The organism is Streptosporangium heterodermiicola (assembly GCF_051390675.1).
Taxonomy (GTDB): Bacteria; Actinomycetota; Actinomycetes; order Streptosporangiales; family Streptosporangiaceae; genus Streptosporangium.
The window spans coordinates 1-114,194 of record NZ_JBPJSR010000014.1; the positions used below are offsets into that span (position 1 = coordinate 1).

The window sequence follows — 114,194 nt, forward strand, 5'->3', positions numbered from 1 at the left end:
CAATCGATTCGCGGCGTGCTTCTGCTCATGCCCGGCTCCTGGCCCACCGTGCCCCTCTGGCTCGCCCTGTGCGCGGTGATCGGCACGGGCGGACTCCTGGTCGCCGCGTGGACCGCGAAGAAGGCGGGCGAGCTCGCCGGGATCACCGCCTGCGCCGTCGTGGGGCTGCTCGTCTCACCCGTTTCCTGGCCGCACCACTGGGTCTGGTGCGTACCGCTCCTGGTGCTCTGGGCGTATCGCGCCCAGCGCTTGGACGCCACGCTTGAGAAGGCGGGCGTGGGGTTCCTGTGGTTCGTCTTCCTCCTGCCCGGATACGTCACCCTGGCGACACTTCTCAGGTATCCGTCCCACGCCGGAATGTGGCTGACGTTGCTGATGGGCAGTTACGTGTTCAGCGGACTGGCGACCCTGCTGGTGCTCGCGGTTCATCTTGGCCGGAGCGACCGGCGGCGAAGGAAGCGCGGTTCGGGCGACGTCCATGCGGCCGTCGACGGTCAGGGTCATACGGCCTGACCTCGGCGTGAGCCGGCGGCCGGTCGTCGCGAAACGGTGGCCGTCTGGCCCCGGCCTCCAAGGGTGCGGGCGGGGCGACGAGGCCGGTCAGATCCCGAGATCCCCCGGGACAGGCAGGGGCAAAAGCAGCAGATCACTCGTAATGTCGGTGGCGACCGATAGCGTTTCGATCATGAGTGAGATCGTCGTCGCCGTACGACCCGGCACGATCGCGGACCTGGACGGGATCGTCGCCTGCAGCTCCGCGCTGTTCGCCGAGGACGCCGGGACCCGCGACCCGGCCCTGAACGTGAAGTGGCCCCAGGAGCACGGGCGGGCCCGCTTCGTGGACGCGCTGGACGACCCCGGCCGCCTGGTGATGGTCGCCGAGGACGGCGGCCGGATCGTCGGCCACCTGACCGGTGCCCTGTCCGGGCCCACCGCGATGCGGCCGGTCACCGTGGCGACCCTGGGCAGCATGTACGTCGAGCCGTCCTACCGTAGCCAGGGGATCGGGGGCAGGCTGGTGGAGGAGTTCCGGCAGTGGGCCCGCCACCACGGCGCCCGCTACGCCGGGGTGACCGCCTACGCGAGCAACGAGGCCGCCGTCCGCTTCTACCGGACCAACGGCTTCGCCGTACAGTCGACGGTCCTGGAGACGGTGCTGTAGGCGGGAAGGAACGTGCCAGACCCTGGAGACCGGCACCGCGGGCGGTGGTGTGGACGGGAAGCGGCGGGCAATAGGTGTTGAATTGCCGGGTGACAACTATCGCGCCCACCGGGACCCAGCACACCATCGCGGCCGGCGGTTTCCAGGCCGTCATCACCGAGCTAGGGGCGGGCCTCAGAAGCCTCACCCTGGACGGCAGGCCGCTCGTCGTCGACTTCCCCGAGGACCAGCCCCCGCTCGGCGGGGCGGGGCTGCCGCTGCTTCCCTGGCCGAACAGGGTCGAGGACGGCCGCTACACCTTCGACGGCGAGGACCGGCAGCTCGCGCTGAGCGAGCCCAAGACCGGCAACGCGATCCACGGCTTCTCCCGGTCGTTCCCCTGGCGGGTCCTGGCCCACGACGACGCCGCGATCCGGCTGGGGCTGCGGCTGTTCCCCCAGCTCGGCTACCCGCACGTCCTCGATCTCTCCATCCGGTACGCCCTGGGCGTCGCCGGCCTGGAGGTCGAGGTGAGCGCGGAGAACGTCGGCGCCGGCGACGCGCCGTACGGCTTCGGGGCCCATCCCTACCTGTCCCTCGGCGTCCTCTGCGCCCTCGACGACGCCCTCCTGACGCTTCCCGCCACCCGGTGGATCGCGGTGAACGAGCGGAAGGTCCCCACCGGCCGCCACGACGTCGAGGGCACCGAGTACGACTTCAGGACCGCCCGCCCGATCGGCGGGACGGAGCTCGACACCGCGTTCACCGGCCTGGAGCGCGGCGCCGACGGGCGGGTGCGGGTCACGCTGGCCGGCCCGGACGGGACCGGGGTCGAGCTGTGGGCGGGCGAGGGCATCGAGTGGATCCAGCTCTACACCGGCGACACCCTGCCGGAGGGCCACCGCCGCCAGGGGCTCGCGGTGGAGCCGATGACCTGCCCGCCGAACGCCTTCCGCACCGGCGAGGACGTCATCCGGCTCGCCCCCGGCGACCGCGCCGTGCACCACTGGGGAATCGGCCCGGTCTGACACCCGGCGCCCGGCAGTCGTACCGGGCCCCGCCGGAAAGGCCCGCCGGAAAGGCCCGTCAGACCGGTCCCGCCGGAAAGGCCCGTCGGAGCGAGCCTCTCCGGAGGCGCGGGAGACTCTTCAGGAAGCGAGCAGTGGCCCCTTGTCAGGGAGGGGCCCGTCAGCGTCGCGAAAGAGCCCGGCGGCGTCACGAAAGAGCCCGGCGGTGTCGCGGGAAGACCCTCAGGAGAGTTCCGCGGGACTGACGAGGATGCCGTCCTCGTCGCTGTAGAGCCAGGCGCCGGGGGAGAAGACGACCTCTCCGAAGGTGACCGGCGCGTCGAGCTCGCCGACGCCCTCCTTGGCGCTCTTGGCCGGGTTCGAGCCGAGGGCCTTGACCCCCAGGTCCAGTCCGGCGAGGGCGGCCGTGTCACGGACCGCGCCGTTGACGACCACGCCGGACCAGCCGTACGAGATGGCGGAGGCGGCGATGACGTCGCCCATCAGGGCGGTACGCAGGGAACCCGCGCCGTCCACGACCAGCACGCGGCCCTCGCCCGGGGTGGCCAGGACCCGCTTGACGAGAGCGTTGTCCTCCAGGCAGCGGACGGTCGCGATCGGCCCGGCGAACCGGGGACTCGGGCCGTAGGAACGGAACTGGGTCAGGCAGCTCGCGACCGCCGAGCCGTGCAGGTCGACCAGGTCGGCCGTGGAAAGTCTCATGAGTGCATCTTCACCATGACGCCTGCGCCGACACCACGGGGGTGCTGCCACACTTGCGGGAGCATGTCGCCTAGGAGGTTTTTGTGAGGTTTCGCCCGTACGCCTGGATGCCCCGCCCGCTCACGTGGCTGGCACGGGTGCTCACCGTGTTTCTGGTGCTCGGGCTGCTGGTCGCCGGAGCGGGCGTGTGGAGCGTGCGGGCCTCCTTCCCGCAGCTCGAAGGCGAGCTCAAGGTAAGCGGTCTAAAAGGAAAAGTCACCGTTTATCGCGATAAGACGGGTATCCCGCACATCTACGCGGACTCTCCCGATGACCTGTTCCTCGCGCAGGGCTACGTGCACGCCCAGGACCGCTTCTTCGAGATGGACTTCCGCCGCCACGTGACCGCCGGGCGGCTGTCGGAGATGTTCGGCTCGGCGACGCTGACCGAGGACAGGGTCATCCGGACCATGGGCTGGCGGAAGGTGGCCGAGCAGGAGCTGCCCCTGCTCGACGAGCGGACCCGGCGCTACCTGGACGCCTACGCCGCCGGGGTGAACGCCTGGATGACGCGGAACGACGGCCTCGCCGACAGGAGCCTGGAGTACGTGCTGCTGCGGGCGACCAGCCCGGGCTACCGGCCGGAGCCGTGGACCCCGGTCGACTCGCTGGCCTGGCTCAAGGCGATGGCCTGGGACCTGCGCTCCAACATGGCCGACGAGATCGGCCGGGCACTCGCGGCGAGCAAGCTGCCGCGCGGCCGGGTGGAGCAGCTCTGGCCCGGCTACCCGTACGAGACCCACCAGCCGATCGTCACCAGGGGCTCGGTCGGCGAGCGCGGGTTCGACCAGGAGCAGGAACCGAAGAAGGCCGACAGCGAGCCGTCCGGGGTGGCCCCGGCCACCGGGGCGCTGACCCGGGCGGCCGAGGCGATGCGCGCGGTGCCGAGCCTGATGGGCGACCCGGCGGGCGGCCACGGCATCGGCTCGAACTCGTGGGTGGTCGGCGGAAAGCACACCGAGTCGGGCAAACCGCTGCTCTCCAACGACCCCCACCTGGGCCCTGGCATGCCCTCGGTCTGGTACCAGGCCGGGCTGCACTGCCGCGTCAAGAGCGCCGAGTGCCCGTTCGACGTCACCGGGTTCACCTTCTCCGGCGTGCCGGGGGTGGTCATCGGCCGCAACGACAAGATCGCCTGGGGCTTCACCAACCTGGGCCCGGACGTCGCGGACCTCTATCTGGAACGGGTCAAGGACGACTCGTACCTGTTCATGGGCGACTGGAAGCCGCTCACCACCAGGACCGAGACGATCAAGGTGGCCGGGGGCGCCGACGTACGGCTCAAGGTGCGCGACACCATGCACGGGCCGATCATCTCCGACGTCATGGAGAACGTGGAGAAGACGCTCCCCGGCATGGAGTCGGTCTTCGGGGAACAGGCCGACGCGGTCGCGCTCAAGTGGACGGCCTTGGAGCCGGGCAGGACCGCCGACGCGATCTTCGCGCTGAACACCGCGCAGGACTGGCAGCAGTTCAGGAGCGCGGCCTCCAGGTTCGAGGTGCCCGCGCAGAACCTGATCTACGCCGACACCGCGGGCAACATCGGCTACCAGGCCCCCGGGCGGATCCCGGTGCGGACCCGCGGCGACGGCACCTGGCCGGTGCCCGGCTGGACCGGCGAGTACGCCTGGCAGTCGACGATCCCCTTCAACGAGCTGCCCAGCCTCTACAACCCGCCCGAGGGCTACATCGTGACCGCGAACAACGCGGTCATCGACCCCGGCCGCTATCCGTACACCCTCACCAGGGACTGGGCGTACGGGTACCGCTCCCAGCGCATCCTGGACCGCCTCCGCGAGGCGTTGAAGGACGGCGGCAAGGTGGACGTGGCCGCGATGAGCGAGCTGCAGCAGGACAGCGACAACGGCCTCGCCCGGTTCCTGGTGCCCAGGCTGCTGGACGTCGAGATGGCCGGGCCCGCCAAGGACGCCCGCGAGCTGCTGCGCAAGTGGGACCGTGCGCAGGGCATGGAGTCGGGCCCCGCGATGTACTTCAACGCCGTCTGGCGGCACCTGCTCGTCGAGACCTTCAACGACGATCTCCCCGAGGGTGCCAGGTCCCAGGGCGGCGACCGCTGGTTCGAGGTCGTCCGGGTCATGCTCGACCGGCCGGACGACGCGTTCTGGAACGACACGGCCACCCCGGGCGCCGAGACCCGCGACGACATGCTGCGGCGGGCGATGGCGCGGGCCTACGACGAGCTGAACGGCCTGCTCGGCCCGGACGTCAAGGACTGGCGCTGGGGCGACCTGCACTCCCTGGAGCTCGTCCACCAGACCTTCGGCACCTCGGGAATCGGCCCGATCGAGTGGCTGTTCAACCGGGGCCCGTTCCCGGTGTCCGGCAGCGACGACGCGGTCAACGCCGCCGGGTGGGACGCGCAGGACGGCTACGCGGTGAGCTGGCTGCCGTCCATGCGGATGGTGGTGGACCTGGCGGACCTGGACAAATCCCGGTGGATCAACCTGACCGGCGCCTCCGGCCACGCGTTCCACGACAACTACTGGGACCAGGCGCCGCTGTGGGCGGGCGGCGAGACCACTCCCATGCTCGCCCGTCAGGACTCCATCGAGAAGGCCGCCACCCACACCCTGACGCTCAGCCCCTGACGGCGCCGAGGTTCCCGGGCCGCGCGACGAACACGTCCGCGGCCCGGGGCTCCTCTCGGACCGTTCTCAAGACACGAGACGTCGGGGCGGGAACGTCAGGGCGGGAACGTCAGGACGCGGGACGTCAGACTGTCAGGACGTGAGGACCCGGGACTCCCCGACCGCGAGGTCCCACAGGTCGGCGCGGTCCCGTCCGGCCTCCGCCCAGGCCACCCTGGCCTCCTCCACCGGCGCGAGGAGCGTCTCGCCGGACAGCACGAACGTGCCCCAGTGCATGGTCGCCATCCGGCGGGCCCCCACGTCCCGGCACGCCCGTACGGCCTGCGCGGGATCGACGTGCGCGGCCTTCATGAACCAGCGGGGCTCGAAGGCCCCCACCGGCATCAGGGCGAGGTCGACGCCGCCCGGGTAGCGGGCCCCGATCTGGGCGAAGCGGTCGCCGTACCCGGTGTCCCCCGCGAAGTAGATCGTCTGGTCGTCGGAGGCGATCACCCAGCCGCCCCAGAGGGTCTTGCAGGTGTCCCAGACCGACCGGCGGCTCCAGTGGTGGGCCGGGACGAAGTCGAAACGGACACCGCCTACCCAGGTGCTCTCCCACCAGTCGAGCTCGGTCACGTCGCGAAACCCGCGACGGGTGAACCAGGACCTGAGCCCCGCCGGTACGAGGACGGGCGTGTCGCGCGGCAGCCGCCGCACGGTCTGGGCGTCCAGGTGGTCGTAGTGGTTGTGGCTGATCACCACGGCGTCGATCCTGGGCAGGTCGGCCCACGCGACACCGGGCGGGGTGAGCCGGGGCCGGTGGATACCGGCGATCTTCCTCGCCCAGACCGGATCCGTGAGGATGGTCAGCCCGCCGATCTGCACCACGTACGTCGCGTGCCCCACCCAGGTGACGACCGCGTCGGTGCCCGTCGCGAGGGGAAGCCCGTCCCGGTGGACCGGGATGCGGTCCTCGTCCCCGACGCCGGGCCGGAGCGTGCCGTGCCAGGCGACCGCCAGCAGCTCCTGGAACGTCGGGACCGGCGAGGTCAGCCGGTCCTTGAAGCCACCCGGCCAGGACCGCCTCGGCAGCGGCTCGGGCCGTCTCGGCCGTCTCGGCGGTGCCGGCCGCACGGAAGGCGCCGACCGCGCGGAGGGCACCAGGCGCTCGGATCGCCCGGGGAGTTCCGGAGGGCGGAGTGCCGCCTCGGGCCCGGAGGCCCCTCGCTCGGCGGACCGGTCCCTGACCACCCGTCCGGCGGTCCGGCCCAGCCGCCTGAGCGCGCGCACCGGCCGCGTGGTGAAGCGAGCCGACCATCCGGGACGCCTCAGGGGCTCTTCGAGAAGGCCGCCGGGTTCCGCGGGCACGTGGGAGGCGATTTCTGGGTGGGACGTCTGTGACATGGGCGGCCCCCTTCGGTCATCAACAGCTCACCCCTTGTAGATCCCCCCACAGAGAGATTCATTCCTTTTGCGGCGGTCTAGTGTGAAACCACCAGGGAGATCTACGGGCGTAGTTGCCGTCCTCCAGGTTCGCCAGCCGCTCGAAGAGGTTCCACGAGGCCTGGTTGCCGCAGATCATCATGGAGACGACCACCGCGACGACGTAGAGCGGGAGCATCGGCAGGCCCACGCAGCACATGTACTGGGAGGCGTGCCGGTCCTCGTGCCTGAGCAGGGCCCCGGTGAGGAAGCCCTCCGGGTGCTTGGTCAGCACCACGTTGCCCACGGTGAACGCCGAGGCGATCGGGAACCGGAAGCGGTAGCCGTACGCCAGGAGCAGCCCGTCGGGCCCGGCGGTCACCCTGGCCCGGCCGACGCGTGCCAGGAGCAGGCCCAGTGGGGTGGACAGATTGGCGTAGTTGAGCGTCCGCCGTACCCGATGCAACCGCCGCATACCGGGATTGTGCGTCATCCGGGCGACCGGCGACAGAGGCTTTTTCCTGCTTTTCCCTCCCGTGAGGAGGTCGTCAGGGAGCGGCCGGGCCAGGCGGGACCTGCGGGCCTTGCTGTACGGGCGGGGACTGCGGTGCCTGCGGTACGGGCGGTGCCTGCGGGCCCGAGCCGTAGCCGTGCGGGGTGAGCAGCCACGACCCGGCCGCGGTGGCCGACGGCGAGAGCAGGATCCCCATCGCGACCGCCACCAGGCCCCCGTAGAGGTAGAGATAGCCGGACGGGTCGTTGGCGATGACCAGATCGCCCTCCGGCCGTCCGGAGGTCCAGATCACGGTGACCAGCGCCCAGCCCGCCGCGAACGCCAGAGGCGCCGCCTTGCCGCGCGTCGTCCGCCCGGCCCAGTAGGTCACCGCGAACAGCAGGGCGACGCAGCCGATGGCGGAGACCGGGACGGGCCTGACGTACCAGGAGTGCTGGAACCCGCCGAGGACGCCCACCAGGAGCCCGAGCATGACGAGCACGGCGTTGGCCGCCACGGCGACGATCGTCTCCGAGGGCTCACGCACGGCCGGCACCTGCTCCATCACAAGCACCGAGGCTAGTGGATCCCGGCGAACAGGTCGTCCTCGCGGTCGTACGGCTCGCCGATCCCTCCCACCTCGACCGGCGCTCCGGGACCGGCGGGACCCGGCACGCCGGAACGGAGGACGAAGTGCTCGACCCCGAGCACCTCCTGGCCGACGTTGTTGGACAGGGCGTACCAGGGCGGGTTCACGCTGATCTGGGTGGCGTGCGCCCGCATCGCGTCGATCTTCCTGCCGATGTGGGCGCGGGCGTCGATCTCGGTGGTGACGTCCTTGTCCCGGCAGCCGAACGGCAGGTCGTCGACCGGCTCGGCGAGGAAGGGGGCGCCCCTCTCGCGCATCGCCTCCTCGGTCCGGTACATCACGGACCTGGGCATCGCGGTGTGGTAGACCTTCGCGACCCGCCACGGCTCGGACGGCTCGAACGCGGGGTCGGCGGCCAGCTCGACCGCCCGCCAGGCGACGCGGTGGGCCTGGATGTGGTCGGGGTGGCCGTAGAAACCGTTCTCGTCGTAGGTGACGAGCACCTGGGGCCGCACCTCGCGGACGATCCTCGCGAGCTCGCCCGCCGCCTCGTCCAGGTCGGCCTGCCAGAAGGCGTTCGCCCGGTGGTTGGCGGCGACGCCCATCATGCCGGAGTCCCTCCAGCGGCCGGGACCGCCCAGGAACCGGTGGTCGGTGACGCCGAGCGCCGCGCAGGCCGCGGCGAGCTCCCCGGCGCGATACTCCCCCAGGGTGTCGTCACGGTCGGCGGCCAGGTGGGCGAGCTCCGGGGGGATCACCTCGCCCTCCTCCCCCAGGGTGCAGGTCACCAGTGTGACGTGCGCGCCCTCGGCGGCGTACCTGGCCATGGTGGCCCCGTTGCCGATCGTCTCGTCGTCCGGGTGGGCGTGCACGAGCATCAGGCGCCGATCAGTCATGCGTCCGAGGGTATCGATGCCCCACATCGGGCAGAACGCCGCGTTCCCGGTCCGTCCGCACCTCGAAAACAAGACACTCGATGCGGAACTGGCAAGATGGCTCGTATGAGTGAGAGCTTCCCTCGCCTGCACGCCAGAACCCGTCGATTCACCCTCGGAGTGCCGCGCGGCTTCACGATCGCCCCGGGCGGTGACCGCGTCGTGTTCCTCCGGAGCAGGAGCGGCTTCGACCCGGTGACCTGCCTGTGGGAGTACGACGTCCTCAGCGGCGCGGAACGGCTGATCGTCGACCCGCGCGCCCTGGCGGCCGACGAGGAGGACCTGCCGCCCGAGGAGCGGGCGCGCCGCGAGCGGAGCCGCGAACAGGCCGGGGGCGTCGTCGCGTACAGCACCGACGCCGCGGTGACCGTCGCGGCGTTCGCGCTCTCCGGCGGCCTCTACGTCGTCGACCTGAAGACCGCCCTCGTACGGCGGCTGAAGACCTCCGGGCCGGTGATCGACCCCCGGATGTCCCCCACCGGCGTCCACGTCGGCTACGTGACCGGCGGCGCGTTCCACATCCAGGACCTGGAGGACGAGGTCGACCACGCGCTGGCCCGCCCCGAGTCCCCGGAGGTGACGTACGGCCTGGCCGAGTTCATCGCCGCCGAGGAGATGGACCGCATGCGGGGCTACTGGTGGTCCCCGTCCGGTGACGCGATCCTGGTCGAGCGGGCCGACGAGTCGCCGGTGCAGCGCTGGCACATCGCCGACCCGGCCAACCCGGCCCGGCCCGGCACCGAGCAGCGCTACCCCTCGGCGGGCACGGCCAACGCCGGGGTCGAGCTCTTCGTGCTCACCCTCGGAGGGGCCCGCGTCGCGGTGCCCTTCGACGACGAATACCTGGTCAACGCCTCCTGGGACGTCCACGGCCTGTCGATCGTCACCATGACCCGCGACCAGCGGACCATGCGGCTGCTCGACGTCGACCCGGCCACCGGCGCCTCCACCGTCGTACGCGAGGACACCGACTCCGCCTGGGTCGACATCGTCACCGGCGTCCCCGGCCACCTGTCCGACGGCAGCCTCGTCTGGGCCGCCACCTCGGAGGGCGGCCACCGCCTGATCGTCGGCGACTCCCCGGTCACACCGCCCACCCTCCAGGTCCGCGAGATCCTCGACATCGACGGCGAGACCGTGCTCTTCCGGGCGAGCGGGGAGCCCACCGAGATCGCCGTCTGGGCCTACCGGCGAGGTCAGATCACCCTTGTCAGCCCGGCCGAGGGCGGCGTCTACAGCGGCCACACCGCGGGCGGCACCCTCGTGATCACCGGTCAGACCCTCGCCAGCGAGGGCTCGGCCACCCGCGTCCTGCACAACGGCACGCCCCGCGGCCACATCGCCTCGCACGCCGAACGCCCCAGCCTGGACCTGCGGGTCTCCCTGATCAGGGCGGGCGAGCGCGACCTGGCCACCGCCGTGCTCCTGCCCACCGGACACGTGCCGGGCTCCGCGAAACTGCCGGTCCTCATGGACCCGTACGGCGGGCCGCACGCCCAGCGCGTGCTGGCCGCGGCCGGGGCGTACCTGACCAGCCAGTGGTTCGCCGACCAGGGCTTCGCGGTGGTCGTGGCCGACGGCCGGGGCACCCCGGGGCGCGGCCCCGAGTTCGAGCGGGCCGTCCTGCACGACCTGGCCACCCCGGTCCTGGACGACCAGGTCGACGCCCTGCACGGCGCCGCCGCGCGGTTCCCCGACGACCTGGACCTGTCGCGGGTAGCCATCCGGGGCTGGTCGTTCGGCGGCTACCTCGCCGCCCTGGCCGTGCTCCGCCGCCCCGACGTGTTCCACGCGGCCGTCGCCGGGGCTCCGGTGACCGACTGGCGCCTGTACGACACCTGCTACACCGAGCGCTACCTCGGCCACCCGGACGAGGGCCACTACGACTCCTCGTCCCTGTTCGCCGACGCGGAGAAGCTGGACCGTCCCCTCCTGCTGATCCACGGCCTGGCCGACGACAACGTGGTCGCCGCGCACACGCTGCGCCTGTCCTCGGCCCTGCTGGCCGCGGGCCGCCCGCACAACGTGCTGCCGCTGTCGGGGGTCACCCACATGACCCCGCAGGAGGCCGTGGCGGAGAACCTGCTGCTGCTCCAGGTCGACTTCCTGAAGAAGGCCCTGTCCTGAGCCTTCCCGAAAAGGCCTGAGCCTTCCCGCAGAAGGTCTCGTCCGCCTTCCCGAAGAAGGTCCCGTCCTTCTCGAAGCAGGTCCCGTCCTTCTCGAAGCAGGTCCCGTCCCGAGCCGGCGGTAAGCCGCCGGCTCGTCGTCGCCGCCGCACCGCCTCCGCCGGCCATGCCTCCACCGAAAGCCTCGGGGGCGTGGCCCGCCGGTGCCGCGTCAGTGATTCTGGGCGGGAGGGTAGGGGGCGGTGTAGCCCTGCTGGGGGTTGTACGCCTGCGGGGCGGTGTAGCCCTGCTGGAGGTTGTAGCCCTGCTGCGGGGCGGCGTACCCCTGCTGGGCGGCGTACCCCTGCTGCGGGTTGTGGCCCTGCGGGGGGTACTGCTGCGGAGCCGGGGGCTGCGGAGGAGCTTGCGGAAGGCGAGCGGTCCGGCGCTCGGCGGCCCCGCAGGCGGCACCGGCGACCATCAACGCGATGCCCCCCAGCGCGAAGACCTGTGCCCGTGGCATGTTCATGGGATCCTCCTCCTCCATGGCCAGGAAAAAGGCTATGACCAGCACTATGCAGCCAAAGGTGAGAAAGAGGATGCGACCTATACCCATGGGGCGAGAGTCTAACTTCTCAGCCTGAAGCACTTTTGGCCCCAAATGGGGGCGAAATACCGGCCGCACCGCCACGACCTGCTGTTCAACGCCTCCTTTCCCAGGTCGTCGCCCGGTCGCGAGCAATCCCCGATCCGCGCACCACCACCCGCCCGGCGTCGGCCGCGACAGCGCCGGGAGCCGACCGCGGCGGCACGGGAGACAGGCTCTCCGTACGCCGCGAGCACGGGGCAGGCCGCGCCCGGTGCATCTCCCCCGGCGGTTACGGACAGCCCGCTATAACCGGATCTGTCTTTTTTCGAGATTTCGACAACGCGACGAACGTAATATCAGTGCCGAAACCGGTCGCGAATGGTCCGTAGAACGGCAGCATTCTCGGTCTTCCAGGCCATGGACGCACCGGCACGAATTCACCTTGGCAAAGGCACGGTTCGCAGGGGCACGGGTTCACAGGGGAAGCGCCACGGGGGTGGGGTGATCCTCATCGCCGTGGCCTTTGCCGTCTTACGGGAGGAAGCACCACTGATGATGGTCACTCGCACAAAAATCGTCGCTGGCCTCGCGGGCCTCGTCATGGCCGCCGGGATGACGGCGGGCACGGCGGGCACCGCCGCAGCGGAGGCGGTCGGTGTCACACCGTCCTTCGACGTGGTGGCGTTGGGCGACTCCTACGGCTCCGGCACGGGGGCCGGGGACTACGAGCCCGGCACCGAGGGCACCTGCTACCGCAGCCGCAACTCCGCCTCCACGATCCTTGTCGAGCAGCTCCGGCAGCGCGGCACGACCGTGAGGTTCACCAACGTCATGTGCAGCGGCGCGGCCATCCAGGACCTGCGGCAGCCCTTCAAGGGGGAGCCCGCGCAACTCGGCGCGCTCCGCCGGGACACCGACCTGGTGACGCTGAACATCGGCGGCAACGACATCGACTTCGCCGGATACGGCGGCGTGTGCGTCCAGGCGGACTGCACGGGCGCGCCCACCACGGCGATCCTCGACCGCATGCCCGCCCTGAAGCAGTCCCTGAGCGGCCTCCTCACCGAGATCAAGCGCCGCAGCCCTCGTGCCCAGATTGTCATGACCGGGTACGGCAGGGCGGTCACCCGTGGTCAGAACGCCACCGGCATCCCCCTCGACCCGATCTGCGACGCCGGTGTCTTCAGCGCCGAGGAGCGCCTGGCCGGGGCGAAGGTCTCCGGCGCGCTGGACGCGACGCTGTCCAGGGCCGCGCAGGCCGCCAGGGCACGCGGGGTCAACGTCCGGTTCGTCGGCCCGCACCTGAACTCGACGACCCTGCGCCCCGAGTTCGCCGGGCACTCGCTGTGCGAGTCCACCGACCCGTTCTACCGGGGATTCGACGCCCTCGCCCCCGGCCAGGAGGGCGGCGTCGCGGTGCTGCACCTCAACCGCCAGGGCCACGCCGCCCTCGCCGCCCTCATCCAGCGCAAGGTCCCGATCTTCGCCGCCCCCTGACCCGCGAAAAGCCTGCTCCTGACCGGGGACGTTCACCCGGTCGGCGCTCGTCTCCGAAAGAAACCCCGCAGCGGGACCGTACGGCGCGACGGTCCCGTGACGAGTTCCAGGGCAGCGCCGAGACGGTGGGACAACGGGAATCGGCGGGATCGTCAGAGGCGGACCCGCGACCCGGTCACGGAGCCGAGGTCGTCGGCGAACCAGCGTGTGGTGAGGTCGATGGTCTCTCGCAGGTGGTCGGTGAAGAGTTCGAAGTGCGTCCGCGGGATCTCGACCACCTCAAGCCGTTCGACCGAGCCGAGGGCGCGGCGTGCGGCCGGTGCCGGGGTGATGGCGTCGTCGGTCGCGAGAATCGCGTGTACGGGGGCGGTAACGGCCGCGAGGTCGCCGGTGGGGTGGTAGTTGGCGAGGTTCCACAGGGAGGCGAGGGTGACCTCGTTGCGGTAGCCGGGAGCGTCGGCGGTCATGCGCTCCATCCATTCCCAGGCGCCGTCGGTGGTCATCGCGGCGAGCTCGCCGGGCCTGCCCGTACTGGCGATCATCTGGGGCGGCTCGCCGGCTTCCTGACGCCGGGCGGCGTCCTCCAACATGTCGAGCAGTCCGGGGCCCAGGCCGGAGACGTCCAGGCCGGTGAAGGGGATGAGGACGACGGTAGAGCGCACCCGGGTGTCGGAGGCGGCCAGGGCCAGAGCATGGCCGCCGGACATGCTGGTGCCGAAGACACCCAGACGGCCGCCGTCGATGCCGGGATGGGCGGCGAGGTAGTCGAGGGCGTGGCGGTACGCGCGCTGCTGTGCGTCGAGATCCATGTGCTGGCGGGGTTCGCCCTCGCTGTGGCCGAAGCCCGCGTAGTCGAAGGCCAGGACCGCGATCCCGGCTTCGTTCAGGGAGGCGGCGTAGGAGGGCATGAGCATTTCCTTGACACCGCCGAACCCGGGAGCCATCACCACGCCCGGCAGCGGGCCGGAGGGGTGGCCGGGCAGATAGAGATCACCCGCCAGACGGATGCCGTCGGAGGGGAAGGTCACGGCTGTCAGGGTCATCACGTACTCCTGCGCACAAGGGCGGACGGTGTGGGTGCCGCCCACTGTATCCGAACCTGAATTCAGGTTCGGATACAGTGGGCGATACGACCGGCGAGGACGAGGACGGCACATGGCACAGGCAGGTCAACGCACACCGCAGCAGGAACGCAGCCGGGTCACGCGGCGCAAGATCCTGGACGCCGCCCGGCAGGCGCTGAAGGACGCCGGGTGGGAGGGGATGGTGATCTCCCGGGTGGCGGCGGCCGCCGGCGTGTCGGTCGGGTCGGTGTACGAGCGGTTCAGCGACAAGGACGGGCTGATCCGCGCGGTCCAGCACGACGTGCTGGACCGCGTCGACGCCGACCTGCGCGCCGCCTTCGCCCGGTTGGAGGGGGAGGCGGACACGCCGGTGGCCGGGCTGATCGCCGCCGCGGTGCGCGCCCTGGCGGAGCAGGTGGACCGGCACGGAGCGGTGATGGGGCCGCTGATCCTGCGTGCCGCCGTCGACGCGTCGTTGCGCGAGCGCGGCAACGCCACCAGCGCCCTGGCCGAGGAGCTGTTCACCTCGCTGCTGCTGGCCCGCTCCGGCGAGCTTTCCTGTTCCGAGCCGGGGACGGCGGTGCCGGTGGCCTTCCGGGCCGTGTTCAGCACCGCCGTGTGGCAGGTGACGTTCGGCCCCGACGCCGGCCTGCGGCATCAGATCGCCGAGGACCGGCTCCTGCACGAGCTGACCATGCTCTGCCAGTCCTACCTGCTCCGCACCGGTGACGGAACAGTGGAAGAGGAACGGTGAGCTCATGACGTCCCGAGCCCAGGCGCCGAAGCGGGCGCCCCTCAACCGGCTCCGACGGCGCAGCGGGGGCAGCCCCGTGACCCCCGCCTCCGTTGCGTCCTCTCTCAGCGAGGAGTCATCCGTGATCCAGTACACGCCCACAGCGGCCGACCGGGCCCGCTTCCCGGACAGCTACGCGGTGGAAACCCGTTACCTCGGCTACCGCCGGAGCGAGGAGGCCGCACCCTACGCCAAGTACTTCCGCGCCGACACCCTCCCGGTGCAGGAACACGTCCGCGAGGCGCTGCTCGGCGGCATGGCGCCGACGGAGTACGCCTACGGCATTCAGGATGCCGCCCGGATCATGTCCCGCCCGGGCCACCACAAGATGGAGACCGGCTGGACGCGCGTTCCCGGCGGTTACCTGATCGCCGTACTGACCGACATGCCGGGTGTCACCGCTGAGATGTGGGACTGGTGGTTCGGCTGGCACTCGGCCGAATCGGCCCGGTACAAGCTCTGGTACCCCGACGCCCACCAGTTCTCCGCCCTGGGCGAGGATCGCAGCGCCGACCGTACCCTGACCGACCGTCAGCGCTACATCGACAACGTCTCCTACGTCGACGAGTACGTCGGCGGCACCCTCCAGCGGCTCGCCATCCGCTTCACCGACCCCACCCGGCTGGGATTCAACGAGCCGGGGCCGGGGCATGCCGTCATCTGCGCGAGGGTGGGGCTCAGCCGGTACCCCGTCGCCCAGGGCTGGCTCGTCCACCAGGTCCGCCCCACCTCGCACGGCTCGGAGATGCGCAGCCGCTTCTTCCTCGACGACGCCGGCATGCTGGACCTGCCGGCCCACTCCGTTCCCGGCCGTGGCGGCTCACTGCTCACCGCCAGAATGACCCGCAGGCTCGGCGACTCCGCCCTCCCCCGCGTCGCCGCGAGAGCTCTCGGCCCCACCTTCGGGTACGACCTGGCGTTCCACTGCGCCTCTGAGATGAACCATCTCGCCTCGTTCCTCCCCGCCCTGCACGAGGAGTTCAAGGACACCCCCTGAACACTCCGAACCACCTGCCGAAACGTCTCCTGCCCGTATCCAGGTGTTTCGGTCGAAACACCTGGATACACGTTCGAGGCGCCGTGCCGCGAAAGTCGGTCTACGTGCCTTATGTGCCGCCCCGTACGGGAACCCAGCCACCGCCGTGGGGGCGGGGTGATCGGCGATCCGCGGCCGCATAGCTGGTGAGCGGGTTACAAAGCCAGCGCAGCGCCACTTCGGCCTCATCCACAGCTGTGGCGAGAGCTTGCATGTGAGCAGGTGAAAGCTTCCCGGCACCGAGCCCTGACATGGCAAGTACGTCGTCGAGTTTCTGTCGTTGCTCACCCGTCAGGCGAGAGCACGCCAGGTGGTGGTTCAGGACGTCACGGACGGCGTAAGCGTCGAGCAGGGCGACGTCAACGACCGCGTCCTGCAGGAGAGCGGCCCAAGGGCTGGTTCGATCGTGGGCCAGATCGAGTGCGGTCAGCCCGACTCGGGCCTGGAACGCCGCGGTCGCGGAGTCGGGTGGGGCGATCAGTACGAGTGCCTCCTGCAGAGCAAGATCTAGCTCCGGCTGCGACGTTGCTGACGTCGCGGGCCGGCAGTAGATGTGCAGAAGGGCCGCGATGGTGTTCTCCCACGGTTCTGCGGGGACGGCGGACTCGATCATGGCGCGAGCCTGCTGGTCGAGGCCGCGTTCCATCAGCGAAATGATCATGATTTGGCGGCCGTCAAGGAGGCGGTTGCCGATGCCGCGGTGCGCGGCCATGGTTTCGGCGGCCTCGGTCCAGCGGCCGATCCGCGCCAGGGCCCTGGCACCGTCGACAAGCACGGTGACCCAAAGCTCCTCGCACACCTTCCGGTGGTCCGCCTCCGTGCCGATCAACGCCGACAGGTCGACGTTGTGGCTGTGGATCTCGGCTGTACCGCGCTGCTGGGCGGCGCGGTACAGCCGCTGGAGAACGTCGTAAGCGCCTTCGCCGTCACCTTCGCGGATCAGCAGCCGGGCGATGTTCACCAGCGGCATGAGCGCCATCACGGAGATGTCCCCGGTGAGGTTTCCCGCTCCTGCGAAGACCTGGTGCTGCCTCCAGCACAGGTGCGCAGCCAGGTCGGGCATCCCGACGTCGGAGGCGATCAGGGCGGCGTAGTTGAGGACCCCGCTGGCGCGGGCCACCAGATCGTGGTGGCTCGCACCGGCGGGGTCGACGGTCAGCTCGGTGAGGTGGATGATGCGGTCGGCCAGGGGTAACCCGGCTGCCTTGGGTCGGCGGACCAGCGGGATACGGCTGGCTATCGGGGGGATCATCGGCTCAGCTCCTGCGCGGCCAGTCGATGACGAGACGGCTGTTGGGCTTGTCGATGATGAACTGCGGGTCGTCGTAGGCCGTCAGGTGGTCGCGGGCGTCGCCGACAGCCATGCGGAAGCTCGGCTCGGGCCCGTTGTGACCCCATCCCCGATGCCAGTCGATGATCCCGGAGGCGACCTGGTCGGCGAGGGAGGCGCCGCGTGGGCCGTGGCCGATGACGCCGAGTTCCCAGAACCTGCTCTGCTCGTCGTCGCCTTCGCGGATGGTCAAGTACGCCAGGCTGTCACCGTCGAGCGCGGCCATCGATCCCCATGCGAAGTGGGGGGTGAAGCCGGGGCGGGAGCCGGGCATGCGGGACAGGCCGTTGGGCAGGACCGCGGCGAGGTACAGGTACACCCACTCGAAGGGGTTGCCCTGGCGGAAGTTCACCCCAGTGAAGATCTTGGTGGGGGGCTGGTCGAGGACGGCGCGGATCGCGTCGCGGTCGACGTCCTGTTCGCTGAAGGTCTCCAGGTGGACGTTCCCTTCGCCGGCCATGGGGACGCGGGTGTAGATGTCGTCGCAGACGCCCTTGCGGAGGGGGACGAACGTCGCCATCTCACACGAGACGGTTCTCCAAGTGTCGCCGTCGCGTTCGAAGGCGAAGCTGCGGGAGATGCTGCCGCGGATCCTCATCGGGAGAACCAACCGTCCGCCGGGGGCGAGCTGGTCGAGGATCGGCGGGGGAACATCGCCGGCGCCGACGGTGAACTGGATGCGGTCGAACGGGGCTTGCTCCGGAAGGCCGACCGCGCCGTCGCCGAGGATGCAGGTGACGTTCGAGGCGCCTGAATCCGCGAGGTTCTTCTGGGCACGGTCCACGAGGTCTTGATCGACGTCGACAGTCCATACGTGGCCCTGGGGGGCGACGAGCCGGGAGAGGAGCGCGGCGTTGTAGCCGGTGGCGGCTCCGGCTTCCAGGACCTTGTGGCCGGGCCTGGCGTCCAGTTGCTCTAGCTGGAGGGCGACGATGGAGGGCGCGGAAATGCAGGAGATCATTTCGCCGGTTTCGTCGTGCTTGATGGGCACGGCGTCTTCGGCGTATGCCCCCTGCGGGGCGACGCCTGGGAGGAAACGGTGCCGTTCGACGGCCCGGAACGCGGCGATGACGTCGGAGGCGTGCAGGTGGCCGCCTTCGATGAGGCGGGTCACGTACGCCTCTCGCAGATCGGTGGGGTCAGTGGGGTCGGTGACGGTCATAGTGGTCTCCATCCGGGTGAGGTTAGGGTTCGGCGGGGTGGAGCGGCGGGTGGACACGTCGGCTGACGTCCATTCGGTGAAGGCGGCTTGACTGCCGAGCCATGCGGTCGCGGCCTGCTGTTCGGCGGAAATTCCGGCCCGATTGAACGCGAAGATCGCGTGGTGAGTGAGTACGGCGCGCAGGCCCCGCGTCAGCCGTCCTTCGGTGGCCAGCCGCCTGAGCCGTAGCCCTGCCTCCTCGAACGCGGTCACGCGTTCCGTCCAGCCAGGCTCGGCGTCCGGCCTTTGGACGGCGTCGGCGTTCATCAGACGCCGCATCGCACTGATCGCCCGGTCGAGGGACGGGCCGATGGGCGGGGTGACGGGTGGCCGCAGGTCGCCGAGTTTCGCCCAGACGTCGCCGATCTCGAACGGGTCAATGCCTGCCGCGCGGTTCATCGCCGACAGCAGTAGGACGCAGCGTTCCCGGGCGTTCGGGCTGCCGGTTTCGGCCAGAGCGGCGGGGCTGTCGGCGCAGAACACGTCATGGGCGACCGCCATCCCCTCGGGACCGCCGAAGGCGTGAACCTCGGGCTCGTAGATTCCGCCGACCCAGCCGACCACGGTGTGGTCGGCGGCGAGCTGGTCGAGCAGGTCCGCCGCGGGCTGCTCGGTGCGGAGGCGGAGGCCGCTGTCCTTGCGGAGGAGGTGGAAGCGGTGGCCGGACAACGCGGCTGACAGCGCCCGGGCTGCGTTCGGCGTTATGTCGGCGTCGGGGAATGAGACGGTGGCGTGCCACCAGCTCGTGTCGGTGGCGATCGAGAGGTGCTCGTCGTCCATGTAAGGCTCCTTATCGCGGCTAGGTGATCAGGAGGGCTCTGGTCCAGCCGGTCGTGTTCGTGCCGTTCAACGCCAGACGCGCGCCAGCGCGGCCTTCCATGAACCCGGGCTTCGGCAGCCGGTCCAGGTCGGCGGCCAGGCGTCCGGCGAGGTCTTCAATAAGCGGCGCGAACCGGTCCGGTGCGGGGCTGTCGCCGGCTACGGCGCGGGCGACGGCCAGCAGACCGGCCAAGCCGTGACACAGCGTGGCGTCTGTGATCCGGCCGAGACATGCCGGGTCGGTCAGCGCGCCCATGACGGTGTTCTCCGCGCCGTGCTGGCGCGCAGGGTCGTGGAGAACGAGCGCGGCCAGCTGCTGGGCGCGGGCGATGCCGAGTTGGCCATAGCACCAGGAGGGTCGTGAGGGCAGCGGCTCAGGAGGGTCGGCCGTGGTCAGCTCGCCGAGAGTGATCCAGTAGCGACAGCCGTACCTGTCCAGCCAGCGTGCGAACACCTCGATCGCGTCGCGCTGCCCCGGCACCTGGACACCGTGGCGGGCGGCGAGGGACAGGATCGCCAGAGGGCCGGCGATGCCGTGCGCGACACCGTTGTTCCCGTGGCCCCCGGGCATCTCCTCATGCCCGGGACCGTCCATCGACCACCACCCGGGCAGAGCCCTGCCACCAACGTCGACCGGCTGTGCCAGCGACACGAGGTGAGCCACCACCTGTTCGAGCAGCGGCGTCGGCTCTGCGCGGGTCAGGAGCAGCGCGGCCAGCCCGGTGAGCCCGCGGATAAGGTCGAACTCCGCGAGGCGCGGCAGCGCCCCGGACGCCTGCCGTCGGCGTGCTGCCCCGAGTCGGGTGGTCACGAGGCGGTCGACGATGTCCCGTACCGCGTTGTCAGCGTGTCCGGCGCGGCCGAGCACGAACTCGAGCGCCGGGACGCCGTGGAACAGCGATGCGTTGCCGCCTGCACTGACGCCACTTGCGACCGCCTGCCTCAGGGTGTCGCGGGCAGAAGTGAGGTCTCCGCGTTCGATGTGCAGCAACGCCACTCCGAGCAGGCCTTCGGACAGGTCCTGCGTCTTGGGCCGAGCTGGCGCGTTCATGAGCGTGCCTTGAGCGGGATGACGAGGCTGTGAGCCCGTCCGCCGATCCAGCCGTCGGCGTCCGGCGGTGGCGCGTCGTGGAGGACCGCGACACCGGTACGGCTGGCGTCGAGGTGGGTACGCAGGAGATCCAGGTGCATGTCCTCGCATAGATCGAGCGGCAGGTGCTGGTCGTCCTCGGCCAGAAGCACACGGTTCGGCGTCCTGAACCGGCTCATCCAGGCGTGCAGCTGCTGGGCCCACTCGTCCAATGTGGCGGCGCGGCCGGGCAGGTCCCGGGCTTTGACCTTCCAGCGTGCGGCGGTCAGGATCGACCGCCGGTAGGTCAGCGTGGGGAGGAACGGGAGGATCCAGGCGGCGCCCCAGTCGAACCATGTCACCTGGGCGGTGTGGGCGCGGCTGATCTCGGCCAGGAACCGGGCCAGGGGCGGCGTGTAGTTGTTCCACACGAAGTTGAGCGCGGTCGGCGCGAGCAACTCCAGGTGCGCGCCGGTGGCGGTCTCGGCCAGATAGAAACGGCCGTCGCGGATTCCGACAGCCAGATCAGACGGGACCAGCACGCCCTTGTCTGGGTGCCGGAACTCGCTGACGCTGACCAGCCGGGGCAGCACTTGCGGGGCGCGGGTGAGCAGGTCGGCATGGACGCGGCCGGCGTGGAAGGACAACTGCGCCAGCTCGGCGCCAGGCTCGACCGTGGGCAGGCTGGCGCACGCGGTGCCGGTGTGGGGGAACAGGTGCCAGAACCGGCCCGTCATCGAACCGGCAGCGCGGGAGACAGTGACCACCCGTAGACGGAAGTCTCCGCGGTCCAGAGCCCGAGTTGAGGCCGCTTGGAGTTGCGCGCACAGTTCGATATGGGGCGGGGTGACCGCAGGCTGCCCCGTAGCTTCCAGGCGTTCGATCATCTCCTCGGACAGAGCCACGAACCGGCTGCGCTCGACAGCTGCGGTGCCGGCTATCTCCAGCAGGAGCCGGTCCCGCAGGGCCATCGGGCGGGGAGGCTCGGCCAGCTGGCCAAATCCTTCAGGGAGGCCCAACCCCTTGTCGGGGTCGATGACGAGTTTCAGCGGCACCTCGGCGCCGTCGCCGTAGTGGTCGGTGAACCGGTCGGCGTAGCGGCGCCATGCCGGCGTTCCCGCCGGATGCATGGCGAGCCGGGTCAAGACCGTGGCGGCTGTCTCCGCCTCCGTAAGCACAGCTTCTGACAGCCGCACTGTGGCGTCCAGCCGCAGATCCGCCGCCGAGCTGGTGCGGGTGACCGTCCGCAGGGCGGTCGGCAGGGGGTCGGCTGGATTGACGACGGTAGCGGGAGCGCGCAGCGACGACCGCAGCAGCCGCACCCGCAGCAGCTCGGCTAGCAGCTCGGCCCGGTGGCGTTCGTCGGTGCCTGGGAACTCGGCGGCGAGCTTGTCCACCAGGGCTGAGTACCGGATCGGCGCCTGGGCCGCATCCAGCACCAGCGCGACCGCGGGCGTCAGCGCGAGTGAGAACTCCGAAGCGCCCTCGGCCGGAACGTAGAGGTGCCCGCCCCGCCGGCGTGCCAGGTTGTTGACGCAGACTTCGACGTCGGCCATCAGTTGGCCGTCCGCTTCCCAATCCGTGATCGCCGTGTCCAGCGCCACCGGGTCGGGCCGGGTGACGGCCTGGTGTTGGTCCCCGAACCGCACCTCGGCCCTGCCACCCAGCTCGACCAGCGTTACACCAGCGAACAGACCGAACGGGGTGGACCGGCGGGCGTACCTGATCGCGTACCGGGCGGTGGCCAGTGCCGCCCGGCGTACTCGACGCGCCTTCGCCGAGCTCCCGTCAAGGACCGCCTGGATTTGGCGGGCAAGTTCTGGGCTGGCGATGGACACCGCCTCCTGGAAGGCATCGTCGGCCCACACCGACTCCAGCCATGCACGCCAGCGTTCGACCGGCGCTTCAGGCCCCGGCCAGGGCGGCATGCCCGGCCCAGCGAGGTTCACTGCGGCGCGCAGCATCGTGCCGCCGGCATCTTGGTACAGGCTGCGCCGCAAGCGCGTCATCGCCACACCTCCGTTCTCGGCAGAAAAGGGGTGCGGGCCGGAGGAGAGCCAGCTCTCCGGCCCGCGGGTCAGGCTGCCTCTATGAGGTGGGGCAGGCACTCGGGCACGAGGTTCCGCAGTTGTCGCCGGTGCTGCACATCAGCACCGTGTCGGCCGACGGCGTGTTCTCGATGAAGGTGATGTTGAGCTCGAACGGGTCGTCGGCGTTGTCGGTGTGCTGGAGCGGTTCGGCGCTCGGCGTGATGGTCTGCGTGCTCATCTGAGCTCCTAATCCTTGTTGGGGGAATTCAGTAACCGCCCGATGGGCCGGGCTCCGAGGCACCGGACCGCCGGGTGGAGCCGTGGCGGCACACTGAGGCGCGCTCCGCATGCCGCCACGGGTCTATGGGACCGGCCCTGCGGTGGCCGCCGTCAGGGTGGCGTGGAGTTGCGTGATGCGTTCCGCGGCGGCGGGCAGGTTGTTCTCGCCGATCACACAGTGATCGGCAGATTTCTCCAGGAAGTTCGCCCCCCGGCACAGGGTGGTGTCTCGGCGCTGGACCACACGGTCAGCACGCCGAGGTCCAGGCGGGTCCGGCCCTCCCCGTAGAACATGCTGCCCACGAGCTGATGCTGGTGGAGTTCGGTCCGCAGGCGATGCAGGATTGGCGGGCGCCCGGCGGCGACGACCGTCCGGAACGCGTCACTGTAGGCGAACACGGTGGGCTCCTTCCTGTCTCGGGGCCCCGGGAGGTATATCCCAGGGGCTCCGGCGGAACTGGTAGATGCGTACAGCCATTACTGCGGAGCGGTGATATCTGCCAACGGGGACGGACCAGGTACCAGATTCATCCGAAGCAGCGGAAGAACGGTTAAGCAGTGCACGGGCCCATTCAGCAAAGCGAATGATGTGAGGATTATGCTTCCGCTCACAGCGGTCAAGGCCATTCCCTCAAAGGCCTTGCTCTGGTCAGGAGAAGGCCGGGACCGAAAAAGCCATCACGAACGCTTATGGCAGTTTTTGCGTTAGCGAAATTAACAAATTCAGGTGGCGGCGGGCAGATCCCTGCGATGCTGTAGATCCCGAAAAATCGTAGGCTGTCGTTCCCCCAGGAGGAGCCTTGGCCACAGACATGACATCGCCCGATCCACACATATCACCCAAAACCGACCCAATCACCTTCGCAGATGAACCCATCGGGAAGGTAATCGCCCGCTTGCGGGAGGAGCACGGCTGGAGTCAAGACGAACTCGCGAGTCAATTGCGCGAACTGTCAGGCAACTTAAGCGTGGGACCAGACCAAATCTCACGCTGGGAACGAGCGCATCGCATCCCCGGCCCGTACTGGCGGCGCTTTCTCTCCAAAGTGCTAGACATATCGGTGGCCGATCTGTCAAGGGCCGCAGCATCGGCCAAGGCCAGCCGGGACATGGCCAATTCAACTCAACCCGTTCTTCGCGCAGATGTGACGGCTATGGTGGCGCTGTCAGCACGAGAGTCGGCCCGACTGGGTGAGCAAGTGGACAACACCCCCTTTGGATCGTTCACCATGACCCAAGTGATCGAGCAGTTGCATCAGCTCGCCACCGCCTACCCTTACCGGCCGCCCGGAGACTCCCTCCTTGAGGCCAGGGCGTTGCGAGATCGCGCATATGCGCTGGCCGAACAGTCACGTCGCCCTGCCTACACGCGAGACCTCTACCTGGTGACAGCGTGGAGTTGCGGCATACTGGCCAACGCCTCGTTCGATCTTGGCGCCGTCCAGCACGCTTTCACGCACGCGCGGACGGCGATGCACTTCGGGGACCTGTGCAATCACCAAGGCGTACAGACCTGGGTACGTGGCTTACAGGGGCTGATCGCCTTCTGGGATGGCCGGCCCGAGGATGCGGTGGCCTTCGCCGAGTCGGCACTGGAAGGACCAGCGGTAGAAGCCGGAACCGCGACTGTCCGGGCAGCGGCGATCCATGCCAGAGCACTGGCCATGATGGGGCGTGCCCAGGAAGCCAATGCGATGCTCGCCCGAGTAGAACAAACCCGCGAACTCATCACCCACAACAACGACCCGCTGGACTCCCCAGGTGGGCTGGTTGATTTCCCGCTCGCGAAACAGTTGTATTGGCAGGCAAACACATACCTGCTGCTAGAGGAGTCCGCGCGGCTGGCGAATGCGGAGGCAGCTGCCGAAGAAGCAGTTCGCCTGTATCTGGCGCCCCCTACCGGCCGACAGCGGACCGGCGAACTGTGCCATGCCCGGCTCGACCTGGCTGCAGCGCGGTGGGAGCAAAGCCACCCGGAGGGCACCGAGGAGCAGATCAGCGCTGTGGTGAGCACGCTTCAGAGCCGATACGTGGAAAGCGTCGTCCGACGCATGAACCGGTTCGCGGTGGTGGTCGCTGCGGACGCGGGAAGCAGCCACCTCGCCCGTAGAGTACTCGCGCAGATCTCCGCCCCCCTTACGCCGCCCGCGTTGACCGACGATGTTCCGTCCCTCCCGATCGACGAATGATCGTGCCACCCCAGACGATCGCGGTGCTACACCCCGGCAAGATGGGTGCGGCCCTCGCCAGATTGCTCGTCGCGCCAGGACATCGGCTGCTGTGCTGCGTGGAAGGACGCTCGGACGCGACACGGCAGCGAGCTCAGGACATCGGGCTCATCCCAGTACCGATGCGCCAACTGGCCGACGAAGCAGACATTGCCGTGTCCATCGTCGATCCCGCAGCAGCGCATCATGTGGCTGTTGACCTGGTGGCAGCTGGATTCCGCGGGTTGCTGATGGAGACCAACGCGATCCGACCCCGGGTGCTTCACAGCATCGCCGACCTCATCCACACTGCCGGCGGACAGGTCGTCGACGCCAGCATCATGGGGCCACCCCCAGCACAAAATCTGTCCCAGCCCACGCGCCTCTACCTCTCTGGCCCCGCCATTGGCATTGACGCCATCACCACAGTGTTCGCAGCAGCGCCGGAGCTTCTCATCACCACACTGGGCGAAGACATCGGACAGGCCTCAGCGTTGAAACTGGCTCACAGCACGGTCCATAAGGCAGGCCGAGCGCTCGCCCTCCTAGGGCACGCCTTGGCCGAACAGCACGATCTGTCCGCCGCTTTAGCCACAGAGATGAGCCGGTGGCCCCATCCGGCGTCCGACCCTGAGCAATTCCCCAGCGTGGCCGGCCGAAGCTGGAGATGGGGCGACGAGCTACGCGAGGCCGCCGAAGAGCTTCACGATGCGGGACTTCCTTCTGAACTGGCAATCCACGCCGCCGCGATTTTCGACCTCTTGGTCGATTTTAAAAATGCCTCCCCTTCCCAAAATAAGATCTTCGACGTGCTAAACAACCGTCCTACCACCGCACCGTAGCCCTTGACTTACACACTGAGCCATGACCGCCAGATCTAACAAGTAGAAACGACCGCATTCCAGCGTATAGCATGTGCTGGATTCCACTCCGAATCTAAATTAAAGTGCCAGTCTACCTTGCATGAGATCATGCGGCCTCAATATATTTTCGTGATTGCAAAGTTTGCAACATACGCTAAGCGCTTCATTTCCACAAAAATTGGAACGTTAATAGAAAGGTTTATCCTGTTTCGCAACCAGGCGGCTGGGTGCATGGGCGCTCTCGGAGCGTCCGCCTGGACGAGACCGGAGTCGGCACCTTGGCACAAGGAACCATGAGGACGCAGCTTAGCGGCGATTATCCAAATCGTGATCAACTTCGAATAAGCAGGAGCGCCTCATTTGAAAATTGCCTGCTGTTCGGCTCAGTAAGAGCGATCAAGGCGTTCAGCACTTTGGCAAGATGGCAGCTAGAGGCAGAGAAGCCTCCATTTGATCTTTGGAGTTGAGTAATCGCAGCGAGGAGCGCAGCGCTCGCTAGCACGAAGTCACGCCGATACACCTGGATGCTACGGTCCAGTATCGGATTTATCAAACTCTGCACATGTTCGACCAGACTCACGATGTCTGAATCCGCACCCTCTGTTCGGAGTAGTTCCAGCCCCTGATGTAGCGCACTAACTGGATCTTCTGCTGAGAGCCTGTCTGAGAGTTTCGCAAGGGCGACGGTAAGAAACTCTTCAAACGAGCACTCCACTCTTTCCTTTCTCCGGCCAACTGCCGGAGAAACCCATGAATGAAGCAGCCCCTGACACGCCAGCATCATCACTGGCAATGCCTCAAGGTATCGGGAACCAAGATCGATACCGAGAACACGGGCGAAGTCGAGGTCTCGAAGAAAGGCAAGATCACGGGTGAGAGCATGAACTAGACCGGAGTCGAGTTCGCGGGCAAGAGCGAGGGCGCGGTTGAGAACGAGGGACCGGTCGTGGGCGAGCTTGGGGTCCTGGGCACGCTTCAGAGTGCAGTCACTGACAAGGGTGAAGTCGCGCACAAGATCGAGACCAGGATCGCGGGCGCAAGCACGGTCGCGAACGAGGATGAGATCTCGAATAAGAGGGTCGAGGCTGCGAGCGCGATCGAGATCAAGGGTGAGATCTCGGGCGAGATCCAAGTCGAGGGTGAGATCTCGAGCGAGATCCAAGTCAAGGGTACAGACGAGGGCAAGATCACGAGCGCGGTCACGGGCGAAATCAGGATCACTGATGAGGTCACGGGCGAGATCACGCGCGAGGTCGCTAGCGAGGTCATGAATGAAGCCGAGGTCACGGATGAGAGTGAGGTCGCGAATTTGGTTAGGGTCGCGAGCATTAGCGCTGGTGCGGTCGAGGTAGCGGGTGCGGTCAAGGTCACGGGATTCATAGAAGGCGAGATCACGGACGCGGGTGCGGCCAAGATTAAGATTCCGGATGAGGTCGAGGGCGCGGTCGACGGCGATTGCGCATGCGTGAAGGAGAGCCAAGTTAGAGTCAGGCTTGCTCTCACCCTCACCCTCACGGTCAAGGGTGAGAGCAAGGTTAAGGGCAATCGCGACTGTTGTTGCGAAATCGAGAGCGATAATCAGATCAAAAGTCAGTGATGTGAGTGGACGGGCACTAAAGATCCGCGCGTAGGTCAGGAGGCGAGCCAGAGAAGGACCCGAGGTGTTGTTGATGAAAAGTCGGAGAAAAATGTGAGTATGGTCGAGGATGAGGTCTGGATACTGGGCGAGCTGAGACGGGGTCGGGTCGTAGGGCCAGGGGACACAATCGGGTTGATGAAGATGAAGCTGATCGTCTTGGGTCCAGATGGCGTGGGTGCTGACCGCGGGTAAAGCTTGAAGGTCAGGGTGGGCAGCTTCGGTGGGGGTTGGAAGCCGATAAGTGGTGCCATCGTCAAATAAGCCATTCAGCCATGCGACGAAACGGACGGCATCCGTTGCCCAGACCCCCGTGGCAGGTGAGGTGGCAGGCTCCCGGATGGGTGTATGGCGGCCTCCAAGCTGTTCGTGGTGAGCGAAGCGGTTCCATAGATCGACGGTGACGAGTTGGGTGCATACGACGGTGCCGTCCTCAAAGCGGATGGTGTCGTGCAGAGTGCGGGAAGCGGTAACAGCATCGATGAGTCGTTGATGTTCGGCGGTGGTTTCCTGGCCTGGGGTGAGGATCTGATTGAGGCGGGCCCGGGTGAGAGATTGAATCTGGCGGGCTTGATCGTTGCAGGCGAAGGCCAAAGTGAGAGCATGGACAGTGCCTGATTGCAAACAGGCCTCAATGAGGGGGGTGGCATCGGCGTCGGCGGCCCATAGCAGGCTGGTCTCGCGCCACCACGGATCGTCGACGTTTCCGGTCAGAAGATAATGCAGAAGTTGGGGGCTTTCTCGGATCTGCGCGGCAGCAAGATACTCCTGCAGGGTCAGGTGAGCAAAGGCGTAGAAGCCGTGTTCGCGTTCTACGAGCAGTCCACTCTTGCTGACCTCCTTGAGAAAGATTTCTGCGGTAATTTTTTCTTGACCACACACCTCTGCCAGAGGCTGTTCAACGACTCGGTACGCTTGGGCAGCTTCAATGTCACGTTGCTGACCCCGCATCATATGTACAGCGAGTTCTCTTATGACCGCAGCCTTTTGTGGACCGGTCAGAGTAGTAGGATCGGTTAGGTTCTTGGCTTCCTGACGGCGGTGCAGAAGAACCTCGCACATTTCGGCATATAGGGCGGCGCGACTACCGGGCAACGCACTGCGGTACCGGTGCACATTCGCAATCATCGTGAGCAGTAGCGGATTGGCGGCCAGGTCATACAGTGCGGGCTGGCGGCGCAGTTGGCCAATCAGATCGTCGGCTTTCTGCTCCGCGATCGCGTGGACGTCGTGGTCTCGGCCTTGGCGGGTGCGTCGTTCGATAGCCCGATACCATGCGTGCAGGAAACGGGAGACCTGGGTAGCGGTGAACCGCTGAACCTGCAGAACATCGACGTTCGGCACCGGGTTGGATAGGTAGCCATGGGGCCGAGAAGTCACCACGAAAGTGTTGTGCGGGTAGCGATCAATCTGGTCGCGCACCCAGGCCAGCACGCGCTTACGATCGTGTTCGTCTGCGACCTCGTCCAACCCGTCTAGCAGCACCACACATCGTCCCCGCTCCAGCCACCGCATCAGCCATGTGGCCGGGATTTTGCCACGTAGCCAGGCAGCCGACACCGCGACCTCAGCCAAGTCCTGGGGTTGCTCGGCCAGGATCGCCCTGGTGTGGCCGCGCAGGTATAACAGGACCGGCAGGCGGCGACGATGCCAAAATTCCCGCTGCCAGATCCGCCAGTTCCTGCCTGACAACGCCAGCGCCGTGTGACGAACCAGTGTTGTTTTCCCCGACCCCGGGCTACCCAGTACCGCGAATACCCGGCCCCGCCGCAGGAACGACGCCAACGACCGCCGATCACTCTCTTCTACGGCTTCCTGCGGTCGAGCACCCACACCACTGTCCCCAGCGGTCTCCCTAGCGGGACAAGGTAACAGCGCTACATCGACGTATACCTGCCGCATCCGCAACACGAACGCGCCCTGCGTCACTACCCCGATCGTCTCCATGTCGGCCACTGAGGCTCGCAACTGTCGCAGATACACTCTGCGCCGGATCCATCGACCCCGCGAGTTCACCCCCACGAGTTCGGCCTCTGCGGGCGTGAGCAATGCAACAAGCAGTGCGAACCCGAACGCCAGGTAGGCCCATGTCCAGCTGATCTCCTTGCCTTCCACGATCTGGTTGGCGGTAACTGCGACTACTACTGCTCCCATCGCCCCCGCAACCACCAGAGCGACAGATCGCACCCGCCGCACACTGACCTCCAGTCGCCCCCGCACTACCTAACTCCGATGACCACCACCCAACCTGCCGTCTCCCTACAAAATCCACGTCGTCACCGAGCTGATACATCTATCTCAGGCCGGGCCAGGCCAGGACGCCGAAAAGCTGATGTTTTGTCGGTTTAATTCACAGAGTCCCATATATGCCAAGTCGAACCCTGCGTCGACTTTAGGTCTTTATGTTTACATTCGCTCTTCTCGCGAGCACGCATATCAAAATAAATCCCTACCTGTCGAAGGCCTGAGATCGGGCTTGCTCTACTCAAATACCGTTCAAATATTTCTCAGCTCAGAAAGCTCTGATATATCACTACCGTCATGCGCTCACCCCAGTGCTGTGGCACCTTCGCACCCACGCACTAGAAACTCCATGATCATAGGAACGCAGGCGCAGCACATCTGTACGCTGTGCTGGCTGGCCGCTTTTGACATCAGCGCTTCACTCACTAACAGAGTTCACCGCAGCGCGGGTGCGGCGTCTGCTGTCACGCGGCTGTTGATACGTCAAACTCGCTGGCCCGAACACCACGCCCGAAAGCGATCCATTCCGTACAGGTGTAACGCAGGGTCGTCTCCACCATCGGATGGCGGAGCGCAATCGCCCCATTGGGCAATTGAGCTATCTCAACACGGTCAACGGGACTGCTTCCGGCAGCGCTCAGCCATGTCAGGCCAGAAAGATCAAGGTCGTACAGTTCCGTTTTGTTCTGTGGAGATGCCACAAGCTCGTGATCTGCGGCCTCGACCTTCACGACGTCGAGGAACTGCGACCAGGCCGTGACGGAGAACATGATGGCCGGTAGGTCAGCAGCCTTGGAGTCGCGCACGCCCACAACGTCGGCGGATCCCCTGCCGACCATGACACAGTTGGCTCCGCCGTCACTGAAGCTGCTCTTAACCCAGATCAGGGACTCGGGGGTGGGGTGAACGCTCATTTTGCTCACAATTCCTTGATTATTTTTCCCAGCGTCGTGATCGTATCGCGAGGTGACTGAGCAGCCGAGCGAAGATGGTCAGCCGCTATCGCGTACCGGGCCACTTCGTCTTCATCCTCAAGGTACTGCGCCGAGGTCAGCGCCTCCAGGCAGATGACCTCAGGCCCGGAGTCGAAGCGCATCCAGGTGAAAGCGCCCTCAAGCCCTGCGTGCTCACCCGCCAGATAGGGCAGAAGCACGATCTGAACATGGGGGCGACCGCGATCGGCGGCCACATCTTTCAGGTGCTCCAGTTGCTCTTTCATGACCTGCATGTCTGGAGCACCGACGCGCTGACGGACGGCCATCTCTGACAGCACCACCCAGACCTGTGGGGGCTCCTCGCGGTCCAGAACCGTGGTCTTGCGCTTCATACGCAGGGCCACGAACTTGTCGATCTCCTCTTCGGTCTGCCACATGCGACTGGCCGCCACCACGTGACGAGCGTAAGCCTCGGTCTGTAGCCATCCCGGGATGAGAAGCGGCGACCATTTGAAGATCAACGTTGCCGACTCCTCAAGGCTGAGGTAGTCGGCGAAGGGATCGCGTACGACTCCCTGAAACTTCTGCCACCAGTCACGTTCGGCGGCCTTGCTCGCCAACGCCATGATCTCTTCACGGCGAGCCGGATCGTCGAGTTCGTATTTGTCGAGGATGAAGGGCACGTCTCTGACGCGAAGTTGCTGCTTACCGTTCTCGATCTTGCTGAGAGACGTCTTGGGACGCATGAGAAGGATGGCGGCATCCTCCAGCGTGAGCTTGCGAGCGTGGCGCAGCATCTCCAGCTCGCGTCCCAGACGTCGACGGCGGACCGTGGCCCTGACCTCTGGCATGAGAACCTCCCTGGGGCAAACCTGGCCTAATCCAACACCTTGCCATGCCTAGGTTTTCACTGGAGCAACTTTCTCCAAATCAAGGTTGCGCTGGCGCTGGATTTCACAGCATCATCTTTCCAGGAACACGCATCGTATCCGGTTGACGTTGAAGCGTGATGCGATCACCCCATGCACGCACCTGCCCACCCCCGGAGGGGCAATGGATGATGCCATGACAACGGAGAAGGCCCGGGCTTCAGACCGGCGGCTCTCCCTGGCCCAGCAATACAGCCCGGAGACGATGGAGCCGATCCGGCGCATCGTGACGATCCAGTTGATCCTCTGGAAAATGCAAGAGGTCATCGTGGACCGCTGCATGATGATTCTCACCGAGCTGTGCAGCAACGTCAGACATACCGATGACGAGCGGTTCGAGCTCACGGTGAGTGCCCTCGGCTCCAGTGTGCGCCTGAGCGTACGTGACTTCTCCGCCGCCCTACCGGTCGTTCCCCGGGAAGCACCCGATTTCGAGGCGTGCAACGGACGCGGCCTGTATCTCGCGGCACGCTATGCCGACGCGTTCGGCATGGTTCCTCTGATGGACGGAAAAGTCATCTGGGCGGAGATCACATCTACCGGCGCGTCGGGAACGGGCTGACGGTCGCATTCCGCCGCTTCCAGAAGTGTGACCGGCACGTCCAGGTGAGAGCCACGGAAACCCGCTCTCACCTGGACGTGCCGTGCCAGCTGCTCCACAAGGCCGCGTACGAGCCCCCCGCCGCGACCAGCTCGTCGTGGGAGCCGAGTTCGCTGATGCGGCCGTCCTCCACCACCGCGACGCGGTCGGCGTCGTGGGCCGTGTAGAGGCGGTGGGCGATGGCGATGACCGTACGGCCGTCGAGGACGGCGGCGAGCGAGCGTTCCAGGTGGCGGGCGGCGCGGGGGTCGATCAGCGAGGTGGCCTCGTCGAGGACGAGGGTGTGCGGGTCGGCCAGGACCAGCCGGGCGAGGGCCAGCTGCTGCGCCTGGGCGGCGGGGACGGGCTCGCCGCCGGAGCCGACGGCCGTGTCGAGCCCGTCGGGCAGGGCCTCGACCCACTCCCAGACATCGACGGCCTCCAGCACCTCGCGGACCCGCGCGTCGTCGGCGTCCGGCCGGGCGATCAGCACGTTGTCGCGTACGGTACCCCGGAAGACGTGGTGCTCCTGGGTCACCAGGGCGACGTGGCCGCGCAGGTCGTCCAGGGAGAGCTCGACCAGCGGGGTGCCGCCGACCGTGACCGCGCCGGTGCGGGGGCCGTGGACGCCCGCGAGCAGGCGCCCCAGCGTGGACTTGCCGGCCCCCGACGGGCCGACCATGGCGAGCCGCTCGCCCGGTCTGACCGTGAGGTCGATGCCGTGCAGCACGTCGTGGCCCTCGCGGTAGGCGTAGCGGACGTCGTCGGCCCTCAGCTCGCTGCCCTCGGGGGTGGTGGAACCGGCCTCGCGGTCGTCGGGCACCTCGGCGACGCCCAGCAGGCGGGCCATGGAGGCGCCGCCGACCTGGAGCTCGTCGATCCACATGAGCAGCCGGTCGAGCGGGTCGATGAGCTGCTGGACGTAGAGCGTGGCGGCGGTGACCTGCTCCAGCGAGACCCAGCCCCGGATGTAGAAGAGGCCGCCGATGACCAGCGTCGCCACGATCGGGATCACGTAGCCGAGCTCGACCGACGGGAACCAGACCGTGCGCAGCCCCAGCGTGTAGCGCTCGGCCGCCCACGACTCGGCGATGTCGGCGTCGGTGCGCTGGTGGCGCCGCCGCTGCAGGCCCAGGGCCTCCACGGCGCGGGCGCCGTTGACCGTCTCGGCCAGGCCGTCGGTCATGTCGGCGTACGCCGCGCTCTCGCGCAGGTAGCCGTCTCTGGCCCGCTTGAGGTACCAGCGGGTGGAGATCCACAGGATGGGGACGGCGAGCAGCGAGGGCAGCGCGAGCAGCGGCCCGACCAGCAGCAGCGCGCCGACGGTGATCACGCAGGTGACCAGCGCGATCAGCGTCTCGGGCACGGCGTGCCGCACCGTGCGCGACAGCGAGTCGACGTCGCGCGAGGTCCGCGAGATGAGGTCGCCGGATCCGGCGCGCTCGACCGTGGACAGCGGCAGGCCGAGCACCCGCCCGACGAACTCCTCGCGCAGCTCGGCGAGCACCTTCTCGCCGAGCCTGGAGGAGGCGTAGACGGCGAACCTGACCAGCACCGCCTGGGCGACCACGAAGCCGCCGATGGCGAGCGACACCCGGGTGACGTCGACCCCGGAGCCGGTGTGGACGCCCTGGACGAGGCCGCCGAGCAGCCACGGCACCGCCAGGCCCGCGACGGCGGCCAGGGCGTGCAGGAGCAGCGCCACGGTCAGGTCGCGGGGGTACTTCAGGGTGAGCCTGCGGGCGTACGCCCGGACCTGCGCTTGGTCGGCGACGGGCAGGATCTGCCTGCTCATGACGCCTCCCCCCTGGTGACGACGGCGGTGTAACCCGGGTGGGCGGCGAGCAGCTCCCGGTGCGTGCCCTCGGCGCGCACGACGCCCCCCTCGACGTAGACGACATGGTCGGTGCGGTCGAGCACCAGCGGGCTGGTCGTGCAGACCAGCGTGGTCTTGCCGACGCGCGCCTTGGCGAGCCGGTCGGCGATGCGCGCCTCGCTGTGGGCGTCGACCGCGCTGGTGGGCTCGATGAGGATGAGCACCTCCGGGTCGAGGGTGAGCGCCCTGGCGAGCCGGAGCCGCTGCTGCTGGCCGCCGGAGAACTCCCGGCCCGCCTCGGCGACGCGCCCGTCGAGACCGCCGGGCAGCGCCGCGACGATGTCCTCGGCGCACGCGGCGCTCAGCGCCTGGCCGAGCTCCTCGGCCGTGGCCCGGCCGGTGACGTCGAGCTCGTCCCTGAGCACCCCGGCGAACAGCTTGGCGTCGTTGTCGGCGACGAGGATCCGGCGGCGCACCTCGGAGAGCGGCAGGGTCGCGAGCGCCACGTCGCCGAAGTCGACGTCGCCCTCGCCGTAGCGGCCGAGCCGGTCGGCGATGGCCGCCGCCTCCTCGGGAACGGCCGCCGCGACGGCGGTGAGCATGCCGGGGCGCACGGCGACGCCGGAGGCCACGTCGCGCAGCAGGCCGCCCTCGGAGCGGCCGGTGCCGCCCTCCACCTCGGGCCTGAGCGAGAGGATGCGCACCACCCTGCGGGCGGCGACGTGCCCCTTGGTCAGCTTGTCGGCGGCCTCGGTGAGGGTGCGCACGGGGGCGATCAGGAAGGCGGCGTAGCCGTAGAAGGCGACGAGCTGACCGGCGCTGATCTCGCCGCGCATCGCGAAGGTCGCGCCGAGCCAGGTCACGCCGGTGACCAGCAGCCCCGGCAGCAGGACCTGCGCGCCCTCCAGCATGGACTCGACGGAGGCCACCCGCACGCCCGCGTGCCGCACCCGCTGGGACTCGGCGCCGTAGCGGTCGGCGAAGACCCGCTCGCCGCCGATGCCGCGCAGCACCCGCAGGCCGGTGACGATGTCGGCGGCGCGGGTGGAGAGGTCGCCCTGCAGGTCGCGGTGGGCGTTCTGGCGGCGGTGCAGCGGCCTGAGCAGGGGGGCGACGGCGACCGCCATGAGGGGCAGGCCCACCAGGACCGTCAGGCCCAGCGGCGGCGAGCTGCTCATCAGGATGACGGTCACGACGGCGATGGCGACGATCGCGCCGACGCCCCGGATCAGGATGTCGATCGCGTTGCCGATGTGGGCGATGTCGGAGTTGCCGACGCTGACCACCTCGCCGGTGGACATGCGCTTGGGCAGGGTCGCGCCCAGCCGGGTCGACTGCCTCGCGGTGACCTGGACGGTCCGGTAGGCGGCGGCGAGCCAGTTGTAGACGGCCATCCGATGGCGCAGGATGCCCGTGACGGCCTGCGTGACCCCCAGGGCGAGCACCACCCCGCCCCAGGTGGTCAGGGACGAGACGTCCCTGGCCGTGATGGCGTCGATCCCCTCGCCCATGGCGTACGGCACGAGCGCCATCGCGAGCCACCACAGGACGGCGTAGACGATGCCGAGGAGCAGCGGGCCCCTCTGCATGCGGGCCACCCACCGCAGGTATCTGACCGGGCTGCGGGCATCGGGAACGCCGGGGTCGGCGGCAGGTAAGGAGCGCATGTCCCTGCAAGGGTTACAAACTCCGCCCTGACCAGGCAAATCATTTTCGGTCCTCGGGCGTGTCGCCGTCAATCGGGGTTGACAAGCGGTTCGCGTCAACCTAGATTGACATCATGAGTGATACGGCGCAGCTGGCATCCGACGCCGGTAGCCGCGATCCGGCCGTGGGCCTGCGGGCCGTGCGGGCACTGCGGACGCTGGTCGACCGGCTGGAGGCCCTCCAGGTGGAGAACGCACGCGAGCAGGGCTGGTCCTGGCAGGAGATCGCGCACTGCCTGGAGGTCACCCGGCAGGCGGTGCACAAGAAGTACGCGGGCGGCAGAGGTCTGTTGAGACGGGAGAGATAGCGATGTTCGAAAGGTTCCACCGTGAGGCCCGCCAGGCGGTGACCCTCGCGCAGGAGAACGCCCGCAGGTTGCGGCACGACGTCATCGGCACCGAGCACATCCTGCTCGGCCTGCTCGACCAGCCGGAGAGCCTGTCGGCGCGGGTGCTGGGCCGACACGGCCTCGACCACGACGGCGCCTACCGGTCGGTCGTCCGCCTCACCCCGCAGAAGCCGGGCGACGCGCTCGACGCCGAGGCGCTGGAGTCGATCGGCATCGACCTCTCGGCCATCAGGGAGAAGGTCGAGGCGGCCTTCGGGCCCGGCGCCCTGGACCGCAGGCCCCGCACCGACCGGCGGGGCCGCGTGCTCGGCAACTTCCACATCCCCTTCAGCCCCCGGGCGAAGAAGACCCTGGAGCTGTCCCTGCGCGAGGCCGTCAACCTCAAGCACAACCACATCGGCGACGGCCACCTCCTCCTGGGCCTCATCCGCGAGGGCGAGGGGCTGGGCAGCAAGGTGCTGGCCGACGCGGGCCTCGACTTCACGAACCTGCGCCAGGAGGTCGTCACCGAGCTGGGGTGACGGTGAGACGCGTTCCGCCCGCGCCGGTGACGGTCAGCACGATCTTGCCGGTGGTACGGCCGGACTCGCCGTGTTCGTGCGCCCTGGCCGCCTGCTCCAGCGGGAAGACGGCGTCGAGCTCGACGCGGAGCCGTCCGGCCTCCACGAGCGCGGCGACGGCCCGCATGCCCGCGTGGTCGGGCTCGACGAGCGCGAACACGGAGCGGACCCCGAACCTCGCGGCCTCCTCCACGGGCGGCACGTCGGCCGGCGAGGAGAGCGACACCAGGATCCCTCCCCTGCGCAGCACCGGCAGGGAGCGCGGCCCGTAGTCGCCGCCGACGGCGTCGAGGACCACGTCGACGTCGCGAACCCTCGCGGCGAAGTCGTCACGGGTGTGGTCGATCACCTCGTCGGCGCCGAGGCCCAGCAGGAACGGGTGCTTGGCCGCCCGTGCCGTGCCGATCACGTACGCGCCGAGCGACTTGGCGATCTGCACGGCCAGGTGGCCGACACCGCCCGCCGCGGCGTGGACCAGCACCCGCTGCCCGGCCCGCAGGTCCGCCACCTCGGTCAGGCACTGCCACGCGGTCAGCCCGGCCAGCGGCAGGGCGGCGGCGCGCACGTGGTCGATCGAGACGGGCTTGCGGGCGAAGTGCCTGGCCGGGGCGGCGACGTACTCCGCGTAGGCGCCCGCCTGGTGCGGGAAGCGCGGCATGCCGAACACCTCGTCGCCCGGCCGGAAGAGTGTCACGCCGAGCCCGGCGGCGACCACCGTCCCGGAGACGTCGTACCCCAGCACGACCGGATCGCCCCACAGGCCCAGGCCGCCGTGGGCGCGGGCCTTCCAGTCGGTCGGGTTGACGCCGGCCGCGCGCACCCGGACCAGGATCTCCCCCGCCCCGGCGCTCGGGCGGTCCGTCTCGATCTCGGCGAGCACCTCGGGTCCGCCCCAGGACCGCGGGCTCATCGCGCGCATCCGCGCGACGGCCGGTGCGCTCTCGCCCATGCCCATGCCCGTGCCGCCGTCCATGCTCACGCCGCCGTCCACACCCACCGGCGCGCTCCCGTCCACGCTCACGCCGCCGTTCACACCCACCGGTGCGCTCTCGTCCATGTTCGACCGTCCTCTTTCCCGTCCCCCGGCGCACCGTGTCGTGCGGCCGGGAACCAGATTGCGCGAGGAGGGAGCCGACCGGTACCGGCCCGATGGCCATCATGTGACAGGATCTGGCCATGCACAGCGTCGTCGTCCTGGCCCTGGAAGGGGTCATCCCCTTCGAACTGGGCACCCCCGCGCGCATCTTCGGCAGCGCCGAGGGGCCGGACGGCGAGCCGCTCTACGAGGTGATCGCCTGCACCCTGGACGGCGGCCCGGTGAACAGCGACGCCGGTTTCGCCATCGCCGCCGAGCACGACGCGAGCGCTCTGGCCACGGCGGACACGCTGGTGATCCCGCCCTCCAGCGCGCTCGGCGCCGTCCGCGAGCACGGGCACCTGCCCGAGCGGCTGGCGGAGGCCCTCGCGCTCGTCCGGCCGGGCACCCGGATCGTGGCGATCTGCACGGCCTCGTACGTGCTGGCGGCCGCGGGGCTCCTCGACGGCCGGGCCGCCACCACGCACTGGAGGGAGGCCGAGCACTTCCAGCGGGTCTTCCCCCGGGTGAGAGTCGAAAGGAACGTGCTGTTCGTGGACGGCGGCGACGTCCTCACCTCGGCGGGGGTCGCGGCGGGAGTGGACCTGTGCCTGCACCTGGTACGCCGCGACCACGGCAGCGCGGTGGCGAGCCAGGTGGCCCGCCGCTGCGTCGTCCCGCCCTGGCGCGACGGGGATCAGGCCCAGTTCGTCGAACACCCCGTCCCCGGGCCGTCGTCGGCCACCACGGCCCCCACCCGCGCCTGGGCGCTGGAGCGGCTGCACCGGCCGCTGCCGCTGCCGGAGCTCGCCGCCCACGCCCGGACGAGCGTACGCACCTTCACCAGGCGCTTCCGCGCCGAGGTCGGGGTGACACCCGGCAACTGGCTGACCGCCCAGCGCGTGGAACTGGCCAGGCGATTGCTGGAGACCAGCGACCTGCCGATCGACCACGTCGCCCAGCGAGCCGGGTTCGGTACGGCCGGCTCGCTCCGTCAGCACCTGCGCTCGGTGCTCGGCACCTCACCCGTGGCCTACCGGCGCGCCTTCCACGCGGCGGGCGTTCCCTCCCCTGATCCCTCCCACGATGCGACGGGCGTCTCCGCTCACGGCGCGGAGGGGCTTGACGCGGACGGCGCTCCCGCTCGCGGTACGGACGACGCTCCCGCTCACCGCGCGGAGGGCGCGGGACGCTGATCCGGGCGTACGCTACCTGACCGCTACCTGACCGCTACCTGACCGCTACCTGACCGCTACCTGACCGCTACTTGGCGGCCCGCAGGTAGTCGCGGTTCATCTGGGCGATGGTGTCCAGCGGGATGCCCTTGGGGCAGACCGCCGTGCACTCGCCGGTGTTGGTGCAGCCGCCGAAGCCCTCCGCGTCCATCTGCTCGACCATGGCCAGAGCGCGGGAGTCGCGCTCGGGCTGGCCCTGCGGCAGCAGGCCCAGGTGAGTGATCTTGGCGGCGGTGAAGAGGGAGGCCGAGCCGTTCGGGCAGGCGGCGACGCAGGCGCCGCAGCCGATGCAGGTGGCCGCGTCGAACGCCGAGTCGGCGTCGACCTTCTTCACCGGGACGCTGTGCGCGTCGGGGGCCGAGCCCGCGGGGACGGAGACGAAGCCGCCCGCCTGGATGATGCGGTCGAACGCCGAGCGGTCCACGACCAGGTCCTTCACCACCGGGAAGGGCGCGGCGCGCCACGGCTCGATGGTGATGACCGCGTTGTCCTCGAAGTGCCGCATGTGCAGCTGGCAGGTGGTGGTGGCCACCTGCTCGCCGTGCGCGACACCGTTGATGACCATGCCGCACATGCCGCAGATGCCCTCGCGGCAGTCGTGGTCGAAGGCGACCGGGTCGTCGCCCTCCAGGATGAGCCGCTCGTTGAGGACGTCGAGCATCTCCAGGAAGGACATGTCCGGTGACACGTCCTCGACCCGGTAGGTGACCATGCGGCCCTTGTCCTCGGGACCCCTCTGCCGCCAGACCTTGAGTGTGAGATTCATACCCATGGTTCGCTTACCGCTCCTCATTCGCTGCGCGGATCGCTCGTTCCTCGCGAGCCACTTCGCTCACTACGTCGGGTGCGCTCACTTGTAGCTCCGCTGGCTCATCTTGACGTACTCGTAGTCGAGATCTTCCTTGTGCAGGATCGGGCCCTGCTCCCCGTACTCCCAGGCGGCGACGTAGGCGAAGTGCTCGTCGTCGCGCAGGGCCTCGCCGTCGGCGTCCTGCGACTCGGCGCGGAAGTGGCCGCCGCACGACTCGGTGCGGTGCAGCGCGTCGACGCACATCAGCTCGGCCAGGTCGAAGAAGTCGGCCACCCGCCCGGCCCGTTCCAGGGCCTGGTTGAGCTCCCCGGCCTCGCCGGAGACCTTCACGTTCCGCCAGAACTCCTCGCGCAGCTCGGGGATCCGCTCCAGGGCCTTGCGCAGCGACTCCTCGGTGCGCTCCATGCCGCAGTAGTCCCACATGAGCTTGCCCAGCTCGCGGTGGTAGGAGTCGGCGGTGCGGTCCCCGTCGTTCGACAGCAACTTGGCGATCTTCTCGCGCACCGCGACCTCCGCCCCGGCCACGGCCTCCTCGTCGACCTCGCCGTACGGGCCGTTCGCGAGGTAGTCGCCGATCGTGGTCGGCAGCACGAAGTAGCCGTCGGCCAGGCCCTGCATCAGCGCGGACGCGCCGAGGCGGTTGGCGCCGTGGTCGGAGAAGTTGGCCTCGCCGATCACGAACAGGCCGGGGATCGTGGACTGCAGGTCGTAGTCCACCCACAGGCCGCCCATCGTGTAGTGGACGGCCGGGTAGATGCGCATCGGCTGCGCGTAGGGGTCCTCGCCGGTGATGCGCTCGTACATCTCGAAGAGGTTGCCGTACTTCTTCTCCACCGCGTCGCGGCCCAGGCGGCGGATCGCGTCGGCGAAGTCGAGGTAGACGCCCAGCCCGCCGGGGCCGACGCCGCGGCCCTCGTCGCAGACGTTCTTGGCGGCGCGGGAGGCGATGTCGCGCGGGACCAGGTTGCCGAACGCCGGGTAGATGCGCTCCAGGTAGTAGTCGCGCTCCTCCTCGGGGATCTCCGAGGCCGGGCGGGCGTCGCCCCGCTCCAGCGGCACCCACACGCGGCCGTCGTTGCGCAGCGACTCCGACATAAGGGTCAGCTTCGACTGGTAGTCGCCGCTGACCGGGATGCAGGTCGGGTGGATCTGGGTGTAGCAGGGGTTGGCGAACATCGCGCCGCGCCGGTGCGCCCGCCAGATCGCGGTGGTGTTGCAGCCCTTGGCGTTGGTCGACAGGAAGAACACGTTGCCGTACCCGCCGCTGGCCAGCACGACCGCGTCGGCCAGGTGCCGCTCGATCTCGCCGGTGACCATGTCGCGGACGATGACGCCGCGCGCCCGTCCGTCGGAGACGATCAGGTCGAGCATCTCGTGGCGGGTGTGCATCTCGACGGTCCCGGCCGCGATCTGCCGCTCCAGCGCCTGGTACGCGCCGAGCAGCAGCTGCTGGCCCGTCTGGCCCCTGGCGTAGAAGGTACGGGAGACCTGCGCGCCGCCGAAGGAACGGGTGTCGAGCAGGCCGCCGTACTCGCGGGCGAACGGCACGCCCTGGGCCACGGCCTGGTCGATGATGTTCACGCTGACCTGGGCGAGCCGGTAGACGTTGGACTCGCGGGCGCGGAAGTCGCCGCCCTTGACCGTGTCGTAGAACAGCCGGTAGATCGAGTCGCCGTCGCCCCGGTAGTTCTTGGCCGCGTTGATGCCGCCCTGGGCCGCGATGGAGTGCGCGCGCCGGGGCGTGTCCTGGTAGCAGAAGGACTTGACGTTGTAGCCCAGCTCGCCGAGGGTCGCGGCGGCCGAGCCGCCCGCCAGCCCCGTGCCCACGACGATGACGTTGAGCTTGCGCTTGTTGGCCGGGTTGACCAGCTTGGCGCCGAACTTCCGCTTCTCCCAGCGATCCTCGATCGGGCCGTCGGGGGCCTTGGTGTCGCGGATCGGCGCGCCCTCTGTGTATCCCGTGGTCATGACCCGCTCACCGCTCCTCGTTCCCCACGCGGAAGATCCGCTTCTCGTACGCCACCGTCGCGCCCGTCGTACTCGGCGCGCCGGGTCCCGCTCACTTGATCACCCCGAGGACGACCGCGGCCGGGACCGCGAGGAAGCCGACGACCAGCAGCGCCGACAGGCCGGTGGCGGCGGCCCTCAGCGCGCGGTAGCTGCGGCGGCCCGCCAGGCCGAGCGTCTGGAAGGCGCTCCACAGGCCGTGGCGCAGGTGCAGGCCGACCATGACGACCGCGAGCACGTAGAACAGGGTGACCCACCAGCGGGACGGCGCGAAGCCCTCGACCAGGCGCTCGTACGGGGTGGAGCCCGCGCCCGCCGGGTTGGCCACGCCGAACGTCAGGTCCAGCAGGTGGTAGATCACGAACAGCACGATGACGACGCCGCCGTAGCGCATGGTGTGGACCGCGTAGCCGTTCGCCCGGGACCTGCGCCTGGCCGCGTACTTGACCGGACGGGCCTTGCGCGCCCGCCGGGCCAGGGAGACCGCCGCCCACATGTGCAGCCCGACCGCGACGACCAGCCCGATCTCGACGACGGTCAGCAGGACGCGGTGCGGGAGGATCGGCTCGCCCATGGTCCGCAGGAAGGCCGCGTAGGAGTTGAAGGACTCGGCCCCGAAGAAGCTCTTGAGGTTTCCCGCCATGTGGCCGACAAGGAAGAGCACCATCAGGGCGCCCGTGACGGCCATCACGGCCTTCTTGCCGTTGGAGGAGCCCAGGAAGCCGCCCCGCCGCCTGGGCCTGGCCGGCTTCACCGGGGCCTCCGCCGAGGGTTTCACCGGCGCGGTGGCGGATCCGCGCTCAATAGTGGCAGTCACGTTTGTCACGCTAGGTAGGAGGATTTACCGGCGTCCAAGTCATCGTGGATGTGGTTTCCATAGCCTGTGGCTATTGACTCTGCGCTCCTGCGACTTCCGGGACCGCACCCCCGGGCGTGGTGCGATCAATCTCACAACCTCCTGGCGGGAGCCTCACATCGTCTCGTACGCCACCGCCCGCCCCGGATCCGAGTCCGGACGCCCCCTGCGCTATGAGTCCCCGGACGGCCAGGATCCTCGGCGCCCGGGACCTCGCCCGCCCGGCGACTCGCGCCCCCGCGACGCGCGTCCCGGGGGAGCCGTACGCGGAGGAGCCCCTACGCTAGGGAAACGTGCAGCTCCAGCAACTCGCCTACTTCGTGGCGGTCGCCGAGGCCCGGCACTTCACCCAGGCCGCCGAGGGGATGCGCGTCGCCCAGCCCTCGCTGAGCAAGCAGATCAAGGCCCTGGAGGCCGAGCTCGGCGCGCCGCTGTTCAGCCGCGCCCGGGGGAACGTCACACTGACCCCGGCGGGCGAGGCGCTGCTGCCGCTGGCCCGCAGGATGCTGGCCGACGCCGAGACCGCCAGGAGCGAGGTCGGCGAGCTCGCGGGCCTGCGCCGGGGCCGGGTCCGGCTGGGCGCGACCCCCTCGCTCTGCGCCGGGCTGCTCGCCGACGCGCTGGCCAGGTTCCACCACGCCTACCCCGGCATCGAGCTGTTCGTGGAGGAGGGCGGCTCCCGCGACCTGGTCCGTACCCTCGCCCGCGGCCAGCTCGACCTGGCGCTGATCATCATGCCGCTGCACAGCGACGACCCCGCCCTCGTCACCGAGGAGATCCTGCGGGAGAACCTCGTCGTCGCCTCTCCCTCCGCCGATCACCCGGCCGATCACGCCCGCCGGCCGTACGTGCGCATCGAGGAGCTGCGGCGGCGGCCGATGGTGATGTTCCGGCGCGGGTACGACCTGCGGGAGGCGACGCTCAGCGCCTGCAGGCAGGCCGGGTTCGAGCCCAGGTTCGCGGTGGAGGGCGGCGAGATGGACGCCGTGCTGCGCTTCGTGGAGGCCGGGCTGGGGATCGCGCTGGTCCCCTCGATGGTGCTGGACGGCCGCCCGGGACTGGCCGGGACGCCGCTGGCGCCCCCCGGGCTGCGCCGCACCATAGCCATCGCGCACCGCAAGGACGTCCAGCCCACCCGCGCCGCCCAGGCCTTCCGCGCGACCCTGCTCCTCTTCCTCACCGAGGCCGCCCGCGACGGCAGCCTCCCCCAGGGACTCGACCTGATCACCGAGACCTGATGGCCAGGAGCAGGGAGTTTGCGGGCCGTACGGCCGGGCGGTGCCCGTGGACGCCCGACGGGCGGACGGGTGTCCGGCGGCCGTTGTGGCGCGTTCCTGACGTGCGGAGGGTCACGATATCGGCCGCGTGGATCACGGGGACTGATCAACACCCTCTAAGTCCCGGTGTCACACTATTCTACGTAGCGTCGACAGGTTCTCCCGATCCCACGAAGAGGCGTCAGTGACCGCCCCCGCCAATGACACGCTCACGCTCCTCCTCATCGAGGACGACGCGGGCGACGCCTTCCTCGTGGAGGAACTGCTCAGCGAGGCGGACAACCCACCCAAGATCATTTGGGTACGAAGCATGGCCGAGAGCCGGGATCGGCTCACCGAGGACGTGCGGTGCGTGCTCGTCGACCTCTCCCTGCCCGACGCGTCCGGCCTGGAGGCGCTGGAGCAGGTGCTGTCGATGGCACCGCACGCCGCCGTGCTCGTGCTGACCGGCCTGAACGACACCCACGTCGGTGTGGAGGCCGTCGCCGCAGGCGCCCAGGACTTCCTGGTGAAGCAGGACGTGGAGGCCCGCCTGCTGGCGCGGGCGATCCGCTACTCGATAGAGCGCAAGCGCGCCGACCTGGCCCAGCGCAGGCTGGTCGAGGCCGAGCTGCTCACCAAGGAGAACTCCCGCCTCGAACGCGGGCTGCTGCCGGTCCCGCTGCTGGCCCCGGGGGTCCTCGACCACCAGGCCCGCTACCTGCCGGGGCGCAGGCGCGCCCTGCTCGCCGGTGACTTCTGGGACACCGTGCAGAGCCCCGACGGCGCCGTCCACGTGGTGGTCGGCGACGTGTGCGGGCACGGCCCCGACGAGGCCGCGCTGGGGGTCGCGCTCAGGATCGCCTGGCGGACCCTGGTCCTGGCCGGGCACACCGGCAACGACCTGCTCGGCACCCTGGAGTCGGTGCTCCGCCTGGAGCGCAAGTCCGCGGAGATCTTCACCACCCTGTGCATCGTCACGATCGACCCCGCGCTCGACCGGGCGCGGATGCACGTGGTCGGCCACCCGCCGCCGCTGCTGATCCGCGACGGCGTGATCGGCGTGGTGCCCGGCACCCCCTCCGGCCCCCCGCTGGGGATCTTCCAGGACGTCCGGTGGTCGGCGATCGACGTCCCGCTCGGCGCCGACTGGTCGCTGCTGCTCTACACCGACGGCCTGATCGAGGCCACCGTGGGCGGCGGGCCCGACCTGCTCGGCACCGAGGGCCTGCTCAGGCTCGTCCAGGAGCAGGGCGGGATCGAGCTCGACCGTCTGATCGAACGCGTCATCGAGCTGAACCGCGACGCGCTCAGCGACGACCTGGCGACCGTGCTCATCTCTCGAAGCGGAGAACGATGACCGACCGTCCGGACCACTCAGACCTCTCGGAGCGTTCGGGTCGCGGCCTCAGCCCTCGCCCCCTGCCCGCGTTCACCCCCTCGAAGGGGTTCGGGAACCTTCCGGTGGGGCGCTGGTTCACGCTCGCCGGGGTGGGCATCGCGCTGGTCTTCATGATCTCCGCCGTCGTCACGATCAAGTCGATCGAGGAGACGCGGGAGGCCAGGGAGACCCTGGTCAACGTCGTCGACCCGGCGGCGCTGCGCCTCCTGGAGATCTCCAACACGATGACCTCGCAGGAGAGCTCGGTGCGGGCGTACGGCAGGACCAACGAGGAAGCCTCCCTGCGGGACTACCGGAACGCGGTCGCCGCGGAGGACACCGCGGTGGGCGCGCTCGCCGCGCTGCTCCCCCGGATCCCGGAGCGGCAGACGGTCAGTGCCGAGGTGGCCCGGCTGAAGGCGGCGGGAGAGGCCTGGCGGCGCGACTACGCGGAGACGGTCATCTCCGCCGTACCGACCCTGAAGACCGACGCCTCCCGGCAGAACGCCACCATCAACGCCACCCGGTTCAACGAGGTCCGCCAATCCCTCACCGGCCTCCAGAACCACCTGAACCGGCTGCACGAGGCCGGCGTCGTCCGGCTCGACATCGGCTGGCAGGCCCTCTACGCCGCGCTCATCGGCGTGGCCCTGGCACTTGTCGTGGCCGGGATCGTCGCGGTGCTCATCGTGCGGTACGCGGTGCTCCGCCCGCTGGCCGAGCTGAACCAGCAGGTACGCGCGGTCGCCCAGGGGGATTTCGACCACAAGCTCAGGGTGGAGCGCCCGGCCGAGCTGTCCGAGCTGTCGGGCCACGTCGACGCGATGCGCCGCCGCATCCTCGCCGAGTGGCGCCGGTCCTCGGAGACGCAGCGCAAGCTGGAGGACCAGGCGGCGGAGCTGAAGCGCTCCAACGGCGAGCTGGAGCAGTTCGCCTACGTGGCCAGCCACGACCTGCAGGAGCCGCTGCGCAAGGTGGCGAGCTTCACCCAGATGCTGGAGCAGCGCTACGGCGACCAGCTCGACGAGCGCGCCAAGCAGTACATCGCCTTCTCCGTCGACGGCGCCAAGCGCATGCAGATGCTGATCAACGACCTGCTCGACTTCTCCCGGGTCGGCAGGATGGGCGGCGAGCGCACCAGGATCGACGCCGCCGTGCCGCTCAAGGCCGCGCTGAACAACCTCGGCGCGACCATCGAGGACGCCGGGGCGACGGTGACCCACGACGAGCTGCCCGAGGTGCACGGCAACCGGGCCCAGCTCACCCAGCTCTTCCAGAACCTCGTCGGCAACGCGATCAAGTTCCACTCGCAGGAACCGCCGGCGATCCACATCGGGGTACGGCGCGCCGGGGAGATGTGGGAGTTCTCCTGCACCGACAACGGCATCGGTATCGACAGCAAATACACTGACCGCATCTTCCTGATTTTCCAGCGCCTGCACGGGCGGGACGTGTACGCGGGCACGGGCATCGGGCTGGCGCTCTGCAAGAAGATCGTCGAGTACCACGGCGGCCGCATCTGGGTGGACGACGGGGCCGGCGGGACCACCGGAGACGGCGAGACCGCCGGGCACATCGAGAACACCGAGCACACCGAGCACACCGAGAACACAGAAAAGACCGAGAACAGCGAGAACGTCGGGAAGACCGCCACGCCGGGCACGACCTTCCGCTGGACCCTTCCCACAGGAGACATGAATGAATGACCTGCGCTGGATCGACGTTCTCCTGGTCGAGGACGACCCGGGCGACGTCCTGCTGACGCGGGAGGCGTTCGAGCTCAACAAGGTCCGCAACAAGCTGCACGTGGTCAACGACGGCGAGCAGGCCATGGCCTTCCTGCGTAAGGAGGGCGACTACGCCGGCGTGCCCCGGCCCGACCTGATCCTGCTCGACCTCAACCTGCCCCGCAAGGACGGCCGGGAGGTGCTCCAGGACATAAAGGCCGACGAGAGGCTCCGCGGGATCCCGGTGGTCGTACTGACCACGTCGGAGTCCGAGGAGGACATCCTGCGCAGCTACAACCTGCACGCCAACGCCTACGTCTCCAAGCCGGTCGACTTCGACCAGTTCATCAGCGTGGTCCGGCGGATCGACGACTTCTTCGTGACCGTCGTCAAGCTGCCCAACTCCAGCCAGCACTACTGAGGGCCCGCGCGGGACCGGCCTGTGAGGGACCGGCCTGTGAAAGATCGGTCCGCAGGGGACCGGTCCGCCGAGAGATCCGCCTGTGAGGGATCGGTCCGCGAGGGATCTGTACACGGGGGATCTGTCCGCGGGGGATCTGTCCGCGGGGGATCTGTCCGTGGGGGATCTGTCCGTGGGGGACGGAAAACAGGGGTTGCCCATCCGCCGCACCAGCCTCCACGGCCCCCCGAGACCTCCCTGTGATCGTCCACCTCGTGAGACGGCGCAGGCGAGGGGTTCCTGCCAGACGAACGTGACAGGAATCACACCGGGTCGGTGAAATTGTGAGAGACCCCTTACACACAACCCCTGGACGTCGTCGTAACGTATCCCCCACCAACATGCGCGCGCACGTGTGAGCCGGCGCGACGATGCCCCGGACGCGCGGCACAACTGAAACAACCCGGACCCCTGGGCGAGCGGGGTCCGCGGGAGGTGGAGAGGTCTCGATGACCCAGACAACGGCCGAGAGCCCGGCCAGAAGGCAACGTGCGCAGATCAAGGAGCGCACCCTGCGGACCGACCAGTGGTGGCGCTATCCGCTGGTCACTTTCATCATTTTCACGGCATTCCTCGTCTACGCCACGTGGGCGATTTTCGATACAAACTACTTCGTATCGCCGTATCACGCGCCGTTCGCGTCGCCCTGTCTGGCGACGAGTTGCCCGCCGGACGCGCGGCTGTTCGGCCTCGCCCCCTTCGGCGACTGGTACACCCTGCCTCCCGGCCTGCTGATCCTCGGCCTTCCCGCGGGGTTCCGCTTCACGTGTTACTACTACCGCAAGGCCTACTATCGGGGGTTCTGGCTCTCGCCCCCGGCCTGCGGAGTGAACGAGCCGCACAAGAAGTACTCAGGTGAGTCGCGGTTCCCGCTGATCCTGCAGAACATCCACCGCTACTTCTTCTACGCGGCGATCGTCGTCGGCCTCGTCCTCGCGTACGACGCGGTGAAGGCGCTGATCGAGAATCCGGCCGGCCTGGGCACCTGGATCCTGATCGCCAACGCGGTCCTGATCAACCTGTACACACTGTCGTGCCACTCCTGCCGGCACATCACGGCCGGGCGCCTGAACCACTTCTCCAAGCACCCGATCCGCTACCGGGCCTGGGGCTTCGTCTCCAAGCTCAACGCCAGGCACTCGCAGCTCGCGCTGATCTCCATGTTCTCCGTCATGGGCGCCGACCTGTACGTGCGCCTGGTCGCCAAGGGCATCATCGCCTTCTCGTTCGCATAAGGATCTCCTGTGGAAATCGAGCGTCACGAATACGACGTCGTCGTCATCGGCGCCGGCGGTGCGGGTCTGCGGGCGGCCATCGAAGCCCGCCAGCAGGGCAAGCGGACGGCGATCGTCTGCAAGTCGCTGTTCGGCAAGGCGCACACGGTCATGGCCGAGGGCGGCGCGGCCGCCGCCATGGGCAACGTCAACAGCGACGACAACTGGATGGTGCACTTCCGCGACACCATGCGCGGCGGCAAGTTCCTCAACAACTGGAGGATGGCCGAGCTGCACGCCAAGGAGGCTCCCGACCGGGTCTGGGAGCTGGAGGCGTGGGGCGCGCTGTTCGACCGCACCAAGGACGGCAAGATCAGCCAGCGTAACTTCGGCGGGCACGAGTACCCGCGGCTGGCCCACGTCGGCGACCGCACCGGCCTGGAGCTGATCCGCACCCTTCAGCAGCGGGTGGTCGCGCTCCAGCAGGAGGACGAGAGGCTCCACGGCGACGCCGAGGCGTACATCAAGGTCTTCCAGGAGTGCACGGTCACCCGCCTGCTCAAGGAGGAGGTGCCCGGCGGGAGCGGGGCGATCTCCGGGGCCTTCGGCTACTGGCGGGAGAACGGCAAGCTCATCCTGTTCGACGCCCCCGCGATCGTGCTCGCCACCGGTGGCATCGGCAAGTCGTACGTGGTCACGTCCAACTCGTGGGAGTACACCGGCGACGGCCACGCGCTCGCCCTGCTCGCCGGCGCGAAGCTGATCAACATGGAGTTCATCCAGTTCCATCCCACCGGGATGGTCTGGCCACCCTCTGTGCGGGGCATCCTCGTCACCGAGTCCGTCCGGGGCGACGGCGGGGTGCTGAGAAACTCCGAGGGCAAGCGCTTCATGTTCGACTACATCCCCGAGGTGTTCAAGGACAAGTACGCCACCTCCGAGGAGGAGGGCGACCGCTGGTACACCGACCAGGCCAACAACCGCCGCCCTCCGGAGCTGCTCCCCCGCGACGAGGTCGCGCGGGCCATCAACTCCGAGGTGAAGGCGGGGCGCGGATCACCCCAGGGCGGCGTCTATCTGGACGTCTCCACCCGTCTCCCGGCCGCTGAGATCATCAAGCGGCTGCCGTCGATGCACCACCAGTTCAAGGAGCTGGCGGACGTCGACATCACCAAGGAGGCGATGCAGGTCGGCCCGACCTGCCACTACATCATGGGCGGCGTCGAGGTCGACGCCGACACCGGCGCGGCGGCCGTGCCCGGCCTGTTCGCGGCCGGTGAGGTCTCCGGCGGCATGCACGGCTCCAACCGGCTGGGCGGCAACTCGCTGTCCGACCTGCTGGTGTTCGGCCGCCGCGCGGGAGCGGGAGCGGCCTCGTACGTGGACGGCCTGGCGGCCCGGCCGAAGATCTCCGAGGAGACCGTGGCCCAGGCGACCGCGGAGGCCCTGGCCCCGCTGGAGCGCGCGGGCGAGAACCCGTACGAGGTCCACCACGAGCTGCAGCGGACCATGAACGACCTGGTCGGCATCATCCGCAAGGCCGAGGAGGTCTCCGAGGCTCTGGAGGCGGTGGGCAAGCTCAAGGAGCGGGCCCAGGGCGTCGGCGCGGCCGGCAGCCGCATCTACAACCCCGGCTGGCACCTCGCCCTCGACCTGCGCAACATGCTCCTGGTCTCGGAGTGCGTGGCGAAGGCGGCGCTGCTGCGCCAGGAGAGCCGCGGCGGTCACACGCGCGACGACTTCCCCGGCATGTCCGCCGAGTGGCGTACCAAGATCCTGCTCTGCGCCCTCACGCCGGACGGTTCCGGCGTCACGGTGCGGGAGCAGGTGCAGCCGCCGATGCGGGACGACCTCATCGAGCTGTTCGACCGCGACGAGCTGAAGAAGTACATCACCGAGGAAGAGCTGGCCGCCTTTGACGCGCTGGCCAAGGAGTAACCATGAGTTACAAGGCGAAGTTCCGCGTCTGGCGGGGCGAGGGCGGCGAGGGCAAGCTTGAGGACTTCACGGTCGAGGTGAACGAGGGCGAGGTCGTCCTCGACATCATCCACCGGCTCCAGGCCACCCAGGCCCCCGACCTGGCCGTCCGCTGGAACTGCAAGGCCGGCAAGTGCGGCTCGTGCTCGATGGAGATCAACGGCAGGCCGAAGCTCGGGTGCATGACCCGGATGTCCACCTTCACCGAGGAGGAGACGATCACCGTGACGCCCATGCGGACGTTCCCGGTGATCAAGGACCTGGTCACGGACGTGTCGTTCAACTACCAGAAGGCCAGGGAGATCCCGTCCTTCACCCCTCCGGCCGACGTGAAGCCGGGCGAGTACCGCATGCAGCAGATCGACGTCGAGCGGTCCCAGGAGTTCCGCAAGTGCATCGAGTGCTTCATGTGCAACAACGTCTGTCACGTCATCCGTGACCACGAGGAGAACAAGACCAACTTCGCCGGTCCGCGCTTCCTGATGCGGATCGCCGAGCTGGACATGCACCCGTACGACGTGGCCGACCGCAAGGACTCCGCCCAGGAGGAGCACGGTCTCGGCTACTGCAACATCACCAAGTGCTGCACCGAGGTCTGCCCGGAGCACATCAAAATCACTGACAACGCGCTGATCCCGATGAAGGAGCGCGTCGTCGACCGGAAGTACGACCCGCTGGTCTGGCTGGGCAACAAGATCTTCAAGCGTTCCGGCTCGAAGACCTGAGCCTTCTCACCTCTCACGACGGTGCCGTCCACGGGCTCTCCCCGGGCGGCGCCGTCATGTTTCCTCTTTGTTTCCTCGCGCCGCCGTTCCCCGCGCCTTCGTACGCACCGCCGTTCCCCCGCACGTTCCCTCGTACGTCTCGCGCCGCCGTTCCCTCGTGCCGCTTCGCCCCTCGCGTCGCCGTGCTCAGTTGCGCCACAGCTGCTGTGTCTGCTTCCACATGACCTCGTTGGCGCGGACGGCGAAGTCATGGATGATCACCAGCTCCGCGTCGCCGTAGCTCTCGACGAGGTCGGCGTAGGCCCGGTTGACGTCCGTCAGGATCTCCTGCAGCGCGTGGTAGGGCCCATCGCGCACCAGCTCGACGAGGACGCGGCGCCGGTCGGTGGCGTCCCGGCCGCGCCGCACGTACCCCGTCCTCTGCAGGCGGTCCACGACCGCGGTGATGGCGCCGCCGCGCGTCAGCCCTATCCGTACGGCGAGGTCGTGCGGGGTGAGGGGGCCATCCTTGTCGAGGACGGCCAGGCAGTTGAAGTCGGTCACGTTCATTCCGGCCCGGCCGGCCACTCCGACGTGGAACAGCGCCGACCGCACGGCCGTCAGACGTCCCTGGTCGGACATGGCCATGATCATCTCTATGCGGCTTTCCCGCTCAGCCGACATGGCGGTCCCCTCTTCCTACTCCCTCTGAAACAGAGAGATTCCAAAGAGGACGATCTCCGTTTTGGCGCGAGAGAAGTAGATGATCTTTTCGGAAGAAGTCGTGTGGGCACCCCCTGCCCAAACCGGCCCGGCTGTATCACGCCGATGCCGATCATCCCCGGCATCCCCGGCATCCCCGGCATCGTCGACACCGGTCGTCCGGCTCGGCACCGCCGGGGTCGTCTTCCTCGCCCTGATCTCCGCCGGGAGCCGGTGACCTCGCGGACCGGCCCGGCACGACGCTCTCGTACGACGTCGGCGTCCTCTCCACGCCGCACCGCCGCCCGCGCTCCACGACGGGTCGCAAGGAAGATCCACTCCTGGACGGCCAGGGCCGCTCAGAGCCCTTCAGGGCCGTCCAGGGTCAGGTGCGAGGGCCGTCCGGGGTCAGGTGGAACGGCGGAAGAGGCCGCGCTTCTTCTTGCCGGTGTCCTGGCCGGGGAGCGGGTAGACCGCCGTCGGGGTCGGTTCGACGGGAGACCGCTCACCGGACCCCGTCTCGCCGGGCCCCTGGACGGGACCGCCCTGCGGCTCGGGTCCGAACGGCCTTCCCTCCGCCACGCTCCGGTCGCCCCGCGCTTCCCGGCCGAGCGGCGTGGGACCGTCCTGCGGGCCGCTCTGGAGGGGCCGATCCGGTGAGGACCCCTGACCGGAGGCGTCGTCGGGACCGGGGGCGGTGGGGCCGAACGACCGGAAGTCGTCTCGCAGGCCGTCGCCCCCCACGTCGCCCCGGGCGGGCTCCTGCGGGAACGGCGCCCCGGGGAACTCCGGGGCCCCCTGCGGAAGGCGCCCCTCGCCGGAGTCGGGGCCGAACCCCTGGGTGCTCTGGAAGGCGGCCGGCGAGCCGTCCTGGACCGTCGGGCCGTAGGGCGCCTGTCCGGCCTGTCCGGGCCGCCCCGGCTGCACGTAACCGGTCCGCGGGTCGTACGGGTCACCGTGGCCGGCGACCGGCTGCTGCTCGTAGCCGGGCGCGGGCAGGTACGCCGTCGTCTGGTCGTACCCCTGGGGATACTGGTCGGGGGTGTAGCCCTCCGGGTAGACCGGGGCGTACATCTGCATGGGCACGAAGCTGATGATCGGCGCGTAGGCCGTGCCGCCCTGGTAGGGGCCGGGGCCGTAGCCGGGGCCGCCGGGGTAGGCCATCGGGTCCATCGGGTCGCGGCCCATCCCGCGCGGACCGGCCCGGCGGACGGCCGCGGCGTGCGCCAGGCGGCGCAGCCTGCCCTCGAAGATCAGGACGGCGAACAGCACCAGCAGCACCAGGATCAGCGCCGGGATGCCGAGCTGGCGGCTCAGCGTCGCCCCGTCGAACTCGGAACCCGCGTTGCGGATCTCGTACACGGAGGAACCCGAGGCGCTCTCGTCGAGCGTCGCGGTGTCGGCCGGCGTGGGCGTGGCGGCGGGAAGCTGGTTCGGATCGGGGCTGGTCGGCGGGAACTGGGGGACGTTGTTCTCCGGCGTGCCGGCGGTGTCGGCGGGCGGGGTCACCGGAGGCATGGTGTTCTGGACCGGCGGCGGCGGCGCGACCTCCGTCTCCTGCGGAGGCGGGGGCGGGGCCGAGGTCGTCTTGGGAGGCTTGGGCTTCGGCGACGCCGGGACCGTGATCGTCGTGGTCACGGTCTTCTGCGGCACGGCCGTCTCCTCGGAGCCACCGCCCTGGGGATCCTCGGTGACCGTGACGGTGACGATCGGCGTGGGCTCCTCGCAGGGGCCCGCCGGGTCGACGTCACACCCCTCGATCCGCGAGGGGTCGACACTCATCACCCTGACGGTCGCGCCGGCCGCGGAGGATCCGGTGAACGGCGCCAGGGCGAGCAGGACGACGCCGCTGAGTCCCAGGGACATCACAACGGCGGTGACAGCCGCCCTGCGCCGTGCTCGCGTCACCGGTGCCCTCCGCGCAATCAACCATGAACACGTCAAAGAAATACTAGTTGGGCAAAAGTAACAGTAAACCGCGTTTTACAAAACGTGTCGCGACCGACGACGGCGTTGGATCCTCCGCTGCAGCCACAGGAGACCGAGCAGCGTCCCCACCCCCGCCCCTACCGCCGGGAGGCCCGTGACCCCTGTCAGCAACGGGCTTGACTCGGCGACCGGCTGGACCTGGGCGCTCGGGCCGTCGAGGTCCTGCGGGAGGGGCGCGCCCTGCGGGGGCGTCTGCGCGGCGGGGAAGGCGCCCGCCTGCGGCAGCTGGAGGCCGTTCACGAGGCCGGGCATCTGGCCCGCCCCCGCCATTCCCATCGAGACCGGCGGCATCATGGGCCCCTGCGCGCCCGGCATCCCCGCCCCGCCCGGCATTCCCGCTCCGCCCGGCTGGGCGCCCGGCATCTGCGCTCCACCCGGCGGCATGCCGGGCACCTGCGCCCCGCCCGGCGGCATGCCCGGCTGTACGCCCGCTCCCGGGTAACCCGCTCCCGGCCGGCCGGGAGGTATGGGCCCGCCCATCGGGCCGCCCGCTCCCTGAGGCGGCACACCGGGCTGTCCCATGCCCGGCGCCATGCCCGGCTGCCCGATCCCCGGATAACCGGGGAGCATCGGCTGGCCCATGCCCTGTCCGGGCACGGCGGGCTGCCGGCCGGCCCCCGGATAACCGGGAACCATCGGCCCGACCACCGGCCGGCGCGCTCCGGGACGCCCGGCGATCTTCTGCCCGCCTCCCTGACGGACGGGACCCAGCGCCTGAAGGTCCTGCCGGACCGGACCCGGTTGCGGTATCCCCGGCATCCCCGGCATCCCCGGCCCCCCTGGCATCCCCGGCACCCCGGACATCCCGGGCAGGCCGGTCATCGGCAGGCCGGCTCCCGGTTGCCCGATCCCCGGCCGGCCGGGACCCGCGTGCCGGAGAGCGGACCGGCCCGCTCCCTGCCCGCGCGCACCGGGCTTGCCGGCCGCGTGCCGTTGCCCGCGCGCCTTCCGCCCGGCCGCCTTGTGACCCGCCTGGGAATCCACGGCCGAGTGGTTCCTACCGTTCTGTCCCTGAAGCGTGGGGGGCGCGGGCACTCCCGCCGGCGGTACGGCGACCGGCCCCTGACCGGGCACGCCGGTAACGGCCTCGGGCGCGACACCCGGGGCCGTGACGCCGCCGGGAAGCCGTACACCTTCCGGCGGAAGATCAGGGGCGACCGGACCAGCGGGACGCCCGGGGGCGGCGGCCGCGCCCGGCACCCGGACGGGGGCGGGGGCCGCCGGAGCGGCAGCGGCCGTCCCGGCCTCCTGACGGCCGCCCGGCGCGGTGATCCGCGTCTCGTGCGAGTCAGCCGGGCCTCCCGTCGCTCCCGGTTCCCCGGGAAGCGCCCGCGTCTGCCCGGGAAGCACGCCTGTCTGCCCCGGAAGCGCGCCCATCTGCCCGGGAAGCGCGCCCGACCGCGGGCTCACCGGCGCGGCGGCCCTCGGCTGCGCTCCCGGCCTGGCGGGAAGCGCGGAGACCGCCGGGACAGGAAGCGCGGCGGCGCCGCTCGCCTCCGTGCCGGCTGCGCCCGGCCTCGCGGGCGGCGGGACGAACGCCTTTCCGAGAAGATCGAGCAGGAACGCCGACGCGCGCTGCTCGGCCCTCCGCGCCTCTGCCGCCTCTACGGCCTCCGGGGTGTCCGGTGCGACCAGAGGGGCGGCCCCGGTCTCCTCGGCCGTCTGGGGAATCCTGAGGACCATGCTGGCGGCACCTGGCGCCCCGACACCGCGGCCGATCGCGGACCTGTCCTCCCGCGCGGCGCGGGCGTGCTCCAGCGTCTCCAGCCCCCCGGCGACACCCCCGCCCGGCCGCATCGCCACGTCGGAGCTCCTGATCGTGCTCTGAGCCTGCTGCCTCACGGTCTCGCCGCCGGGCCCGCCCATCCGGGCCAGGGCGGTCACCGTGACGTCCCGCGGGTGCTCCGGCACGGCGAGCAGCACGTCGACGGAGCCGCCCCGCGCGGGCAGGGCGCCGATCACGCACACCCCCGCCCCCTTGGGTACGGGGGCCGAGGACCTGGTCTCCTCAGGGCACTCGATGCCCGCGAGCGCCTCGGCGGGGGTCGTCATGACCGCCAGCCGCGTGTCGGTGCCCGGTCCCTGCAGGCGGATGCGGAAGCGGATGGCCCGGCCGGCGCGACTTCCCGGCGCCGACGCGATCGCCCGGCCGGCGCGGCTCCCCGGTGCCCACGTGCCGGAGTCGGCGGCGGCCGCCAGGTCGAGGGGCGGCACGCCCGGCTCGTCCATCTGGACGGCGTACACCCCCGAGGCTCCGAGGACGAGCACCCCCGCTCCGACAGCCGACACTAACCCAGCTCCACGCCACCATACGGTCACCGCATATCTCCGTTCCCCGGGTACGGACACGCGACATCGCCACGTCCAGTAGCAGTTATGTCACGTTGCGGAGTCGATCAATCCTTATTGAACCGACCTTGCCCATCGTTGAGACGACCTTGTACCGCCCGGACGATTGGAAGGTCCGCGGGGAGCCACGCGACGTCGTAGAGCTCGTCCGCGCCCAGCCAGCGCAGGTCCAGATGCTCCCTCGCCTCGGGCTTCCCCTCGGCGACCACCGCGAGCCAGACCCGCAGGACGTAGCCGCCGGCGAGCGCCCAGTCGCCGCCGACACGCTCGCCCACCTCGATCAGCACGCCGAGCTCCTCCTGGCACTCCCTGACCAGCGCCGTGTGCTCGTCCTCGCCGGGATCCACCTTCCCCCCGGGAAGCTCCCACCCTCCGGCCAGCTCGGGAGGGTCGGCACGCTGGGCGGCGAGCAGTTTCCCGTCACCGTCGACGATGGCTGCGCCCACAACGACCTTTTCCATGGCTCCCGATTCTGTCAGCCCTGCTCCCGCGCCTTGAGTTGCGCGAGGACCTGGGGATGTTGCAACGGCCGGGTGAATCCCACGATCCCGGTGCGCTCCCGGTAGGTGGTGACCTTGATCGGCCCGCACAACCGGCATCTCGCCTCGACCATCTTGCCCGGAGAGACCACCATTCCCACGTGCCCGGGACGGTCTGGGCCGGTTCCTGGCCCGGAGTTGAAGAAGACGAGGTCCCCCGCCCGTTCCTCCCCCTCGGGCACCTCTATGCCGAACGGCCACTGGCCGAACGTGGTGCGCGGGATGGTCAGGCCGACACTCCGGTAGGCCATGTAGATGATCCCCGAGCAGTCGTAACCGGCGGGCCCCGTGCCTCCCCAGATGTAGGGCTTGCCGCGCTGGGCCAGCGCGTACTCCAGGATCGCGGCCACCGTGCTCGTCGGCGCCGCCTCCAGCATGGGCTCGTCGCAGCTGTCGTCCGCCTCGGGCGGGGTGGTGACCTCGCCGTCCTTGGCGTACTTCCCGGCGATCTCCATGACCTGGTCGACGTACCACCAGGCACGGTTGTAGACGAACAGCGAACGCCGCACGTCCTCCGGCGCGCCGTTCCGCTTCAGCATCTTCGCCGCGCCTAGGATGGCGTCCGCCGGGTTGTACACGTCGGCCCAGCCGTCTCCGTCGCCGTCGGAGGCGTAGCCGTTGAACGTGGACGGGATCTTGATCTTGGCCTTGCCGCCCCACGTGCTGATGAGAAACTGCATCGGCCCGGCGGCGCCCGCGTAGTTGGTGCCGCTTTGTACGCCCGGGAGCGTGGAACGGCCGTGGTTGGTCTCGCGCTTGCCGACCCCGGCGAGCACGTTCCACTGCACGCCGACCTTCTTGCCGTGCTCGCGATACAACTTCAGATACTTCTCGGGGATGTCGGACGTCGCGGTCTCCGACTGGTCCTCCGCCGCCTGCGTGCCCTCGCCGCAGTCGGGCCGCGTCTCCCCGGTGATCGTCGGGAAGGACGGGAAACCGCTGATCATCATCATCGGCGCCATGATCAGCGTGACCAGGCAGAGCGCGGCGACCCCGAGGATCAGCGCGAGCCGGAGGTGCTTGTTGTTCCTCATGCGCCCTCGCCGCCCGTCCCGCCGAACCCGTGCGCGATCCCGTCACGGCGATGCGCGACCTCGCCGCCCACCCCGGCCCAGCCGTGCGCGATCCCGTCACGCCGGCACGCGGTCTCGCCGTTGATCCGCTCCCGCCGGTGCGCGGCCCCGCTCGTCGTCCGCTCCCGCCCGTGCGCGGTCCCGCCACGCCGGTACGTGACCCCGCCGCCCGTCCGCTCTCGCCCGTACGCGGTGCCGCCGGTCATCCGGTCGCGCCGGTCTCGAAGGGCTGGTCGTCCCCCTCCTGGCCGGAGTCGGCGGGCTGGAGGTCGTGGACCCGCCATTCGGCGCCGACCTGGATGAGCGTGACGGCGTACTCCGCGGTCCTCTCGTTCACCCCGCTCCTCGCCGTGACGTTCTGGGTGCCGACGACCACGAAGACCACCGAGGCGCTGTCGATCTGCCGGATCTCCTTCACCCGCGCCGCCCCGACGGAGACGACCTCGTCGGCCTTGTTCGCCTCGACGGTGCCCGGCGAGGTGACGGTCCGCAGCAGCGCCCCCGAGAACTCCGCCGTGACGTATCCCTTGAGGCGGTCGCCGTAGACCGCCGGGTCCTCGTCGTAGCTGAACGTGCCGTACTCGGCGGTGAACCGCTGCGCGTAGTCGGCGGCCGCGGCCAGCTCCTGCTTGGTCATCGGCAGGTAGGTGTAGACGTCGAAGGGCGCGTTGCTCGCCGTCGCCGCCGGGCGCGACGGCTCGGGGGCCGGCTCCTGCCCCGACGCCACGGTACGGGTGACGCCCGCCGGCTCCGCCCGGGTCCCCGGCCCCTCCCCGGTGTCCGACCACATGGTCACGTAGATGCCGACCGCGGCGATCACCACGACCAGCACCGCGAAGACGACTCCCCGCCGGTTGCCTGCCTCGACCATCGTCAGTCCTTGTCGCGGTTGGACGGGCGCAGCCAGAACGGCGGCGGCTCACCGGCCTCCCCGCCGCGCTCCGCCCGCCTGGTGATCCAGAGCGGGGGCGCCTCGGACGACCTGCCTCCGGAGTCGCGGTTTCGCGAACCACCGGAACCCGAGGAACCCCGCGAGGATCCACCGCCGAAGATGCTCCCACCGGAACCGCCCGAACCGCCCGAACCGCCCGAGCCCGAGGAACCCCGGGAGGACGATCCGCCGTTACGCGATCCCGAACCGGAGCCGCCCCGCGAGGAGCCAGAACCCGAGGAACCCCGGGAGGAGCCACCGCCGAAGATGCTCGTGCCCGAGCGACCACCACCGCCCGAGGACCCAGAGGACCCGGAGGACCTGCCCGGCGAGGGCGCCGAGGGCCTGACCGAGGGGGAACCGGACGACCTGCCCGCCGAGGAGGACCCGCCGCCGGAGGAGGACCGGCCGCCCGAGCCGCCCTGCGGGGCCCAGCCGCCGGAACGGCCGCCGAACCAGCCGCCGGAACCACCCGAGCCGCCCGATCCCGAACCGCCCGAGCCACGCCCGGAGGAGCCCCCGGGCCTGGTCGGGGGCGCGCCGCCGCCCGTACCGGCTCCGGAGAGGTTGAGCGGCGGCGCCGCGCCGGGCCGGGCCGCGGTGACCGGCCTGCCGGTGCCCCTGCGCCGCCCGGCCGCCTGGGAGTCGGTGTCGAGCGGAGCCGGTTGCGCGCCGACCGGGACCCGGCTGCCGGACGGCGTGGCCGGGGTGGCGCCGCCGTCCTCGCCGCGTACCCTGCCCTGGGCGACCGCCGCCGCGGCCGCGCCGACGGAGGCCCCGCCGGCCATCGCGGCCGCCTGCAGCATCGGCTCGGCCTTGCGCATGCCCCACCGGCCCGCCCTGGCCGCCGCGACCGGCGGCAGCACGGACGCGGCCCGCTGCAGGGTCGGCGCGGTCGCCGCGTCGCCGAGCATCCGGGTGGTGAGCGTGTGCCCGTCCATGGACGAGAACAGGTGCTGGAACGGCCGCCGGTAGAAGAACACCGCGATCGTCAGGATCGCCATGAACATGACCTGCATGCCCCACGGCATCGCCGTGGAGATGATCAGGGCGTAGCCGTACACGAGCACGCCGAGGACGAGGGCGAGCACGGCCTGTCTGAGCAGGGTGCCGATCAGCATCTCCACCCAGCGCATGGCGATGATCCGCCCGGACCCCGGATGGACGCCGATCAGCAGGAAGACCGGCGCCATGATCAGCAGCAGCAGGAACCCGACCTTGAGGACGAGCAGCGAGACCGCCACCAGGAAGATCAGCAGCCCCGCGACCACCGCGGCCATCAGGGCGCCGATCGCGACCCCCAGGCGGCTCGTCCAGTCCTTGCCCTGGAAAAGGGGAAACATCGGCGTGTTCTGCAGCTTGTCGGCGACCTCGGTCTCATATCGTGCCTGGTGGGAGTTCGCCTCCGGCATCTGCTCGGCCTTCATCTCGGCCGCGTCGATCGTCTGGATCTCCAGCAGTTTCGCGCCGAACACCTTGATGATGGGGGCGTCGGCGTCGGCCGTGCCGAACTGGCCCATCAGCCACGGCTTGCAGACCAGGGTGGACCAGAGGGCGTCGGAGTTCTGCTCGACGCCGGGCACGCCGCTCTGCCCGTATCCGCCGGCCTTGACCTGCGGGTTGGCGTCGCCCTTGGCCGGCAGGCAGGAGGTCCCGCCCGCGCCGGGCAGCCCGGAGAAGGCGGAGTTGACCACCTCGCCGGTCTTGTCGGTGACGACCTTGCCCAGCCCCGTGAGGTCGCCGGGACGGCTGAAGAACCAGACCGCCACGGTGACCGCGAGGACCATCCAGATGACGCCCTCGGCGGTGGTGGTGGCGCGCTTGCGGATCAGCCCGTACCAGGCCAGCCAGATCGCGCCGAGGATCACCAGCGGCCGCAGGTACGGCCAGTACATGGCGTCGGCCAGCCGGACCACCATGTCGTCGACGACGTTCTTGATCGACTCCAGCGGGCCCTCGGTGGCCGCCGCCTGGTAGGTCGTGATGGTCAGCCGGTCCAGCGCCTTCGCCCACAGGAAGACCGTGTTGGCCATCGCGTTGCCCATCACCGCCGCGATGTCGTCGCAGCCGAGCAGGTGGGTGTGCCAGAACTGGCCGCTCATGCCGTACGTCGCGTAGTTGCCCTGGACCGCCGGGGCCTGCGCCGCCGGGGCGCCGGGCCGGGCGGGGTCGGGAGGCGGCGGCTGGATCAGGCCGTCGACGCCTCCGGCGACCATGTCCGGGGACAGGTCGGGCGACATGTCGCAGGGAGCCGCTGCGACGGCCGTGGACGTGTCGCCGGGGAACGCCAGCGGCAGTGCGAGGAAGGCGACCAGCGCCACCAGCCCGATGGCGATCCGCCTGCCCAGCCGTCTCCCGCGGGAACCCCTCTTTGCCGAGCCTCCCGCCTTTCCCGAGCCTCCCGCCTGGCGAGGCCCGCGAAGACCGTGAGGTTCGTGAGGTTCGTGAAGACCGTGAAGTCCACGAAGCTCGCGAGGTCCGCGGAACCCGCGAAGACCCTTCGGCCCCTTGAAACCGCTGAGGGACCGTCTCTCACGAGAGCCCTCACGCCCCTTGCGGGAGCCTTTCATGACCGCACCTCCAGCGCCGCAGCCCCCGGCCTACCGACTCTGTCGCCCCCAGGAAGATCATGCACTTTCTCGTCGGGTTTGTCGTGGGTCGGATTCGTGTCCAGCCAGCGCAGCAGCTCGTCCGAGATCAGGTCCACCCCGATACGGCCCGCGCGACCGTCCAGATCCCGGAAGACGCATTCGCCGTTACCGAGCGAGCGCAGCACCGCCTTGTGCTCCTCCGACGGTTCGACCCCGAGCAGCGCCATCACGTGCTCCACCTCGACCCGTTCCGTGGAGCGGAACGCGAAGACCGACGACAGGCAGTTGGTGACCTGCTCGCTCAGCAGGTCACCGGCGTTCTGCGAGACCAGGACCAGCGCCGTGTTGCGGGAGCGGCCCATCCGGCTCACCTCGGGCACCAGCTTCGCGCCCTCGGGGGTGGAGGTGATCGCCCACGCCTCGTCCAGGAAGATCGCCTTCGGCGTCCGCCGGTCCAGGCCGTTCATCAGACCCCGCGCGAACTGCGCGACGAGGTAGAGGAGCGCCACCGACAGCCTCTGCTCGTACGAGTAGTCGTCGCGGCCGGTGGAGGCGTCGGGCAGCGTGAGGCCGCCCAGGGTGAAGACCGTGGTCCAGCCCTCGGTGTCGATCTGGTCGCCGCCCGAGGGGTCGAAGCAGAGCCTGGCCAGATGCATGTCCGACATGGAGCGGAGCACCGCGCCCAGGTTCTTGGAGGCGGCGTCCTCGGTGCGTTCCAGGAAGTCGACGACCTTGCCCAGCGACGGGTCCTCGGCGTTGGACACCGCCGCGACCGCCTGGATCATCGCCGACTCGCGTTCCTCCGACATGCGAGGCAGCAGCAGCCGCAGGGTCTCGGTGGCCATCGTCTTCTTCGCCGCGAGGTCGTCGCCGAACGAGAACGGGTCCAGCAGGCCGGGTGCCGCCGAGCCCAGGGGGATGATCCGCGCCTTCCTGCCCCGCTTGCGCAGCAGCTGCACCAGCGAGTCGGCGTCGCCCTTGGGGTCGATGACCGCGACCGTCACCCCGCGCAACGCCATCTGGTAGATCATCAGCAGCGCCAGCGTGGTCTTGCCGCCACCGGGCTCTCCGGTGATGGCGATGGCCGTCGGCCGGTTGCGCGTCGCCGCCACCAGCGGGTCGAAGTGCACGATGCTGCGGGCCCGGCCCAGGGTCTCCCCGACGTACGGGCCCATCCAGCCCGAGGCGCTCTCGTCGACCCGGTCGCCCAGGTCGACGGTGGCGGTGGCCATGCCGCCCGCGATGGTGCGCAGCGGCTGCCGCTGCGCGTAGGCGTTGACCCTGACCCGCTCCCCCGGCAGCGTCTCGCAGAACAGGGAGAACTGGTCGCCGGTGGAGTTGACGATGTCGATGCCCATGTCACGGTAGTGCTCCACGACCGCCTCGACCCGCTGCACGCAGATCTCCTCGGTCGGGGCCGACACGATGAGGCGGTGCCAGCCGTACACGAACGGCAGGCGCTCCTTGGTGATGCCGTGCTCCAGCATCCGGGCCGCGTCGATCTGCTCGGCGAGGGCGAGCGGCGCCTCCGCGCCCGCCTCGCGGATGTGGATGTCCATGTCGCGGGCGTGGGCGAGCTTGCGCGCCACGTCCTTGCTCGCCTTGATCGGCGGGATCAGCCGCATCCTCGAACTGATCTCCACGGGGAAGGGCAGCTGGTCGGCGAAGTGCATCCAGGGTTCGCCGTCGGGGAAGGGCATGAGGTCGGGGAAGCGGGCGAAGGACATGTGCGCCACGTAGGAGTCGCCCTGGGGCTGCTCGATGCGCAGCAGCGCCCTGCCGTTGTGGATCTGCCCCTCGACGAGGGACTCGATCTCCCCCTGCCCCCACCGGCGCTTGGGGCTCGCCGAGGCCGGAGGATCGCCGAGGGAGCCGGTCGTGGCGTGCTGGAAGAGCCAGGCGAGCTCGACGGAGGTGGCGTGCCTGGCGTACAGCGCGCTGGCGGACAGCGCCCTGCCCAGCCGCTCCGCCTGCTCGGACCACTTGGCGATCTCCGCCTTGGGGACGTGGTCGTCCTCGATGCCCAGGGCCTTCTCACTGCGCTGGTAGAAGCCGAAGAGCTGCGAGAGGACCCCGGTGCCCAGTTGCCGCCCGCGCGTGCCGAGCCGTACGCCGAGGTAGACCTCCTTGGTCCAGAAGTCCTTGGCCCAGACGTGGCGGTACATGTCCTCCAGGTAGTCGCGCCAGCCCGGCCCCTCGTCGGAGGTGGAGTTCAAAGCCATCGCCCACTCGGCGGCGGGGTAGGTGCGGTGCGCGACGCGGAGGTGGACCTCGGCGTCGGGCATGCGGATGGCGGCCAGCGCGATCGTGATGTTGGTGGCCAGCGCCTCCCGCTCCTCGGGGGTGATGAACTCGTAGCTCACGGTGGGAAGCCTGAAGTAGGCCCAGACCGACGAGTCGGTCAGCAGGATCCGGTCGTCGAAGTATCGGACGGCCAGGCGGCTGCGCGCCTGGGAGGCACGGCTCACAGCCCCTCCCCCACCGCTCGCGCGGCCCTGCTCCGGTCCTCATGGTCCCCGTGGTCCCCGTGGCTCCTGCGGCCCTCGTGGCCTCCGGACCCCTCGCCGGGCCGGATCCCACGGCGTCCACCCGCCCGGACCTCGCCGATCCTCTCGAAACACCTCGCACCGACCCGGTCCGGCCCGCTCGTACGAACCTCGTACGACCCGTTCACCCGAACGTACGACCCGTTCACCCGCGCCTGCTCGAACCCGCTCGCCCGGACGCCGGCCTGCCCGCTCACCACCTGCACCTCGTCTCGCCCGCTCACCACATCTCCTCGCGCCCGGGGGATCACTGGGCTAGTTCCTCCTCGCTGGGTCGACCCGCCTGAACCGTTCCGAAGCCCGCCACGACGACACCGGCCAGGGCGAGGTACGCCCGGCGGCCCGGTGCCCTCAGGTGGGACGGTTCCACCCGATCGGCCCTGCCGGGGGCGAGAGCGTCCTCCCAGGGGACCCGGACGATCGCCCGGCACCTGCCCCGCGCGACCGCCTCCGCCTGCTCCACGTCGGCCATGCTGCGGCGGCTCACCCCGTTGACGACCATGACCGCCCGGTGGCGCAGGTCGGCGCAGCCGTGCCCGTCGAGCCACTCGTAGGTCATGGCCACCGCGTCCGGACCGTCCTCGCTGGCCGGGACGACGAGGACGAGCTGATCGGCGTAGGGGAGGACCCGCGCGGCCAGGGCCGCCGCCGGGTCCACGACGATCGTCTTGTAGTGCCGGTCGAGCATGTCCATCGTCTGGCCGAGCCGCCGGTCGGAGAAGAGCGTGCGGTCGGACAGGCGCTGCTCGGCACCGGCGTCGCTGTCTCCGGCGAGGACCTCCAGCCCCGAGGCGCAGCGGCTGGTGTACGCGCGCATGCCGAGGTATCCCTGGACGTTGTCGAGCCCGGAGAGCAGGGAGCTCAGGGTCTCGGGCGACTCGCCCTGGACGCGGCTGGACAGGGCGTGGGAGCCGGTGCTGGCGTCGACCGCGAGAATCCGGTCCTCCCGGTAACGGGCGAGGGTGTGGCCGAGCATGAGCGCGGTCGTGGTCTGCCCGGCGCCGCCGGTGCATCCCAGGACCACCACCCGGCGGCTGCCGCTGAACACCGCCCTGGCCCGCGCCTCGTCGATCTCCGAGCCGTCCGTACGGCCACCGCCGCCGGGTCCGATCACCACCTGGGCGAGCCGCCGCCAGCCGCCCGAGGAGTCACGGCCGACCACCGACTCCACCCGGCGGACCCTGGTCTCCGCCTCGCCCTGCGAGGGACCGGTCACCGGCACCGCGGGGGTGACCGGATCCGCCGTGGACGATCCCGACGGGACCGCGCGGATCGACATGCCGCCTGCCTGGACCCCGGGGGCCGAGGGGGCGCCGGGCCCTCCCCGCTCGCCCGCGTTCCTCTCCGGCGGCCACGTCTGCGACGTGCCGGCCGGCCGCCCGATCGGCGCGGGCTGCCCCTTGCGGTGCTGGCGCCGCGCGCTCTCCTCGTCCTGCCTGTCCTGCCTGTCCTGCCTGTCGTGCGGGAACTCGGCCGCCTCCGCGGCACGGCGCCCGATCGGCGCCGGTCCGACGAACCTCGGCACGAAGGACGGAACGGCCGGGGCGGGCGTCTCCACCCGAGGCGGCTCGGGGACCGAGGGCGGCGGCACGGCCGGGGCCTCCGGCCGCTGCCTGGCGGGAGGCTTCGGGGTGGGAGCGGCGGTCTCGGAAGACTCGGAAGACACCGAAGACGCTGCGGGCGCGATCACCGTGGGGGGCGCCACCGGCACGATCGGCACAGACGGCGCGGGAGGCGCGGTCGGCGCAGGGGGCGTGTTCGCCACGGCCGGGGCGGTGGCGGCGCGCTGGGCCTCGGCGGAGGCCGCGAGCCTGCGCAGGCGGCGCAGCGCCTCGGTACCGATGGGAGCGCCCGGAGCCGCGGTCGCGCCGGACGCGGCCGGGGCCTCGTCCCTCGAATCGCTCCCGTGCCCCTCGGCGGCGGATCCGGCCGCCGGAGCACGATCCGCGTCCCCCTCGGACCGACCGGTGGAGCGCTCGGCGGACGTCCGCGAGCCCGTGCCCGCGACCGGCGTACCGGACACGGGCCCGGCGCCCTCAGCGGCCTTCGACTTCTTGGACTCCTTGGCGACGGACGCGGCGGGCTCGGAGGGCTCGGAGGGCTCGGAGGGCTCGGAGGGCTCGGAGGCGGGTTCGAAGGCGGCGAATTCGGAGGAGGTCACCGGCTCGGCGGGATCGGCGGCCGGGGTCACGACGGGCAGGGGCGCGCGCGGCGTGAAAGGCACGGAGGTCGCGGAAGGCACGGAGGTCGCGGGGGGCATCGGGAGAACGGCGGGGACGATGACCGAGGGCGTCTCGACGGCCCTGGGAGCCTCGACGGCCCGGGACGCCTCGACGGCCGAGGTCTGGCCGAGAGCCGGGGCGGTGCCCTGGCGAGGGGCGTGGACCTCGGCCCAGGCGACGCGCTCGCGGGCCACCGGAGCCGTGGCGGCGGCCGCCGCGGCGGCGGCCACGGCGGGACGCACCTCGCGCGAGCGGGCGGCGGCGCGCTTGGACTGGGCGTGCCTGGCCTTGCGCGACGCCTTGACCTTGACGGCCGCGCGCTGCGGCGCGGCCCGCCAGATCCGGCCGTTCAGCGTGACCTCGGCGGGCTCGGAGAGAGGGGCCATCCGGCACCAGGTGCGCGGCTCCCCCACGTAGCGGACCTGCGACTGGAGCAGCTCGGTGAGCCTCTTGCTCTCGATCACCGGCCGGGTGGAGAGCCAGGTGACGACACCGGGCGGCACCAGGTAGAGGACGTGCCAGGGGGCGGCGAAGGGCAGGCCGAGAAGGTAGAGCAGCAGCGACCACGGGGCCAGCACTCCCACGAACCCACCGATCCAGACGATCGGGAGCGGCATCGGCAGCCGTAGGTCGTACAGCTTGTAGAGCCGCTTCTCGATCCTCCAGATATTGGTGTACGTGGGCAGATCCACGTGATCCTCCTCTCCGCCTCTCCTTGTTTGACCGTTCGGAGCCGGTCTCAACCCCCCGAGATGCCCAGTGCGCCCGCGATCGCCTTGGCAGTCACCTCGATGATGTTGGGCACGTAGAAGATCACTCCGATGGCGATCGCCAGGATGATGAACTGGACGAACCTGGTGATCTCACGGGTGAAGAGGAAGAAGAGGGCCACCACCGAGACGATGACCAGGAAAAGCGGTGCGAAGAAGCTGCGGAGGAAGTCAGCGAGGCCCTCGGTGTTGACACCCGCCGGAGGAGCTGTGGGCTGAGCGAGCTCTATCGCGCTCAGCAACATGGTCTTGAGAATCACTTCTTGTCCTCCGTACTCACGATCGTGCCCGCCGGGTGGGGACGGGCCCGCGGCGCGTAGGCGCGGGAACCCGGACCGGCGGCTCATCGATCAGGGGGGGTCTGCTCACCGTGGACCGGCACCATTCGATCATGCGCTACCCCGCCACAGATCGGTATGCGCCGCGAATGTCCTTGACGAACCACTTGTCGCCCTGCTTGACCATGGTGAGCAAGTAGGACTGTTCCAGCTTGCCTCCTGTCTGGCCGGGGTCGGCGGGCTCCGGCTCGGCGGCCGGGGGCGCCTTCGACGGCACCCCCCATGTGACCGTCGCGGTCACCTCGCGGGTGGTCCCCCCGGCGACGGGCACGGCGAGATCCTTGAGCTGCACGAAGGTGAACGCGCCCCCGAAGCCCTGCAGCGTGACCCCGGCGTCGGCGTACTGCTGCAGCGCGGTGGTGTCACCCGCGTACGCCCTGAAGAAGTCCTCCAGCGTGGTGCGCAGCTCCTGCTCGGCGGCGCGGTCGCGCTCGGGCGCGGGCTTGGGCGGCAGGTCGGCCGCCCTCGGCGCGGGCAGGATGCCCGGACGCCCGGCGACGACGAACCTCTCCGAGGCCCGGTCGTGGTAGACGGGCACCGACAGGAGCTGGCGGCGGTTCTCCGACTGGTAGGCGACAGTGACGACGGCGTTGTCGGCGTCGACGACCTCGATCCCGTACGGTTGCACCGCTCCAGCGCTCATCCTGCCGAAACCGTCCCAGCCGAACTGCGCCTCGACGCCCTCGGGCAGGTAGGGGGCGAGTCTCGACTCCCTCTCCGAGAGGCGGGCACCGTCGAAGTTCAGATAGACCTCGGCGAACTGGGCCGCGAAGGCGGAGGCCTGGGCCCTGGGGAATCCGTCGTCGGGGGCGGCCACCGCGCCCGAGGGGGCGTTCTGCTGGGTGAAGCGCTCGAAGGGCGCGCGGACCCCGTTCACCACGATGACGATGATCAGCGCCCAGAGCACGGCACGGCCGGTCCACACCAGCCAGCGGCCGCCTCCACCGGACCAGCGTCCGCGCGACGCGCCCCGCCCGCGCGCCGGAGCGCGATCGAGATCGGGATCGTCGGGGAAGTCCGGGTATGCCGACAGCTCAGGGTCGCCAGCGATCCGGGGATCACGCTGGACCGTCGACCTTCGAGCCATCACGCCTCCGCTCGCGTCAATCCTTGACCGGCACGGGGTCGTATCGCCGCCGATCCCATTGGCCATGGTGACGCACTTACTCTAGCCGCCCAGCCGATTCTTCCAGGAAAGCCACGCCTATGCTGCAGGCATCGTGATGACTGAGCAAACCGGGTCTGGATCGCCGACGAGGCCGCCGATGCCGCCGATGACCCGCGAAAAGCGCATTGCCCCTGGCCAGCGCGCGGGCTGATTACTCAAACGCCACCCATTGCTAACCAGACAGCCCCGGGACTGTCGCGACCTGCACATTTAACCCGAAATACGTCACCCAGGGTCACATACCCTTGAAATGGACTTTCTTCCACCTGGCCAGGATGTCCGGCCCACCTTGACGTGGACGGCGAGCCGGAACCATGGGTGGTCGTCCCGCTACCCCCAGGAGTCCAGCGAGACATCGGGACCACCCGCCAGATACCGGGTCAGCGCGCTGGCTGTCGTGGAGACGAAATTCGCGGGGATGGTGTCGGTCGCGATCCAACTGACCCGATCACGCTTGTCCGGTTCGAGGTTGGACAGCTCACCGGACCATTCGTGCGCGGCGAAGACGACCGTCAGGAAGCCGTTGGGCGCTTCGCCCCCCTTCGCGCCGTGGATGACATGGGCCAGACGCAACGTCCCGGGCTCGACGACCAGTCCGGTCTCTTCCCTGAGTTCCCGTACGGCGGTCTCGGTGATCGGCTCCCCGGGCTCACTCTTTCCGACGGGAAGGTCCCACATGCCCCGGGCGAACTTGGCACGGGGGCCGCGTCGCCGATGCGGAGGCCACCGGCGGGCGCGGCCTCTTCCCGGTGAAAGCAATCGCTCGGCGCTATGGCAGCAGCCCTACACCTCAAGGCAAGAAAACCTGGGCCGAGCTGGGTATTCCATGGCATTCAACGCCCAGCGACAACCTCGGGCAACCTGCGGCTCCCGTACGAATCGGCAAGACCACCTGACCCACCTCATCACCGGGCGTGGAGTCATTATGTGATCTTGGCCGAGCAGGTGCGGGAACAGGCGTCCGGCTGGATCGTGAGCAGCGCGACGGCACGGCGGAATTGACTCCCGTGAGCGGTGGTACGCGACCAGGGGCCGCTCGCGGGGCAAGGCGCGACCGGACGACGCCCCGGGCCTGGCGTCGTCGAACGCCGGTCGCGGCGGTGTCCCCGTTTCGGAGGGAGGCGGGGGCGCCACCGTTCCCAACCGGGTCCGGGAAGGCCTCGATGTTCGTCGCTCGTGGTCGGCGCGCTAGACGTTGAAGCGGAACTCCACCACGTCGCCGTCGCGCATGACGTAGTCCTTGCCCTCGATGCGGGCCTTGCCCGCCTGGCGGGCGGAGGCGATGGAGCCGGTCTCCATGAGCTCGTCGAAGGAGACGATCTCGGCCTTGATGAAGCCGCGCTGGAAGTCGGTGTGGATGACCCCGGCCGCCTCGGGGGCGGTGGCGCCCTTGCGGATCGTCCAGGCCCTGGTCTCCTTGGGACCGGCGGTCAGGTAGGTCTGCAGCCCCAGGGTCTCGAAGCCCACCCTGGCCAGCTGGGTCAGACCCGACTCCTCCTGGCCGACGGACTGCAGGAGCTCCAGCGCCTCGGCGTCGTCGAGCTCGACGAGCTCGGACTCGATCTTCGCGTCGAGGAAGACGGCCTCGGCCGGTGCGACGAGCGCCGAGAGCTTGGCCCGGAGGTCGGCGTCCACCAGCTCGTCGGCGTCGAGGTTGAACACGTACAGGAAAGGCTTCGCCGTCAGCAGGTGCAGCTCGCGCAGGTCCTTCGGGTCGATGCCCGCGCCCTTGGCCCCGGCGTACAGGGTGGTGCCGCCGTCGAGGAGCTTGAACGCCGCCTCCGCCGCGTCGAGCGCGGCCTTGCGGTCCTTGTTGGTCCTGGACTCCTTCTGCAGGCGGGGAATCGCCTTCTCCAGCGTCTGCAGGTCGGCGAGGATCAGCTCGGTGTTGATCGTCTCGATGTCGCGCCCGGGGGCGACGCCGCCGTCCACGTGGGTCACGTCGGGGTCGTTGAAGACCCGGATGACCTGGCAGATCGCGTCGGTGTCACGGATGTTGGCGAGGAACTGGTTGCCTCGCCCCTGTCCCTCCGAGGCGCCGCGGACCAGACCGGCGATGTCGACGAACTCGACCTTCGCCGGCAGGATCTTGGCGGACCCGAAGATCTCGGCCAGCTTCTCAAGACGCGGGTCGGGAACGCCGACGATGCCCACGTTGGGCTCGATGGTGGCGAACGGGTAGTTCGCCGCCAGGGCGTTGGCGGTCTTCGTCAGCGCGTTGAAAAGCGTTGACTTGCCGACGTTGGGCAATCCGACGATGCCGATGCTCAGGCTCACGTGAGCCGAGTTTACGCGGAATGACCCACTGCTACCCGCCACGGTCAGGTCACAGGTACGAGTCACCGGCCCGAACGGAGCCGGTTCCGGTCCGGGAGCGTGCCCGTTCCGGGAGCGGGCCGGCTCCAGGGGCGCCGGTTCTGAGGGCGTGACCGCTTCGAGGAGCGTCGTTTCCGGGAGCGTGACCGCTTCGAGGAGCCGCGGCTCCGGGAGCGTGTCGGCGCGCCAGGAGTGGCCGGGCCTGGAATCATGCCGGGGTGGATGTCATGGCGCTCTCCTTCCAGCTCGCGGTGGGCCTCGCCGCGGGACTCGCGATCGGGTTCCTGCTGGGCCGGGCTCGCGCCTCCTCGGGAGCCGCCGACGTCACCGCGCGCCTGGCCGACGCCGAGGCCCGCGCGAAGATCGCCGAGGAGAAGGTCGTCTACATCGAGGGACAGCTCTCCGAACGGTTCCAGGCCCTGTCCAGCCGGGCCCTCGACGTCAACAACCTGCGGTTCCTGGAGCTGGCGGAGACGAGGCTCGCCGCCAACCGGGCCGAGGCGGCCGGTGAGCTGGAGCAGCGCAAGCAGGCCGTCGAGCACCTGATCGAGCCGCTGAAGGACACCCTGGCCCGCGTCGAGACGCAGTTGCGCGACACCCAGACGGGCCAGCGGGCCGCCCACGCCGAGCTGGCCAAGCACATCGACGTCGTCCGCGAGAGCAACGAGCAGCTCCGCGCCCAGACGAGCTCGCTGGTACGGGCCCTGCAACGGCCCGAGGCCAGGGGGCGGTGGGGGGAGCTCCAGCTCCGCAGGGTCGCCGAGATCGCCGGGATGCAGCGGTTCTGCGACTTCGACGAGCAGGTGAGCGTCACCACGCCGGACGGTGTCCTGCGTCCCGACATGATCGTGCGGCTGGCCGGTGGCAAGAACATCGTGGTCGACTCCAAGGTCTCGCTCTCCGCCTACCTGGAGGCCGCCGAGTCGGCCGATCCCGACCACCAGTCGGTCCGGCTCGACGCCCACGCCCGGCACGTGCGCGACCACGTCGACCGGCTCGCCTCGAAGCCCTACTGGCAGGCGTTCAGCCCGGCGCCTGAGTTCATGGTGCTGTTCATCCCCGGCGAGGCGTTCCTCGCCCCGGCTCTGGAACGCGACCCCGCCCTGCTGGAGTACGCCATGCGGCGCCGGGTCCACATCGCCACCCCCACCACGCTGATCACCATGCTCCGCACCGCGCAGTACGCCTGGCAGCAGGCCGCGCTCGGCGAGAACGCGCGGGCGATCTTCGAGGTGGGCAAGGAGCTTTACGAGCGGCTGAGCAGCATGGGGCGCAACGTCGACGCCCTGGGACGCTCGCTGAGCCGGGCCGTGGAGTCGTACAACAGGACGGTCGGCTCGCTGGAGACCCGGGTGCTGGTGAGCGCCCGCAAGCTGAACGATCTGGGGCTGGTCGAGACCGACCTGGACACCCCGCAGGCGGTCGAGGACCTGCCCCGCGCCCTGACCTCGCCGGAACTACTCGGGCAAGAGGAGCCAAGCTCACCTCTCGTATCCCGCGTCAACGGTAGGTTGGCCAACGACCTGCCCTAGAAACTGTTCCCTGAAGGCTCCGGCGGCCGGACACTGGAAGCGGCGCGGTCGACGACGCGGGGGTCCGCGAGGGCAAGGGTCAAGGGGGCGAGTGGTGGACGAGCGAGGCGGCGTGCAGCCGGCCGGCGGGGTGATCGCATGAGTGAGCTTGACCGGGCCGCGGGCATCCGGCTGACCGTCCGGGGCGCGCTGGCCTTCGTACTGGCGTCCACGCTGGTGGGCAGCGTGCTGCAGGCGCTGCTGGGGGTGGCGGCGCTGACCGGGGCGGCGTTCGTGGCCGGTTGCGTGGCCGCCGCGTCGCTCGTGAACCGCCGGGACCTGCTGTCGCTGGTGGTGTCCCCGCCCCTGGTCTTCTTCGTGACCACCACGTTCATCGAGGTGGTCCGCTCCCTGTTCGCGGCCACCCCCGTCCAGGCCTTCGGCCTGGGCATGTACACGGCGCTGTCGCAGGGAGCCCCGTGGCTGTTCGGCGGATCGTTCCTGGTGCTGGTCATCGCCTGGCGCCGCGGCCTCACCCGCTGCGTCCGCGAGCTGCGCGAGGAGCTCAGGGCGACCAAGGCCTCGGTCCCCCGCCCGAGGAGCGGAGGCGACGGCGGCGGCACCGCCTTCGCGCCCGAGCCCGAGGGATACTTCGAGCCCAAGGTGTACGGCACCCCGCGCGAGGGCCAGTAGCGGCCGGGCCCCACCTGTGAAGGGGTCCTCCTCAGGGCCCCTGAAGTTTCTCAAGGGGGATCTGATGAGGTCCTCCGGGTGAGGGTCTCCTGAGGGAGGCGCCCGATGACGGGGTCCCTCAGGAGCGGAGACCTTCTGGCGGAGGCCTGGTCTCGGGCGGCGTGGCCGGGCTCAGACCGTGGCGCGCAGGTCCTTGCGCAGCTCGTGCGGGAGCGCGAAGCGCACGCTCTCGTGGACGGACTCGATCTCCTCGACGTCCTCGAAACCGTTGCGCGCCAGGCGGGCGAGGACCTCGGCGACGAGCTCCTCGGGCACCGAGGCGCCACTCGTCACGCCGACCGTGGTGACGCCGTCGAACCAGGCGTCGTCGATGAGCGAGGCGTCGTCGACCAGGTAGGAGGCGTCGGCCCCGTGGTCGAGGGCGACCTCGACCAGCCGCTTGGAGTTGGAGGAGTTCTCCGAGCCGACGACGATGACCAGCTGGGCCTGGGCGGCGATCTCTTTAACCGCGACCTGACGGTTCTGGGTGGCGTAGCAGATGTCGTCGCTCGGGGGGTCGATCAGGTTGGGGAAGCGCTCCTTGAGCCGGGTGACCGTCTCGGTCGTCTCGTCCACCGACAGCGTGGTCTGCGACAGCCAGACCAGCCGCTCGGGATCCTTGACCCGCACGGTGTCGACCGAGTGCAGGCCGTCGACGAGCTGGACGTGGTCGGGCGCCTCGCCCGCGGTGCCCTCGACCTCCTCGTGACCCTCGTGGCCGATGAGGAGGATGTCGTAGTCCTGGGAGGCGAAGCGCTTGGCCTCGTTGTGCACCTTGGTCACCAGGGGGCAGGTGGCGTCGATCGTCCTGAGACTGCGCAGGGCGGCCTCCTGGTGGACCGCCGGGGACACCCCGTGGGCGGAGAAGACGACGATGGCGCCCTCGGGCACCTCCTCGGTCTCCTCGACGAAGATCGCCCCGCGCTGCTCCAGCGTCTTGACCACGTGGGTGTTGTGGACGATCTGCTTACGGACGTAGATCGGGGCGCCGTACTGCTCCAGCGCCTTCTCCACGGCCTGGACCGCGCGATCGACCCCGGCGCAGTAACCACGGGGCTTCGCCACTAGTACGCGTCGGGTCGCGGGGGTGTCTGAAGTCATGCTCTTATGCTACGTGGACACGTCCGCGAGACAGCCCATACGTCCCACGAGCTCATGCGGCACAAGTCTTGCCACACTAGCCTTCTCGATACAGACCTCCCAGGGAGACGATATGTCAGTCCCCGACATGATCCGCAATGTCACACAAAAGGCAAAAGATCTGCCGCTGCACATGTTGCAGAGCGCGCTGAGCGGGGTCGGCCAGGCCCTGCTCCTCGGCGACCGCGTCCGGACCAGGTTCAGGGGCGGCTCCGGCCAGGGCGAGGCCGACGCGCCCTTCGGGACGGCCGGCGACACGCCCGCGGAGACCGGCGAGAAGGCCACGGACCAGGCGGGGCAGCCCACCCGCCGCGAGCCCGTCATCTTCGCGCCGCGCCCGGAGAAGGCCACGAGCAGGCCCGCCGCCGAGAGCAACGGGACCAAGACCACTCCCGACCCGGTCATCTTCAGCCCCACCAAGCCCGACACCGCGACGCCCTCCACTCCCGAGGTGAAGGCTCCCGAGGCCAAGGCCGAGGCGGTCGACGCCCCGGCGACCGCCGGAAGCACCGAGGCACCCGCCGCCGCTCCGGAGTCCGAGACCGCCACGGCGAAGCCCGCCGAGGTCGCCGAGGTCAAGGCCGAGACCGTCGCCACGGAGGCTCCCACCACCGCGAAGGCTCCCGCCGACGCGGACACCGACACGGACGCGGAGGCCGTGAAGGCTCCCGGAGCAGCGAAGAAGGAAGCCCCGAAGGCGAAAACCCCGGAGACCCCGGAGACCCCGGCCACCGCCGAAGCCGCCGAAGCCGCCGAAGCCAAGGTCGCGGAGGCCCCGGCCGCCGAACCCACCGAGCCCGCGAAGCCCGAGACCGCCGAGGGCGCCACCCCGAAGGCCACGGCAGCCACCGAGACCCCGGAGGCCGCTGAGGCTCCGGAGGCCACCGCCCCCGAGGCACCCGCCGAGACCAAGGCCCCCGCCAGGAAGCCCAGGACCACCCGCGCCAAGGCTCCCGCCGCGAAGCCCGAGGTCACCGAGGCTCAGGCCGCCGAGCCCCAGGCCGCCGAGGCGAGCCTGGTCGCCGAGGTCCCCGCCAAGAAGCCCAAGGCCACCCGCGCCAAGGCCAAGGCCCCGGTCACCGAGACCGCCACGCCCGAGACCGTGACCTCCGAGACCGTGGCCTCCGAGACCGCGGGTTCCAAGGCCGCGAAGTCCAAGGCAGCGAAGCCCGAGCCCACCGCGTCCGAGACTCCCGCGTCCGAGCCCGCCAAGCCCGCTCCGAAGGCCAGGGCGACCAGGACCCGTAAGACCACCAAGGCCGCCCCCGCGGAGACCGTGACCGGGAGCGCGAACGAGAGCACGGCCGACAGCGCGGAGAGCGGCGCCCTGACGAGCGCCGCGGCGAACGGCACGGCGAACGCCCCCGTGGAGGCCGTACTCGAAACCCCCTCGGCGGTGAAGGTCGAGGTGACGAAGGTCGAGACCGCGAAGCCCGAGACCTCGGACGCCGCGGTGGTCGAGGTGACGGAGACCAGGGCCGCGGCACCCGAGGCGGCCGGGCTCTCCGGGGTGACGACCGCCACGTCGGCCGCGTCCTCCCCGGAGACGGCCGCCGCGCTCGCCGAGCCGCTGCCCGGTTACGCGGACCTGACGGTCGCGTCCCTGCGGGCGCGGATGCGGGGCAGGACGGCCGGGCAGATCCTGGAGCTGATCACCTACGAGCGGTCCACCGCCAACCGCGAGGCCGTCGTGCGGATGTACGAGAACCGCCTTGCCAAGCTGGAGATCGCGGAATAGTCACGCCCGGCGCGTAGGCTCCCGGCCATGAGCTCGAAGACCACCCCTGAGCAGCCCCTCCCGGTCCGCACGGTGTTGCAGATGGTCGGCGGCTGGATCGGCAAGCTCGGCACCGTCTGGGTCGAGGGGCAGATCACCGAGCTGACCGCCCGTGGCGGCACGGTGTTCCTCACCTTGCGCGACCCGGTGGCCAACGTGTCGGCGCGGGTCACCTGCCCGCGTGGCGTGTACGAGGCGACCCTCCCCAGGCCTGTCGACGGCGCCAGGATCGTGGCCCATCTGAAGCCCGACTTCTGGGTCAACAAGGGCTCCTTCGCGTTCACCGCGCTGGAGCTGCGGCCGGTCGGGGTCGGCGAGCTGCTGGCGCGGCTGGAACGGCTGCGCCAGTTGCTCGCGTCCGAGGGATTGTTCGGTGTCGACAGGAAGCGGCGGCTGCCGTTCCTGCCGGGCACGGTCGGGCTGATCTGCGGCCGCGACTCGGCCGCCGAGCGCGACGTGCTGGAGAACTCGCGGCGCCGCTGGCCCGCCGTGCGGTTCAAGGTCGAGCCGGTGGCCGTGCAGGGGCCGTACGCGGTCGGCGAGGTCACCGAGGCGTTGCGCAGGTTCGACGCGGACGGCGAGGTCGACGTCATCGTGGTCGCGCGGGGCGGCGGGTCGATGGAGGACCTGCTGCCCTTCTCCGACGAGGCCCTCGTGCGGGCGGTCGCGGCGTGCCGTACGCCCGTGGTCAGCGCGATCGGCCACGAGCAGGACAACCCGCTGCTCGACCTCGTCGCCGACGTGCGCGCGTCCACGCCGACGGACGCGGCGAAGAAGGTGGTGCCGGACGTCGGCGAGCAGATGACGCTGATCCGCCAGCTCCGCGACCGGGGCCGCAGGGTGGCGGGCGGCTGGCTCGACCGCGAGACGGCCTGGCTGGCGGCGGCCCGCTCCCGTCCCTCCCTCGCCGACCCGGTGCGCGAGGTCGAACGCAGGGCCGAGCAGGCCGAGCAGCTCAGGGACCGGGCGAGACGATCCCTCACCGCCTCCCTGGACCGCGCCCAGGATTCGCTGGAGCACCTGCGCGCCCGCCTGGTCTCGCTGTCTCCGGCCGCCACGCTGGAGCGCGGTTACGCGATCGTGCAGCGTCCCTCGGGCGATGTCGTACGCCTCGCGAGCGAGGTCTCCCTCGGCGACGAGCTGACGGTGCGATTCCCCGACGACCGGGTGACGGTCAGGAGCGAGCCCGCCACGTGAGCGAGGGGTAGCCGTCGTCGACGAAGCCGAGCTGCCGGTAGAGGGGCTCGGCGTCGGAGGTCGCGTGCAGGTCGACCCTGCGGACCCCGCTGTCGCGGTACCAGTCCAGGAGGGCGCCCATGATGGCCCGGCCGTGCCCCAGGCGCCGGTGGCGGGGGTCGGTGGCCATGCCCTGGACGTAGCCGTAGCGGCCGTCGGGAAGGCTGGGCCCGGGGAAGCGGTCGAAGATGAGGCCGATCCCGCAGGCCGCCAGCCCCCGTCCGGGGGCGTCCACCACGTAGACGGCCGTGTCGGGGCTGCCCAGCCGCTCTTCGAGGCTCTCCGCGTAGGCCCCCTGCCACTCCTCCTCGACCGGATAGTTGCCGTCCTGGGCCATCCGGTCTGCCAGGACCTCACGGAGGCGCACCAGCTCGGGGATGTCCCCCGGGGTCGCGTCGCGAACGCTCATCCGAGCATCCTCCCAGCCGTACGCCGCGGTGGAGCCGCCGGGGAGGCACCGGGGAGGCACCGTGGATCACCTCTGGCCGGGACGCGGACGGCACGGCGAGGCGCCGGGTGGATGTCACGGGCCGAAGATCCCCGGGACACGACCTAAGGTGGGGTGCGTGGCCGATGAGAAGACACCGTCGTACGAGCAGGCGCGCGAGGAGCTGACCGAGGTGGTCCGCAGTCTTGAGGCGGGCGGGCTCACCCTGGAACAGTCGATCGAGCTCTGGGAGCGTGGCGAGAGGCTGGCCGCGGTCTGCGAGGAGTGGCTCCAGGGGGCCAGGGTGAAGCTCGCGGCGGCCATGGCGCAGCGGCGGCAGCCCGACCCCGCCGGGGACGCCCCCTTCTGACCTTCCCGGACGGCCCAAGCTTTCACGCACCCCATGAGCCCCCCCAGGTGGGCGGACCGCCGAATCCGAGCGCTCCCGCACCTCATGAGCCTTCCGGGTGGACGGACCGCCGGACGGCTGTGGAGCACGGGAGCCGGTGACCCCACCCGGAGCCCGCCGCGGATCTCAGGAGGTGATCTTCGGCTGTTGCTTGAGGGACCCGGCCAGGGCCGACAGTTCGTCCCACGGGGCGGTGCCGGTGACGACGATCGTGACGTCCGGCAGGATCCGTACGAGGGAACGCTGGTTCTTGTCCTCGCGGAGGCGCTGCTCCCAGGTCACGCCGTCGATCTGGACGGTGCCGGTGACCGTGGAGGTGTTGGAGAGCCGGTTGGCGAACCCGGCCGCGGGCTTCTCGTTGCTCTGGGCGAGCATCGCGTGGAAGCGCTTGGCCGTGGCGAAACCGAGCCGCCAGGTCGTGACGCCGTTGGTGCTCGTGTTCCGGGAGCTGTTCGGGACCCACCCGGCGGCGACGGGCTCGGGGGCCCACACCTGGAAGGGCGCCGTACGGCGCAGGTCGGCCAGGGCGATCGAGTAGTCGACCCTGGGGATGTGCTCGGTCCTGCTCTGCGGTGTGACCAGCAGGAACAGGCCGACGGCGCCCAGACAGACCGCCATCGCGAACACGTAGCCGTAGAAGCCCTGAGTGAACTTTCGCACGACTGTCGACACTATCCGTTCGGGAGGGCGGTCCAGACTCAGGGGCGGCGGATCCGGGTGGTCCTCAGGGGCGGCGGATCTGGGCGATGATGGTGAGCACGTCCTCGGCCAGGGCCCGGGAGGCGTCCTCGTCGTCCGACAGGGCGACCTCGGAGACCGCGGCGGCGAGCGCGCCGGTGAGGACCACGACCAGTGCCCCCTCGTCGCCCTCGAACAGGGCCGCGTTGCGGTTGGCCCACTGCCGGAGCCGGTCGCGCATGATCAGCTCGAACCCCGGCGGCCCGTCCCCGCGCAGGAACAGCGCGGAGATCTCCCGTTCGGCCAGGCAGCCCTCCAGGTAGGCGCGGGCCCCGGCGATGAACAGCCGCATCGGGTCGCTCTCGCCCTCCGCCCTGGAGTCCTGGACCGCCTGCTTGGTCCGCTGGGTCTGCCGGGTCTGGAACTCCTCGAAGAGGGTGAGGTAGAGGTCGGCCTTGCCGGAGAAGTGGTGGTAAAGACTTCCGACACTCGCTCCCGCGCGGGCGACCACGTCGGTGACCCCGGCCTCGGCGAAACCGCTCGTGACGAAGATCTCCCTCGCGGCGGACAGGAGCGCGACGCGCGTGGCGGCACCCCGCTCGGAGGTCCGCGCACCCACGCCTTTCACCAGTCGTTCCGTGTCGCTGCTCATGGTGGGCACATTATCCTCCGCCGACCGGTCAGAGGGGTGCCAACTACGATCGTTGTATTGACCACGAGAGGGGTTTCCCACCATGTCCGATGAGACGTCCGTTCCCGACGCCCTCGCCGCGGGAGAGCACGCACCCGATCGCAACCTCGCTCTGGAACTGGTCCGGGTCACGGAGGCGGCCGCGATGGCCGGTGCCCGCTGGGTCGGGCGAGGTGACAAGAACGGCGCCGACGGCGCCGCGGTCAACGCCATGCGCCAGCTGATCAACACGGTGTCCATGAGCGGCGTGGTGGTGATCGGCGAGGGCGAGAAGGACAACGCGCCGATGCTCTACAACGGCGAGCACGTGGGCGACGGCAGCGGCGCGGCGTGCGACGTGGCCGTGGACCCGATCGACGGCACCCGGCTCACCGCGCTCGGCATGCCCAACGGCATCTCGGTGATCGCGGTCAGCGAGCGCGGCTCGATGTACGACCCGTCGGCGGTCTTCTACATGGACAAGCTGGTCACCGGCCCCGAGGCCGCCTCGTCGGTCGACATCAACGCCCCGGTGGCCGACAACATCGCCGCCGTGGCCCGCGCCAAGGGCGGCGAGCCCTCGGACGTGACCGTGGTCGTCCTCGACCGCCCCCGCCACGAGAAGATCATCCGGGAGATCCGGGAGACCGGCGCCCGGATCAGGCTGATCACCGACGGCGACGTGGCCGGTGCGATCATGGCGGCCAGGGTGGGTACGGGCGTCGACCTGATGCTCGGCGTCGGCGGCACCCCGGAGGGCATCATCGCCGCCTGCGCGCTCAAGTGCCTGGGCGGCGTCATCCAGGGCAGGCTCTGGCCGCAGGACGACGCCGAGCGCCGCCGGGCGCTGGACGCGGGTCTCGACCTCGACGCCACGCTGAGCACCGACGACCTGGTCAGGTCCGACGACGTGTTCTTCGCGGCCACCGGGATCACCGACGGCGAGCTGATGCAGGGCGTCCGCTATCGCGCGGGCAGTGCCATCACCAGCTCCCTGGTCATGCGTGGCCGTTCCGGGACGATACGGAAGATCGAGAGCGAGCACCAGCTCTGGAAGCTGCGGGCCTACAGCGCGATCAACTTCGACAGCGCCAGCTGAGAGCCGGGTGCCGGCCGCTGACCCGGAGACGGCGTCAGCGGCGGAACCAGGGGCGGCGGGGGCGCTTGGGGGACTTGGCCACGATGCTCCCGAGCGTGACGACGCCGGTGATCTCGATGACCGGCCCGTCGGGCGAGGCAGGCGGGACCTGGTTCTTCTTCCCGCCCATGAAAGCCGAGGCGGGCATCTCGATCCGCACGCCCTCGGGGACGATCAGGGTGAGGGTGCCGCCCATCACGGTGACGTGCAGGGTCACGTGGCTGGACTGGAGCAGCGCGTCACGCAGGTCGAGCTTGACGTTGGCGCAGATCGCGGTGGCCGTGAACCGGGTCGGCACGACCCAGCGGCCCGAGCGCTCCTCGGAGCCGAAGAACGCCGCCACCGGGCGGACGTCGGTGCGGAGCGGCTGCGCCTCGGGCGGCAGCAGGTCGGCGGTGAGCGCGGAGAGCTCTCCCAGCGTGCGGGCGCGGTAGAGGGCGTCGACGCGCTCGTCGTGCTCCTCGTGGTCGAGGCGCCCGTCGGCGAGCGCGTCGCCCAGCACGGCGGCCACCCTCTCGCGGTCGTTGTCCCCGGCCCTCAGGTCGGCGGGACGCGGCTCGGGGGCGTAGCGGCGGACGGCGGGCGAACGGGGACTCTCCACCCTTCGACCATAATCCCTGCCGGGGCTCCGGCAGCGGCGCGAGGGCACCGGCACGTGCCGGAAGTTCGGATCTCCCGTAGCGGCGCGAGAGCATCGGCACACCCGATCCGGCCCGTCCCACCTCCCGTCGTGCCGGTGGAACCGGCAGGTGACAGGTCATTGACCCCCGGGTGACCCGCCCATACCCTGACGAGAACTTGAATCCCCCTCACGTTCCCCCGGAGGTCGTCATGCCGACCCCACGTGACCGGCAGGCGCGCGTGGCGACCTGGGCGGCCTTCTTCGTCCAGGGCCTCTGCTTCGCCACCCTGATCACCCATGTGATCGACCTCCAGCACAGGTTCGGGCTCAGCGACGGCGACCTCACGCTGGTCCTGCTGCTCGTACCGGTGATCGCCGGGGTCGGCAGCGCGGTCGCGGGTCTCCTGGCGAGCCGGTACGGCAGCGCCCCGGTCCTGCGGATCTCCCAGGTCGGCGTCTGCACCGCCGTGGTCCTGTCGGGGTGGAACGACCAGCTCGTCGGCCTGTACGCGCTCAGCGCCGTGTTCGGCCTGTTCGTCGGCGCGGTGGACGCGGCGATGAACATGCAGGCGGTCGCGGTCGAGCGCCGGTACGGCATGAGCGTGCTGACCGGCTTCCACGCCGTGTGGAGCGTTGGCTCGATGCTGGGGGCCGGGTTCAACTCCCTCTTCAGCGAGCTCGGCGTGGAGCTGCGCTGGTCCTTCTCCGTCCCGGTGCTGATCGGCGCGGCGATCTCGGTGATCATGCTTCCCCGCCTCTACGGGCGGGAGGAGGAGAGGTCCGCCGAACGGACCGCGCGCGTGGCGGCCCAGGTGCCGTGGCGGCCGATCGTCCCGCTCTGCCTGGCGATGGCGTTCCTGTACGTCGGCGACGCGGCGGTCTCCAACTACAGCACCGTCTACATGGAGAAGGCGCTGGCGGCGAGCGGCTGGCTGGTGCCGTTCGCCTACTTCGTCTACCAGGCGACCATGCTCCTGGCCCGGGTCCCCGGTGACCTCGCCGTCCGCGGGTACGGCCCGGCCCCGGTGGTCCGGGCGGGCGCGGTGATCGCGGCCGTGGGCACGCTGGGGGTCGTCGTCGCGCCCGGTGTCGCGGTGGCCGTCGTGTCGTTCGGCCTGATCGGCGTCGGCCTGTCCGTCATCGCCCCGCAGTCGTTCTCGGCCGCGGGCCGGCTGGGCGCCGGGGCGGAGACCGCGATCGCGCGGGTCAACATGTTCAACTACGTCGGCTTCCTCGTCGGCGCCGCCGTGGTCGGGACGCTCAACGACACGGTGGACATCCGGGTGGCGTTCGTGCCCGCCGTCGTCCTGGTGGCCCTGATCGTGTTCCTCGCCAGGGGCTTCCAGCCGGACCCGGAACCGGAACCGGCCGCGAAGCCGTAGCCGCAGCCTCAGCCGAGGGGGGATCTCACAGGTAGGTGCGCTGGTCCCGTTTGGCCTGTTCGTAGGCGGCGCGGGCCCGGCGCGCCTCCGGCAGCCCCGACACCTCCGCCACCGGCACGTCCCACCAGGCCGTGGTCAGGGGACCGGGACCCGGCACCGTCTCGACGTACACGACGGTGGTGCCGACGGCCTCCCTCGCCTTGGTGAGCGCCACTCGCAGGGACTCGGGGCCGTCGGCGCGGATCACGTCGGCGCCCAGGCTGGCCGCGTTGGCGGCCAGGTCGACCGGGAGGAGGGCGCCGTCCAGCGCGCCCCCGGCCCCGCGCATCCGGTAGGCGGTGCCCAGGCGTCCCGCGCCGACCGCCTCCGACAGGCCGCCGATGGAGGCGAAGCCCCGGTTGTCGACCAGCACCACGACGAGCTTGACGCCCTCCTGCACGGCGGTGGCGATCTCCTGGGCCATCATCAGGTAGGACCCGTCGCCGACCAGCACGAACACCTCGCGCTCCGGCGCGGCCAGCTTCACGCCGAGCCCTCCGGCGATCTCGTAGCCCATGCAGGAGTAGCCGTACTCGACGTGGTAGGACTTCGGGTCGCTCGCCCGCCACAGCTTGTGCAGGTCACCGGGCATCGACCCGGCCGCGTTGACCACCACGTCCGAGGGCCGGGCCACCTCGTTGACCATGCCGAGCACCACCGGCTGGGTCAGCGCGTCCCCGGTCGTCAGCAGGGAGACCTGCTCCTGCCACTCGTGGGTCAGGCGCGTCGCCCTCGCGGTCCAGCCGGGGTCGGCGTTCCAGTCGCCGAGGTCCAGGGCGCGCAGCGCCTCGCGGGCGTCGGCGACGAGCGTCTCGCCGGAGTGCTTGGCGGCGTCGAAGGCCGCGACGTTGACGTTCAGGAACGCGGCCTCGCCGAACAGGGTCCGGGAGGCGGTGGTGAAGTCGGTGTAGCGGGTGCCGACCCCGATGACCAGATCCGCGTCGCGGGCCAGGTCGTTGGCGGCGGCGGTGCCGGTGTGCCCGACCGCCCCGACCGCGCAGGGGTGGTCGTACGGCAGCGTCCCCTTGCCCGCCTGGGTCTCCCCCACCGGGACGCCGTGGTCGGCGGCGAACGCGGCCAGCGTCTCCCACGCCTCGCTGTAGACCACCCCGCCCCCCGCCACGATCAGCGGCCGCCGCGACCGCCTCACCAGCTCAGCCGCCCGTGCCAGCGCGGCGGGTTCGGGGACGGGACGCGCCACGTGCCACACGCGGCGGGCGAACAGCTCCTCCGGCCAGTCGTACGCCTCCGCCTGCACGTCCTGCGGCAGCGCCAGGGTGACCGCGCCCGTCTCGGCCGGGTCGGCGAGCACCCGCATCGCGGCGGGAAGGGCCGAGAGGAGCTGCTCGGGCCGGTTGATCCTGTCGAAGAACCGGGAGACGGGGCGCAGCGCGTCGTTGACCGTCACGTCGGGGAAGCGGGGGTCCTCCAGCTGCTGCAGGACCGGGTCGGCGGCGCGGGTGGCGAAGACGTCGCCGGGCAGCAGCACCGGGATCCGGTTGATCGTGGCCAGCGCCGCCCCGGTGACCATGTTGGTGGCGCCGGGGCCGATCGAGGAGGTGCAGGCGAAGGTGGACAGCCGGTTGCGGGCCCGCGCGTAGCCGACGGCGGTGTGCACCATGGCCTGCTCGTTGCGCGCCAGATAGTACGGGAGGTCGCCGTCCGTGCCCGCCCCCCGCTCGGCGAGGGCCTGCCCGATCCCGGCGACGTTGCCGTGGCCGAAGATGCCCAGGCATCCGGCCACCAGCCGGTGTTCGGCGCCGTCGCGCTCCGACCACTGGTTCGCGAGGAACCGCAGGAGCGCCTGTGCCACGGTGAGTCTCATCGAAACCCCTCACAGGGCTTTCGTCATCGGAAGCCTCGGGTCGATCGGTTGTTCCGCCCACGAGGAGCGGATCCAGGCGTGCCGGGGGTCGTCGCGGAAGGCCATCGACCGCTCGGGCGCGGGCCCGGCCAGCACGTTCAGGTAGTAGAGGTCGTAGCCGGGGGCCGCCATCGACGGGCCGTGGTAGCCGTGCGGGACGAGCACCACGTCGCCCCCCGACACCTCGGCCAGGGTGTCGTGGGTGCCGTACACCCGCTGGTAGCCGGGGCCGCCCTCGAAGTAGTAGATCTCCTCCAGCACGGCCTCGTGCTCGGAGGCCGTGTCGTGCTTGTGCGGCGGGTACGACGACCAGTTGCCGCCGGGGGTGAGCACCTCCACCGCGACGAGCCTGTCGCAGTCGAAGGCGCCGGGGGCGCAGAAGTTGTTGACCTGGCGGCTGGCGGAACCCGTCCCGCGCACCTCGACGGGGACCGCCTCCGCGGGGCCGTACCGTACGGGAAGACGCCTGGTCGCGCGGGCGGCGGGGAGGGCGAAGCGGCCCTCGCCGGTGATCCGCGCGGTCGCGCCGACGGGCAGGTACGCGAAGTCGGTGACCGCGTGGAAGACCGAGGTCCTGCCGTCCAGCGTGAGCCGCTCCCCTTCGCACTCGACCACGCACGCGCCCGACAGCGGCAGGACCAGCATCTCCTCGTCCCCGGTGCCGAACTCCACGCCCTCGCCGGACAGGCAGAGCACGCGGAGCCCGGCGTACGTCCACCCGGCCGCCTCCGGGGTGATCGACAGCGCCCACGGCGCCCGCGCGGTGCTTCCCGCGGGAACGAAGGTCATGACCGCTCCTCCCCGTCGCGGCCACCCGGGCCCGCCGGTCTCCCGTTCACGGCGTCGTTCATGACACCTCCAGCATCGCCGCGGCGGTGTCGACGGCCGCGGCCACGTCGTCATCGGAGGGATACAGCAACGCGCGGCCCACCACCAGACCCCGCACGCCGGGAAGCCGCAGAGCCTCGCGCCAGGACGCGTAGGTGAGCTCCGGCGTGCCGCCCGGGTCACCCCCCAGGAGCAGCGTCGGCAGCGTGGTGGCCCGCATCACCCGTTCCATGCCGTCCACGACCGGGATCTTCAGCCAGGTGCGCGCGGAGGTCGCGCCGAGCGCCTGGGCGACGTGCATGGACCGGATGACCCCCTCGGGTGACAGGTCGTGGGTGATCGCGCCACCGGCCCGCCGGGACCAGAACGGCTCGACCATCGCGACCAGGCCGTGCGAGGCGAGCTCGGTGACGGCCCGTCCACACGATTCCAGGGTGCGGGCGGTGGTGAGGTCGTCCATGCCGATCCGGCAGAGCATCTTGCCGCCGTCCAGACCCGCCCGGACGATCGAGGAGGTGTCGTAGGCGGTGAAGCGGTCGTCGAACTCGAAGGCCGACCCGTGCAGGCCGCCCCGGTTCATCGACCCGATCACGACCTTGCCCTCCAGCGCGCCGAGCAGCAGGAGGTCCTCGACGATGTCGGGGGTGCCGAGCACGCCGTCCACGCCGGGCCTGGCCAGCGCCACGCACAGGCGTTCCAGCAGCTCGACGCGGCTCTCCATCGCCCCGGGACGGCCTCCGACGCCGACGACGCCCCTGGCCGTGTGGTCGGCGGCGATGATCAGGAGCCGGTCGCGTTCCTCCAGCGGTCTCCCGCGCCGCCGCGCCTCCGCCGCCTCGGCGATCCGCCCTGGGAACCGGGCCCGCGTGTCGATGAGCGTCCGGTGCTCTCGCTCGTTCATGTCTCTCCCACCCCTGCCGGGCCTGCCGGGCCGCCACCGTTCGCGCCGAGCACGTCCATCACCTCGTCGAACCGTGGCATCGCCGGGGCGCAGGCCAGCCGTCCCGCGACGATGGCCCCGGCCGCGTTGGCGAACCGCAGCGTCTCCTCAAGCGGCCAGCGTTCGAGGAGACCGTGGCAGAGGGCGCCGCCGAAGGCGTCTCCCGCGCCGAGGCCGTTGACCACCTCCACCGGCACCGGCGGCACCTCCACCGTCTCGGCCACGGTCATGCCGAGCACCCCTTCCGGGCCCCGCTTCACGATCGCGAGCTCGGCGCCCGCCTCCAGCAGCGCCTCGGCGGCCTCGTGCGGCTCGCGGACGCCGGTCGCCACCTCGACCTCCTCCAGGTTCCCCACCGCCACCGTGACGTACCGCAGGGCCTCGCGTACCTGCTCGCGGGCCTCCTCGGCGCCTGACCAGAACATCGGGCGGTAGTCGAGGTCCAGCACGGTGTGCGGCGCGCGCCCCCTGGCCCGCCAGGCCGCGAGGTGCGCGCTCCGTGAGGGCTCCTGGGACAGCCCGGTGACGGTCGCCCAGAACAGCCGGGCCCCCGCGACGGCCCCCAGGTCGAGCTCCTCGGGGAAGATCTCCAGGTCGGGGGCCTTGGGGAAGCGGTAGAAGTAGAGCGGGAAGTCGTCCGGCGGCCGGATCTCGCAGAACGTCACCGGGGTGGGCAGGTGCGCGACCGGGGTGACGAAGCTGTCGTCGACCCCGTACTCGCGCAGCGCGTCGTGCACGAAGAGCCCGAACGGGTCGTCCCCGGTCCTGGTGATCACCGAGCTGAAGTGGCCCAGCCGGGCTGCGGCCACGGCCACGTTGGTGGGACTGCCGCCCAGATACTTGCCGAAGGTCTCGACCTCGCGCAGCGACACCCCCACCTGCAGCGGGTAGATGTCGACCCCGGCCCGTCCCATGGCCAGAACCTCGATCATGCGCGCTCCTCGCCGGGCGGCCCGCCGCTCCCCGGCCCACCGCTCCTCGACCCGTCGCTTCCTGAACCGCTGCTCCCGGGCATGTCGCCTCCGGGCGGCTCGGTCTCGTCGCCGGTGAGCTTCCGCAGGTACGCCAGGCTCTCGCGGACGTTCTCCTTGGGGTCCCTGAAAGCCCCGGAGGTCCCGGACGCCCCGGGGTCGCCGTCGGTGGGGCCCAGCACGATGTCCTGCTCCAGGACGTACCAGCCGTCGTACCCGGCCCTGGTCAGGCCGCCGACGATGGCGGGGAGGTCCACGTCGCCCCGGCCCAGCGGCCGGTAGAGGCCGTCCTTCACGGCCCGGGTGTAGGTCAGCTCGCCCGCCCTGACCCGTCCGGCCAGGGCGGCGTCCACGTCCTTGAGGTGGACGTGCGCGATCCGTCCCGCGGCTTGGGAGACCAGCTCGGCGGGGTCGGTGCCGCCCGCGAGGAGGTGGCCGGTGTCGAGGCAGAGCGGCATCGAGCTGCCGTCGAGCACCCGCTGGACCTCCTCCCGGTTCTCCACCACGGTCCCGATGTGCGGGTGCAGGGTGACGGTCCTGCCGAACTCCTTGGCGTTCTTGAGGATGCGGCGCAGGTTGCCCGTGAGGATCTTCCAGGCCGCCGCGTCCAGCTCCGGCCTGGCGTCGTAGCTCTCACCGCCGGTGGAGGCGGCGAGCACGACCACGTCCACCTCGCCGTCCATGAAGGCGCGCATCGCGGCCCGGACGACCGGGAGCGGGTCGTGGTCGGCCTCGTGCAGCACGACGGGGACGAACCCGCCCACCGCCCGCAGCCCGTACTCCGCGAGAAGGGAGCGGCAGCGCGTCGGCGAGGGCGGCAGGAACCCGTCGGGGCCGAGCTCGGTGGCCGTCAGGCCCAGCTCCCTCATCTCGGCGAGCACCCGGGAACGATCCAGCTGCCGCCCCCAGCCGGGGACCTCGCAGACGCCCCAGGAGATGGGCGCTCCGGCCGTTCGTACCGGGCCGGTTCCGCCGGTGGGGCCGGTCTCCCGCACAGGGCCGCCTCTTCTCACACGATCACCTCCGTGACACGCACCGGACGTCCCTCGCGCCGGGAGAGTTCCGCGGCCTCGGCGAGGTAGAGCGCCGCGAGGGCGTCGTCGACGGTGCAGGGACTCTCCGTCTCCCCCCGCGCCGCGCCGAGAAACGCGTCGAGCTCGGCGACGTAGGCGGGCCCGAACCTCGTCGCGAAGTCGGGCCAGGGTTCGCCCGGCGGCTGCAGGCCCTCGACGCTGGTCAGCGGCACACGCGGGTCGAGGCCGACCGACCAGGTCCGCAGGGTGCCCGCCAGCTCCATCCGCACGTCGTACCCGGCGCCGTTGTAGCGCGAACCCTGCAGGGTGACGAGCGTGCCGTCGTCCATGGTGAGCAGCGCGGCGCTGTTGTCGACGTCCCCCGCCTCGGCGAAGAACGCCTCGCCCCGGTTGGCCCCGGTCGCGTAGACGGTGTCGGCCTCCCTGCCGGTCACCCAGCGCAGGATGTCGAAATCGTGGATGTGGCAGTCGCGGTAGATGCCCCCCGACAGCGGGATGTAGCCGGGGTCGGGTGGGTGGGGGTCGGCGCTCACCATGTGCACCCGGTACAGCGTGCCCAGCTCGCCTCCGGCCAGCGCCCTCCTCGCGGCGGCGTACCCGGCGTCGAAACGCCGCTGGAAGCCGATGTGCACGACCGTGCCGCTCCGCCTGGCCGCTTCGAGCACGCGGAGGGTGTCCCGTACGCCGGGCGCCACCGGTTTCTCGCAGAACACCGGCACCCCCTTGGCGCAGGCGCGCATCAGCAGCTCGGCGTGGGTCGCCGTGGGGGTGGCGACCACCACCGCGTCGCTGTCGAACGCGTCTCCCACCCGGGCTCCCAGCCTGGCGGCCACCTCCGCCGCCCGCCCGCCGTCCGCGTCGCTCACCACCAGCTCGTCGACCCCGGGATGCGCCGCCAGGGTCACGGCGTGGAACGCCCCGATCCTGCCGAGTCCCAGCAGTCCAACACGCATCGTGCCTCCGGAGGAGAAGAAAGCGGCCGATCTCCAGTTCTAGGCGACGAGCCAGGAGCCGTCAAGAATTTGTCAGGACATAAGGACGACCCCTCAGGCCGTACCGGACAAGTATTCGCGGGTGGGAGGCGTACTCACGGGGCGGCAGGCCGGTGCAGGGCGTCCGCGAGGGCACGGATCGTCACGTCGGCGCGGCGGGCGGGCAGGCGGGCGAAGCCCATCACCAGCGCGGGCGGGCCCGGGGCGTGCCGCATCGGGCCCACCGGCTCGACCGCGAGCCCGCACTCCTGGGCCGTCTCCGCCACCGCCGCCTCGTCCCAGCCGTACGGCAGCTCGGCGAGCAGGTGGAGCCCGGCGGAGACGCCCCGCACGGTGATCTCGGGAAGGTGCTCGCCGAGGGCGAGCGCGAAGGCGTCGCGGCGGGCGCGGTACTCCCGGCGCATCCTCCTCAGGTGCCGGTCGTAGCCGCCGGTCGTGACGAAGTCGGCCAGGACGTACTGCTCCAGGACGGGCGACCCCAGGTCCAGCTCGCCCCGGGCCAGCCGCAGCGACTCGGCGATCTCGGGCGGGGCGGCCACCCAGCCCAGGCGGAGCCCGGGGGCGAGGGACTTGCTGACGCTCCCGATCAGGATCACCCGGTCGGCGGCGAGCCCCTGCAGGCAGCCCACCGGGTCGCGGTCGAAGCGGAACTCCGCGTCGTAGTCGTCCTCCAGGATCGCCGCCCCGGTCCCGGCGGCCCACTCGATCAGCTCGGCGCGGCGGCGGGGCGAGAGCACGACGCCCGTCGGGTACTGGTGCGCGGGGGTGAGCAGCACCGCGCGCGCCCCGGTCGCGGCGAGAGCCTCGACGTCGATCCCCTCGCCGTCCACCGGTACGGCGACCAGGTCCGCGCCCGCCGCGTGCAGCAGCGGGAGCTGGCGCCCCCCGGCCGGGTCCTCGACCGCCAGCCGGATCCGGCCGGGGGGCGGCGCGGGGCGCTCGGCCCGCCGGACGAACCAGCCGAGGTCGTGGGGCGACCGGCCCCGGGGCAGCCTCCCCGCGAGCGCCTGGATCGTGAGGCTGATCCCCTGGGCCACCCCGCCCACGATCACCAGGTTGTCCGGGCCCACGTCGGCCGCCCGCACCCTCCTGAGATAGGCGGCCAGTTCCTCGCGCAGCGCCGGGACGCCGCCGGGGTCGCCGTAGTCCAGGGCCTCGGCGGGCAGCGCGGCGAGCGTCCTCCGCATCGAGGCCAGCCATCGCTCCCTGGGGAACGCCCCCAGGTCGGGCGCGGTGGAACGGCGCCCGTGGTACGGCTCGCGCTCCCTTTCCCGGCCGCGAGCCCCCGTTTCCCCGCCATGAGCCTTCGTCTCCCGGTCGCGAGCCTCCGCGTCCCGTCCGAGGCCGAGGGCACCCGCTTGCCCGACGAGTTCCCCGCCGAGGGCACCCGCGGCACGGGACGCGGCGCGCGGCGGGCCCTGCGGCGTCCGGGAAGGGCCGTCGAGACCGTCAAGGCCATCGAGACCGTCGAGAAGGGCGGGGAGGGCGGGGCGGCTCGCCGCCGGGGCCACGGTGGTCCCCGCCCCGATCCGGGAGATCAGGAACCCCTCGGCGACGAGCTGCTCGTACGCCTCGACCACCACTCCGCGGGAGAGCCCGAGGTCCCTGGCCAGCTCGCGGCTGGCGGGCAGCCTGACCCCCGCGGCCAGGCGCCCGCGCCGTACCGCCTCGCGGAGCTCGCGGGCGATCTGGGCGGCGACGCCGCCCGCCGCCCGGTCGACGACGAGGTGCAGATCGGCCAATTGGTCCTCTGTTCCGCTGCCACATTGGACCCGACAGGGGTGCCATTGGCTCCCTAGCATTCCGCACATGAACGTGGATGTCAGCACCGCGCCCCACTCCCCCGCCCGGCCGGGGGCTCGCGGCCTGGTCCAGGCCGCGACGGCGATGTTCCTGGTGGGCACCCTGGCGGCGGTCGCCGGGGCGATCCGGGACTACCCGCTCTACGGCGGCCAGGCCCTGCGCCACCTGCTGGCGGCCGCGGCCCTGCTCACCGTCGCCCGGATCGCGGGGCTGCGGTTCGTCCGGCTCACGGCCCGCGAGGCGGCGCTGCTGGCGACGCTCTCCCTGACGGGGCTGGTGATCTTCAACGTGTGCGTGATCGAGGCCACCCGGCACGGTGGTCCCGCCCTGGTCGGCACCGTCCTCGGCACCGTGCCGCTGGCACTGGCCCTGCTCGGCGGACACCCCTCGCCCCGGCTGCTCGGGGCGGCGGCGCTGGTCGCCGGCGGGGCGACGGTGGCCGCCGGGCTGGGCAGCGGCGACCTGGCCGGGCTGCTCTGGTCACTGGGCGCGCTGGGCTGCGAGCTCTGCTTCTCCATGCTCGCCATCCCGCTGCTGCCCAAGCTGGGCGCGGTACGCGTCTCGGCGTACTCGGTGACACTGGCCGTGCCGATGCTGCTGGTCGCCGGGCTGCTCGCGGACGGCACCGCGATGTTCCGCGTGCCGACGGTGCCCGAGGCCGCGGGCCTGGGCTACCAGGCGCTGATCGTGACGACCGTGGCGTTCTTCCTCTGGTACGACGCCCTGCCCCGGCTCGGCCCGGGAAGGGCGGGGCTGTTCGCCGGGCTGATCCCGGTCGGCGCCATCGTCACCGGCGCCGTACTCGGCCTGGGCACGCCCTCGGTGCCCGACCTGCTCGGCGCCGCGCTCGTGGTCACCGGCATCGTCGTCGGCCTCAGCTCCTCGGGCTCACCCGCTGCGTGGGTACGTCGACCGGCTGGGGCGGGGCGAGCCGCTGCCGAGGGATCTCGACCCGCTGGGGCAGGTTGATCTGCCGCGCGGGCTCACCGGCGTCCCGCAGCGAGAGGGGCAGGGTCACCTGCTGCGAGGGCAGACTCGCCCGCCCGGAGGCGACGTCGAGCCGCTGCCGGGAGATGGTCAGCGGGGGCTCCGGCCAGCTCACCGGCCACTGGGGAGTACGGCCGTTGGACTCCTTGATGCTCGTCAGCGTTATGGCTATCAGTGACACGCCGAGGCCGGCCACCACGAAGAGGGCCACGAGCGCCAGCAGGACGATGTCTCCGGCCAGGACGGTGTTTCCGATGTTCATGCTGTCCCCCAGCTTCCGCCGGACGCTCGGCCCGGCTCTTTCCAGCTTTCCCCGTACATTCGGACACATGTGCATAAAAGACGCATAGCTCACTAATGCTTGTCCTAAATATATTGATTTAGCGCCATATGTCCGCTCGCTTGTGCGCGGTCCGGGAGAGGGAGACCGCCGTACCGACCGCGCGGTCGGAGCGTGAACGCGAGGCCGTACCCTCTAGGGAAAACACGCCCGCACGGAGGATCGACGACGATGCCCGAGTTCGACTACACCGACCTGCTTCCCATGGGACCGGACGAGACGGAGTACCGTCTGATCACCACCGAGGGGGTACGGGTCGTCGAGGCCGCGGGCCGCAGGTTCCTGGAGGTCGAGCCCGAGGCGCTGCGGCTGCTCACCGAGAACGCGATCCACGACATCTCCCACTACCTGCGGTCGTCCCACCTCGCCCAGCTCCGCAAGATCATCGAGGACCCCGAGTCGAGCGGGAACGACCGCTTCGTCGCCCTCGACCTGCTGAAGAACGCGTCGATCTCGGCGGGCGGCGTGCTCCCGATGTGCCAGGACACCGGCACCGCGATCGTGATGGGCAAGCGCGGGCGCCACGTCCTCACCGACGGCGCCGACGCCGAGCACCTCTCCCGAGGGGTCTACGACGCCTACACCCGGCTCAACCTGCGCTACTCCCAGATGGCGCCCCTCACCATGTGGGAGGAGAAGAACACCGGCTCCAACCTCCCCGCGCAGATCGAGCTCTACGCCGAGGACCCGGGCGGCCACCCCGACGAGTACAAGCTGCTGTTCATGGCCAAGGGCGGCGGCAGCGCCAACAAGTCGTTCCTGTACCAGGAGACGAAGGCGGTGCTCAACGAGAAGCGGATGCTCCAGTTCCTGGAGGAGAAGATCCGCTCCCTCGGGACCGCCGCCTGCCCGCCGTACCACCTGGCGATCGTCGTCGGCGGCACGTCCGCCGAGTTCGCCCTGAAGACCGCCAAGTACGCCAGCGCCCGCTACCTGGACTCCATCCCCACCGAGGGTTCCCCCTCCGGCCACGGCTTCCGCGACACCGACCTGGAGGCCAAGGTCTTCGAACTCACCCAGAAGCTCGGCATCGGCGCGCAGTTCGGCGGCAAGTACTTCTGCCACGACGTCCGCGTCATCCGCCTCCCCCGCCACGGCGCCTCCTGCCCCGTCGCCATCGCGGTCTCCTGCAGCGCCGACCGCCAGGCCCTGGCGAAGATCACCCCCGAGGGGGTCTTCCTGGAGCAGCTGGAGACCGACCCCGCGAGGTTCCTGCCGGAGACCACGGACGACCACCTCTCGGACGACGTCGTCAAGATCGACCTCAACCGCCCGATGCCGGAGATCCTCGCCGAGCTGACCAGATACCCGGTCAAGACCCGCCTGTCGCTGACCGGCCCGCTCGTGGTCGCCCGCGACATCGCGCACGCCAAGATCGGCGAGCTGCTGGACGCGGGCGGCGAGATGCCGGAGTACCTCAAGAACCACGCGGTCTACTACGCAGGACCCGCCAAGACCCCCGAGGGCTACGCCTCGGGCTCCTTCGGTCCCACCACCGCCGGGCGGATGGACTCCTACGTCGAACGCTTCCAGGCGGCCGGGGGCTCCAAGGTCATGCTCGCCAAGGGCAACCGATCCAAGCAGGTCACCGACGCGTGCCAGGCCCACGGCGGCTTCTACCTCGGCTCCATCGGCGGCCCCGCCGCCCGCCTCGCCCAGGACTGCATCAAGAAGGTGGAGGTCCTGGAATACCCCGAGCTGGGCATGGAGGCCGTCTGGAGGATCGAGGTCGAGGACTTCCCCGCCTTCATCGTCGTGGACGACAAGGGCGAGGACTTCTTCACCGACTCCACCGGCCCCGTCCTCACCATCGGCCGCCGCTGACCGTCCCTCCCGACGGGGCGCCGCCCCGTCAGGACCCGCCGTACAGGCGCCCGAGGTCGACGAGCTCGACGTCGGAGCGCCGCGCGGCCGTGTGCGTGAGGTCTGCGGTGAAGCCCGACCGGGAGAACAGCAGGAGCTTGGGCGGCGCGGTGACCTTCGCGCCGGGAAGCAGGCCCCGCAGGTGTTCGAGGCGCTGGAGCTCGGCGGGGGAGACGGGCGTGGTCGTCCCTTTGGCCTCCCCGATCGCGATGATCCTGTCGGCGGCGAACGGAGCCGTCTCGGTCACCACGATGTCCAGCTCATGGCCCTGCCGGTGTTCCCTGCAGGGGATCTGCGTGGGCCGGACGGCCGCCGCGACACCTCCGACGGTCTCGGCGGCGGCGTGTTCGAGGCACCACTCCCTGGAGAGGTCCTCGAAGTGCGGGCCGTAGATCTTCCCTGAAACCGTGTCCGCGTTGGCGGCCCAGACCTGGGCCGCTCGCCGTACGACCAGTTCCGGCTCGTGCCGCTGGATGAGCAGCTGGTGGAAACGGACGACGGGTTCCGCGACGCGGAACAGGGCGCGCTTCTCCCGCAGGGCGTCGTCGACCTGCCCGATCAGGCCGATGTCCTGGAGTCCTGACAGCAGGTGCGCGAGGGCGCTGCTCGGGCGGCCGAGCGCCGAGGCGATCTCCGAACGCCTGTGGTTACCGGCGCTGAGAGCGCTCAGCGTCGCGGCGTAGGACGTCGGATCGGCGATCGAGGGCTCCTCCCTGAGCAGGAGCGCGCCCTCGCGGAACATGGCCGAGGCCGGGTTGAGCAGACGCCGCTCCACCCATCTGTCGAACTTCGCGAGGTCGGCCGGCCCGGATCCACCGCACATCTCAAGGTAGGCCGGAGTCCCGCCGACCAGGGCGTTCAGCCGGAACGCGAGCTCGGGGTCGTGGCCGGCGTTCCAGAAGGCGGCGGCGTCGCGAAACCTGAACGGCCGGACGACCAGTTCCAGCGAGGCCCGTCCACGAAGCGGCGCCCCACCGCCGAGGAGCTGGGCCATGGTGGTGAGAGCACTGCCACAGAGGATCATCCGGGTCCGCGTGTGCTCCTTCGCGTGGCCGAGCGGGCTGAGCGCCGCCTGGAGGTACGAGGGCAGGGCGGGGGTAGCCGCGGTCAGGTAGGGGAACTCGTCGACGATGACGGGCACGGCCCGCTCCTCGCCGAGACGCAGCAGTTCGTCCAGCGCGTCGCGCCAGGTGCCGAAGACGACGGGCGCGCCCAGCCCGCGAAAGGCCGCGTAGGCGGCACCGAGATCCGCGAGGTTCTGCCGCTCGCTCTGCTGGGTGGCCGCGAAGAGGAATCCGCCCGTCTCCCTGGCGAGCAGTTCGAGCATCAGCGTCTTGCCCTGTCTCCGGCGGCCGTAGACCAGACCCAGCGTCGCCCCGGGGACAGGGGACGTGACGAACTCCGAGAGCTCGTCCCACTCCGCGTCACGGCCGAAGAGGCGGCCCGGTTTCGTGATCATCTGCCCTCCGGCGGTGAACATGAGATTGGTAGCCACAACTATGATAGTTGTGGCTACCAATCTCATGTTCACCGACGTTCGGCCTGTCTTGCGGAGGCGCGGAGAAGCCTCAGATTTCTGGTGACTCCGGGGACAGATAGACGCGGAAGGTGCGGAACGGCTCGCGGGGGGCGTCGAACTCGCGGAGCGGAGACCAGCCCAGGCGCTCGTAGAGGCGTACGGCGGCGGTGGCCGAGGGTGAGGTGACGAGCCAGGAGGGGCCCGCGTCCGCGGCGATGCGGCGGAGCAGGGAGGCACCGACACCCCGGCCGGAGAAACGCGGGTCGACCGCGAGCTCGTGGACCTCGAAGCGGGCCCTCAACACCGACGTGTCGCCGCCGAGGGCGTCCGCGATGGGGCGGTAGAGGCGGTCGGCGGGCCACGGGTCGGGGGTGTCGAAGCCGTAGCCGAAACCGGCGGGCTCGCCGTCGACATGGGCGGTCACGCAGCGGAAGCCGGGTTTTCCCGTCTGTGACGGCAGGCGCTCGACGAAGGCCTCGACCTGGTCGGGGGTCTCGTGCCACGGCGGCGGCGTGAACGCCGCCGCGTAGATCGACCTCAATGCCGCGATGCCCGGCACCGCGTCATCGAGGACCGGTGGCACGAGACCTCCTGGACCAAACTGACACTCGCCATCATGCTGCAACTGCAACTCCTTCGCAATAGATGGAGACCTAGGTCGCAAGACTGATGCAGATGCGAATAGCTTGCAATAGTGTCCGAGGGAAAGGTGATCAACGAGGAGGTAGCCCGCATGGGTGAGTACGTCCTGCCAGACATGCCCTACGACTACGCGGCCCTGGAGCCCGCGATCACCGGGGAGATCCTGGAACTGCACCACTCCAAGCACCACGCCGCGTACGTCAAGGGCGCCAACGACACCCTGGAGCGACTGGCCGAGGCTCGCGACAAGGGCGAGTTCGGCGGGCTGGTCGGACTGGAGAAGACCTTCGCCTTCAACCTGTCCGGGCACGTGCTGCACTCGATCTTCTGGGAGAACCTCTCCCCGGACGGCGGCGACCGCCCCGACGGAGCGCTCGGTGAGGCGATCACCGAGCACTTCGGCTCCTTCGAGGCCTTCCAGAGGCAGCTCACCACCGCCACCGCTGGGGTGCAGGGCTCCGGCTGGGGCATCCTGGCCTGGGAACCGCTGGGCCGCCGCCTGGTCGTCGAGCAGGTCTATGACCACCACGGCAATGTCGGGATGAACTCCACGCCGCTGCTGGTGTTCGACGCCTGGGAGCACGCCTATTACCTCCAATACCGCAACGTACGGCCCGACTACGTGGAGAAGTTGTGGGGTCTGGTCAACTGGGCGGATGTCACGCAACGTTTCTCAACAGTTACTAGCGCGAAAATCTGACCCAAGTTGGCAAGAAGATTCGGCCCGGTCTCTACTGGTCGCATTACGCAAATCGGTAAGCTGCACCACATGCGTGCGCCGCCCGGATACCTTCTCGCAGCGCGCTACCGGCTGTCAGAACCGGTTGGGCGCGGCGGCATGGGCACCGTCTGGCGAGCTCACGACGAGTTGCTCAACCGTGAGGTGGCCGTCAAGGAGGTGCGCCTGCCCCTCGTTCTCGACGAGGAGCTCCGCGCCGAGCTGTGCGCCAGGACCGAGCGCGAGGGGCGCGCGACCGCGATGGTCGCCCACCCCTCCGTCATCACCGTCTTCGACGTCGTCACCGAGGACGAGCGCCCCTGGATCGTGATGGAGCTGCTCCGCGCCCGTTCGCTGGAGCAGCTCCTCCAGGACCACGGCCCGCTGCCGCCGCGCCAGGTGGCGGAGATCGGCCGGCAGGTCCTGGGGGCGCTGCGCGCCGTGCACGCCAAGGGGATCCTGCACCGCGACGTGAAGCCGAGCAACGTCCTGGTGACCGACGACAGGGCCGTGCTCACCGACTTCGGCCTGGCCGCGCTCGAAGGCGACGTGTCGATCACTCAGGCGGGCATCGTGCTTGGCTCCGCCGGATACATCGCCCCCGAGCGCGTGCTGGGGGCCAAGGCCAGCCCGTCCGGCGACCTGTGGTCGCTCGGCGCGACCCTCTACACCGCCGTCGAGGGCAGGGGCCTGCACGGGCGCCGTACGGCGGCCGCCGCGCTCGCCGCGCTGACCAGTGGCGAGCCGATCCCCATGGAGCGGGCCGGACCGCTGACGCCGGTGCTGCGCGGCCTCCTCACGATCGACCCGAACTCCCGGCTCGACGCGGGACGGGCCTCGATGATGCTCGCCAGGGTGGCGGCAGGCGGGATGGTCGAGGAGTCCTTTTCCAGGCCCCCGGGGCGACCCGACGGCAGGCCGTCCGCGGGCGGGTCCGACGGGGCGTCGGCTCCGCCGTTCAACCGCCGCTCGCAGCATCGCGGGCTGCACCGGGTCGGCTCCGCACCACCACCGGCGCCACGGCCCTCGTCGCCGGGGACACCCCCGCCGCCGTCGGGGCCCGCGTCGGGACCGACACCCCAGCTTCGCGCGCATCGACGGCCCGGCGAGGGCGTCCACCGTAAGCCGGCGGATATTTCGCCAAGCTATCGCCCGCTTGTCCGTTTTATGACACCCTTCATAAGGTTGGTCCTCCCACGTCTTCTCTGGCCGAGGGAACTCCGTAAGCGCGGGTAAAGCGCTTCTCAAGGTTGAATGGCTATCTTCTTCTCATGCCGGAACAGCAGACGCGTGTGCTCGCGGACCGTTACGAGCTGATCGCGCCGCTCGGCCGGGGCACGATGGGCACCGTTTGGAAAGCCCACGACCGTTCCCTCGGCCGTGAGGTCGCCATCAAGGAGATCCGTCAGGAGCCCGGCCTCACCGAGGCACAGCGCACCGAACTTCGGGAACGGATGATCCGCGAGGGTCGTACGGCCGCCCGCATCAGCCACCCCTCGGTGGCCACCGTCCACGACGCCATCGTCGAGGACGGCAGCCCGTGGATCATCATGGAGCTCGTGCAGGCGCGTTCCCTGGAGCAGGTGATCGAGGAGGAGGGGCCCCTTCCCCCCCGTCTCGTCGCCGAGATCGGGGCCGACCTGCTTGGGGCGCTCCGCGCGGCCCACGCCCAGGGGGTCCTGCACCGCGACGTGAAGCCCGGCAACGTGCTGATCACCGAGAGCGGCCGGGTGGTCCTCACCGACTTCGGCATCGCCAAGGCGGAGGGCGACACGAGCCTCACCAAGACCGGCATGGTGATCGGCTCCCCCGGATACACCGCGCCCGAGCGGGCCCGTGGCGAGCACACCGGGCCCGAGTCGGACCTGTGGTCCCTCGGCGCGACGCTGTACTTCGCGGTCGAGGGCCGTCCGGCCTACGAGCGGTCCTCGGTGGCGGAGACCCTGGCCGCGCTGATGAGCGAGCAGGTCGACCCGCCGACCCAGGCGGGGCCGCTGCGCCCGGTCCTCGAACAGCTGCTGGAGAAGGACCACACGACACGGCTCACGGCCGTCCAGGCGGGCGCGCTGCTCCGGGCGGTGGCCGACACCCCCTCGCACCTCGCGGACTCCATCCCCCCGCCCCCGGCGCCCGCCGTGGCCCCCGCCTTCGTACCGTCTCCCCCGGCCTCCGAGATCCCCCTGGTGGAGGACGCCTCCGACGAAGCCGAGGACGCCGAGGACGCCAGGGTCATCGGCTTCATCGGGGCCGTCGAGCAGGAGCCCGAGGACCCCGATGGTTCCGAGGATCCCGACTCCGGCGGTTTCGACGCCGATCGCACCATGGTGGTCATCCGTCCCAAGGACGGTCTGCGCATCCCCGGCGGGACGGCTCCCGCCGAGCCCTCCGCCTCCCCCGCACCGGCCTCCGGCCGTCCGACGACCTCCCCCTACCCGGACCGGCCGCCCTTCGCGGAACCGGGCATGCCGGTCGCGGGACGGCAGGGTCCCGCCGGTCTCGGCACCCCCGTCGCGCGAGGCCCCGTGACCCCCGGCGCCTTCGGGAGACCGGGGGCGTCCGGGCCTGATACGTCCAGGCCGGGAGCGTTCGGAGCGGGTGCCTTCGAGGAGCCCGCCGAGGAGACGGCGGCCTTCGGGGGATCGAGGAACGAGTCGGCGGCCTTCGGGGGTCCGGGGAACGAGTCGGCGGCCACCCCGCCCCACGGGTTCCCGGTGAGCGGCAGGCCCGATCTCTCCGCCACCCCGCCGCACGGCTTCCCCCCGGTCGACCCGGAGTTCGCGGCGTCCGGCGAGGGACGCCCGGGGTCCCCCGACTCAGAAACGCTCCCTCCGCCGCTGCGGCTCTTCCCCGGCGACCGGCCAGGTCCCGGTAACCGGCCCCCCGGGCAGGAAGGGCCGGGGGCCGCGCAGCCCTGGCGTCCGCCGGGTCCGGAGGCGTCCGACGGCGCCTACCGCTCCCCGGGCCTGGGCACCGACCTGTTCGCGATCGCGAACCAGAACGCCCAGCCCGATCCCGGCCGACCGGGCCCGAGGCAGCCACCGTCGCAGAAGGCCAGGATCGGCGTCCTCGTCCTCATGGGCGTGGCGGCGATCGCCCTCGTGGTGATCATGATCCTGACGGTGGCCGCCTTCTTCTGAGCACGCTCCCGAAGGCGGTCCGCGAGGAGAACCCCGTACCCACCGTTCCCCTTCCCGGTTTGATTCCCCCTCCAGGACGCAGACTGGGTTCATGAGCGAGTATCGGATCGAGCATGACTCGATGGGTGAGGTACGGGTCCCCGCGGGTGCGAAGTGGCGGGCGCAGACCCAGCGGGCGGTGGAGAACTTCCCCGTCTCGGGGCGCGGGCTGGAGGTCCCGCACATCGCGGCACTCGGCCTGATCAAGGCACTCGCCGCCGAGGTCAACGCGGAGCTGGGGGTGCTCGACAAGGAGCTGGCACAGGCGATCGCCGAGGCCGCCACCGACGTCGCGGAGAACGAGTGGGACGGCGAGTTCCCCGTCGACGTCTTCCAGACCGGCTCCGGCACCTCGTCCAACATGAACGCCAACGAGGTGATCGCCACCCTCGCCGAGGAGCGGCTCGGCCGTCCCGTCCATCCCAACGACCACGTGAACGCCTCGCAGTCGTCCAACGACGTGTTCCCCACCTCCATCCACGTCGCCGCCACCACCGAGGTCTCGTACCACCTGATCCCCTCGCTGCGGCACCTGGCCACCGCGCTGCGGGACAAGTCGCTGGAGTTCGACGGCGTGGTCAAGGCCGGGCGCACGCACCTGATGGACGCCACCCCGGTCACGCTCGGCCAGGAGTTCGGCGGGTACGCCACGCAGATCGACAACGCCATCGCGCGGGTGCGGAGCGCGCTCCCGCGCCTCGCCCAGCTGCCCCTGGGCGGCACGGCGGTCGGCACCGGCGTCAACACCCCTCCCGGTTTCGCGGCCAAGGTCATCGAGAGGCTGCGCGAGGCCACCGGGCTGCCGTTCTCCGAGGCTCCCGACCACTTCGAGGCCCAGGGGGCCCGGGACGCCGTCGTCGAGCTCTCCGGCCAGCTCCGCACGGTCGCGATCTCGCTCAACAAGATCGCCAACGACCTGCGCTGGATGGGGTCCGGCCCCCGGGCGGGACTGGGCGAGATCAACCTGCCCGACCTGCAGCCCGGTTCCTCGATCATGCCGGGCAAGGTCAACCCGGTCGTCCCCGAGGCGGTGACCATGGTCGCCGCCCAGGTCATCGGGAACGACGCGGCCATCGCCTTCTCCGGCGCCTCGGGCACGTTCGAGCTCAACGTGATGCTCCCGGTCATCGCGCGCAACATCCTGGAGTCGGTACGGCTGCTCGCCAACGCCTCCCGGCTGCTGGCCGACCGGTGCGTGCACGGCATCACCGCCAACGTCGACCGCATGCGCGAGTACGCGGAGTCGTCGCCGTCGATCGTCACCCCGCTCAACCCGTACGTCGGGTACGAGGAGGCCGCGAAGATAGCGAAGCAGGCCCTGGCGGAGCGCAAGACCATCCGCGAGGTCGTCATCGAGCGCGGCCACGTCGCCAACGGCACCCTCACCGAGGAACGGCTCGACGAGTTGCTCGACGTGCTGTCCATGACCCGGCCGCCCTCGTAGACGCGCCCCGGCCGCTCGTGGACCATGACCTGACCGCGACCGCGGGCCGGTGACCGGATCGGCGCGGCGAACCGGCGGACCAGCGGCTCCGGCCACCGGGCGCCGATCGACGACCCGACCGGCACCCTAGATCGGCCGCCTGGGAGACTCGGGGCATGACCCAGATCAAGTTCTACGGCCGCAGGGACGTGTGGGCCGACCGGCGCCGGGAGCTCTCCGACACCGTCCATAGCTGCCTGGTGGACGTCTGGCAGCTTCCCGAGGACAAGCGGTTCCACCGGTTCCTGCTGCTGGACGCCGAGGACATGATCTGCCCGCAGCGGAGCGAGCGGTACCTCATCGTGGAGATCGCCTGTTTCAGCGGCCGGTCGGACGAGGCCAAGCGCTCGCTGATCCACGCCCTGTTCGCCAGGACCGGGGAGGCGCTCGACCTCCCCGCCGAGGACCTGGAAATCGTGATCATGGAGTCCCCCAAGGTCAACTGGGGCATCCGCGGCCTTCCCGGCGACGAGCTCACACTCATGTACCCGGTCACCATCTGACCGCCGCGCCGCCGCGCCGCCGTCCGGGGCTCGGTGGTCCCGGGAAGCCGTGCGCTTTGTGGCTGAAGTGAGCCACGTGGTCGAAGTGAGCGACACAACGGATTTGCGAAATCGTGGTGTGATATCACCCTCAAACGACAGGCTTGAAGGGTGCCGACTCCTTTGCCCCCCGCAGACGCCGTGAAGTCACTGCTGACCACCATCGGCACCGCGACCGACGTCGACCGCGTCCACGCCGAGGAGCTGGCCGCGGAACTGGAATGGTCGCACCCGGCCCTCCGGCAGGCCGGCGCCTACCTCGCCCACACGCCCGGCGCCGACCTGTCCGGCTACCTGCGCCTGCTGCGTGCCGTCCCCGAGAACGCCCCGGAAAGCGGATCGCGCCAGCGCCCCGACGCCGACCGGGCGGTGGCCCGCGCCTGGGCGCTGACGCGCGCACGGATCGAGCACATCGACCCCCTGGCGATCCGCGTGGTGCGGGTGCTGGCCTGCTACGCACCCGACGACCTGCCACGCACGGTGCTGAACGGGCTGGAGGACGCCGGGGAGACCGCGCTGGACGAGGCGCTGGAGACGCTGTCCTCCCACGGCGTGGCCGACCTGTCACCGGACGGCCCGCAGGTGAGCGTGCACCCTCAGATCCAGGCCGTCGTCGTGGACGGTCTGACCGAGGACGAGCACGCCGCCGACAGGGCCACCGCGGCCGCCCTGCTCCAGGCCGCGTTGCCTCCGGAGCCCTGGCACCCCTCCTCCTGGCCCGCGTACGCCCGGCTGCTGCCCCACGCCCACGCCGTCCTGCCACCCGAGTCCCCCGCCGTGAACTCCGTCGCCGATCACCTGTACGCCACCGGTGACCACCGCACCGCCCACGCCCTGCGACACCGGTACCACGCCGTCGTACACGACACCCTGGGCCCGGAACACGCGGACACGCTGACCGCCCGCGCCGATCTCGCCACCATGACGGGAGAGACAGGGGACGTGGCCGGCGCCCTGGACGAGTCCACGGTGCTGGTACCGCTGACCGAACGGATACTCGGCCCCGAGCACCCCACCACACTCGACGTCCGCGCCAACCTCGCCCACTGGACGGGAGAGGCCGGAGACGCGGCCGGCGCCCGCTATCAGGTCACGATGCTGGTGTCGGCGCTCCGGCGGGTACTGGGCCCTGAACACCCGGACACGGTGAACGCCCGCGTCCACCTCGCCCACTGGAGGAAACACGCGAGACGATCACTTCTCACACGGTGGCTTCCGGGACGTTGACCCCTTTCCCGCCTTCCGCCGTCGAGTCTCCCCTCAGGCAGGACGGAACCGGCCCGGGACGGATACCCGCCACATAAACGTACGGTGGAGTGTGGGGGTGGGCGACATGGGCCAGGATTCGGGTCATGCCTAGATTCGGCAGCATGATTGACCTAGCGGGTCGGCGAGCCGTGGTGACCGGGGCGGGCAGCGGGATCGGGCGCGCCTGCGCGCACCGGCTGGCCGCGGCCGGGGCGCATGTGCTGGTGGTCGACATCGACGCCGAGGCGGCGGCGAAGGTCGCCGCGGAGATCTCGGGGACACCCGTCGTCGCGGATCTGTCGGAACCGGACTTCGTCCGGGCGATACCGCCCGGCACGGACATCGTGGTGAACAACGCCGGGTTCCAGCACGTCGCCCCGATCGAGGAGTTCCCCCCGGAGGTGTTCTCCAAGATCCTCAAAGTGATGGTCGAGGCGCCCTTCCTGCTGGTCAGGGAGGTCCTGCCGGGCATGTACGAGCGCGGCTGGGGCCGGATCGTCAACATCTCCTCGGTCCACGGGCTCCGCGCCTCGCCCTACAAGTCGGCGTACGTCACCGCCAAGCACGCCCTCGAAGGGCTGTCCAAGACGATCGCCCTGGAGGGCGCCCCGCACGGCGTCACCTCCAACTGCGTGAGCCCCGCCTACGTCCGCACCCCCCTGGTGGAGAACCAGATCGGCGCCCAGGCGGGCACCCACGGCATCGGCAGGGACGAGGTGGTCGAGCAGATCATGCTCGCCCCCGCCGCCGTCAAGCGGCTGATCGAACCCGAGGAGGTCGCCGAGCTCGTCGCCTACCTCTGCGGCCCGCACGGCTCCTTCATGACCGGCACCTCCCTCCCCGTAGACGGCGGCTGGACCGCCCGCTGAGCCCCGTGAGGCCGCGCCGGGGACTGGACTGAGGAGCGAAGGAGCGAAGCGGATGAGTGACGAGGGAAGGAGCCGGGTCCCAGCGGCCTCACCGCGACGCGCAGCGTCGCAGACAACACAGAGTGACGAGGGAAGGAGCCGGGTCCCAGCGGCCTCACCGCGACGCGCAGCGTCGCAGACAACACAGAGTGACGAGGGAAGGAGCCGGGTCCCAGCGGCCTCACCGCGACGCGCAGCGTCGCCATGAACGCAGAATGGTCGTTATGAGCACACGGGTTTTTCTCGAACTGCTGGCCAGGGAGGCGTCGGCGGTCGAGTTCGAGGGGCCCGTTCTCGCGGCGAGGACCGGCGGGGCCGATCCGGAGGCGCTGGCGGAGCTGGAGGAGGCGAAGCTCGCCGCGCTGAGGGTACGGGCGCTGCTGCGGCGCAGGGCGAAGCGGGAGGCCGAGCTGTCGGCGCTGTTCGACACGGCGGGCGACCTGGCCGGGCTGCGGGATCTGGACGCCGTCCTGGAGGCCATCGTGCACCGGGCCAGGCAGCTGCTCGGCACCGACGCGGCCTACATGACGCTGCACGACCCCGAGCGGGGCGACACCTGGATGCGGGTCACCGACGGCTCGGTGTCGGCGAAGTTCCGGGCGCTGCGGCTGGCCATGGGCGCGGGCCTCGGCGGCCTCGTCGCCCAGACCGCCACCCCGTACTCGACAGCCGACTACTTCGCCGACGAGCGCTTCCGCCACAAGACCGACATCGACGACGCGGTGCTCGAAGAGGGACTGGTCGCCATCCTCGGCGTACCGCTCAAGCTGGGCGCGCGGGTGATCGGCGTGCTGTTCGCGGCCAACCGGAGCGTGCGGCCCTTCACCCAGGACGAGGTCGTGCTGCTGGGCTCGCTGGCGGCGCACGCGGCGGTGGCGATCGACAACGCCCGGCTGCTGCAGGAGACCAGGAACGCCCTGGAGGAGCTCAGCGAGGCCAACCGGCAGGTGAACGCGCACAGCCAGGCCGTGGAGCGCGCCGCGCTCGCGCACGACCGGATGACCGGCCTGGTGCTGCGCGGCGGCGGGGTGGAGGACGTGGCTGCGGTGGTGACGGAGGTGCTCGGCGGCTCGCTGACGGTGCTCGACGACGCCGGGCGGCCGATCGCCGGGGACGCGGGCGTGCTGGAGGAGGGCGCGCTGGGCGAGGCGGCGTTCGACCACCCGGCGACCGGCCCGGGGACAAACACGGCATCCGGCCCGGTGACGAGCCCGGGGGCAAACCTGGCGTACGGCACGAGAACCGGCCCGGGGGCAAACCCGGCGTACGGCACAGGGACGAGCCCGGTGACGAGCAGGAGGCCGGGCTCGAAGCAGGGCGCCAGGCGAGGGGCGCGGAAGGGCGCGGACGTGATCGCGGACGCCGCGCGGTCGTCGAGGGCGCTGGGGCGCACCGTGCGGCAGGGAGACCTGCTGGTCGCGTCGGTGGACGTGGGCGCGGAACCGCTGTGCACGCTGGTGCTGCGCAACGGCGGCCAGGTGTCGGACGCCGACCAGCGCATCCTGGAGCGGGCCGCGCTGGTGACCGCGTTACTGCTGCTGTTCAGGCGTACGGTGGCCGAGGCGGAGGGCCGGGTGAGGGGCGAGCTGCTCGACGACCTGATCTCGCGGCCCGCCCTCGACGGCCTGGCCGACCGCGCCCGGCGGGTCGGGGTGAACCTGGACCTCGACCACGTGGTGGTCGTGGTCCGGCACGGCGGCGGGCGGGAGCGGGCCGCGTTCTGGGCGTCGTCGCAGGCGACGTTGCACCACGGCCTCGCCGCGCAGCGCGGCGACGAGGTGGTCCTGCTGCTCCCCGGGGACCGGCCGGGACCCCTGGCCAAGCGGGTGGCGGCCGAGCTGAGCGCCTCGCTCGGCCACCCGGCCACCGCGGGCGCCGGAGGGCCCGTACGCGGCACCGCGGAGGTGGCCGCCGCGCACCGGGAGGCGCAGCGCTGCGCCGACGCCCTGGTGGCCCTGGGGAGGGCCGGGGAGGGCGCCGGAGCCAGGGAGCTGGGCTTCGTCGGCCTGCTGGTCGGCGAGGGGCGCGACATCGGGGCGTTCCTCGCCACGGCGCTCGGCCCGGTGATCGACTACGACGCCCGCAGGGGCACCGCGCTGGTCCAGACGCTCACCGCGTACTTCGGCACGGGCGGCTCGCTGTCCCGGACGAGCGAGACCCTGCACATCCACGTCAACACGGTCACCCAGCGCCTGGACCGGATCGGCCAGCTCCTCGGCGACGACTGGCAGGCTCCCGAGCGGGCGCTGGAGATCCAGCTCGCCCTGCGCCTGCACCGCCTCAGCGGCTGATCCGGGGTGCCGCGCACATCCACATAGGGCACCGGTCGGCTATGGCGGTCGTACCCATAGGAGTGACGCCGGTCACTACGTACGGTAGCCGAAATCCCCCCAACAGCGACTCCCCCTGGTGAGTGAGATGGCAGAGAAAACCCGTACCCCCATCGGAAAGATCGTCGGTGCCAGCCTCGTCGGTACCACGATCGAGTGGTATGACTTCTTCCTGTACGGCTCCGCCGCCGCGCTGGTCTTCCCGCAGCTGTTCTTCCCCAAGTCGGAGCCGCTGACGGGCACCCTGCTGGCGTTCCTGACCTACGCGGTGGGCTTCGTGGCCCGCCCGCTGGGCGCGCTGGTCTTCGGGCACTTCGGCGACCGGATCGGCCGCAAGAAGCTCCTGGTGGTCAGCCTGCTGATGATGGGCGGGGCGACCTTCCTGATCGGCTGCCTGCCGACCCACGCGGCGATCGGCATGGCGGCGCCGCTGCTGCTGACCCTGCTCCGGCTCGTCCAGGGCTTCGCCCTCGGCGGCGAGTGGGGCGGCGCGGTGCTGATCGTCTCCGAGCACGGCGACGCCGCGCGCCGCGGCTTCTGGGCCTCCTGGCCGCAGGCGGGCGCCCCCGGCGGCAACCTGCTGGCCACCGCCGTGCTGGCGGTGCTGGCCGCGGTCCAGACGGACGAGGCGTTCGTGAGCTGGGGCTGGCGGATCCCGTTCCTGCTGTCCGGTGTGCTGGTGCTGGTCGGCATGTGGATCCGGCTCTCCATCAGCGAGTCGCCGGTCTTCCAGCAGGCGGTCGCGAACGCCAAGCCCTCGACGACCCTGCCGATCGTGGAGGTCTTCAGGTACCACTGGCGGGACGTCCTCATCGCGATCGGCGCCCGCTTCGCGGAGAACGTCTCCTACTACGTGATCACCGCGTTCGTGCTGGTCTACGCGACGGCGCAGGCCGGGCTGGCGAAGCCCGTGGTGCTCAACGCGGTGCTGATCGGGTCGGCCATCCACTTCGTCTCGATCCCGATGTGGGGGGCGCTCTCCGACCGGCTCGGCCGCCGGCCCGTCTACCTGCTCGGCGCCGCCGGGGTGGGCCTGTGGTCCTTCGCGTTCTTCCCGCTGATCGACACCAAGAACTTCCTCGCCGTCACCCTGGCGGTGACCGTCGGGCTGATCCTGCACGGCGCGATGTACGGCCCGCAGGCAGCGTTCTTCTCCGAGCTGTTCGCCACGAGGATGCGCTACTCGGGCGTCTCGATCGGCTCGCAGCTCGCCTCGATCGTCGCGGGCGCCCTCGCCCCGCTGATCGCGGTCGCCCTGCTGGACGCCTACAAGTCGTCGTTCCCCATCATGCTGTACGTGGCCGGGGCCGCCGTGCTCACCCTGATCACCGTGTACGTCTCGCGTGAGACCCGTGGCCGCGACCTCGTCACCATCGGCACCCGCGACGAGGCCAAGACCACTCGCTGAACCGTACGGAGAAACATCTGATGCGCATCGAGAACCGGCCGGTGCCCACCGGCCGGATCACCCAGAACGTCCTGTCGGTCACCGGGGACGACGGGAACGCCCCTGAGGGCGGCGAGACCGTGCTGTTCGTGCACGGGAACGTGTCGAGCTCCGCCTTCTGGCGGGGCACGATGCTCGCCCTGACGGAGGAGGGCCACCAGCCGCTCGCCGTGGACCTGCGGGGCTTCGGCGACACCGAGCCCGCCCCGGTCGACGCCACCCGGGGCCTGCGGGACTACTCCGACGACGTGCTCGCCCTCCTCGACGCCCTCGGGCTGGACGGCGTGCACCTGGTCGGCTGGAGCATGGGCGGCGGGGTCGTGCTGCAGGCGCTGCGCGACCGGCCGTCCGCCGTGCGGAGCGTAACCCTGGTCAACCCGGTCTCCCCGTACGGCTTCGGCGGCACGCACGGCGCCGACGGCGTGCTGAACCACCCCGACGGCACGGGCGGCGGGGCGGGCGCGGCCAACCCCGACTTCGTGAAGCTGCTCGTGGCGGGGGACGCCTCGGACGACTCCCCGGCCTCGCCGAGGAACGTGATGAGGACCACGTACGTGAAGCCCGGCACCGTGATCGAGGACGAGGACGCCCTGGTCGCGTCGATGCTGTCCACGAGGGTCGGCGAGGACCACTACCCGGGCGACGCGGCGGCGTCGGAGGAGTGGCCGGGGGTCCGTCCCGGCACGCGGGGCGTACTCAACTCGCTCGCCCCGACGTACTTCCGGATCGACGACCTGCACACGATCGACCCGAAGCCGCCGATCCTGTGGATCAGGGGCGAGGCCGATGTGATCGTCTCCGACACCTCGCTGTTCGACCTGGCCCACCTGGGCGCCCTGGGGGCCGTCCCCGGCTCGCCCGGCACCCCCGCGCAGCCGATGGTCACCCAGACCCGCGCCGCCCTGGAGCGATACGGCCCGTACACCGAGACCGTCCTGGACACGGGCCACAGCCCGCACATCGAGCGGCCCGCCGAGTTCCTCGCCGCCCTCTCCGACCACCTGAAGCGGAGCTGACCAATGCGCAGTACCAAAATCACGGCAGTAGGGCTCGCCGCTCTGACGGTCCTGGCCGGGGCTCCGGTGGCGAGTGCGGGGACATCACCGGCGCACTGCGCGCGGCTGGACCGGGTGGCGGTGCCGGGGGCCGAGCGCCAGGTGAAGGCCTGCCTGGACGACCTCACGACGGCGGGCACGACCGTCTCCGGGCACACCGACCCGGCCGACTGGGCGGGCCTGCACCCGGCGGGGGCGGTCAACCCGAAGGGCGTGCCCGGCATCCAGGTCGACGGCTACTTCCCCGACACCTCGACCTCCAACACGACGCACGGCTGGAACCACGACTCGCAGTTCGTCCTGCGGCTGCCCGACAACTGGAACGGCGGGCTGGTGGTCACCGGCACCCCGGGCAACCGGGAGCAGTACGCCAACGACTTCACCGTCTCCGACTGGGCGCTGGCCAAGGGCTACGCCTACGCGGTGACGGACAAGGGCAACGTCGGCGTCACCTTCTACAAGGACGGCCGCAGGCCCGGTGACGCGGTCGCCGAGTGGAACGACCGGGTCACGCAGGTCGCGATCGCGGCCAAGGCCGTCGTCGCCCAGCGCTACGGCAGGCTTCCCAAGCGGACCTACGCCGCGGGCATCTCCAACGGCGGCTACCTGGTCCGCTGGCAGCTGGAGAACCGCGCCTGGCTGTATGACGGCGGCATCGACTGGGAGGGCACGCTCTGGCGGGTCAAGGGCGACAACCTCGTCAACTACCTGCCCCCGGCGCTGCGGGCCTACCCGGCGGGCGACACCCAGGGGATGTACGACGCGGGATTCGCCCGGGGCTCGGAGTTCCTGTGGCCGTTCCACTACCAGTACTACTGGGACCTGACCCAGCGCCTCTACCGTGAGGAACTCGACCCCTCCTTCGACGGCGACGCCGAGGCGGGCACCCCCTTCTGCGCCTCGGGCACCCCGGCCTGCGACGCCGACTACGACTACGACGCGCGCAAGCCGTACGCGGCGGTGAGGAAGATCGGGCTCACCGGCCGGATCGGCAAGCCGCTGATCACGATCCACGGCACGCTGGACACGCTGCTGCCGATCTCCCGTTCCGGCGACGTCTACGCGGACATGGTCGGCGGGCACCGGCCGTTCCGCTACTACCGGATCACCGACGGCACCCACGTGGACAGCCTCTACGCCTCCTACCCCGACAAGCTCCGCCCGTTGCTGCCGTGCTTCCGCAGCGCGTTCGAGACCCTGGAGGGCTGGGTGGAGCGCGGGCAGAGCCCGCCGCCGAGCGCGACCCTGCCGAGGCCCTCGACCGGCGACCTGCCCAACGAGTGCCGCCTGAGCCCGTGACCCCGGCCGTCTGACACCAGCCCTATGACACCGGCCGTATGACCGCACGGCGCCGCACCGCCCCGGCAGGGGGTGCGGCGCCTTCGGGCGGTCGGGACGGGTGACCCAGGACGTCAGTTCAGCATGTAGCGCCGCTGGACGGTCCTGGTCACCCGGACCGCGTTCCTGACCAGCGGTATCCGCAGCGCGACCCGCTTCAGCAGCGGGTACCAGGGCTCGGAGAGCCTGGCGGCGGCGGCCCGGTGGATCTCCACCCGGCCGCCGCGGTTCATCTCCACCTTGAAGCGGAGCCCGGTCTCCTCGCCGTCCACCCGCAGGAACGGCGCCCAGACGCCCGGCGCGAGAAACCCCTCCCGGTACGCCAGCCGGGTCGGGATCTTGGCGATCAGCCGCCCGGCCAGTTCCCCGGGGACGCCGGGCTCGACCAGCGCGGGGGCGGCGACCTCGCGTTCCCTTCCCGCGATCTGGCGGAACACCAGCTCCGCGGGCGGCCCCCCGCTCGGCGGCACGTACGGCACGGGCACGACGACGAAGACGTGCTTGCGCTGCCTGATGAGCTTCGTCCCCGGCGAGACCAGCACGATCGACTCGGGGAACGAGCGCGGCTCCACGCAGATCCCCAGCTCCCCGCGGTCGGACCACCAGGGGACGATCAGCCGCCTGGAGCAGTCGGCGACCATCCCGGTGCAGTTCAGCGGCGACCCGGTCACCCGGGTGCGCGCCTGCTGCGCTCCCCCGTACATGCGCACGTGTATCTCCCAGAGTCCCGGGGGCAGCGGGTCGCCCGTCGCCGCCGAGTCGATGTCCAGCCGGGCCGCGCCGGTGACCTGGAGCCTGACCCCGTTGCGGTGACGGCTGCGGATCATCGAGCACTCCGAGGGCAGGAAGTGGACGATCCCGGTGTCCTCGTGCCTGACGTAGACCTCGAACCGCGCCCTGGCGGCGGCCTGGCTCACGTCGGCCATCTCGGGCGGCAGGCGGAGCCCTTCGAGGGGCACCGGGGGCTGCCAGAGCAGGCCGTCCTCCCCGTACGGGACGAAGCGCATCGGAGTGCCGTCGGCCTGCATGATCTCCACGGTGAGCCCCATGGTGAGCGCGCCGTCGTCCCAGGTGAGCTCGTCGAGGTCGGCCTGGAGGCGGACGCCGCGCGTGGCCCCGGCCAGGACGACGAGCTGGTCGAGCCTGCCCGCGCGCAGCAGCGCGGCGCGGGCCCGCAGCGGGACCGGCAGCAGGAGGTCGAGGCGCGGGGGGAAGCGCTGGACGACCAGCTCGCGCAGGGTGGTGAAGGTGGCCGCCCGGCCCGCGGAGGAGGTGGCGAACCTGCCCCCGCCGAGCCGCCGCAGCACCGCGGTGCGGAACCACTGGGCGTACATCCGGTCGCGCCGGCGGCCCTCGGGCACCTCGTCGTCGATGATGTCGAGCAGCTCGCGCAGCTCCGCGGCCCAGACGTAGGGGTCCTCCGGCGGGTCGGGCCGCTCGGTGACGTGGCAGCAGATCGGGCCGGCCATCACGACGACGTTCCCGGCCCGCAGGTAGGCGCGGAGCACGAAGGCCTGCTCGGCCAGGCAGCCGCCGGGGTCGGAGAAGTTCAGCGCCTCGGCGTCGAGGAAGGCCCTGCGGAAGAGCTTGTGCGGGGTGAGCAGCGTGAGCAGCCGGTCCCTGACGACGTCGGCGTGCTCGCGGTCGGTGTCGAAGATCGTGGCGGGCGGACGCTGGTCGCTGCTCAGCCGCCCGAGGAGGACGTCGGCCCCGGTCTCCACGGCCCGCGCGTGCATGCGCTCCAGGGCGGTCCGCTCCAGGCGGTCGGTCTGGTCCAGCAGGTAGACGTACTCGCCCCGGGCGACCATGAGGGCGACGTTGCGGCCGCGCATCGGCGAGCCGGTCCGCTCGATGTGGAGCACCCTGACGTTCGGCCGCACCGCCGCCAGGGTGTCGAGGCGCTGCTGGATCCCGTCGTCGGATCCGTCGTCGGCGAAGATGACCTCGTAGTCCTCGGAGGCCATCGACTGCTCCAGCACCGACCGGATGCAGGCGTCGGCGCCATCACCGGGGTTGTGCACCGGCACCACCACGCTGACCTTCACGTCCATGCGGCCAAGGGTGCGGCGCGCGGCGCCGGGAGACGATCAGACTTGCCGACTCCTGGTCTCTCAGTACCAGCCTTTGGCCTGGGAATGGCCCCAAGCGCCGCAGGGCGAGCCGTAGCGGCCCTTGATGTAGCTGAGCCCCCATTCGATCTGGGTGGCCGCGTTGGTCTGCCAGTCGCTTCCGGCGCTGGCCATCTTGTGGCCGGGGAGGGACTGCGGGATGCCGTAGGCGCCACTGGAGGTGTTCATGGCGCGCTCGTTCCAGCCGCTCTCCTTCATCCAGAGCTTCTCCAGGCAGCCCCACTCGCCGCCCTGGCCCCTGGACTCCAGCATCTCCTTGCCCAGCGCCCTGTTGCCGGTCGGGTTGGAGGTGCCGGGGGGAAGCTGCTGCGGGTTGAACCCGCCGCCGCCCGGCGCCTCGTCAACGATCTTGACCTGGTTGAGGGCCTTGCGGTTGTCGCGCTCGGCGGCGATCTTGTCGGCCTTGAGCGCCTGGGCCGCCTGGGCCTTCAGCATGTCGGACTCCAGGTCGGAGCCGAACGGGTCGGAGCCGAGCATCTGCGCCATCTCGTCCAGGGTGAGCGGCTTCGTCGGCGGCGCCGAGGCGTTCTGGACGGCGGTGTAGGCGGTGAAGGCGCCTCCGCCCACCAGGACCACCAGCGCGGCGCCCAGGATCAGCACGCGCTTGGAGGTCATGCCACGCTTCGAGCTGGGGCCGGCGGGCCCGTCGGAGGCCTTCCCCCTGGCCGCCCTGCGGTTCGAGCGGCGGGCGCGGGGCGCCGAGCGTTCCTTCAGTTGCTGTGATCCTGGACTCACGACCTATGAGCTTGCCGTGCGGAGGGGGGTGGTCCGCAACCGGAACGGCGGAGTTGGTCGGCGCCGGTACGCGTCCGGCCGGGCCCGCCGGGGTTTCCCACGACCTAACCGCCAGGCCACGAGCACTTTCCCGGCGAGAAAAGCTTGGGAGTGATTTTGCTCACATTTTACCGTACGAGGCCATCCGGACCCCTTTGGCGATCATGAAACTGCCCGAATCGTGGTCTGACCACCTCATTCAGGTACTGTTTGCCTTATGTCTGGGTTTTGTGACCCAGCAGATCCATCCGAGCCTTGGGAGAATGATTACCCGGTGGCAGGCATCCTCCTCGTCGAAGACGACCCCTCGGTCCGTACCGGGCTGGAGCTCGCGCTCACCCGGCAGGGCCACTCCGTCACCTCGTACGCCAGTGGCGAGGAGGCCCTTGAGCACATCAGGTCCCGACGCCCCGAGATCGCCATCCTGGACGTCATGCTGCCCGGCATCGACGGCGTCGAGGTGTGCCGCCGCATCCGCAGGCTCGACCAGCTGCCGGTGATCCTCCTCACCGCCAGGGGCGACGACCTCGACGTGGTCGTGGGGCTGGAGGCGGGGGCCGACGACTACGTGGTCAAGCCGGTCGAGCCCCGGGTGCTGGACGCCCGCATCCGCGCCGTCCTGCGCCGGATGGAGTCGGTCGCCTCCGACCGCATCACCTTCGGCGACCTGGTCATCGACCGGGGCGCGCT

At 70.5% G+C, this 114,194-nt stretch carries 95 protein-coding genes and 1 pseudogene (1 of these 96 running past the window's edge); 42 read left to right on the forward strand and 54 right to left on the reverse strand.

Going from position 1 to position 114,194, the window contains the following annotated elements; genetic code table 11:
• The 3 genes and pseudogenes from ACSC1Q_RS27530 to ACSC1Q_RS27540 form a co-directional block, all read left to right on the forward strand.
• Positions 1 to 513: pseudogene (locus ACSC1Q_RS27530) on the forward strand (hypothetical protein); the annotation flags it as partial.
• Between the two features lie 172 nt (positions 514 to 685).
• Positions 686 to 1,162, forward strand: coding sequence for a GNAT family N-acetyltransferase (locus ACSC1Q_RS27535; protein ID WP_436761582.1), 477 nt, complete (start codon positions 686 to 688; stop codon positions 1,160 to 1,162).
• Positions 1,163 to 1,251: 89 nt separating this feature from the next.
• Positions 1,252 to 2,169: an aldose 1-epimerase family protein gene (locus tag ACSC1Q_RS27540; RefSeq protein ID WP_436761583.1), complete on the forward strand. Its 918-nt coding sequence runs from the start codon at positions 1,252 to 1,254 to the stop codon at positions 2,167 to 2,169.
• A gap of 222 nt (positions 2,170 to 2,391) precedes the next feature.
• Here ACSC1Q_RS27540 and rraA read toward each other — a convergent pair whose 3' ends face one another.
• The gene (rraA, locus tag ACSC1Q_RS27545; RefSeq protein WP_436761584.1) at positions 2,392 to 2,871 is read right to left on the reverse strand and encodes a ribonuclease E activity regulator RraA; all 480 of its coding nucleotides are present in this window, start codon (positions 2,869 to 2,871) and stop codon (positions 2,392 to 2,394) included.
• A gap of 107 nt (positions 2,872 to 2,978) precedes the next feature.
• Between rraA and ACSC1Q_RS27550 the strand changes: the two genes are divergently transcribed.
• Entirely contained in the window at positions 2,979 to 5,519 is a 2,541-nt protein-coding gene (locus tag ACSC1Q_RS27550; protein ID WP_436761788.1) for a penicillin acylase family protein, read from the forward strand.
• A 132-nt stretch (positions 5,520 to 5,651) separates the two neighbouring features.
• Here ACSC1Q_RS27550 and ACSC1Q_RS27555 read toward each other — a convergent pair whose 3' ends face one another.
• The 4 genes from ACSC1Q_RS27555 to mshB all read right to left on the reverse strand — a co-directional run bounded on the left by ACSC1Q_RS27555 (position 5,652) and on the right by mshB (position 8,898).
• The gene (locus ACSC1Q_RS27555) at positions 5,652 to 6,902 is read right to left on the reverse strand and encodes an MBL fold metallo-hydrolase (protein WP_436761585.1); all 1,251 of its coding nucleotides are present in this window, start codon (positions 6,900 to 6,902) and stop codon (positions 5,652 to 5,654) included.
• Between the two features lie 58 nt (positions 6,903 to 6,960).
• Entirely contained in the window at positions 6,961 to 7,395 is a 435-nt protein-coding gene (locus ACSC1Q_RS27560) for a hypothetical protein (RefSeq protein WP_436761586.1), read from the reverse strand.
• A 73-nt stretch (positions 7,396 to 7,468) separates the two neighbouring features.
• On the reverse strand, positions 7,469 to 7,960 hold the full coding sequence (locus ACSC1Q_RS27565) for a DUF6113 family protein (RefSeq protein ID WP_436761587.1): 492 nt from the start codon (positions 7,958 to 7,960) through the stop codon (positions 7,469 to 7,471).
• Between the two features lie 32 nt (positions 7,961 to 7,992).
• A complete protein-coding gene (gene mshB / locus ACSC1Q_RS27570) occupies positions 7,993 to 8,898 on the reverse strand; it encodes an N-acetyl-1-D-myo-inositol-2-amino-2-deoxy-alpha-D-glucopyranoside deacetylase (protein ID WP_436761588.1) in 906 nt (301 codons plus the stop codon).
• A 105-nt stretch (positions 8,899 to 9,003) separates the two neighbouring features.
• Here mshB and ACSC1Q_RS27575 point away from each other — a divergent pair, with 105 nt between their 5' ends.
• Positions 9,004 to 11,064 carry a S9 family peptidase gene (locus ACSC1Q_RS27575; protein WP_436761589.1) on the forward strand — a complete coding sequence of 687 codons (2,061 nt, stop codon included), beginning with the start codon at positions 9,004 to 9,006 and terminating at the stop codon, positions 11,062 to 11,064.
• Positions 11,065 to 11,274: 210 nt separating this feature from the next.
• On the opposite strand, the gene ACSC1Q_RS27580 is transcribed toward ACSC1Q_RS27575, so the two are convergent.
• A complete protein-coding gene (locus ACSC1Q_RS27580; protein WP_436761590.1) occupies positions 11,275 to 11,571 on the reverse strand; it encodes a hypothetical protein in 297 nt (98 codons plus the stop codon).
• A gap of 612 nt (positions 11,572 to 12,183) precedes the next feature.
• Here ACSC1Q_RS27580 and ACSC1Q_RS27585 point away from each other — a divergent pair.
• On the forward strand, positions 12,184 to 13,128 hold the full coding sequence (locus ACSC1Q_RS27585; RefSeq protein WP_436761591.1) for an SGNH/GDSL hydrolase family protein: 945 nt from the start codon (positions 12,184 to 12,186) through the stop codon (positions 13,126 to 13,128).
• Between the two features lie 152 nt (positions 13,129 to 13,280).
• On the opposite strand, the gene ACSC1Q_RS27590 is transcribed toward ACSC1Q_RS27585, so the two are convergent.
• Positions 13,281 to 14,285 carry an alpha/beta hydrolase gene (locus ACSC1Q_RS27590; protein ID WP_436761592.1) on the reverse strand — a complete coding sequence of 335 codons (1,005 nt, stop codon included), beginning with the start codon at positions 14,283 to 14,285 and terminating at the stop codon, positions 13,281 to 13,283.
• Here ACSC1Q_RS27590 and ACSC1Q_RS27595 point away from each other — a divergent pair.
• Together ACSC1Q_RS27595 and ACSC1Q_RS27600 are read left to right on the forward strand one after the other, a co-directional pair.
• On the forward strand, positions 14,284 to 14,946 hold the full coding sequence (locus tag ACSC1Q_RS27595; RefSeq protein ID WP_436761593.1) for a TetR/AcrR family transcriptional regulator: 663 nt from the start codon (positions 14,284 to 14,286) through the stop codon (positions 14,944 to 14,946). The genes ACSC1Q_RS27590 and ACSC1Q_RS27595 overlap by 2 nt on opposite strands.
• Before the next feature lie 121 nt (positions 14,947 to 15,067).
• Positions 15,068 to 15,982: a DAPG hydrolase family protein gene (locus ACSC1Q_RS27600; protein WP_436761594.1), complete on the forward strand. Its 915-nt coding sequence runs from the start codon at positions 15,068 to 15,070 to the stop codon at positions 15,980 to 15,982.
• A gap of 109 nt (positions 15,983 to 16,091) precedes the next feature.
• Here the strand turns inward: ACSC1Q_RS27600 and ACSC1Q_RS27605 are convergent, their stop codons facing one another.
• The 6 genes from ACSC1Q_RS27605 to ACSC1Q_RS27630 form a co-directional block, all read right to left on the reverse strand.
• Positions 16,092 to 17,273 carry a hypothetical protein gene (locus ACSC1Q_RS27605; RefSeq protein ID WP_436761595.1) on the reverse strand — a complete coding sequence of 394 codons (1,182 nt, stop codon included), beginning with the start codon at positions 17,271 to 17,273 and terminating at the stop codon, positions 16,092 to 16,094.
• Positions 17,274 to 17,277: 4 nt separating this feature from the next.
• On the reverse strand, positions 17,278 to 19,332 hold the full coding sequence (gene fxlM, locus ACSC1Q_RS27610) for a methyltransferase, FxLD system (protein ID WP_436761596.1): 2,055 nt from the start codon (positions 19,330 to 19,332) through the stop codon (positions 17,278 to 17,280).
• Positions 19,333 to 19,351: 19 nt separating this feature from the next.
• Positions 19,352 to 20,422: a lanthionine synthetase C family protein gene (locus ACSC1Q_RS27615; RefSeq protein WP_436761597.1), complete on the reverse strand. Its 1,071-nt coding sequence runs from the start codon at positions 20,420 to 20,422 to the stop codon at positions 19,352 to 19,354.
• Complete coding sequence (locus ACSC1Q_RS27620; RefSeq protein ID WP_436761598.1) at positions 20,419 to 22,449, reverse strand: lantibiotic dehydratase family protein; 2,031 nt, start codon at positions 22,447 to 22,449, stop codon at positions 20,419 to 20,421. Before ACSC1Q_RS27620 ends, ACSC1Q_RS27615 begins: the two co-directional genes overlap by 4 nt.
• A 79-nt stretch (positions 22,450 to 22,528) precedes the next feature.
• Positions 22,529 to 22,708, reverse strand: coding sequence for an FxLD family lanthipeptide (locus ACSC1Q_RS27625; protein WP_436761599.1), 180 nt, complete (start codon positions 22,706 to 22,708; stop codon positions 22,529 to 22,531).
• Positions 22,709 to 22,920: 212 nt separating this feature from the next.
• Positions 22,921 to 23,148 carry a hypothetical protein gene (locus tag ACSC1Q_RS27630; protein ID WP_436761600.1) on the reverse strand — a complete coding sequence of 76 codons (228 nt, stop codon included), beginning with the start codon at positions 23,146 to 23,148 and terminating at the stop codon, positions 22,921 to 22,923.
• A gap of 401 nt (positions 23,149 to 23,549) precedes the next feature.
• Between ACSC1Q_RS27630 and ACSC1Q_RS27635 the strand changes: the two genes are divergently transcribed.
• Positions 23,550 to 24,938: a helix-turn-helix domain-containing protein gene (locus ACSC1Q_RS27635; protein WP_436761601.1), complete on the forward strand. Its 1,389-nt coding sequence runs from the start codon at positions 23,550 to 23,552 to the stop codon at positions 24,936 to 24,938.
• Entirely contained in the window at positions 24,935 to 25,798 is an 864-nt protein-coding gene (locus ACSC1Q_RS27640; RefSeq protein ID WP_436761602.1) for an NAD(P)-dependent oxidoreductase, read from the forward strand. The genes ACSC1Q_RS27635 and ACSC1Q_RS27640 overlap by 4 nt, the downstream gene beginning before the upstream one ends.
• A gap of 352 nt (positions 25,799 to 26,150) precedes the next feature.
• Here ACSC1Q_RS27640 and ACSC1Q_RS27645 read toward each other — a convergent pair whose 3' ends face one another.
• From ACSC1Q_RS27645 to ACSC1Q_RS27655, 3 genes are all read right to left on the reverse strand, one after another.
• Positions 26,151 to 29,642, reverse strand: a complete 3,492-nt coding sequence (locus ACSC1Q_RS27645; protein ID WP_436761603.1) for an NACHT domain-containing protein — start codon at positions 29,640 to 29,642, stop codon at positions 26,151 to 26,153.
• Positions 29,643 to 30,163: 521 nt separating this feature from the next.
• Positions 30,164 to 30,613 (reverse strand): DUF397 domain-containing protein, encoded by a 450-nt coding sequence (locus tag ACSC1Q_RS27650; RefSeq protein WP_436761604.1) that lies wholly within the window; start codon positions 30,611 to 30,613, stop codon positions 30,164 to 30,166.
• 5 nt (positions 30,614 to 30,618) lie between these two features.
• Positions 30,619 to 31,485, reverse strand: coding sequence for a helix-turn-helix domain-containing protein (locus ACSC1Q_RS27655; RefSeq protein ID WP_436761605.1), 867 nt, complete (start codon positions 31,483 to 31,485; stop codon positions 30,619 to 30,621).
• A gap of 202 nt (positions 31,486 to 31,687) precedes the next feature.
• Here ACSC1Q_RS27655 and ACSC1Q_RS27660 point away from each other — a divergent pair, with 202 nt between their 5' ends.
• Complete coding sequence (locus tag ACSC1Q_RS27660) at positions 31,688 to 32,125, forward strand: ATP-binding protein (RefSeq protein ID WP_436761606.1); 438 nt, start codon at positions 31,688 to 31,690, stop codon at positions 32,123 to 32,125.
• A 67-nt stretch (positions 32,126 to 32,192) separates the two neighbouring features.
• Here ACSC1Q_RS27660 and ACSC1Q_RS27665 read toward each other — a convergent pair whose 3' ends face one another.
• Positions 32,193 to 33,938 carry an ABC transporter ATP-binding protein gene (locus ACSC1Q_RS27665; RefSeq protein WP_436761607.1) on the reverse strand — a complete coding sequence of 582 codons (1,746 nt, stop codon included), beginning with the start codon at positions 33,936 to 33,938 and terminating at the stop codon, positions 32,193 to 32,195.
• Positions 33,935 to 35,626: an ABC transporter ATP-binding protein gene (locus ACSC1Q_RS27670; RefSeq protein WP_436761608.1), complete on the reverse strand. Its 1,692-nt coding sequence runs from the start codon at positions 35,624 to 35,626 to the stop codon at positions 33,935 to 33,937. Before ACSC1Q_RS27670 ends, ACSC1Q_RS27665 begins: the two co-directional genes overlap by 4 nt.
• Before the next feature lie 113 nt (positions 35,627 to 35,739).
• Here ACSC1Q_RS27670 and ACSC1Q_RS27675 point away from each other — a divergent pair, with 113 nt between their 5' ends.
• Positions 35,740 to 35,973 carry an RNA polymerase subunit sigma-70 gene (locus tag ACSC1Q_RS27675; protein WP_329085846.1) on the forward strand — a complete coding sequence of 78 codons (234 nt, stop codon included), beginning with the start codon at positions 35,740 to 35,742 and terminating at the stop codon, positions 35,971 to 35,973.
• Between the two features lie 2 nt (positions 35,974 to 35,975).
• Positions 35,976 to 36,536: a Clp protease N-terminal domain-containing protein gene (locus ACSC1Q_RS27680; protein WP_436761609.1), complete on the forward strand. Its 561-nt coding sequence runs from the start codon at positions 35,976 to 35,978 to the stop codon at positions 36,534 to 36,536.
• Here ACSC1Q_RS27680 and ACSC1Q_RS27685 read toward each other — a convergent pair.
• A complete protein-coding gene (locus ACSC1Q_RS27685) occupies positions 36,520 to 37,530 on the reverse strand; it encodes an NADP-dependent oxidoreductase (protein ID WP_436761789.1) in 1,011 nt (336 codons plus the stop codon). The genes ACSC1Q_RS27680 and ACSC1Q_RS27685 overlap by 17 nt on opposite strands.
• A 221-nt stretch (positions 37,531 to 37,751) precedes the next feature.
• On the opposite strand from ACSC1Q_RS27685, the gene ACSC1Q_RS27690 reads away from it, so the two are divergent.
• Positions 37,752 to 38,846 carry a GlxA family transcriptional regulator gene (locus tag ACSC1Q_RS27690; protein ID WP_436761610.1) on the forward strand — a complete coding sequence of 365 codons (1,095 nt, stop codon included), beginning with the start codon at positions 37,752 to 37,754 and terminating at the stop codon, positions 38,844 to 38,846.
• A gap of 67 nt (positions 38,847 to 38,913) precedes the next feature.
• Here ACSC1Q_RS27690 and ACSC1Q_RS27695 read toward each other — a convergent pair whose 3' ends face one another.
• The 3 genes from ACSC1Q_RS27695 to ACSC1Q_RS27705 form a co-directional block, all read right to left on the reverse strand.
• Positions 38,914 to 39,651, reverse strand: a complete 738-nt coding sequence (locus ACSC1Q_RS27695; protein WP_436761611.1) for a succinate dehydrogenase/fumarate reductase iron-sulfur subunit — start codon at positions 39,649 to 39,651, stop codon at positions 38,914 to 38,916.
• A gap of 84 nt (positions 39,652 to 39,735) precedes the next feature.
• Complete coding sequence (locus ACSC1Q_RS27700) at positions 39,736 to 41,664, reverse strand: fumarate reductase/succinate dehydrogenase flavoprotein subunit (RefSeq protein WP_436761612.1); 1,929 nt, start codon at positions 41,662 to 41,664, stop codon at positions 39,736 to 39,738.
• Positions 41,665 to 41,755: 91 nt separating this feature from the next.
• The gene (locus ACSC1Q_RS27705; protein ID WP_436761613.1) at positions 41,756 to 42,520 is read right to left on the reverse strand and encodes a succinate dehydrogenase cytochrome b subunit; all 765 of its coding nucleotides are present in this window, start codon (positions 42,518 to 42,520) and stop codon (positions 41,756 to 41,758) included.
• Positions 42,521 to 42,852: 332 nt separating this feature from the next.
• Between ACSC1Q_RS27705 and ACSC1Q_RS27710 the strand changes: the two genes are divergently transcribed.
• From ACSC1Q_RS27710 to ACSC1Q_RS27740, 7 genes are all read left to right on the forward strand, one after another.
• Positions 42,853 to 43,797: a LysR family transcriptional regulator gene (locus tag ACSC1Q_RS27710; protein WP_436761614.1), complete on the forward strand. Its 945-nt coding sequence runs from the start codon at positions 42,853 to 42,855 to the stop codon at positions 43,795 to 43,797.
• 223 nt (positions 43,798 to 44,020) lie between these two features.
• Complete coding sequence (locus tag ACSC1Q_RS27715) at positions 44,021 to 45,175, forward strand: PP2C family protein-serine/threonine phosphatase (protein WP_436761615.1); 1,155 nt, start codon at positions 44,021 to 44,023, stop codon at positions 45,173 to 45,175.
• Positions 45,176 to 45,279: 104 nt separating this feature from the next.
• Positions 45,280 to 46,902 carry a sensor histidine kinase gene (locus ACSC1Q_RS27720; protein WP_436761616.1) on the forward strand — a complete coding sequence of 541 codons (1,623 nt, stop codon included), beginning with the start codon at positions 45,280 to 45,282 and terminating at the stop codon, positions 46,900 to 46,902.
• Positions 46,895 to 47,344 (forward strand): response regulator, encoded by a 450-nt coding sequence (locus ACSC1Q_RS27725; RefSeq protein ID WP_436761617.1) that lies wholly within the window; start codon positions 46,895 to 46,897, stop codon positions 47,342 to 47,344. The genes ACSC1Q_RS27720 and ACSC1Q_RS27725 overlap by 8 nt, the downstream gene beginning before the upstream one ends.
• 488 nt (positions 47,345 to 47,832) lie before the next feature.
• Positions 47,833 to 48,618 carry a succinate dehydrogenase subunit SdhC gene (gene sdhC / locus ACSC1Q_RS27730; RefSeq protein WP_436761618.1) on the forward strand — a complete coding sequence of 262 codons (786 nt, stop codon included), beginning with the start codon at positions 47,833 to 47,835 and terminating at the stop codon, positions 48,616 to 48,618.
• 9 nt (positions 48,619 to 48,627) lie between these two features.
• Positions 48,628 to 50,535: a fumarate reductase/succinate dehydrogenase flavoprotein subunit gene (locus ACSC1Q_RS27735; RefSeq protein ID WP_436761619.1), complete on the forward strand. Its 1,908-nt coding sequence runs from the start codon at positions 48,628 to 48,630 to the stop codon at positions 50,533 to 50,535.
• Positions 50,536 to 50,537: 2 nt separating this feature from the next.
• Positions 50,538 to 51,299, forward strand: a complete 762-nt coding sequence (locus ACSC1Q_RS27740) for a succinate dehydrogenase/fumarate reductase iron-sulfur subunit (RefSeq protein WP_436761620.1) — start codon at positions 50,538 to 50,540, stop codon at positions 51,297 to 51,299.
• A 186-nt stretch (positions 51,300 to 51,485) separates the two neighbouring features.
• Here the strand turns inward: ACSC1Q_RS27740 and ACSC1Q_RS27745 are convergent, their stop codons facing one another.
• The 15 genes from ACSC1Q_RS27745 to ychF all read right to left on the reverse strand — a co-directional run bounded on the left by ACSC1Q_RS27745 (position 51,486) and on the right by ychF (position 70,773).
• Positions 51,486 to 51,920 carry a MarR family winged helix-turn-helix transcriptional regulator gene (locus ACSC1Q_RS27745; protein WP_436761621.1) on the reverse strand — a complete coding sequence of 145 codons (435 nt, stop codon included), beginning with the start codon at positions 51,918 to 51,920 and terminating at the stop codon, positions 51,486 to 51,488.
• 468 nt (positions 51,921 to 52,388) lie between these two features.
• Complete coding sequence (locus ACSC1Q_RS27750; protein WP_436761622.1) at positions 52,389 to 53,846, reverse strand: RodZ family helix-turn-helix domain-containing protein; 1,458 nt, start codon at positions 53,844 to 53,846, stop codon at positions 52,389 to 52,391.
• A 117-nt stretch (positions 53,847 to 53,963) separates the two neighbouring features.
• Complete coding sequence (locus tag ACSC1Q_RS27755) at positions 53,964 to 56,258, reverse strand: hypothetical protein (RefSeq protein WP_436761623.1); 2,295 nt, start codon at positions 56,256 to 56,258, stop codon at positions 53,964 to 53,966.
• A 107-nt stretch (positions 56,259 to 56,365) separates the two neighbouring features.
• Positions 56,366 to 56,779, reverse strand: coding sequence for a (deoxy)nucleoside triphosphate pyrophosphohydrolase (locus tag ACSC1Q_RS27760; protein ID WP_436761624.1), 414 nt, complete (start codon positions 56,777 to 56,779; stop codon positions 56,366 to 56,368).
• Positions 56,780 to 56,793: 14 nt separating this feature from the next.
• Positions 56,794 to 57,891, reverse strand: a complete 1,098-nt coding sequence (locus tag ACSC1Q_RS27765; RefSeq protein ID WP_436761625.1) for a C40 family peptidase — start codon at positions 57,889 to 57,891, stop codon at positions 56,794 to 56,796.
• Positions 57,888 to 58,136: a hypothetical protein gene (locus tag ACSC1Q_RS27770; RefSeq protein WP_436761626.1), complete on the reverse strand. Its 249-nt coding sequence runs from the start codon at positions 58,134 to 58,136 to the stop codon at positions 57,888 to 57,890. The genes ACSC1Q_RS27765 and ACSC1Q_RS27770 overlap by 4 nt, the downstream gene beginning before the upstream one ends.
• A complete protein-coding gene (locus ACSC1Q_RS27775) occupies positions 58,133 to 58,801 on the reverse strand; it encodes a hypothetical protein (RefSeq protein WP_436761627.1) in 669 nt (222 codons plus the stop codon). Before ACSC1Q_RS27775 ends, ACSC1Q_RS27770 begins: the two co-directional genes overlap by 4 nt.
• A 2-nt stretch (positions 58,802 to 58,803) precedes the next feature.
• Entirely contained in the window at positions 58,804 to 61,182 is a 2,379-nt protein-coding gene (locus ACSC1Q_RS27780; protein WP_436761628.1) for a type IV secretion system protein, read from the reverse strand.
• A 245-nt stretch (positions 61,183 to 61,427) separates the two neighbouring features.
• Positions 61,428 to 63,920 carry an ATP-binding protein gene (locus tag ACSC1Q_RS27785; RefSeq protein ID WP_436761629.1) on the reverse strand — a complete coding sequence of 831 codons (2,493 nt, stop codon included), beginning with the start codon at positions 63,918 to 63,920 and terminating at the stop codon, positions 61,428 to 61,430.
• Entirely contained in the window at positions 63,917 to 64,222 is a 306-nt protein-coding gene (locus ACSC1Q_RS27790) for a hypothetical protein (protein ID WP_436761630.1), read from the reverse strand. Before ACSC1Q_RS27790 ends, ACSC1Q_RS27785 begins: the two co-directional genes overlap by 4 nt.
• Positions 64,223 to 64,245: 23 nt before the next feature.
• Positions 64,246 to 66,912, reverse strand: a complete 2,667-nt coding sequence (locus ACSC1Q_RS27795; protein WP_436761631.1) for a TcpE family conjugal transfer membrane protein — start codon at positions 66,910 to 66,912, stop codon at positions 64,246 to 64,248.
• 47 nt (positions 66,913 to 66,959) lie between these two features.
• Positions 66,960 to 67,235: a hypothetical protein gene (locus ACSC1Q_RS27800; RefSeq protein WP_329093688.1), complete on the reverse strand. Its 276-nt coding sequence runs from the start codon at positions 67,233 to 67,235 to the stop codon at positions 66,960 to 66,962.
• Positions 67,236 to 67,386: 151 nt separating this feature from the next.
• Positions 67,387 to 68,415, reverse strand: coding sequence for a conjugal transfer protein (locus tag ACSC1Q_RS27805; RefSeq protein WP_436761632.1), 1,029 nt, complete (start codon positions 68,413 to 68,415; stop codon positions 67,387 to 67,389).
• 411 nt (positions 68,416 to 68,826) lie between these two features.
• Entirely contained in the window at positions 68,827 to 69,255 is a 429-nt protein-coding gene (locus tag ACSC1Q_RS27810) for an NUDIX domain-containing protein (RefSeq protein WP_436761633.1), read from the reverse strand.
• 429 nt (positions 69,256 to 69,684) lie between these two features.
• Positions 69,685 to 70,773 (reverse strand): redox-regulated ATPase YchF, encoded by a 1,089-nt coding sequence (ychF, locus tag ACSC1Q_RS27815; RefSeq protein WP_436761634.1) that lies wholly within the window; start codon positions 70,771 to 70,773, stop codon positions 69,685 to 69,687.
• 266 nt (positions 70,774 to 71,039) lie between these two features.
• Between ychF and ACSC1Q_RS27820 the strand changes: the two genes are divergently transcribed.
• Both ACSC1Q_RS27820 and ACSC1Q_RS27825 read left to right on the forward strand, forming a co-directional pair.
• A complete protein-coding gene (locus tag ACSC1Q_RS27820; protein ID WP_436761790.1) occupies positions 71,040 to 72,344 on the forward strand; it encodes a DNA recombination protein RmuC in 1,305 nt (434 codons plus the stop codon).
• 138 nt (positions 72,345 to 72,482) lie between these two features.
• Positions 72,483 to 73,016: a DUF6542 domain-containing protein gene (locus ACSC1Q_RS27825; RefSeq protein WP_436761635.1), complete on the forward strand. Its 534-nt coding sequence runs from the start codon at positions 72,483 to 72,485 to the stop codon at positions 73,014 to 73,016.
• 171 nt (positions 73,017 to 73,187) lie between these two features.
• On the opposite strand, the gene ACSC1Q_RS27830 is transcribed toward ACSC1Q_RS27825, so the two are convergent.
• On the reverse strand, positions 73,188 to 74,156 hold the full coding sequence (locus ACSC1Q_RS27830; protein WP_436761636.1) for a 4-hydroxy-3-methylbut-2-enyl diphosphate reductase: 969 nt from the start codon (positions 74,154 to 74,156) through the stop codon (positions 73,188 to 73,190).
• Positions 74,157 to 74,268: 112 nt separating this feature from the next.
• Here ACSC1Q_RS27830 and ACSC1Q_RS27835 point away from each other — a divergent pair, with 112 nt between their 5' ends.
• Together ACSC1Q_RS27835 and xseA are read left to right on the forward strand one after the other, a co-directional pair.
• Positions 74,269 to 75,933 carry a hypothetical protein gene (locus tag ACSC1Q_RS27835; RefSeq protein ID WP_436761637.1) on the forward strand — a complete coding sequence of 555 codons (1,665 nt, stop codon included), beginning with the start codon at positions 74,269 to 74,271 and terminating at the stop codon, positions 75,931 to 75,933.
• A gap of 27 nt (positions 75,934 to 75,960) precedes the next feature.
• Positions 75,961 to 77,169 carry an exodeoxyribonuclease VII large subunit gene (gene xseA, locus ACSC1Q_RS27840; RefSeq protein WP_436761638.1) on the forward strand — a complete coding sequence of 403 codons (1,209 nt, stop codon included), beginning with the start codon at positions 75,961 to 75,963 and terminating at the stop codon, positions 77,167 to 77,169.
• Here xseA and ACSC1Q_RS27845 read toward each other — a convergent pair.
• Entirely contained in the window at positions 77,147 to 77,617 is a 471-nt protein-coding gene (locus ACSC1Q_RS27845) for a GNAT family N-acetyltransferase (RefSeq protein ID WP_436761639.1), read from the reverse strand. The two genes, xseA and ACSC1Q_RS27845, sit on opposite strands and share 23 nt — an antisense overlap.
• Before the next feature lie 157 nt (positions 77,618 to 77,774).
• Here ACSC1Q_RS27845 and ACSC1Q_RS27850 point away from each other — a divergent pair, with 157 nt between their 5' ends.
• Positions 77,775 to 78,005, forward strand: coding sequence for an exodeoxyribonuclease VII small subunit (locus ACSC1Q_RS27850; RefSeq protein ID WP_350971911.1), 231 nt, complete (start codon positions 77,775 to 77,777; stop codon positions 78,003 to 78,005).
• A gap of 165 nt (positions 78,006 to 78,170) precedes the next feature.
• On the opposite strand, the gene ACSC1Q_RS27855 is transcribed toward ACSC1Q_RS27850, so the two are convergent.
• On the reverse strand, positions 78,171 to 78,704 hold the full coding sequence (locus tag ACSC1Q_RS27855; RefSeq protein WP_436761640.1) for a DUF4245 domain-containing protein: 534 nt from the start codon (positions 78,702 to 78,704) through the stop codon (positions 78,171 to 78,173).
• 64 nt (positions 78,705 to 78,768) lie between these two features.
• Positions 78,769 to 79,374 carry a TetR/AcrR family transcriptional regulator gene (locus ACSC1Q_RS27860; protein WP_436761641.1) on the reverse strand — a complete coding sequence of 202 codons (606 nt, stop codon included), beginning with the start codon at positions 79,372 to 79,374 and terminating at the stop codon, positions 78,769 to 78,771.
• Between the two features lie 82 nt (positions 79,375 to 79,456).
• On the opposite strand from ACSC1Q_RS27860, the gene glpX reads away from it, so the two are divergent.
• On the forward strand, positions 79,457 to 80,491 hold the full coding sequence (gene glpX / locus ACSC1Q_RS27865) for a class II fructose-bisphosphatase (protein WP_436761642.1): 1,035 nt from the start codon (positions 79,457 to 79,459) through the stop codon (positions 80,489 to 80,491).
• Positions 80,492 to 80,525: 34 nt separating this feature from the next.
• Here glpX and ACSC1Q_RS27870 read toward each other — a convergent pair whose 3' ends face one another.
• Positions 80,526 to 81,131, reverse strand: a complete 606-nt coding sequence (locus ACSC1Q_RS27870; protein ID WP_436761643.1) for a DUF1707 SHOCT-like domain-containing protein — start codon at positions 81,129 to 81,131, stop codon at positions 80,526 to 80,528.
• 230 nt (positions 81,132 to 81,361) lie between these two features.
• Here ACSC1Q_RS27870 and ACSC1Q_RS27875 point away from each other — a divergent pair, with 230 nt between their 5' ends.
• Positions 81,362 to 82,534: an MFS transporter gene (locus tag ACSC1Q_RS27875; RefSeq protein ID WP_436761644.1), complete on the forward strand. Its 1,173-nt coding sequence runs from the start codon at positions 81,362 to 81,364 to the stop codon at positions 82,532 to 82,534.
• Between the two features lie 25 nt (positions 82,535 to 82,559).
• Here ACSC1Q_RS27875 and iolD read toward each other — a convergent pair whose 3' ends face one another.
• The 7 genes from iolD to ACSC1Q_RS27910 all read right to left on the reverse strand — a co-directional run bounded on the left by iolD (position 82,560) and on the right by ACSC1Q_RS27910 (position 90,944).
• The gene (iolD, locus tag ACSC1Q_RS27880; protein WP_436761645.1) at positions 82,560 to 84,398 is read right to left on the reverse strand and encodes a 3D-(3,5/4)-trihydroxycyclohexane-1,2-dione acylhydrolase (decyclizing); all 1,839 of its coding nucleotides are present in this window, start codon (positions 84,396 to 84,398) and stop codon (positions 82,560 to 82,562) included.
• 9 nt (positions 84,399 to 84,407) lie between these two features.
• Positions 84,408 to 85,226, reverse strand: coding sequence for a 5-deoxy-glucuronate isomerase (gene iolB, locus ACSC1Q_RS27885; protein WP_436761646.1), 819 nt, complete (start codon positions 85,224 to 85,226; stop codon positions 84,408 to 84,410).
• Positions 85,227 to 85,284: 58 nt separating this feature from the next.
• Positions 85,285 to 86,166 (reverse strand): class I fructose-bisphosphate aldolase, encoded by an 882-nt coding sequence (locus ACSC1Q_RS27890; RefSeq protein WP_436761647.1) that lies wholly within the window; start codon positions 86,164 to 86,166, stop codon positions 85,285 to 85,287.
• Entirely contained in the window at positions 86,163 to 87,137 is a 975-nt protein-coding gene (gene iolC, locus ACSC1Q_RS27895; protein WP_436761648.1) for a 5-dehydro-2-deoxygluconokinase, read from the reverse strand. The genes ACSC1Q_RS27890 and iolC overlap by 4 nt, the downstream gene beginning before the upstream one ends.
• Positions 87,134 to 88,171: a TIM barrel protein gene (locus tag ACSC1Q_RS27900; protein WP_436761649.1), complete on the reverse strand. Its 1,038-nt coding sequence runs from the start codon at positions 88,169 to 88,171 to the stop codon at positions 87,134 to 87,136. Before ACSC1Q_RS27900 ends, iolC begins: the two co-directional genes overlap by 4 nt.
• 14 nt (positions 88,172 to 88,185) lie before the next feature.
• The gene (locus ACSC1Q_RS27905) at positions 88,186 to 89,163 is read right to left on the reverse strand and encodes a Gfo/Idh/MocA family protein (protein ID WP_436761650.1); all 978 of its coding nucleotides are present in this window, start codon (positions 89,161 to 89,163) and stop codon (positions 88,186 to 88,188) included.
• Positions 89,164 to 89,297: 134 nt separating this feature from the next.
• Positions 89,298 to 90,944: an aminotransferase-like domain-containing protein gene (locus tag ACSC1Q_RS27910; protein WP_436761651.1), complete on the reverse strand. Its 1,647-nt coding sequence runs from the start codon at positions 90,942 to 90,944 to the stop codon at positions 89,298 to 89,300.
• Positions 90,945 to 91,011: 67 nt separating this feature from the next.
• Between ACSC1Q_RS27910 and ACSC1Q_RS27915 the strand changes: the two genes are divergently transcribed.
• Positions 91,012 to 91,974 (forward strand): DMT family transporter, encoded by a 963-nt coding sequence (locus tag ACSC1Q_RS27915; RefSeq protein WP_436761652.1) that lies wholly within the window; start codon positions 91,012 to 91,014, stop codon positions 91,972 to 91,974.
• Here the strand turns inward: ACSC1Q_RS27915 and ACSC1Q_RS27920 are convergent.
• A complete protein-coding gene (locus ACSC1Q_RS27920) occupies positions 91,880 to 92,254 on the reverse strand; it encodes a hypothetical protein (protein ID WP_436761653.1) in 375 nt (124 codons plus the stop codon). The genes ACSC1Q_RS27915 and ACSC1Q_RS27920 overlap by 95 nt on opposite strands.
• 249 nt (positions 92,255 to 92,503) lie before the next feature.
• Here ACSC1Q_RS27920 and ACSC1Q_RS27925 point away from each other — a divergent pair, with 249 nt between their 5' ends.
• Complete coding sequence (locus ACSC1Q_RS27925; RefSeq protein WP_436761654.1) at positions 92,504 to 94,156, forward strand: fumarate hydratase; 1,653 nt, start codon at positions 92,504 to 92,506, stop codon at positions 94,154 to 94,156.
• Between the two features lie 28 nt (positions 94,157 to 94,184).
• Here the strand turns inward: ACSC1Q_RS27925 and ACSC1Q_RS27930 are convergent, their stop codons facing one another.
• Both ACSC1Q_RS27930 and ACSC1Q_RS27935 read right to left on the reverse strand, forming a co-directional pair.
• Positions 94,185 to 95,690: an AAA family ATPase gene (locus tag ACSC1Q_RS27930; protein ID WP_436761655.1), complete on the reverse strand. Its 1,506-nt coding sequence runs from the start codon at positions 95,688 to 95,690 to the stop codon at positions 94,185 to 94,187.
• A gap of 73 nt (positions 95,691 to 95,763) precedes the next feature.
• Positions 95,764 to 96,297: a GNAT family N-acetyltransferase gene (locus tag ACSC1Q_RS27935; protein WP_436761656.1), complete on the reverse strand. Its 534-nt coding sequence runs from the start codon at positions 96,295 to 96,297 to the stop codon at positions 95,764 to 95,766.
• Positions 96,298 to 96,447: 150 nt separating this feature from the next.
• Here ACSC1Q_RS27935 and ACSC1Q_RS27940 point away from each other — a divergent pair, with 150 nt between their 5' ends.
• The 11 genes from ACSC1Q_RS27940 (at position 96,448) to ACSC1Q_RS27990 (ending at position 110,562) form a co-directional block, all read left to right on the forward strand.
• The gene (locus ACSC1Q_RS27940; RefSeq protein WP_436761657.1) at positions 96,448 to 97,056 is read left to right on the forward strand and encodes a superoxide dismutase; all 609 of its coding nucleotides are present in this window, start codon (positions 96,448 to 96,450) and stop codon (positions 97,054 to 97,056) included.
• A 69-nt stretch (positions 97,057 to 97,125) separates the two neighbouring features.
• The gene (locus tag ACSC1Q_RS27945) at positions 97,126 to 98,310 is read left to right on the forward strand and encodes a serine/threonine-protein kinase (protein WP_436761658.1); all 1,185 of its coding nucleotides are present in this window, start codon (positions 97,126 to 97,128) and stop codon (positions 98,308 to 98,310) included.
• 35 nt (positions 98,311 to 98,345) lie between these two features.
• A complete protein-coding gene (locus tag ACSC1Q_RS27950) occupies positions 98,346 to 100,211 on the forward strand; it encodes a serine/threonine-protein kinase (RefSeq protein WP_436761659.1) in 1,866 nt (621 codons plus the stop codon).
• 91 nt (positions 100,212 to 100,302) lie between these two features.
• The gene (locus tag ACSC1Q_RS27955; protein WP_386159240.1) at positions 100,303 to 101,694 is read left to right on the forward strand and encodes a class II fumarate hydratase; all 1,392 of its coding nucleotides are present in this window, start codon (positions 100,303 to 100,305) and stop codon (positions 101,692 to 101,694) included.
• A gap of 155 nt (positions 101,695 to 101,849) precedes the next feature.
• A complete protein-coding gene (locus ACSC1Q_RS27960; RefSeq protein ID WP_436761660.1) occupies positions 101,850 to 102,236 on the forward strand; it encodes a tautomerase family protein in 387 nt (128 codons plus the stop codon).
• A 162-nt stretch (positions 102,237 to 102,398) separates the two neighbouring features.
• Positions 102,399 to 103,502, forward strand: a complete 1,104-nt coding sequence (locus tag ACSC1Q_RS27965) for a tetratricopeptide repeat protein (protein WP_436761661.1) — start codon at positions 102,399 to 102,401, stop codon at positions 103,500 to 103,502.
• A gap of 143 nt (positions 103,503 to 103,645) precedes the next feature.
• On the forward strand, positions 103,646 to 104,392 hold the full coding sequence (locus tag ACSC1Q_RS27970) for a 3-hydroxybutyrate dehydrogenase (RefSeq protein WP_436761662.1): 747 nt from the start codon (positions 103,646 to 103,648) through the stop codon (positions 104,390 to 104,392).
• A gap of 263 nt (positions 104,393 to 104,655) precedes the next feature.
• The gene (locus ACSC1Q_RS27975; RefSeq protein WP_436761663.1) at positions 104,656 to 106,722 is read left to right on the forward strand and encodes a helix-turn-helix domain-containing protein; all 2,067 of its coding nucleotides are present in this window, start codon (positions 104,656 to 104,658) and stop codon (positions 106,720 to 106,722) included.
• A 127-nt stretch (positions 106,723 to 106,849) separates the two neighbouring features.
• Positions 106,850 to 108,169 (forward strand): MFS transporter, encoded by a 1,320-nt coding sequence (locus tag ACSC1Q_RS27980; RefSeq protein ID WP_436761664.1) that lies wholly within the window; start codon positions 106,850 to 106,852, stop codon positions 108,167 to 108,169.
• 20 nt (positions 108,170 to 108,189) lie between these two features.
• Positions 108,190 to 109,224: an alpha/beta fold hydrolase gene (locus ACSC1Q_RS27985; RefSeq protein ID WP_436761665.1), complete on the forward strand. Its 1,035-nt coding sequence runs from the start codon at positions 108,190 to 108,192 to the stop codon at positions 109,222 to 109,224.
• Between the two features lie 3 nt (positions 109,225 to 109,227).
• Entirely contained in the window at positions 109,228 to 110,562 is a 1,335-nt protein-coding gene (locus ACSC1Q_RS27990; protein WP_436761666.1) for a tannase/feruloyl esterase family alpha/beta hydrolase, read from the forward strand.
• A gap of 113 nt (positions 110,563 to 110,675) precedes the next feature.
• Here the strand turns inward: ACSC1Q_RS27990 and ACSC1Q_RS27995 are convergent, their stop codons facing one another.
• A complete protein-coding gene (locus ACSC1Q_RS27995; RefSeq protein WP_436761667.1) occupies positions 110,676 to 112,652 on the reverse strand; it encodes a glycosyltransferase family 2 protein in 1,977 nt (658 codons plus the stop codon).
• A 60-nt stretch (positions 112,653 to 112,712) separates the two neighbouring features.
• Positions 112,713 to 113,345 carry an aggregation-promoting factor C-terminal-like domain-containing protein gene (locus tag ACSC1Q_RS28000; protein WP_436761668.1) on the reverse strand — a complete coding sequence of 211 codons (633 nt, stop codon included), beginning with the start codon at positions 113,343 to 113,345 and terminating at the stop codon, positions 112,713 to 112,715.
• A gap of 433 nt (positions 113,346 to 113,778) precedes the next feature.
• Between ACSC1Q_RS28000 and ACSC1Q_RS28005 the strand changes: the two genes are divergently transcribed.
• Positions 113,779 to 114,194, forward strand: partial view of a response regulator gene (locus ACSC1Q_RS28005; protein ID WP_436761669.1) — the 5' portion only. The gene runs 259 nt beyond the window's last position; the window shows 416 of its 675 coding nt (coding positions 1-416); its start codon is at positions 113,779 to 113,781; its stop codon lies beyond the right edge, outside the window.

What these genes read in the sequence shown, in the direction of transcription:
- ACSC1Q_RS27615 (WP_436761597.1), bottom strand. Translation starts at nt 20,422, where the DNA reads ATGAACGCGCCAGCTCGGCCCAAGACGCAGGACCTGTCCGAAGGCCTG.
- ACSC1Q_RS27945 (WP_436761658.1), top strand. Translation starts at nt 97,126, where the DNA reads ATGCGTGCGCCGCCCGGATACCTTCTCGCAGCGCGCTACCGGCTGTCA.
- ACSC1Q_RS27605 (WP_436761595.1), bottom strand. Translation starts at nt 17,273, where the DNA reads ATGATCCCCCCGATAGCCAGCCGTATCCCGCTGGTCCGCCGACCCAAG.
- ACSC1Q_RS27640 (WP_436761602.1), top strand. Translation starts at nt 24,935, where the DNA reads ATGATCGTGCCACCCCAGACGATCGCGGTGCTACACCCCGGCAAGATG.
- ACSC1Q_RS27845 (WP_436761639.1), bottom strand. Translation starts at nt 77,617, where the DNA reads ATGAGCGTTCGCGACGCGACCCCGGGGGACATCCCCGAGCTGGTGCGC.
- ACSC1Q_RS27740 (WP_436761620.1), top strand. Translation starts at nt 50,538, where the DNA reads ATGAGTTACAAGGCGAAGTTCCGCGTCTGGCGGGGCGAGGGCGGCGAG.
- ACSC1Q_RS27915 (WP_436761652.1), top strand. Translation starts at nt 91,012, where the DNA reads ATGAACGTGGATGTCAGCACCGCGCCCCACTCCCCCGCCCGGCCGGGG.
- ACSC1Q_RS27535 (WP_436761582.1), top strand. Translation starts at nt 686, where the DNA reads ATGAGTGAGATCGTCGTCGCCGTACGACCCGGCACGATCGCGGACCTG.
- ACSC1Q_RS27765 (WP_436761625.1), bottom strand. Translation starts at nt 57,891, where the DNA reads ATGAGGAACAACAAGCACCTCCGGCTCGCGCTGATCCTCGGGGTCGCC.
- ACSC1Q_RS27835 (WP_436761637.1), top strand. Translation starts at nt 74,269, where the DNA reads ATGTCAGTCCCCGACATGATCCGCAATGTCACACAAAAGGCAAAAGAT.
- xseA (WP_436761638.1), top strand. Translation starts at nt 75,961, where the DNA reads ATGAGCTCGAAGACCACCCCTGAGCAGCCCCTCCCGGTCCGCACGGTG.
- ACSC1Q_RS27680 (WP_436761609.1), top strand. Translation starts at nt 35,976, where the DNA reads ATGTTCGAAAGGTTCCACCGTGAGGCCCGCCAGGCGGTGACCCTCGCG.
- ACSC1Q_RS27995 (WP_436761667.1), bottom strand. Translation starts at nt 112,652, where the DNA reads ATGGACGTGAAGGTCAGCGTGGTGGTGCCGGTGCACAACCCCGGTGAT.
- ACSC1Q_RS27985 (WP_436761665.1), top strand. Translation starts at nt 108,190, where the DNA reads ATGCGCATCGAGAACCGGCCGGTGCCCACCGGCCGGATCACCCAGAAC.
- ACSC1Q_RS27760 (WP_436761624.1), bottom strand. Translation starts at nt 56,779, where the DNA reads ATGGAAAAGGTCGTTGTGGGCGCAGCCATCGTCGACGGTGACGGGAAA.
- ACSC1Q_RS27620 (WP_436761598.1), bottom strand. Translation starts at nt 22,449, where the DNA reads ATGACGCGCTTGCGGCGCAGCCTGTACCAAGATGCCGGCGGCACGATG.
- ACSC1Q_RS27920 (WP_436761653.1), bottom strand. Translation starts at nt 92,254, where the DNA reads ATGAACATCGGAAACACCGTCCTGGCCGGAGACATCGTCCTGCTGGCG.
- ACSC1Q_RS27980 (WP_436761664.1), top strand. Translation starts at nt 106,850, where the DNA reads ATGGCAGAGAAAACCCGTACCCCCATCGGAAAGATCGTCGGTGCCAGC.
- ACSC1Q_RS27675 (WP_329085846.1), top strand. Translation starts at nt 35,740, where the DNA reads ATGAGTGATACGGCGCAGCTGGCATCCGACGCCGGTAGCCGCGATCCG.
- ACSC1Q_RS27725 (WP_436761617.1), top strand. Translation starts at nt 46,895, where the DNA reads ATGAATGACCTGCGCTGGATCGACGTTCTCCTGGTCGAGGACGACCCG.
- ACSC1Q_RS27560 (WP_436761586.1), bottom strand. Translation starts at nt 7,395, where the DNA reads ATGCGGCGGTTGCATCGGGTACGGCGGACGCTCAACTACGCCAATCTG.
- iolC (WP_436761648.1), bottom strand. Translation starts at nt 87,137, where the DNA reads ATGATCGAGGTTCTGGCCATGGGACGGGCCGGGGTCGACATCTACCCG.
- ACSC1Q_RS27660 (WP_436761606.1), top strand. Translation starts at nt 31,688, where the DNA reads ATGGATGATGCCATGACAACGGAGAAGGCCCGGGCTTCAGACCGGCGG.
- ACSC1Q_RS27750 (WP_436761622.1), bottom strand. Translation starts at nt 53,846, where the DNA reads ATGTCCCTGGGACTCAGCGGCGTCGTCCTGCTCGCCCTGGCGCCGTTC.
- sdhC (WP_436761618.1), top strand. Translation starts at nt 47,833, where the DNA reads ATGACCCAGACAACGGCCGAGAGCCCGGCCAGAAGGCAACGTGCGCAG.
- ACSC1Q_RS27975 (WP_436761663.1), top strand. Translation starts at nt 104,656, where the DNA reads ATGAGCACACGGGTTTTTCTCGAACTGCTGGCCAGGGAGGCGTCGGCG.
- ACSC1Q_RS27990 (WP_436761666.1), top strand. Translation starts at nt 109,228, where the DNA reads ATGCGCAGTACCAAAATCACGGCAGTAGGGCTCGCCGCTCTGACGGTC.
- ACSC1Q_RS27890 (WP_436761647.1), bottom strand. Translation starts at nt 86,166, where the DNA reads ATGAACGAGCGAGAGCACCGGACGCTCATCGACACGCGGGCCCGGTTC.
- ACSC1Q_RS27970 (WP_436761662.1), top strand. Translation starts at nt 103,646, where the DNA reads ATGATTGACCTAGCGGGTCGGCGAGCCGTGGTGACCGGGGCGGGCAGC.
- ACSC1Q_RS27770 (WP_436761626.1), bottom strand. Translation starts at nt 58,136, where the DNA reads ATGACCGGCGGCACCGCGTACGGGCGAGAGCGGACGGGCGGCGGGGTC.
- ACSC1Q_RS27860 (WP_436761641.1), bottom strand. Translation starts at nt 79,374, where the DNA reads ATGAGCAGCGACACGGAACGACTGGTGAAAGGCGTGGGTGCGCGGACC.
- rraA (WP_436761584.1), bottom strand. Translation starts at nt 2,871, where the DNA reads ATGAGACTTTCCACGGCCGACCTGGTCGACCTGCACGGCTCGGCGGTC.
- glpX (WP_436761642.1), top strand. Translation starts at nt 79,457, where the DNA reads ATGTCCGATGAGACGTCCGTTCCCGACGCCCTCGCCGCGGGAGAGCAC.
- ACSC1Q_RS27925 (WP_436761654.1), top strand. Translation starts at nt 92,504, where the DNA reads ATGCCCGAGTTCGACTACACCGACCTGCTTCCCATGGGACCGGACGAG.
- ACSC1Q_RS27695 (WP_436761611.1), bottom strand. Translation starts at nt 39,651, where the DNA reads ATGAATCTCACACTCAAGGTCTGGCGGCAGAGGGGTCCCGAGGACAAG.
- ACSC1Q_RS27745 (WP_436761621.1), bottom strand. Translation starts at nt 51,920, where the DNA reads ATGTCCGACCAGGGACGTCTGACGGCCGTGCGGTCGGCGCTGTTCCAC.
- ACSC1Q_RS27775 (WP_436761627.1), bottom strand. Translation starts at nt 58,801, where the DNA reads ATGGTCGAGGCAGGCAACCGGCGGGGAGTCGTCTTCGCGGTGCTGGTC.
- ACSC1Q_RS27875 (WP_436761644.1), top strand. Translation starts at nt 81,362, where the DNA reads ATGCCGACCCCACGTGACCGGCAGGCGCGCGTGGCGACCTGGGCGGCC.
- ACSC1Q_RS27590 (WP_436761592.1), bottom strand. Translation starts at nt 14,285, where the DNA reads ATGTGCCGTCCTCGTCCTCGCCGGTCGTATCGCCCACTGTATCCGAAC.
- ACSC1Q_RS27830 (WP_436761636.1), bottom strand. Translation starts at nt 74,156, where the DNA reads ATGACTTCAGACACCCCCGCGACCCGACGCGTACTAGTGGCGAAGCCC.
- ACSC1Q_RS27950 (WP_436761659.1), top strand. Translation starts at nt 98,346, where the DNA reads ATGCCGGAACAGCAGACGCGTGTGCTCGCGGACCGTTACGAGCTGATC.
- mshB (WP_436761588.1), bottom strand. Translation starts at nt 8,898, where the DNA reads ATGACTGATCGGCGCCTGATGCTCGTGCACGCCCACCCGGACGACGAG.
- ACSC1Q_RS27820 (WP_436761790.1), top strand. Translation starts at nt 71,040, where the DNA reads ATGGCGCTCTCCTTCCAGCTCGCGGTGGGCCTCGCCGCGGGACTCGCG.
- ACSC1Q_RS28000 (WP_436761668.1), bottom strand. Translation starts at nt 113,345, where the DNA reads ATGACCTCCAAGCGCGTGCTGATCCTGGGCGCCGCGCTGGTGGTCCTG.
- ACSC1Q_RS27650 (WP_436761604.1), bottom strand. Translation starts at nt 30,613, where the DNA reads ATGAGCGTTCACCCCACCCCCGAGTCCCTGATCTGGGTTAAGAGCAGC.
- ACSC1Q_RS27960 (WP_436761660.1), top strand. Translation starts at nt 101,850, where the DNA reads ATGACCCAGATCAAGTTCTACGGCCGCAGGGACGTGTGGGCCGACCGG.
- ACSC1Q_RS27550 (WP_436761788.1), top strand. Translation starts at nt 2,979, where the DNA reads ATGCCCCGCCCGCTCACGTGGCTGGCACGGGTGCTCACCGTGTTTCTG.
- ACSC1Q_RS27955 (WP_386159240.1), top strand. Translation starts at nt 100,303, where the DNA reads ATGAGCGAGTATCGGATCGAGCATGACTCGATGGGTGAGGTACGGGTC.
- ACSC1Q_RS27690 (WP_436761610.1), top strand. Translation starts at nt 37,752, where the DNA reads ATGCACAGCGTCGTCGTCCTGGCCCTGGAAGGGGTCATCCCCTTCGAA.
- ACSC1Q_RS27585 (WP_436761591.1), top strand. Translation starts at nt 12,184, where the DNA reads ATGATGGTCACTCGCACAAAAATCGTCGCTGGCCTCGCGGGCCTCGTC.
- ACSC1Q_RS27685 (WP_436761789.1), bottom strand. Translation starts at nt 37,530, where the DNA reads ATGGGCATGGGCGAGAGCGCACCGGCCGTCGCGCGGATGCGCGCGATG.
- ACSC1Q_RS27580 (WP_436761590.1), bottom strand. Translation starts at nt 11,571, where the DNA reads ATGAACATGCCACGGGCACAGGTCTTCGCGCTGGGGGGCATCGCGTTG.
- iolB (WP_436761646.1), bottom strand. Translation starts at nt 85,226, where the DNA reads ATGACCTTCGTTCCCGCGGGAAGCACCGCGCGGGCGCCGTGGGCGCTG.
- ACSC1Q_RS27625 (WP_436761599.1), bottom strand. Translation starts at nt 22,708, where the DNA reads ATGAGCACGCAGACCATCACGCCGAGCGCCGAACCGCTCCAGCACACC.
- ACSC1Q_RS27805 (WP_436761632.1), bottom strand. Translation starts at nt 68,415, where the DNA reads ATGGCTCGAAGGTCGACGGTCCAGCGTGATCCCCGGATCGCTGGCGAC.
- ACSC1Q_RS27655 (WP_436761605.1), bottom strand. Translation starts at nt 31,485, where the DNA reads ATGCCAGAGGTCAGGGCCACGGTCCGCCGTCGACGTCTGGGACGCGAG.
- iolD (WP_436761645.1), bottom strand. Translation starts at nt 84,398, where the DNA reads ATGAGACTCACCGTGGCACAGGCGCTCCTGCGGTTCCTCGCGAACCAG.
- ACSC1Q_RS27595 (WP_436761593.1), top strand. Translation starts at nt 14,284, where the DNA reads ATGGCACAGGCAGGTCAACGCACACCGCAGCAGGAACGCAGCCGGGTC.
- ACSC1Q_RS27825 (WP_436761635.1), top strand. Translation starts at nt 72,483, where the DNA reads ATGAGTGAGCTTGACCGGGCCGCGGGCATCCGGCTGACCGTCCGGGGC.
- ACSC1Q_RS27800 (WP_329093688.1), bottom strand. Translation starts at nt 67,235, where the DNA reads ATGTTGCTGAGCGCGATAGAGCTCGCTCAGCCCACAGCTCCTCCGGCG.
- fxlM (WP_436761596.1), bottom strand. Translation starts at nt 19,332, where the DNA reads ATGGACGACGAGCACCTCTCGATCGCCACCGACACGAGCTGGTGGCAC.
- ACSC1Q_RS27575 (WP_436761589.1), top strand. Translation starts at nt 9,004, where the DNA reads ATGAGTGAGAGCTTCCCTCGCCTGCACGCCAGAACCCGTCGATTCACC.
- ACSC1Q_RS27670 (WP_436761608.1), bottom strand. Translation starts at nt 35,626, where the DNA reads ATGCGCTCCTTACCTGCCGCCGACCCCGGCGTTCCCGATGCCCGCAGC.
- ACSC1Q_RS27700 (WP_436761612.1), bottom strand. Translation starts at nt 41,664, where the DNA reads ATGACCACGGGATACACAGAGGGCGCGCCGATCCGCGACACCAAGGCC.
- ACSC1Q_RS27905 (WP_436761650.1), bottom strand. Translation starts at nt 89,163, where the DNA reads ATGCGTGTTGGACTGCTGGGACTCGGCAGGATCGGGGCGTTCCACGCC.
- ACSC1Q_RS27940 (WP_436761657.1), top strand. Translation starts at nt 96,448, where the DNA reads ATGGGTGAGTACGTCCTGCCAGACATGCCCTACGACTACGCGGCCCTG.
- ACSC1Q_RS27555 (WP_436761585.1), bottom strand. Translation starts at nt 6,902, where the DNA reads ATGTCACAGACGTCCCACCCAGAAATCGCCTCCCACGTGCCCGCGGAA.
- ACSC1Q_RS27665 (WP_436761607.1), bottom strand. Translation starts at nt 33,938, where the DNA reads ATGAGCAGGCAGATCCTGCCCGTCGCCGACCAAGCGCAGGTCCGGGCG.